This is a genomic window from Listeria sp. ILCC792 (assembly GCF_900186135.1).
GTDB lineage: Bacteria > Bacillota > Bacilli > Lactobacillales > Listeriaceae > Listeria > Listeria goaensis.
Genome location: NZ_FYBO01000002.1, coordinates 57,672 through 173,014, shown reverse-complemented (window position 1 = coordinate 173,014; position 115,343 = coordinate 57,672). Strand labels below are relative to the sequence as shown.

112 protein-coding genes, 2 tRNA genes, 1 CRISPR repeat array and 1 riboswitch (2 of these 116 cut by a window edge) are annotated in these 115,343 nt (G+C 40.4%); of the genes, 96 read left to right on the top strand and 18 right to left on the bottom strand.

Annotation, left to right across the window (positions count from 1 at the left end; all coding sequences use genetic code 11):
* On the bottom strand, positions 1 to 164 hold the beginning of the coding sequence (gene argH, locus CFS60_RS03460; protein ID WP_088838836.1) for an argininosuccinate lyase. It extends 1,204 nt beyond the left edge of the window; 164 of the gene's 1,368 nt are visible here — the first part of the coding sequence; its start codon is at positions 162 to 164; its stop codon lies beyond the left edge, outside the window.
* Between the two features lie 3 nt (positions 165 to 167).
* Positions 168 to 1,382, bottom strand: coding sequence for an argininosuccinate synthase (locus CFS60_RS03455; protein ID WP_088838835.1), 1,215 nt, complete (start codon positions 1,380 to 1,382; stop codon positions 168 to 170).
* A 190-nt stretch (positions 1,383 to 1,572) separates the two neighbouring features.
* Between CFS60_RS03455 and CFS60_RS03450 the strand changes: the two genes are divergently transcribed.
* The 3 genes from CFS60_RS03450 (at position 1,573) to nifJ (ending at position 7,507) form a co-directional block, all read left to right on the top strand.
* Complete coding sequence (locus tag CFS60_RS03450; protein WP_088815369.1) at positions 1,573 to 2,616, top strand: alpha/beta hydrolase; 1,044 nt, start codon at positions 1,573 to 1,575, stop codon at positions 2,614 to 2,616.
* Between the two features lie 188 nt (positions 2,617 to 2,804).
* Positions 2,805 to 3,650 carry a hypothetical protein gene (locus CFS60_RS03445; RefSeq protein ID WP_088809220.1) on the top strand — a complete coding sequence of 282 codons (846 nt, stop codon included), beginning with the start codon at positions 2,805 to 2,807 and terminating at the stop codon, positions 3,648 to 3,650.
* A gap of 152 nt (positions 3,651 to 3,802) precedes the next feature.
* Complete coding sequence (gene nifJ, locus CFS60_RS03440) at positions 3,803 to 7,507, top strand: pyruvate:ferredoxin (flavodoxin) oxidoreductase (protein ID WP_088838834.1); 3,705 nt, start codon at positions 3,803 to 3,805, stop codon at positions 7,505 to 7,507.
* A 14-nt stretch (positions 7,508 to 7,521) separates the two neighbouring features.
* On the opposite strand, the gene CFS60_RS03435 is transcribed toward nifJ, so the two are convergent.
* Entirely contained in the window at positions 7,522 to 8,082 is a 561-nt protein-coding gene (locus CFS60_RS03435; RefSeq protein ID WP_088809218.1) for a GNAT family N-acetyltransferase, read from the bottom strand.
* 139 nt (positions 8,083 to 8,221) lie between these two features.
* Here CFS60_RS03435 and CFS60_RS03430 point away from each other — a divergent pair, with 139 nt between their 5' ends.
* Positions 8,222 to 10,585 (top strand): cation-translocating P-type ATPase, encoded by a 2,364-nt coding sequence (locus CFS60_RS03430; protein WP_088838833.1) that lies wholly within the window; start codon positions 8,222 to 8,224, stop codon positions 10,583 to 10,585.
* A gap of 232 nt (positions 10,586 to 10,817) precedes the next feature.
* Here the strand turns inward: CFS60_RS03430 and CFS60_RS03425 are convergent, their stop codons facing one another.
* From CFS60_RS03425 to psiE, 4 genes are all read right to left on the bottom strand, one after another.
* Positions 10,818 to 12,782, bottom strand: coding sequence for a fructose-1,6-bisphosphatase (locus tag CFS60_RS03425; RefSeq protein WP_088838832.1), 1,965 nt, complete (start codon positions 12,780 to 12,782; stop codon positions 10,818 to 10,820).
* A gap of 106 nt (positions 12,783 to 12,888) precedes the next feature.
* Positions 12,889 to 13,941: a GGDEF domain-containing protein gene (locus tag CFS60_RS03420; RefSeq protein ID WP_088809216.1), complete on the bottom strand. Its 1,053-nt coding sequence runs from the start codon at positions 13,939 to 13,941 to the stop codon at positions 12,889 to 12,891.
* A gap of 82 nt (positions 13,942 to 14,023) precedes the next feature.
* Positions 14,024 to 14,935 carry an AEC family transporter gene (locus tag CFS60_RS03415; protein ID WP_088838831.1) on the bottom strand — a complete coding sequence of 304 codons (912 nt, stop codon included), beginning with the start codon at positions 14,933 to 14,935 and terminating at the stop codon, positions 14,024 to 14,026.
* 87 nt (positions 14,936 to 15,022) lie between these two features.
* Positions 15,023 to 15,433 (bottom strand): phosphate-starvation-inducible protein PsiE, encoded by a 411-nt coding sequence (psiE, locus tag CFS60_RS03410; protein WP_088809214.1) that lies wholly within the window; start codon positions 15,431 to 15,433, stop codon positions 15,023 to 15,025.
* Between the two features lie 221 nt (positions 15,434 to 15,654).
* Between psiE and CFS60_RS03405 the strand changes: the two genes are divergently transcribed.
* The 15 genes from CFS60_RS03405 (at position 15,655) to CFS60_RS03335 (ending at position 31,119) form a co-directional block, all read left to right on the top strand.
* Positions 15,655 to 18,300 carry a cation-translocating P-type ATPase gene (locus tag CFS60_RS03405; protein ID WP_088838830.1) on the top strand — a complete coding sequence of 882 codons (2,646 nt, stop codon included), beginning with the start codon at positions 15,655 to 15,657 and terminating at the stop codon, positions 18,298 to 18,300.
* Between the two features lie 166 nt (positions 18,301 to 18,466).
* Positions 18,467 to 18,805 (top strand): hypothetical protein, encoded by a 339-nt coding sequence (locus tag CFS60_RS03400; RefSeq protein ID WP_088809213.1) that lies wholly within the window; start codon positions 18,467 to 18,469, stop codon positions 18,803 to 18,805.
* 68 nt (positions 18,806 to 18,873) lie between these two features.
* On the top strand, positions 18,874 to 19,248 hold the full coding sequence (locus CFS60_RS03395) for a RidA family protein (protein ID WP_088838829.1): 375 nt from the start codon (positions 18,874 to 18,876) through the stop codon (positions 19,246 to 19,248).
* A 252-nt stretch (positions 19,249 to 19,500) separates the two neighbouring features.
* On the top strand, positions 19,501 to 20,919 hold the full coding sequence (locus tag CFS60_RS03390) for an amino acid ABC transporter substrate-binding protein/permease (RefSeq protein ID WP_088815361.1): 1,419 nt from the start codon (positions 19,501 to 19,503) through the stop codon (positions 20,917 to 20,919).
* A complete protein-coding gene (locus tag CFS60_RS03385) occupies positions 20,916 to 21,644 on the top strand; it encodes an amino acid ABC transporter ATP-binding protein (protein WP_088809210.1) in 729 nt (242 codons plus the stop codon). The genes CFS60_RS03390 and CFS60_RS03385 overlap by 4 nt, the downstream gene beginning before the upstream one ends.
* A gap of 224 nt (positions 21,645 to 21,868) precedes the next feature.
* Complete coding sequence (locus CFS60_RS03380; RefSeq protein ID WP_088838898.1) at positions 21,869 to 22,015, top strand: Lmo0850 family protein; 147 nt, start codon at positions 21,869 to 21,871, stop codon at positions 22,013 to 22,015.
* A 214-nt stretch (positions 22,016 to 22,229) separates the two neighbouring features.
* Positions 22,230 to 23,003: a hypothetical protein gene (locus CFS60_RS03375; RefSeq protein ID WP_088815360.1), complete on the top strand. Its 774-nt coding sequence runs from the start codon at positions 22,230 to 22,232 to the stop codon at positions 23,001 to 23,003.
* Positions 23,004 to 23,073: 70 nt separating this feature from the next.
* Positions 23,074 to 23,643 (top strand): TetR/AcrR family transcriptional regulator, encoded by a 570-nt coding sequence (locus CFS60_RS03370; RefSeq protein WP_088825552.1) that lies wholly within the window; start codon positions 23,074 to 23,076, stop codon positions 23,641 to 23,643.
* 1 nt (position 23,644) lies between these two features.
* A complete protein-coding gene (locus tag CFS60_RS03365) occupies positions 23,645 to 23,974 on the top strand; it encodes a multidrug efflux SMR transporter (protein WP_088809207.1) in 330 nt (109 codons plus the stop codon).
* Between the two features lies 1 nt (position 23,975).
* Positions 23,976 to 24,296, top strand: a complete 321-nt coding sequence (locus tag CFS60_RS03360; RefSeq protein WP_088809206.1) for a multidrug efflux SMR transporter — start codon at positions 23,976 to 23,978, stop codon at positions 24,294 to 24,296.
* Positions 24,297 to 24,417: 121 nt separating this feature from the next.
* Positions 24,418 to 25,530, top strand: coding sequence for a D-alanine--D-alanine ligase (locus CFS60_RS03355; protein WP_088815358.1), 1,113 nt, complete (start codon positions 24,418 to 24,420; stop codon positions 25,528 to 25,530).
* Between the two features lie 60 nt (positions 25,531 to 25,590).
* A complete protein-coding gene (gene murF / locus CFS60_RS03350) occupies positions 25,591 to 26,964 on the top strand; it encodes a UDP-N-acetylmuramoyl-tripeptide--D-alanyl-D-alanine ligase (RefSeq protein ID WP_088838828.1) in 1,374 nt (457 codons plus the stop codon).
* A 33-nt stretch (positions 26,965 to 26,997) separates the two neighbouring features.
* Entirely contained in the window at positions 26,998 to 27,660 is a 663-nt protein-coding gene (locus CFS60_RS03345; RefSeq protein WP_088809203.1) for a carboxylesterase, read from the top strand.
* Positions 27,661 to 28,115: 455 nt separating this feature from the next.
* Positions 28,116 to 29,630: a DEAD/DEAH box helicase gene (locus tag CFS60_RS03340; RefSeq protein WP_088809202.1), complete on the top strand. Its 1,515-nt coding sequence runs from the start codon at positions 28,116 to 28,118 to the stop codon at positions 29,628 to 29,630.
* 88 nt (positions 29,631 to 29,718) lie between these two features.
* On the top strand, positions 29,719 to 31,119 hold the full coding sequence (locus CFS60_RS03335; RefSeq protein WP_088815355.1) for a glutamate decarboxylase: 1,401 nt from the start codon (positions 29,719 to 29,721) through the stop codon (positions 31,117 to 31,119).
* A 218-nt stretch (positions 31,120 to 31,337) separates the two neighbouring features.
* On the opposite strand, the gene CFS60_RS03330 is transcribed toward CFS60_RS03335, so the two are convergent.
* Together CFS60_RS03330 and CFS60_RS03325 are read right to left on the bottom strand one after the other, a co-directional pair.
* Entirely contained in the window at positions 31,338 to 34,106 is a 2,769-nt protein-coding gene (locus CFS60_RS03330; protein WP_369823175.1) for a YhgE/Pip family protein, read from the bottom strand.
* 8 nt (positions 34,107 to 34,114) lie between these two features.
* Positions 34,115 to 34,603, bottom strand: coding sequence for an Rrf2 family transcriptional regulator (locus CFS60_RS03325; protein ID WP_088809199.1), 489 nt, complete (start codon positions 34,601 to 34,603; stop codon positions 34,115 to 34,117).
* Positions 34,604 to 34,783: 180 nt separating this feature from the next.
* Positions 34,784 to 34,828, top strand: a riboswitch (PreQ1 riboswitch).
* 6 nt (positions 34,829 to 34,834) lie between these two features.
* Between CFS60_RS03325 and CFS60_RS03320 the strand changes: the two genes are divergently transcribed.
* The 5 genes from CFS60_RS03320 to csn2 all read left to right on the top strand — a co-directional run bounded on the left by CFS60_RS03320 (position 34,835) and on the right by csn2 (position 41,589).
* Positions 34,835 to 35,320, top strand: a complete 486-nt coding sequence (locus CFS60_RS03320; RefSeq protein WP_088809198.1) for a QueT transporter family protein — start codon at positions 34,835 to 34,837, stop codon at positions 35,318 to 35,320.
* A gap of 410 nt (positions 35,321 to 35,730) precedes the next feature.
* Positions 35,731 to 39,726 (top strand): type II CRISPR RNA-guided endonuclease Cas9, encoded by a 3,996-nt coding sequence (gene cas9, locus CFS60_RS03315; protein ID WP_088838826.1) that lies wholly within the window; start codon positions 35,731 to 35,733, stop codon positions 39,724 to 39,726.
* The gene (gene cas1 / locus CFS60_RS03310) at positions 39,727 to 40,593 is read left to right on the top strand and encodes a type II CRISPR-associated endonuclease Cas1 (protein WP_088838825.1); all 867 of its coding nucleotides are present in this window, start codon (positions 39,727 to 39,729) and stop codon (positions 40,591 to 40,593) included.
* Between the two features lie 11 nt (positions 40,594 to 40,604).
* Entirely contained in the window at positions 40,605 to 40,931 is a 327-nt protein-coding gene (cas2, locus tag CFS60_RS03305) for a CRISPR-associated endonuclease Cas2 (RefSeq protein ID WP_255387544.1), read from the top strand.
* Positions 40,918 to 41,589 carry a type II-A CRISPR-associated protein Csn2 gene (csn2, locus tag CFS60_RS03300; RefSeq protein WP_304441190.1) on the top strand — a complete coding sequence of 224 codons (672 nt, stop codon included), beginning with the start codon at positions 40,918 to 40,920 and terminating at the stop codon, positions 41,587 to 41,589. The genes cas2 and csn2 overlap by 14 nt, the downstream gene beginning before the upstream one ends.
* 150 nt (positions 41,590 to 41,739) lie before the next feature.
* Positions 41,740 to 42,369: direct repeats of the CRISPR family, unit length 36 nt; unit sequence GTTTTAGAGCTATGTTGTTTTGAATGATTCCAAAAC.
* Between the two features lie 111 nt (positions 42,370 to 42,480).
* Here csn2 and CFS60_RS03295 read toward each other — a convergent pair.
* A complete protein-coding gene (locus tag CFS60_RS03295; protein WP_088838823.1) occupies positions 42,481 to 42,969 on the bottom strand; it encodes a hypothetical protein in 489 nt (162 codons plus the stop codon).
* 121 nt (positions 42,970 to 43,090) lie between these two features.
* On the opposite strand from CFS60_RS03295, the gene CFS60_RS03290 reads away from it, so the two are divergent.
* The 50 genes from CFS60_RS03290 (at position 43,091) to CFS60_RS03045 (ending at position 85,600) form a co-directional block, all read left to right on the top strand.
* The gene (locus CFS60_RS03290; protein ID WP_088809196.1) at positions 43,091 to 43,573 is read left to right on the top strand and encodes a PH domain-containing protein; all 483 of its coding nucleotides are present in this window, start codon (positions 43,091 to 43,093) and stop codon (positions 43,571 to 43,573) included.
* Positions 43,566 to 45,059: a PH domain-containing protein gene (locus CFS60_RS03285; protein ID WP_088838822.1), complete on the top strand. Its 1,494-nt coding sequence runs from the start codon at positions 43,566 to 43,568 to the stop codon at positions 45,057 to 45,059. Before CFS60_RS03290 ends, CFS60_RS03285 begins: the two co-directional genes overlap by 8 nt.
* A 201-nt stretch (positions 45,060 to 45,260) precedes the next feature.
* Positions 45,261 to 46,064 carry an amino acid ABC transporter substrate-binding protein gene (locus CFS60_RS03280; RefSeq protein WP_088809194.1) on the top strand — a complete coding sequence of 268 codons (804 nt, stop codon included), beginning with the start codon at positions 45,261 to 45,263 and terminating at the stop codon, positions 46,062 to 46,064.
* Positions 46,051 to 46,749: an amino acid ABC transporter permease gene (locus CFS60_RS03275; protein WP_088809193.1), complete on the top strand. Its 699-nt coding sequence runs from the start codon at positions 46,051 to 46,053 to the stop codon at positions 46,747 to 46,749. Before CFS60_RS03280 ends, CFS60_RS03275 begins: the two co-directional genes overlap by 14 nt.
* Positions 46,750 to 46,762: 13 nt before the next feature.
* Complete coding sequence (locus tag CFS60_RS03270; protein WP_088815351.1) at positions 46,763 to 47,509, top strand: amino acid ABC transporter ATP-binding protein; 747 nt, start codon at positions 46,763 to 46,765, stop codon at positions 47,507 to 47,509.
* A 177-nt stretch (positions 47,510 to 47,686) separates the two neighbouring features.
* A complete protein-coding gene (gene hemG / locus CFS60_RS03265) occupies positions 47,687 to 49,081 on the top strand; it encodes a protoporphyrinogen oxidase (protein WP_088838821.1) in 1,395 nt (464 codons plus the stop codon).
* Positions 49,074 to 49,430 carry a holo-ACP synthase gene (acpS, locus tag CFS60_RS03260; RefSeq protein ID WP_088809190.1) on the top strand — a complete coding sequence of 119 codons (357 nt, stop codon included), beginning with the start codon at positions 49,074 to 49,076 and terminating at the stop codon, positions 49,428 to 49,430. Before hemG ends, acpS begins: the two co-directional genes overlap by 8 nt.
* 18 nt (positions 49,431 to 49,448) lie before the next feature.
* On the top strand, positions 49,449 to 50,567 hold the full coding sequence (gene alr / locus CFS60_RS03255; protein ID WP_088815349.1) for an alanine racemase: 1,119 nt from the start codon (positions 49,449 to 49,451) through the stop codon (positions 50,565 to 50,567).
* Positions 50,568 to 50,784: 217 nt separating this feature from the next.
* The gene (locus tag CFS60_RS03250) at positions 50,785 to 51,063 is read left to right on the top strand and encodes a CopG family transcriptional regulator (protein ID WP_088809188.1); all 279 of its coding nucleotides are present in this window, start codon (positions 50,785 to 50,787) and stop codon (positions 51,061 to 51,063) included.
* Positions 51,064 to 51,067: 4 nt separating this feature from the next.
* A complete protein-coding gene (locus CFS60_RS03245) occupies positions 51,068 to 51,412 on the top strand; it encodes a type II toxin-antitoxin system PemK/MazF family toxin (RefSeq protein WP_088815348.1) in 345 nt (114 codons plus the stop codon).
* A 241-nt stretch (positions 51,413 to 51,653) separates the two neighbouring features.
* The gene (locus CFS60_RS03240) at positions 51,654 to 52,487 is read left to right on the top strand and encodes an RsbT co-antagonist protein RsbRA (protein WP_088809448.1); all 834 of its coding nucleotides are present in this window, start codon (positions 51,654 to 51,656) and stop codon (positions 52,485 to 52,487) included.
* 4 nt (positions 52,488 to 52,491) lie between these two features.
* Positions 52,492 to 52,848, top strand: a complete 357-nt coding sequence (locus CFS60_RS03235) for an STAS domain-containing protein (RefSeq protein ID WP_088809186.1) — start codon at positions 52,492 to 52,494, stop codon at positions 52,846 to 52,848.
* Between the two features lie 2 nt (positions 52,849 to 52,850).
* Positions 52,851 to 53,261: an anti-sigma regulatory factor gene (locus CFS60_RS03230; RefSeq protein ID WP_088809185.1), complete on the top strand. Its 411-nt coding sequence runs from the start codon at positions 52,851 to 52,853 to the stop codon at positions 53,259 to 53,261.
* 12 nt (positions 53,262 to 53,273) lie between these two features.
* Positions 53,274 to 54,290 (top strand): PP2C family protein-serine/threonine phosphatase, encoded by a 1,017-nt coding sequence (locus CFS60_RS03225; protein WP_088838820.1) that lies wholly within the window; start codon positions 53,274 to 53,276, stop codon positions 54,288 to 54,290.
* 57 nt (positions 54,291 to 54,347) lie between these two features.
* The gene (locus CFS60_RS03220) at positions 54,348 to 54,692 is read left to right on the top strand and encodes an STAS domain-containing protein (RefSeq protein ID WP_088809183.1); all 345 of its coding nucleotides are present in this window, start codon (positions 54,348 to 54,350) and stop codon (positions 54,690 to 54,692) included.
* Positions 54,676 to 55,149 (top strand): anti-sigma B factor RsbW, encoded by a 474-nt coding sequence (gene rsbW, locus CFS60_RS03215; RefSeq protein ID WP_088809182.1) that lies wholly within the window; start codon positions 54,676 to 54,678, stop codon positions 55,147 to 55,149. Before CFS60_RS03220 ends, rsbW begins: the two co-directional genes overlap by 17 nt.
* The gene (gene sigB / locus CFS60_RS03210; RefSeq protein ID WP_088838819.1) at positions 55,127 to 55,909 is read left to right on the top strand and encodes an RNA polymerase sigma factor SigB; all 783 of its coding nucleotides are present in this window, start codon (positions 55,127 to 55,129) and stop codon (positions 55,907 to 55,909) included. The genes rsbW and sigB overlap by 23 nt, the downstream gene beginning before the upstream one ends.
* The gene (locus CFS60_RS03205) at positions 55,905 to 56,507 is read left to right on the top strand and encodes a PP2C family serine/threonine-protein phosphatase (protein ID WP_162859611.1); all 603 of its coding nucleotides are present in this window, start codon (positions 55,905 to 55,907) and stop codon (positions 56,505 to 56,507) included. Before sigB ends, CFS60_RS03205 begins: the two co-directional genes overlap by 5 nt.
* An 84-nt stretch (positions 56,508 to 56,591) precedes the next feature.
* Complete coding sequence (locus CFS60_RS03200; protein WP_088809179.1) at positions 56,592 to 58,751, top strand: Tex family protein; 2,160 nt, start codon at positions 56,592 to 56,594, stop codon at positions 58,749 to 58,751.
* Between the two features lies 1 nt (position 58,752).
* Positions 58,753 to 59,226, top strand: a complete 474-nt coding sequence (locus CFS60_RS03195) for a SprT family protein (RefSeq protein WP_088809178.1) — start codon at positions 58,753 to 58,755, stop codon at positions 59,224 to 59,226.
* A gap of 55 nt (positions 59,227 to 59,281) precedes the next feature.
* Positions 59,282 to 59,354 (top strand) — tRNA-Asn (locus CFS60_RS03190).
* Between the two features lie 6 nt (positions 59,355 to 59,360).
* Positions 59,361 to 59,451 (top strand) — tRNA-Ser (locus CFS60_RS03185).
* A gap of 142 nt (positions 59,452 to 59,593) precedes the next feature.
* Positions 59,594 to 60,904 carry a ribosome biogenesis GTPase Der gene (gene der, locus CFS60_RS03180; RefSeq protein ID WP_088838818.1) on the top strand — a complete coding sequence of 437 codons (1,311 nt, stop codon included), beginning with the start codon at positions 59,594 to 59,596 and terminating at the stop codon, positions 60,902 to 60,904.
* Positions 60,905 to 60,921: 17 nt separating this feature from the next.
* Positions 60,922 to 61,938, top strand: coding sequence for an NAD(P)H-dependent glycerol-3-phosphate dehydrogenase (locus CFS60_RS03175; RefSeq protein WP_088838817.1), 1,017 nt, complete (start codon positions 60,922 to 60,924; stop codon positions 61,936 to 61,938).
* A gap of 162 nt (positions 61,939 to 62,100) precedes the next feature.
* Positions 62,101 to 63,081: a tyrosine-protein phosphatase gene (locus CFS60_RS03170; RefSeq protein WP_088838816.1), complete on the top strand. Its 981-nt coding sequence runs from the start codon at positions 62,101 to 62,103 to the stop codon at positions 63,079 to 63,081.
* A gap of 404 nt (positions 63,082 to 63,485) precedes the next feature.
* Positions 63,486 to 63,761, top strand: a complete 276-nt coding sequence (locus CFS60_RS03165) for an HU family DNA-binding protein (RefSeq protein WP_088809174.1) — start codon at positions 63,486 to 63,488, stop codon at positions 63,759 to 63,761.
* 573 nt (positions 63,762 to 64,334) lie between these two features.
* Complete coding sequence (locus CFS60_RS03160) at positions 64,335 to 64,631, top strand: NfeD family protein (RefSeq protein ID WP_088809173.1); 297 nt, start codon at positions 64,335 to 64,337, stop codon at positions 64,629 to 64,631.
* Positions 64,632 to 65,582, top strand: coding sequence for a flotillin-like protein FloA (floA, locus tag CFS60_RS03155; RefSeq protein ID WP_088809172.1), 951 nt, complete (start codon positions 64,632 to 64,634; stop codon positions 65,580 to 65,582). It begins immediately after the preceding gene.
* A gap of 20 nt (positions 65,583 to 65,602) precedes the next feature.
* The gene (locus CFS60_RS03150) at positions 65,603 to 66,094 is read left to right on the top strand and encodes a hypothetical protein (protein WP_088838815.1); all 492 of its coding nucleotides are present in this window, start codon (positions 65,603 to 65,605) and stop codon (positions 66,092 to 66,094) included.
* Between the two features lie 188 nt (positions 66,095 to 66,282).
* Complete coding sequence (locus tag CFS60_RS03145) at positions 66,283 to 67,059, top strand: DUF2653 family protein (RefSeq protein WP_088809170.1); 777 nt, start codon at positions 66,283 to 66,285, stop codon at positions 67,057 to 67,059.
* Between the two features lie 106 nt (positions 67,060 to 67,165).
* Positions 67,166 to 67,549, top strand: coding sequence for an OsmC family protein (locus tag CFS60_RS03140; RefSeq protein WP_088809169.1), 384 nt, complete (start codon positions 67,166 to 67,168; stop codon positions 67,547 to 67,549).
* Positions 67,550 to 67,753: 204 nt separating this feature from the next.
* Complete coding sequence (locus CFS60_RS03135; protein WP_088825563.1) at positions 67,754 to 68,116, top strand: hypothetical protein; 363 nt, start codon at positions 67,754 to 67,756, stop codon at positions 68,114 to 68,116.
* Entirely contained in the window at positions 68,109 to 68,384 is a 276-nt protein-coding gene (locus tag CFS60_RS03130) for a hypothetical protein (RefSeq protein ID WP_088825564.1), read from the top strand. Before CFS60_RS03135 ends, CFS60_RS03130 begins: the two co-directional genes overlap by 8 nt.
* 9 nt (positions 68,385 to 68,393) lie before the next feature.
* Positions 68,394 to 69,911 (top strand): T7SS effector LXG polymorphic toxin, encoded by a 1,518-nt coding sequence (locus tag CFS60_RS03125; protein ID WP_088838814.1) that lies wholly within the window; start codon positions 68,394 to 68,396, stop codon positions 69,909 to 69,911.
* On the top strand, positions 69,904 to 70,638 hold the full coding sequence (locus CFS60_RS03120; RefSeq protein WP_088825566.1) for a hypothetical protein: 735 nt from the start codon (positions 69,904 to 69,906) through the stop codon (positions 70,636 to 70,638). The genes CFS60_RS03125 and CFS60_RS03120 overlap by 8 nt, the downstream gene beginning before the upstream one ends.
* 326 nt (positions 70,639 to 70,964) lie before the next feature.
* Entirely contained in the window at positions 70,965 to 72,038 is a 1,074-nt protein-coding gene (locus tag CFS60_RS03115; protein ID WP_088838813.1) for a Glu/Leu/Phe/Val dehydrogenase dimerization domain-containing protein, read from the top strand.
* 97 nt (positions 72,039 to 72,135) lie between these two features.
* Entirely contained in the window at positions 72,136 to 72,372 is a 237-nt protein-coding gene (locus CFS60_RS03110) for a hypothetical protein (protein ID WP_088809165.1), read from the top strand.
* Position 72,373: 1 nt separating this feature from the next.
* Positions 72,374 to 73,036 (top strand): YdeI/OmpD-associated family protein, encoded by a 663-nt coding sequence (locus CFS60_RS03105; protein WP_088815341.1) that lies wholly within the window; start codon positions 72,374 to 72,376, stop codon positions 73,034 to 73,036.
* A 118-nt stretch (positions 73,037 to 73,154) separates the two neighbouring features.
* Complete coding sequence (locus CFS60_RS03100; RefSeq protein WP_088809163.1) at positions 73,155 to 73,658, top strand: dual specificity protein phosphatase family protein; 504 nt, start codon at positions 73,155 to 73,157, stop codon at positions 73,656 to 73,658.
* A gap of 268 nt (positions 73,659 to 73,926) precedes the next feature.
* Positions 73,927 to 75,423, top strand: coding sequence for a glutamate/gamma-aminobutyrate family transporter YjeM (gene yjeM / locus CFS60_RS03095; protein ID WP_088809162.1), 1,497 nt, complete (start codon positions 73,927 to 73,929; stop codon positions 75,421 to 75,423).
* On the top strand, positions 75,411 to 75,734 hold the full coding sequence (locus CFS60_RS03090) for a potassium channel family protein (RefSeq protein WP_088815340.1): 324 nt from the start codon (positions 75,411 to 75,413) through the stop codon (positions 75,732 to 75,734). The genes yjeM and CFS60_RS03090 overlap by 13 nt, the downstream gene beginning before the upstream one ends.
* A gap of 370 nt (positions 75,735 to 76,104) precedes the next feature.
* Complete coding sequence (locus CFS60_RS03085; protein WP_088809159.1) at positions 76,105 to 76,728, top strand: Crp/Fnr family transcriptional regulator; 624 nt, start codon at positions 76,105 to 76,107, stop codon at positions 76,726 to 76,728.
* Positions 76,729 to 76,943: 215 nt separating this feature from the next.
* On the top strand, positions 76,944 to 77,972 hold the full coding sequence (gene ptcA / locus CFS60_RS03080) for a putrescine carbamoyltransferase (RefSeq protein ID WP_088815338.1): 1,029 nt from the start codon (positions 76,944 to 76,946) through the stop codon (positions 77,970 to 77,972).
* A gap of 56 nt (positions 77,973 to 78,028) precedes the next feature.
* On the top strand, positions 78,029 to 79,426 hold the full coding sequence (locus tag CFS60_RS03075; protein WP_088809447.1) for an APC family permease: 1,398 nt from the start codon (positions 78,029 to 78,031) through the stop codon (positions 79,424 to 79,426).
* Complete coding sequence (gene aguA, locus CFS60_RS03070; RefSeq protein WP_088809157.1) at positions 79,413 to 80,504, top strand: agmatine deiminase; 1,092 nt, start codon at positions 79,413 to 79,415, stop codon at positions 80,502 to 80,504. The genes CFS60_RS03075 and aguA (CFS60_RS03070) overlap by 14 nt, the downstream gene beginning before the upstream one ends.
* 16 nt (positions 80,505 to 80,520) lie before the next feature.
* Entirely contained in the window at positions 80,521 to 81,465 is a 945-nt protein-coding gene (gene arcC, locus CFS60_RS03065) for a carbamate kinase (RefSeq protein WP_088809156.1), read from the top strand.
* Between the two features lie 92 nt (positions 81,466 to 81,557).
* Complete coding sequence (aguA, locus tag CFS60_RS03060; protein WP_088838812.1) at positions 81,558 to 82,682, top strand: agmatine deiminase; 1,125 nt, start codon at positions 81,558 to 81,560, stop codon at positions 82,680 to 82,682.
* A gap of 14 nt (positions 82,683 to 82,696) precedes the next feature.
* Positions 82,697 to 83,482, top strand: a complete 786-nt coding sequence (locus CFS60_RS03055; RefSeq protein WP_088809154.1) for a MurR/RpiR family transcriptional regulator — start codon at positions 82,697 to 82,699, stop codon at positions 83,480 to 83,482.
* 77 nt (positions 83,483 to 83,559) lie between these two features.
* Positions 83,560 to 84,909 carry a glutathione-disulfide reductase gene (gene gorA, locus CFS60_RS03050; protein ID WP_088838811.1) on the top strand — a complete coding sequence of 450 codons (1,350 nt, stop codon included), beginning with the start codon at positions 83,560 to 83,562 and terminating at the stop codon, positions 84,907 to 84,909.
* 16 nt (positions 84,910 to 84,925) lie between these two features.
* Positions 84,926 to 85,600 carry a histidine phosphatase family protein gene (locus tag CFS60_RS03045; protein WP_088809152.1) on the top strand — a complete coding sequence of 225 codons (675 nt, stop codon included), beginning with the start codon at positions 84,926 to 84,928 and terminating at the stop codon, positions 85,598 to 85,600.
* Positions 85,601 to 85,654: 54 nt separating this feature from the next.
* Here the strand turns inward: CFS60_RS03045 and CFS60_RS03040 are convergent, their stop codons facing one another.
* On the bottom strand, positions 85,655 to 86,800 hold the full coding sequence (locus CFS60_RS03040; protein ID WP_088809151.1) for an AI-2E family transporter: 1,146 nt from the start codon (positions 86,798 to 86,800) through the stop codon (positions 85,655 to 85,657).
* A gap of 123 nt (positions 86,801 to 86,923) precedes the next feature.
* Here CFS60_RS03040 and CFS60_RS03035 point away from each other — a divergent pair, with 123 nt between their 5' ends.
* The 4 genes from CFS60_RS03035 to CFS60_RS03020 all read left to right on the top strand — a co-directional run bounded on the left by CFS60_RS03035 (position 86,924) and on the right by CFS60_RS03020 (position 89,942).
* Positions 86,924 to 87,307: a GntR family transcriptional regulator gene (locus CFS60_RS03035; protein WP_088809150.1), complete on the top strand. Its 384-nt coding sequence runs from the start codon at positions 86,924 to 86,926 to the stop codon at positions 87,305 to 87,307.
* A 2-nt stretch (positions 87,308 to 87,309) separates the two neighbouring features.
* Entirely contained in the window at positions 87,310 to 88,410 is a 1,101-nt protein-coding gene (locus CFS60_RS03030; protein WP_088815335.1) for a DUF1648 domain-containing protein, read from the top strand.
* Positions 88,411 to 88,472: 62 nt separating this feature from the next.
* Complete coding sequence (locus CFS60_RS03025) at positions 88,473 to 88,967, top strand: GyrI-like domain-containing protein (RefSeq protein ID WP_088809148.1); 495 nt, start codon at positions 88,473 to 88,475, stop codon at positions 88,965 to 88,967.
* Positions 88,968 to 89,126: 159 nt separating this feature from the next.
* Complete coding sequence (locus tag CFS60_RS03020) at positions 89,127 to 89,942, top strand: formate/nitrite transporter family protein (RefSeq protein ID WP_088809446.1); 816 nt, start codon at positions 89,127 to 89,129, stop codon at positions 89,940 to 89,942.
* A gap of 39 nt (positions 89,943 to 89,981) precedes the next feature.
* On the opposite strand, the gene CFS60_RS03015 is transcribed toward CFS60_RS03020, so the two are convergent.
* Positions 89,982 to 90,497, bottom strand: coding sequence for a DUF2812 domain-containing protein (locus CFS60_RS03015; protein ID WP_088809147.1), 516 nt, complete (start codon positions 90,495 to 90,497; stop codon positions 89,982 to 89,984).
* Positions 90,487 to 90,813 carry a PadR family transcriptional regulator gene (locus CFS60_RS03010; protein WP_088809146.1) on the bottom strand — a complete coding sequence of 109 codons (327 nt, stop codon included), beginning with the start codon at positions 90,811 to 90,813 and terminating at the stop codon, positions 90,487 to 90,489. Before CFS60_RS03010 ends, CFS60_RS03015 begins: the two co-directional genes overlap by 11 nt.
* Positions 90,814 to 91,095: 282 nt before the next feature.
* Between CFS60_RS03010 and abc-f the strand changes: the two genes are divergently transcribed.
* The 10 genes from abc-f to CFS60_RS02960 all read left to right on the top strand — a co-directional run bounded on the left by abc-f (position 91,096) and on the right by CFS60_RS02960 (position 101,736).
* Complete coding sequence (gene abc-f / locus CFS60_RS03005) at positions 91,096 to 92,688, top strand: ribosomal protection-like ABC-F family protein (RefSeq protein WP_088838810.1); 1,593 nt, start codon at positions 91,096 to 91,098, stop codon at positions 92,686 to 92,688.
* Positions 92,689 to 92,778: 90 nt separating this feature from the next.
* Positions 92,779 to 93,963 carry an enhanced intracellular survival protein Eis gene (eis, locus tag CFS60_RS03000; RefSeq protein ID WP_088809144.1) on the top strand — a complete coding sequence of 395 codons (1,185 nt, stop codon included), beginning with the start codon at positions 92,779 to 92,781 and terminating at the stop codon, positions 93,961 to 93,963.
* Positions 93,964 to 94,127: 164 nt separating this feature from the next.
* Entirely contained in the window at positions 94,128 to 95,153 is a 1,026-nt protein-coding gene (locus CFS60_RS02995; RefSeq protein WP_088809445.1) for a permease, read from the top strand.
* A 15-nt stretch (positions 95,154 to 95,168) separates the two neighbouring features.
* Complete coding sequence (locus CFS60_RS02990; RefSeq protein WP_088809143.1) at positions 95,169 to 96,008, top strand: TIGR03943 family protein; 840 nt, start codon at positions 95,169 to 95,171, stop codon at positions 96,006 to 96,008.
* 90 nt (positions 96,009 to 96,098) lie between these two features.
* Positions 96,099 to 97,019 carry a type I pantothenate kinase gene (coaA, locus tag CFS60_RS02985; protein ID WP_088809142.1) on the top strand — a complete coding sequence of 307 codons (921 nt, stop codon included), beginning with the start codon at positions 96,099 to 96,101 and terminating at the stop codon, positions 97,017 to 97,019.
* Between the two features lie 104 nt (positions 97,020 to 97,123).
* A complete protein-coding gene (locus CFS60_RS02980) occupies positions 97,124 to 97,846 on the top strand; it encodes an ABC transporter ATP-binding protein (RefSeq protein WP_088809141.1) in 723 nt (240 codons plus the stop codon).
* The gene (locus CFS60_RS02975; protein WP_088825576.1) at positions 97,843 to 98,970 is read left to right on the top strand and encodes an ABC transporter permease; all 1,128 of its coding nucleotides are present in this window, start codon (positions 97,843 to 97,845) and stop codon (positions 98,968 to 98,970) included. The genes CFS60_RS02980 and CFS60_RS02975 overlap by 4 nt, the downstream gene beginning before the upstream one ends.
* A 75-nt stretch (positions 98,971 to 99,045) precedes the next feature.
* Positions 99,046 to 99,642: a TetR/AcrR family transcriptional regulator gene (locus CFS60_RS02970; protein ID WP_240310324.1), complete on the top strand. Its 597-nt coding sequence runs from the start codon at positions 99,046 to 99,048 to the stop codon at positions 99,640 to 99,642.
* A 226-nt stretch (positions 99,643 to 99,868) separates the two neighbouring features.
* Positions 99,869 to 100,279: a MarR family transcriptional regulator gene (locus CFS60_RS02965; protein WP_205408896.1), complete on the top strand. Its 411-nt coding sequence runs from the start codon at positions 99,869 to 99,871 to the stop codon at positions 100,277 to 100,279.
* A gap of 80 nt (positions 100,280 to 100,359) precedes the next feature.
* Entirely contained in the window at positions 100,360 to 101,736 is a 1,377-nt protein-coding gene (locus CFS60_RS02960; RefSeq protein WP_088809138.1) for an MATE family efflux transporter, read from the top strand.
* A gap of 105 nt (positions 101,737 to 101,841) precedes the next feature.
* On the opposite strand, the gene kdpDN is transcribed toward CFS60_RS02960, so the two are convergent.
* The 4 genes from kdpDN to CFS60_RS02940 form a co-directional block, all read right to left on the bottom strand.
* A complete protein-coding gene (kdpDN, locus tag CFS60_RS02955; RefSeq protein ID WP_088809137.1) occupies positions 101,842 to 102,990 on the bottom strand; it encodes a KdpD-like non-kinase potassium sensor in 1,149 nt (382 codons plus the stop codon).
* Between the two features lie 122 nt (positions 102,991 to 103,112).
* A complete protein-coding gene (locus tag CFS60_RS02950; protein WP_088809136.1) occupies positions 103,113 to 103,862 on the bottom strand; it encodes an SDR family NAD(P)-dependent oxidoreductase in 750 nt (249 codons plus the stop codon).
* Positions 103,863 to 103,964: 102 nt separating this feature from the next.
* Positions 103,965 to 105,206: a dicarboxylate/amino acid:cation symporter gene (locus tag CFS60_RS02945; protein WP_088809135.1), complete on the bottom strand. Its 1,242-nt coding sequence runs from the start codon at positions 105,204 to 105,206 to the stop codon at positions 103,965 to 103,967.
* 290 nt (positions 105,207 to 105,496) lie between these two features.
* The gene (locus CFS60_RS02940; protein ID WP_088809134.1) at positions 105,497 to 107,470 is read right to left on the bottom strand and encodes an LTA synthase family protein; all 1,974 of its coding nucleotides are present in this window, start codon (positions 107,468 to 107,470) and stop codon (positions 105,497 to 105,499) included.
* Between the two features lie 212 nt (positions 107,471 to 107,682).
* Between CFS60_RS02940 and CFS60_RS02935 the strand changes: the two genes are divergently transcribed.
* Entirely contained in the window at positions 107,683 to 108,297 is a 615-nt protein-coding gene (locus tag CFS60_RS02935) for a DNA-3-methyladenine glycosylase (protein ID WP_088838809.1), read from the top strand.
* Between the two features lie 65 nt (positions 108,298 to 108,362).
* The gene (locus CFS60_RS02930) at positions 108,363 to 109,025 is read left to right on the top strand and encodes a class A sortase (RefSeq protein WP_088809132.1); all 663 of its coding nucleotides are present in this window, start codon (positions 108,363 to 108,365) and stop codon (positions 109,023 to 109,025) included.
* Positions 109,026 to 109,107: 82 nt separating this feature from the next.
* On the opposite strand, the gene CFS60_RS02925 is transcribed toward CFS60_RS02930, so the two are convergent.
* The gene (locus CFS60_RS02925) at positions 109,108 to 110,295 is read right to left on the bottom strand and encodes a multidrug effflux MFS transporter (RefSeq protein ID WP_088838808.1); all 1,188 of its coding nucleotides are present in this window, start codon (positions 110,293 to 110,295) and stop codon (positions 109,108 to 109,110) included.
* A gap of 248 nt (positions 110,296 to 110,543) precedes the next feature.
* On the opposite strand from CFS60_RS02925, the gene CFS60_RS02920 reads away from it, so the two are divergent.
* The 6 genes from CFS60_RS02920 to CFS60_RS02895 form a co-directional block, all read left to right on the top strand.
* Positions 110,544 to 111,275, top strand: a complete 732-nt coding sequence (locus CFS60_RS02920) for an MBL fold metallo-hydrolase (RefSeq protein ID WP_088809130.1) — start codon at positions 110,544 to 110,546, stop codon at positions 111,273 to 111,275.
* Between the two features lie 15 nt (positions 111,276 to 111,290).
* Positions 111,291 to 112,286: a lipoate--protein ligase gene (locus tag CFS60_RS02915; RefSeq protein WP_088809129.1), complete on the top strand. Its 996-nt coding sequence runs from the start codon at positions 111,291 to 111,293 to the stop codon at positions 112,284 to 112,286.
* Positions 112,287 to 112,501: 215 nt separating this feature from the next.
* A complete protein-coding gene (locus CFS60_RS02910; RefSeq protein WP_088809128.1) occupies positions 112,502 to 112,888 on the top strand; it encodes a hypothetical protein in 387 nt (128 codons plus the stop codon).
* 205 nt (positions 112,889 to 113,093) lie between these two features.
* Positions 113,094 to 113,525, top strand: a complete 432-nt coding sequence (locus CFS60_RS02905) for a LytTR family DNA-binding domain-containing protein (RefSeq protein WP_159458289.1) — start codon at positions 113,094 to 113,096, stop codon at positions 113,523 to 113,525.
* Positions 113,525 to 113,974, top strand: coding sequence for a hypothetical protein (locus CFS60_RS02900; RefSeq protein WP_088809126.1), 450 nt, complete (start codon positions 113,525 to 113,527; stop codon positions 113,972 to 113,974). Before CFS60_RS02905 ends, CFS60_RS02900 begins: the two co-directional genes overlap by 1 nt.
* 245 nt (positions 113,975 to 114,219) lie before the next feature.
* Positions 114,220 to 115,343, top strand: the 5' portion of a protein-coding gene (locus CFS60_RS02895) for a carboxylesterase family protein (RefSeq protein WP_088838807.1). The gene runs 580 nt beyond the window's last position; only the first 1,124 of its 1,704 coding nucleotides appear in the window; it begins with the start codon at positions 114,220 to 114,222; its stop codon lies beyond the right edge, outside the window.

The window sequence follows — 115,343 nt, the reverse complement described above, 5'->3', positions numbered from 1 at the left end:
TCGTCTGCTGGCAAAATCCCAGTCTTACCAAGCATCTTTACATGCGCCAAGCTACCTGTAATATCCTCGTCCGCGAGTTTTTGGTCGAACGAAATCGATGCACCAAACGCATCAATCCAGTCTTCGCTCACGCCTTCAAAGCGGCCGCCCCAAAGTTTTTCCATTCGTCACACCTCGCTTATCGCGTTTTTTTGTGCATTCACTTCTGCGTTCACTTTAGTTGGCAGACCGAACAGCTTAATAAAACCAACTGCAGCCTCCTGATCAAAAGTATCTGCCGAGGTATACGTGGCCAAGTTTTCATCATAAAGGGAATTAGGTGACTTTCTTCCTTCTACAATGGCATGCCCTTTGTAAAGTTTTAGGCGGATAACGCCGTTTACGTACTGCTGTGTCGTTTTTAGGAAGCTGATCAGTGCCTCTGTGAGCGGCGAATACCAAAGCCCGTTATAAATGGTTTCGCTGATTTTTTGCTCAATAAGCGGTTTGAAATGCGCCATTTCGCGAACGAAAGTCAAGTCTTCAAGCGCTTTATGTGCGGTGATTAGCGTCACGGCACCAGGGCATTCATACACTTCGCGTGATTTAATGCCGACTAAGCGATTTTCGATGTGATCGATGCGTCCGATTCCGTGCTTGCCGGCAATTTGGTTCAGCGCAAGAATTAAATCCGCGAGCCCCATTTCTTCATCGTTTAGCGCGATTGGCACGCCAGATTTAAACGCAATCTCAATGAATTCCGGCGCATCGGGCGCGTTTTCAAGTGAGGCAGTTAGGTCATATGCTGCTTCAGGTGGGGCTGTCCACGGGTTTTCTAAGACACCGCATTCATTGCTTCTGCCCCATAAATTTTGATCAACAGAAAACGGGTTGTCTAAGTCAATTGGAATCGGAATCCCGTTTTCTTTTGCATAGGCAATTTCTTCTTCGCGCGACCATTTCCAGTCACGAACGGGCGCAACGACTTTTAAATGCGGGGCTAGGGCATGGATTGCGACTTCAAAACGGACTTGGTCATTGCCTTTCCCCGTACAGCCATGCGCGATGGCAGAAGCCCCTTCTTTTTCGGCGATTTCAACAAGTTTTTTCGCGATTAAAGGTCTTGAAAGTGCCGAAACAAGCGGGTATTCCCCTTCGTAGTAGGCATGGGCTTGAAGCGCCACCAACGCAAATTCTTCCGCAAACTCATCTTTTGCGTCCACCGTGTAAGAGGCAGAAGCCCCAACTTCTAAAGCTTTTTCTTTAATAAAATCGAGGTTTTTCCCTTCCCCAACGTCTAGACAGCAAGCAATGACATCATAATTTGAATGAACGAGCCACTTGATTGCTACAGAAGTGTCCAAACCACCAGAATAAGCCAAAATAATTTTTTCCTTCACCATTTTAACAGCCCCTTTATTTATAAATATACATTTTATTTAATATATATTACCATTGATTATGTATTTTTACAACAAAAAATTAATTTTTATTCATTCAGGTGTTTAAAAATCCACGTTGCGTTATAATTGGTTAACTGAAATAAACCTGATATACTTAGAAAGTAAATTACTGATTAGGAGATGAGCGCAATTGAAAAATACGTTGAAATGGATAGGCATCCTTGCTTTCGGCATTATTTTATTACCGCTTCTTGCTGTTTTATTTATCTATAAAAAAGCAGTTGGGAAACGCGATTACGATCCAAAAGTTTTGGATAATTTAGAAGAAGCTGCGCAAGATTACGTGAAAAAGAAGGCGCCACTTTCTGATGTGGATTCTCGTTATAAATACATTCGTCTTGCTGAAAAAGCGATTCCAGCAGCCAAACAAATTGAAATTGGCGACACGGAAGATAAAAAAATTGATGGACCAGGTGGGAAAATTCCACTGCGAATTTATACGCCACAAGAAGAAGGTCCATACGATATTATCATTTATTTCCACGGTGGTGGATTTATTACCGGCGGTCTCCAAACGCACGATACAATTGCTCGTAAACTTGTTCAAAAAACAGGCGCACGTGTTGTATCGGTAGATTATCGTTTGGCACCAGAAAATCCTTTCCCAGCAGCTATTGAAGATGCTTACGCGACACTTCTTTGGGCGGCTAGCCATAAGACGAGCTTGCGAAACAAAACAGGGCAACTTATTGTGGCCGGCGATAGCACAGGCGCAAACATTGCGGCAGTTGTAGCCCAGCTTGCTAAAGCGAAAGGACAGCCAGAAATCAGCAAGCAAATTTTACTTTATCCGGCTACGGATATCTTTAGTCGTGATGCTTCTGTTTTATACCCATCGATGGATGAATTTAGTGAGGGGTATGTACTTACGAAAGAATCGCTCGACAAGTATTTTAAACTATACTTACGGAATGCGACTGACCGGAAATATGATCCGCTTGTAGCGCCAATTCGTAGCAAAGATTTAAGCGGCTTGCCGAAAACATTCCTCGTGACGGCGGAGTACGACCCGCTTCGTGACCAAGGTGAGGCTTACGCCAAAAAATTAAAAGACGCTGGCGTACCAGTTTTCGCCAAACGTCTTGAAAAAGTTCCGCATGATTTCATGAACACGGAAACTGCTGCGGCAGAAGAAACATACGAATTAATTCAAGAGTTTTTGGAAGAAAAATAAACATGACGAACGACCTGCTATTTATATGCGGGTCGTTTTTTGGTTTGCCAAGAGTTCAATAAAGTGTCGAAAATATACACAAAAACTCACTATTTAATTGAAATATCTAGAATTATTCACAAAAATGTCGAAATTATACTTATTTCTGTTTGGTATAATAAAAGTAAATAGAAAAGGGAGAGGGTAAAATGAAAAATAATATAGCTGGTTTGTTAGATTCGAATGTAAATGAGGTTGTTACAGAAGAGATGTTAATTAAAGAAAATTTGCTTAGGTTTACAGATATATCAATTCAACTAAGCAACATTTCTTATTTGTTTTCGGGAAAGAAGAAGTTTAAAATACCTATTGTTATGATTATCTTTATACTCATTTCATTAATTTTACTTTTTACAGTTCCTATCGTAGGCGTTATTCTAACGGGTATTTCAGCTTTTTATGTTTGGACTATATATAATAATTATACAAGTAGCAAGCAGTACCTAACTTTATACTTGAATTCAGGACAGGTTTATCAAATCCACTTTAATAGCCGAGAATTTTTAGAGCAAGTGCGAGATGCAGTTGAATTTGCTTTTAATAATAATAATGCTTATTACGATATCAATATTGAGAAGCAGACTATTGAAAATGGAGATAAATATTCTATAACGAGTAAACATGCAAATATAAATTCGCACAATAAAAATAGTTTCAATGATTCATCTGTTAATGTGAAAGATACACATGGAAGTACAATTCAAGGTGCGATAAGTGGAAATGACAATAGAACTTCAAATACTATAAATAAAGAGACAAGTTATAATTGGAAAGAGATTCAAGCGGAATTAAAAAAAGTGATTGAGGCAATTAAAATTGATTCAGAAGTTAAAAAGGCTAGTCTGGAAGCTTTAAAAGCAGCAAACCAACAAAATGAAAAAGAATTTGTTGCTGTTGTGAAAAATAATAAAACGGTCTTTTTATCTGAGTTATTCCAAAATATTGTTAGCCAATCTTTGGCTCAAGTCATAACATATACAATGGGGATACGTTAAAATAAAAAAGAGCAAACTACGAAATTTAAGTTTGCTCTTTTTTAGCTATTCATTTTAAAAACAGGAAAAAATGCCAATTGAGCCTTGGGCTAAACTGGTGTACAATGATATGATAAAGTTTGAACAAAAAATTAGAGACTGGAAGTGCAATCATGCGAAAACAAAAAACAATGGACGGAAACACAGCTGCGGCCTATGTTTCCTATGCGTTTACTGAAGTTGCCGCAATCTATCCAATCACGCCAAGCTCAACAATGGCAGAGCTCGTAGACGAGTGGTCATCTGCTGGTAAGCAAAACTTATTTGGGGAAAAAGTAAAAGTAGTTGAAATGCAATCAGAAGCAGGAGCGGCCGGAACCGTTCACGGCTCATTACGCGCCGGAGCTTTAACTAGTACGTATACGGCTTCGCAAGGGCTTTTACTGATGATTCCAAACATGTATAAAATAGCTGGTGAATTACTGCCAACTGTCTTCCATGTTTCCGCGCGAACGATTTCCGCTGCATCGCTGAACATTTTCGGGGACCATAGCGATGTCATGGCGGCCAGACAAACCGGCTTTGCAATGCTCGCAGAAGGCTCTGTGCAGGAAGTCATGGACTTATCAGCAGTCGCGCACCTCGCCACATTAAAAGGTCGCCTGCCATTTATGAACTTTTTCGACGGCTTCAGAACGAGCCACGAACTACAAAAAATCGAAGTGCTCGAATACGAAGAACTAAAAGCACTTTTGGACGAAAGTTCCCTCGCCGAATTTCGCGAACGAGCAATGTCACCCAATCGTCCTACAACGTCTGGATCCAACCAAAACCCAGATATTTTCTTCCAGCAACGTGAAACCGTCAATCAGTATTACGAGAAAATTCCTACAATCGTACGTGATTATATGAACGAAATTAACGCGCTACGTGGAACGAATTATGATTTGGTCAATTATTACGGAGACAAAGAAGCGACGGACGTTATCGTTTCGATGGGCTCTGTAACACCAGTTGTGGAACAAGTTATCGATCAGCTCATGCGGGAAGGGAAGAAAGTCGGCCTGCTAAATATTCGGCTGTATCGACCATTTCCAGCGGATGTTTTTTTAGAAAAAATGCCAAAAACAGTCGAACGTGTCGCAGTGCTTGATAGAACGAAGGAGCCAGGCGCTTCTGGTGAGCCGTTGTTACTAGACGTTCAAAGCGCGCTTTACGATGCGAAAGCTCGACCGCTCGTCATTGGTGGGCGTTACGGTTTAGGTTCAAAAGATGTTACCCCAGACCAGATACTGGGCGTTTATTCGCACCTAAAAAGTGAGGCACCAAAACCACGGTTCACAATTGGGATTTTCGATGATGTGACGCATTTGTCGCTGCCGGCAATTGGAACGAAGGATTTGACGAATGAAAACACGTTCCAATGTAAATTTTTCGGATTTGGTTCTGATGGGACGGTTGGCGCGAATAAAGCGGCGATTAAAATCATTGGTGATAAGACGGATTTAAACGTGCAAGGCTATTTTTCCTACGACTCGAAAAAATCAGGTGGCTTGACCATCTCACATCTTCGGTTCGGCGAAAATAAAATTCGTTCGGCATATTTAATTTCCAAGCCGAATTTTGTTTCCTGCTCGTCGGCGTCTTACGTGAGCCAGTACGATTTACTTGATGGCTTAAAACCAGGCGGTACCTTCTTATTAAATACCGTTTGGGAAGGCGAACAACTTGAGCGGCATTTACCTGCCAAAATGAAGCGCTACATGGCGGAAAATGATATCCAATTTTATACGATAAATGCCATTAAAATCGCGGCGAATGCCGGGCTCGGACGTCGTATGAATACGGTCATGCAAACGGCCTTCTTTAAACTGACGAACATCTTGCCATTTGATGTGGCTTTCAGCGAACTGAAAGAATCGGCCATTCGCACCTACGGGAAAAAAGATATGGCGGTTGCAGAAAAAAATATTTGTGCCATGGACGACACGCTTACGCATTTAACCAAAGTAGAAATCCCTGCGTCTTGGAAAGCAGAAACTGAACAGCCTGCGCCTAGATATGCTGATAAACCGGCTTATGTGAAGCACATTTTAGAGCCCGTAAACCGTCTAGAAGGTGATTCGCTGTCGGTCGGTACGCTGATTGCAAACGGCATGGTGGACGGTAGCTACCCGCAAGGTACGGCGGCTTACGAGAAACGCGGTGTGGCGCTTGAAGTACCCGAATGGGTTTCAGAAAACTGCACGATGTGTAATGAATGTGCCTTCGTTTGTCCGCACGCGGCTATTCGCCCAGTTCTTGTGAATGAAGCGGAAAAAGAGGCGGCTCCGGCTGGATTTTTAACACGCGAAATGCGCGGCAAAGACGGTTTGAATTACCGCATTCAAGTGTCGCCAATGGATTGCACGGGCTGCAATTTGTGCGCGCACGCTTGCCCAGCGAAAGATAAGGCACTTGTTATGAAGCCATTTGAAGAAATGACGGAAAAAGAAGCAGGCAATTGGGACTTCGCGATGACAGTTTCACCGAAGAAAAACCCTGGCAAAAAAGAAACGCTTCCAGGCAGCCAATTTGAACAGCCGCTACTTGAATTTTCAGGGGCATGTGCGGGTTGTGGTGAAACGCCTTATGTGAAGCTCCTGACGCAATTGTTTGGCGACCGTATGATGATTGCCAATGCGACAGGCTGCTCATCCATTTGGGGGGCATCAGCACCGGCGACGCCGTACACGGTGAACGCTGACGGGCACGGCCCCGCATGGGCAAATTCGTTGCTTGAAGATAATGCGGAATACGGATTTGGTATGCATCTCGCGAACAAGACGATGCGGGAGGCGCTCTTGCACGACGTTCTCGGAGTCCTCAAACAAGATACGCTTTCGGACAATCTCCGTTTGGCGCTCACAGAATGGCGGGACGGCATGCATGAAAGCGAAGGGACGCGAGAACGCGCGGAAAACCTACAACTGGCCCTTCTAGCAGAAATGAATGGTCAAAGAGAGCTTGAGTCGCTTTACGCCAAACGCGATTTATTCATAAAAAGATCGCAGTGGATGGTCGGCGGAGATGGCTGGGCTTATGATATCGGCTTTGGTGGTATCGATCACGTGCTTGCGTCTGGCGAAAATGTGAATATGCTCGTGATGGACAACGAAGTTTACTCGAATACGGGCGGGCAGTCGTCTAAGGCGACACCAATGTCGGCGCTCGCGAAATTTGCTAGTTCTGGAAAGCGTATGGGGAAAAAGGACCTCGGTTTTATGGCGATGAGTTACGGTAATGTGTATGTGGCTCAAGTGGCCATGGGGGCAAACAAAAAGCAACTTATCAAAGCTTTCCTTGAAGCAGAGCAATTTGATGGACCATCGCTCATCATCGCATATACGCCTTGTATCACTCACGGGATTTCAGCGGGCATGAAAACGATGCTAACGGAAACGGATATGGCGGTTTCATGCGGCTACTGGAATTTATATCGCTACAATCCAGAGCTCGTTGAAAAAGGAAAAAATCCGATGGTGATGGACTTTAAAAAACCAGATTTCGATCAGTTTTATGACTTTTTAAAACGTGAAACGCGATTTTCGGCGCTTTATAAGGCGAATCCAGACACAGCGCTTTCCATCTCGAATGCAACGAAGGAAGATGCACTGCGCCGCTTTAAGCGCTATGCAAACATGGCGGGGCTAGATACGGATAAAATTTTCGGCAAAAAAGAGGGCGAAGTAAAGAAAGAATCAAGCGCGGACGAACGCGCGGCTAGGAAACTTGCACGTGAAGCTGCTCGTTCTGAGGCACCAGTCGACCCTGAACGTGAAGCAAGACGACTAGCAAGAGAAGCGCGTAAAAAGGCGAAAATGGAGCAAGGAGAATAATAAAAAAGAGACCGCTATGAGCGGTCTTTTTTTGTTGCGATATAAAAGACAAGTGGGATTTTTTCGCCAGATTCGCTCAGGTCGAAATCGTTTAGGTCGTCGTTTCGCACAAAGTCGAGGCGTTCTAAAAGGCGAATGCTCGCGGTGTTGTGCGGGTTTGTGACCGCATATAATTGTTTAAAGCGGATGACATTAAAAGCATAATCCATCACAACAGTTAAAACTTCGGTCATGATTTTCTGCTTCCAAAATGCTGGTAGAAGTTCGTAACCGACATCAGCCGATTCTTCTTCCAAACTAATATTCCACAAACAAATCGTCCCTAAAAAGGTGTGCGTTTTTTTATCTTCAATCACCCAATAAACCGATTTATTTTGAGCAATATTCGTTTTTATTTTTTTTATAAAAGTTTTCGTATCCTCCAAAGATTTATCGAGCGGAATGCCCGTATATTTCGCGACTATAGCACTGCTCTTCAGCTCGAAAAGTGGCTGTATATCGGCATCTGTTAAAGCCCGCAAAATAAAGCGCTCTGTGAGTAAAACGGGGAATGGATTAAAATAAATTGGGTTCATATTTTCATCTCCTGTTTCGAATTAGTTAAAATATACCCTAAAAAAAGGGTCTTAGTTACGAAATTGTCACATTTTGTAAGTAAAATAAATGGATAGATTGCCGTCTTTCTGATATTTTTAAAGAAGAAAAGGGTATAAGATGAGAAAGGATGTGACGGATTTGGAAACAAACGAGCAAATAAACCATAGAAAAATAGATCCTCACGCCGGGTTAACCCTAGATGAAGTAAATAAGCGTGTTTTAGATGGACGAAAAAATAATCCCTTAAAACCGATGACTAGAAGTATTAAACGCATTTTTGCTGACAATACACTGACGCTTTTTAACTTAATCAATGTGACCATTGCGTGCTTTATTATTTACACAGGCAGTTATAAAAATCTCCTATTTCTAGGCGTTGCGCTCTGCAATACGGCGATGGGGATTTTTCAAGAAATTCGGGCTAAAAGGCAAGTAGATAAACTGACGATTTTGACGCAAGCCAAAGTAAAAGTTGTGCGTAGCGGCGTGGAAAATCTCGTCGAGCAGCCTGATTTAGTGCAAGACGACGTGATGGTACTAGCAGCGGGCGACCAAGTTTGCGCCGACGGAATTGTACTTGAAACAACTGGTCTTGAAGTAGATGAATCGCAACTTACGGGCGAAGCCGATGCCGTTCGAAAGACCGAAAACGATGAAATTATGTCCGGTAGCTTTATCATTAGCGGGCGCGCATACGTTCAGGCGACGGCAATTGGTGCGGAAAGCTTCATCTCCAAATTGTCACTGGAAGCGAAACAAGAAAAAACCGTTTATAGTGAGTTGCTTCGTTCGATTAAAACCATCATCAAAATTTTAACATTCATTATTATTCCGCTTGGACTAATTTTGTTTTTCTCACAACTCTCAAAAAGTGGCGATATAAATGCCTCTATTTTAGGCACCGCCGCCGCAATGATTGGCATGATTCCAGAAGGTCTCGTCCTATTAACTTCCATTGCGCTTGCAGTTGGCGTCATCAATTTGGCAAAGCATCGCGTTTTAGTGAAAACAATGCCTGCCATTGAAACGCTTGCGCGGGTAGATGTCCTTTGCCTCGACAAAACGGGGACCATTACAAACGGAAACCTAAATGTTACCGATGTTTTACCTGAACACAATTATACGGTAGCAGAAATGGATGAAGCCATCGCGGCAATTGTATATGCTTTAAACGATAACAATGCGACAAGCCTCGCACTCCAAAAAGCTTTTCCAAACAATCCGGGCTGGCAAGCCACAGAGAAAATCCCGTTTTCCTCCGATAGAAAATGGAGCGGTGCTACGTTCGGCCATCGCGGCACGTACATCATCGGAGCGCCAGAATTTGTCTTTCGGGAGATGCACCCGAAACACGCTGAAAAAGTGACAGCTTTTGCGGAAAAAGGATACCGCGTTTTATGTTTGGCTAAAAAGGCAGGCAGTTTCCAGGCGGAACCTACTGATTTGCAACTTGTTGGACATGTTTTAGTTGCCGATGAACTTCGGAATGAAGCGCGCGATACGTTTCGCTATTTTAAAGAACAGGGCGTATCCATTCGTGTGATTTCAGGTGATAATCCAGTCACCGTTTCAAACGTTGCGATGCAAGCTGAAATTGAAAATGGCGACCGCTTTATTGATATGAGCCGAGTAGGCGAAGGGGCTGATTTCGCGGAGCTCGTGCGGGAATTTACAGTTTTTGGCCGGGTGACGCCGCATCAGAAGAAACAGCTCATCTTAGCTTTCCAAAGCGAAGGACATACGGTAGCCATGACGGGTGACGGAGTAAATGATGTGCTTGCCCTTAAAGAATCGAATTGTAGTATCGCGATGGCAGAAGGTAGCGATGCAACAACGAGTGTCGCCGATTTTGTGCTATTAGATAATAATTTTGATTCCATGATTCACGTGCTAAAAGAAGGGCGCCGAGTGATTAATAACATTGAACGAGTGGCATCGCTTTATTTAATTAAAACGATTTATTCGGTTATTTTGACCATCATCTTCACGTTCGTCAACAGCAAATACCCGTTTCAGCCCATTCAGCTTAGCCCGATTTCATCGCTAACAGTCGGTATTCCGTCCTTTTTCTTAGCGATTAAGCCGAATTACAAACGTATTCAAGGTGAATTTTTAAAGAAAGTCTTGCACAATGCTTTCCCAGCCGCATTTGCTGTAGTAACGTATATCATCGTTACCATGCTACTCGGGCAACTTGTTCACCTTACATTTGAACAAACTTCGACGATTAATGTTCTTTTAACCGGAGCTGTATGTTTCACTACATTAATTACAGTTGCGAAGCCATTTGATTTTAAAATTAAAGTATTGATTACACTCTTGATGACAGCATTCGTTTGCCTGTTCTTATTCGCAGGACAATTCTTCTCACTTGCACCAATTTGGAATGTGAGCATGGCAATGATTTATGTACCACTCCTCATTAGCGTGTACCCATACTTCCATTTTATTCGAGCCTTTATGTTACGATTTTTCAAATAAAAAAAACGCGTCCGGAAAAAGACGCGTTTTTGTTTATCTAAAATCTGTGGGTATTTTAGATAAAAAGGGATGTATGAATAGATAATCTTTTTATAAAAAGGACTAACTACTCTTATCATTATAATAGATTTTTCAAAAGATGCACCTAAAATTTTTAGGTTTTACAGTATAAAAGTCCGTTAAGTATTGATAATATTAGGTTTTTCAAATTGTGAAAGTTTTATGACGAAATTTAAAAGGCACCTCGTTCGTGTAAATGCCCCTTGCGATACGCTTCTAATAGACATTTTAAATCATTTGCTTGTTGCTTTAAATCTTTCCCAATATCCGTATCTGAAACACGCTTTCGCTTCGTTTCCGTTTCAATGACTTTCCGCGTTGATAAAATATCTGTTTCCTTTTGAATGGCCTCCTCAGTTGTCGTAAATGGCTGATGGCGCACAAGTTGCAAACCGTAGCTATTGTATAAAAGTGTATAACCAGCAAGCCCAGTTGTTTTGTGATACGCTTTTGAAAATCCGCCGTCGATCACAATCATTTTGCCGTTCGCTTTAATCGGACTTTCGCCGCGACCCTCCTTAACCGGCGTATGGCCGTTAATAATGTGCCCCGCATCCGCGTCAAGCCCAAATTCACGCAAAATTTGTTTGCAAATCGCTTCGTCATTCCGCTGCTTATAATACGGATTTTTTTCTTCCAAATGCGTTTCTTTATCCGCCACAAAATAACGCTCAAACGTTGTCATTTCACTTTTGCCAAACAAAGAAGAAACCGCCCCAGTCCACAAATACCAAACCACATCTAACGCATATTTTTTTTCTTTATGATGAAAAGGGAGAAAGTAAGCTTCACGCGCTAAATGTTCAAACTGGACGAACAAGTCTTTTCCGGCGTATTTTTTTCCCTTAAGAGTAAGAGCCATGAAGCGACCGTCTTTTTCGAGCGGAATGCAGCCGTGATAAAGCAGGTTGCCGTTGTAAGTCAGAAACATGCTACCTTTCGCGTATAAAAACTGCACGTGCTCTTGCAAACGCTCACAGTTGCGAAACGAGGCGACAAGCTTCCGGACGATGTCTTGCTCCGCTTCCGTCAGGGCGTAAGGATTTTGTGCATCAATTGTCGGGAAATGGCTGTCTAAAAGGGAATATTCCTTTCCTTTCAAGCGAACCGTCCCGCGGTCAAAATCAATCAACTCCAAAATCCGCCTAGACTCCATCGCAAATTCAGGGTGGCGTGCGATAATCGGTCCTTCAAGTTTAAACTGAATAATCGAAATGGCCTTGTGCATTCTAGCAATTTGCGCAATCTCGGCGTGACTAAACTCATTTTCGCCTTCGTTTTTAGGCTGAAAAGCCGTACAAGAATCAGTCCCATAAATTTCATCAGCAAACAAAGCGAGCGGGCGAAGCGAAATCCCGTAACTATCCTCTAAAATATCCAAATTTAAATAACGCGCTGAAATCCGCACCACATTGGCCAAGCAAACCTCCGAACCAGACGCCGCCCCCATCCAGAGCATATCATGATTGCCCCACTGGAAATCAAGCGAATGATAGTCCATCAGCGCATCCAAAATTTTATCCGGATAAGGTCCGCGGTCATAAACATCACCGACCACATGCAAATGGTCCACAACAAGCCGCTGAATCAGCTTGGAAAGCGCCACAATAAATTCCCGCGCCCGGTCTAACGCAATGATGCTTTGAATAATTTCCGCATAATAAAGTTCCTTATCGTCCCCGTCATAATTTTCATGCAACAGCTCCTCCAATATGTAAGCAAAATCCGCCGGCATCGCCTTCCGCACCTTCGACCGCGTGTACTTGGAAGACACATACTGACACAGTTCAATTAACTTAAAGAGCGTTTCTTTGTAGAAAAAATTAGGGTCCTCCTGTTCCGCTAAAAGCAAATCTAATTTCTGCTCCGGGTAATAAACAAGTGTCGCAAGCCGCCCAGTTTCCTCCTCCGAAAGTTCCGGAAACACATCGCGAATTTTCCGTTTGACGACCCCAGAACCATTTCGTAAAACTTGCAAAAACGCGCTATATTCGCCGTGAATATCACTTAAAAAATGCTCCGTCCCTTTTGGCAAATTTAAAATTGCTTCCAAATTAATGATTTCCGTGGCCGTTTTCGCAATTGTTGGATAGCTTTTCGCCAGTAAATTTAAATATTTCAAATTAGCCGGTTCCAAAAACATCAACCTCCCAAAATTGGTATACATCGTAATGTTGCTATTATATCTTTTAATCAATTTTATATCAATGAATTGGGTTCGGGTGTGTTTTGATTGGTATATATCAAAATTTATTCGCTTTATCTTTATACAAGGCTTTATCTGCAATCCGGTAAAGTTTTTCCAGAGAATCGGCCGCAAAAGAATTAACGTAGCCAACAGACGTTGAAAAATGAATAAACTCATCATTCGGCAGTTCAACTTGAATGGTGGCCATCTCTTTTTTTAGCTGTCTTGTTACGTTTTCAGGATTAAACAGGGCATCGCTCGCAACGATTACTGCGAATTCATCGCCGCCAAGTCGGTAGGCGTGACGTGGATAAAGTTCATCAAGCTTTTCCGCGAATAGCTTCAGCGCCAAGTCACCAATATCGTGACCATACACATCATTAATTTTCTTAAAATGATTAATATCCAGCAAAAATAAATAGAATTTTTTATGCCCAAAAAGGCTTTCCAATTTTGTTGTAAACATATAGCGATTCTCAATTTTGGTTAAAAAATCGATTTTTGATGTGCGTTCAAAAAAGTTCATTTTCTTCCCGAGCGCTGTAAGATCCGTGACGATGTAGAAATACGTAAAAACACCGAGCAAAATATAAATCATAATTTCAATGATGACTTGGAAACTAATTTGCGGCGCAATAAGCAGTCCGCTCACGACTAAAGGAACGATGGTGATGGAAAAAATAATATAAAGCTGCACGAAATTAGTTTTCTTTCGTATCAAAGGGGCCGCAATTAGTTGGGCGATACCTATGCCTAGGTAGACGAACATGAAGATGACGGCAATCTCGCTTTCCCCAAAAAGAAGGCGTTCAAAAGAAGTAAACATCGACGTTAAAAATGCGGATACGCCACCGAAATAATAGGCGTTTAGCAAAATGAACACCCAAATTAAGTTTAGTGTTCTGGAACCTTCGACGATGATGGAGAAATTCATTAGGATAAAGCCAAAAAGGCCCCCGAAGAGGCTTGAAATAATGCGAATCGACCATGTGGGCGCTCCCTCAAACTGGAATTTCATGAGACGTGCAAGTAGAAAATAAGCAAATACGACTACGGATACATTGGCAAAAGCATAACTCACAACTTTAGAAATGTTCCAAATATCCATTCCATCACCTCCACTTCTTCATCTTAGGGGAGATAGATTTTCACGTCAATTGAAGCGACCTCAGACGGGGTGGCGCGAAAAATTATCCGACAAATTGAATAAGGGCTAACACAATTGGTAGTGTGACAATGCTTAGGACGGTACTAATGAATGTGGCGCTTGAAACTAAATCAGGTTTCGTATCAAATTGTACAGCCATTAACGTTGTATTCGCAGCAGTTGGCATCGCCGCAAGCAAAATCATAATTTGCTTCGTCATCGTGTCGACAGGCAGGAATAAGGTCAAAAGAAAAGCGATAACAGGCGAAAGTAGCAAGCGAATAGAAAGCGCAAAGCCAACTTTTAAAAGCTCAATTCGGCGGAACGAAATAACCGCAAGCTGCATGCCAAGAACAATCATAATCGTTGGAATAGCCGCATTACCTACTAAATCGATACAGGTTAAAAGGGGGTCTGGAAGCGTAATATGAGCAAGCTGCAAAAAAAGACCGATGAGCGCCCCGTATGCAATCGGCATGCGCACAACGCGCTTTAGCACGATTTTATAACTGCTTACGTCAGCACTTCCTTTCGCCGCATAATAAATCCCAATTGTACTCATGGCGAGCTGTTGCAGAACCATTAAAATAACAGCAATATGTAATCCAGTAGCTCCAAAAACAAGCAGCACAACAGGCGTGCCGTAATTTCCGTTGTTCATAAAGGCACTAGCTAAAATAAGCGCACAGCGGTCGCGTACCGAATAGCCCATTATTTTTGAGAGAATTGTGACAATGAGAATTAAAGCGAGGCAAAGCACAAAAATATAAACTGCTAAATAGGCATAATCAATAGTAATAGGATTTTTATAAAAGGTGCTTAATGCTAAAAATGGCGACATCAAATAAAGTGTCAATTTGGATAGATTTGGAATGTCGAAATGAAGGAGCTTTTGCCCAATAAAACCGATTGCGAAAATTCCGAATACGGGCAGCAAAATAAGGATAAATGACATGTACAACGCTTCTTTCTATGTATAAATTAAATGGCGCCTAACGTATACGCTTTGCCAGTTAGGCGCCTAGTTCAAAACATGAGTGTTTTATTCGCGTTTTAATAATTTTGTATTGGCGAGATAAAGCGCCCCAACAAGTAGCAAAATGGCACCTGCTAAAATAAACGTCGCGAAAGCGTCTGAGTGATCAACGATAATGAGGCGGACAATCGCCGTAATACCAATGTAAATAAAATAACGCAGTGGAAAATGGTAGCCCGTTTGAAAATATTTAATAATTAGCGCGATGAATTCAAAATAGAGGAAGAAAACTAAAACATCTTCCATTATTTCGTAATAAGCAGAACTTGAATGGGATGAAAAAAGATTGGTGAAAATGAGCCATGCTTCGCTAATCAGAAACGCGACGAGCGTTAAGCCAACGAAAATTAGACATAAATTCAGCATGGCTTGCAGAAAAATAGGTACATAACGGTTTATTTTTTCTAAAATTTTCATAGCGCACCTCCTCTTTTAGTGTATCAAATGCGGTGCCGCTTGACTAGTTCGTAGTGAGTCGCTTGCTTTCGCATTTTGTCACGCCTCTTCATTTCTTGTATGCTTTAAACCCAAACATTTTGGGTAAATAATGTTAAGATTTTGTAAATCGTAATAAAGTTTACGTGTCGTCCTGTTATACTTAAAAGGTATTGTTATTTTGGAAGGAGCTGTTTTTACCTGTGGAATTTTACCGAGAAACAACGGAAGCAACATTAAAAGCACTAGACGCAACAGACAAAGGCTTAACAAATTCTTCCGTTTTGGAACGCCAAGCCAAATATGGGCAAAATGAATTGAAACAGAAGGAAAAAGATCCACTTTGGAAACTTTTTTTAGAAACGTTTAAGGATCCGATGGTCATCGTGCTAGTTGCGGCGGCATTAGTCCAACTTGTTTTGGGCGAAATTATGGAATCTGTCATTATTTTTGTCGTTTTAATTGTCAATTCTATTATTAGTGTTGTACAAACTAGAAAAGCGGAAAGCTCGCTTGATGCGCTGCGTGAAATGTCTGCCCCCTCAGCAAAAGTTATTCGCGATGGTGAAAAACAGACGATTCACGCAAATGAATTGGTCCCAGGCGACATCGTGTTACTAGATGCAGGGGATTTTGTTCCGGCAGATGGCAGATTGCTTGAAAGCGGAACGCTAAAAGTCGATGAAGGCATGCTGACGGGCGAATCAGAAACCGTTGAAAAAGCAGTTGCTGTCATCGAGGAAGAAGTCGGCTTAGGAGACCGTATTAATATGGTTTTCAGCGGCTCACTCGTTACATATGGACGTGGTTTGTTTGTCGTGACAGGAACAGCTGGGCAAACCGAAATCGGAAAAATTGCCGGTTTACTAGAAACGGCCGAAGCGAAACAAACACCACTTCAACAAAAATTAGAAAGTTTTAGTAAAAAACTAGGTTTTGCGATTTTAGCGCTTTGTATTCTGATCTTCGCTGTAGAAGCTTCACGCGTCTTTTTTGGCGGAAGCGATGGCGTCGATTTAACGCAAGCGATTTTAAATGCCTTCATGTTTGCGGTAGCGGTGGCAGTTGCTGCCATTCCAGAGGCGCTTTCATCGATTGTCACGATTGTGCTTGCGGTTGGGACGAACAAAATGGCAAAGCAACATGCGATTATTCGGAAGCTGCCTGCTGTTGAGACGCTAGGTTCGACCAGTGTGATTTGTACGGATAAAACGGGTACGCTTACGCAAAATAAAATGACGGTCGTCGATTATTATTTACCTGATGGCACAAAAGAGAACTTTCCTGACTCGCCTGAAAACTGGACGGAAGGGGAGCGCCGTCTTATTCACATCGCCGTTCTATGTAATGACTCAAATATTAACGAAGAGGGCATGGAATTAGGTGATCCGACAGAAGTCGCTTTAATTGCGTTCAGCAATAAGAAAAATAAAAATTACAATGAAATCCGCGAAGCCTTTATTCGCGAAGGAGAAATTCCGTTTGATTCGGACCGAAAATTAATGTCAACAGTGCACACGTTTGGCGACCATAAAGCGATGCTTACAAAAGGTGGCCCGGATGTGATGTTTAGCCGTGCAAAATACGTGTTTAAAGACGGCGAGGAAGTTGAAATCACGGACGAAATTTTAACGGAGTTGCAAAATGTTAATGAGGAATTTTCCAATCAAGCTTTACGCGTTCTAGCGTACGGCTACAAGCGTTTAGCGCCTGAACAAGTGGACATTTCGCTTGAAGATGAGTATGACATCGTGTTAGTCGGCTTAACGGCGATGATTGATCCACCACGTGAAGCGGTTTATGGCTCGATTGAGGAAGCGAAAAAAGCAGGCATCCGCACGGTCATGATAACTGGTGACCATAAAACAACTGCCCAAGCCATTGGGCGTGACATCGGTTTAATGGACGAAACGGATTTTGCAGTTACCGGGCAAGAACTCGATGCTATGAGTGAGCAAGAATTGGTAGGAAAGCTGGAACATATTGCGGTTTATGCGCGCGTTTCGCCGGAAAATAAAATCCGCATTGTGAAAGCTTGGCAGAAGAAAAACAAAATTACCGCGATGACTGGCGACGGGGTGAATGATGCGCCGGCACTTAAACAAGCGGATATTGGTGTGGCGATGGGAAGCGGAACGGATGTCGCAAAAGATGCTTCTGCGATGATTTTAACCGATGACAATTTTGTCTCTATTGTAGATGCGGTAAGCGTTGGGCGAACTGTTTTTGACAATATTAAAAAAGCTATTGGCTACTTGTTTGCAGGGAATCTAGGCGCGATTATTGCCATTTTATTTGCGCTTATTGTAGACTGGATTAATCCTTTTACCGCGCTACAGCTCTTGTTTATCAATTTGGTCAATGACTCACTTCCAGCGATTGCGCTTGGAATGGAAAAACCTGAGCCAGATGTGATGAAACGGAAGCCGCGTAACATTGATGAAGGCATTTTTGCAGGTGGGACTATGCGTGCGGTTGTTACAAGAGGGACATTAATTGGGGTGGCTGTTATCATTTCGCAATTTATTGGGCTGGGAGATAGTCCTGAAATGAGTGTTGCCATGGCTTTTACAACTTTAATTTTAGCAAGGACGCTTCAAACGTTTGCAGCACGTTCAAATACACAGACGGCTTTCGGGGCGGGATTTTTCAGCAATAAATATGTATTATTAGCGGTTTTAACGTGCTTTGTCCTCTACATCGTTACGGTGTTACCGGGTGCGCGTGAAATTTTCTCTATTCCGGAGAGCTTCGGCTGGAGTGAATGGGTTGTAGCAGCAGGTTTAGCACTTCTTTCTGTTATTTTAATGGAAGTTGTTAAGCTTATAGCAAACAAAATAAGCAAATAATCTTTTCGTAGCAATCGGGGGCGCAGAACCAGATTGCTACTTTTTTACTTAAAATGCGTATATTTCGCACATCTTCAATGTGAACGTTCATGAAAATGTCACAGATTTTCTTTAGCTTTCGTGATAGACTAAAAGAGTGAATGAAGAACATAGGAGGTTGGATTTTGTGCATAGAGAAAAAATAGCTAAATTGCAAGACAAAGAAGAGCAACTTGAAAAAGCTTTACTGCACATCAGAGCGGAACAAGAAAGAATTATTTTACTTCTAAAAAATCCGAATGATTATGATGTGCAATTAAGTACCGAAATGAAAGAACTTACCGAAATAAATGAGCTGAAGAAGGTAATTAACGAATTACGCGATCGAAGCTTGCAAAATTTGGAAGAGCAAATCAAGCATTGTATCGTAACTTGCCACGAACAGCTTCTTGCGGAAGAACATCAAATTGGGCGCAAGCTCTATCAATTGCAGCTTGAAAAACAGTTGCTACTATCAACTGTTTAAGTGAATCTATTGAAAAATAATTTTAATTCGATTAAGATGGTGGAAATACAAAAAATGGGGGAGAGCTTATGAAAGAAAAAGTGCATAGTGAAAAAGCACCTAAAGCAATTGGTCCTTATTCGCACGCTGTAAAAACAAATGGTTTCATTTTTACCTCGGGCCAAATTGGCATAGATCCATCAACGGGAAATTTGCGAGAAGACATTGTGAGTCAGACGAAACAAGTTTTTCAAAACCTTGCAAATGTACTAGAAGAAGCAGGATCAAACCTAGATAAAGCCGTAAAAGTTACCGTGTTTCTAAAAGACTTACAAGATTTTCAAAAAGTAAATGAAATTTATGCGACTTATTTTACAGGAGTTTTCCCTGCCAGAAGTGCTTTTCAAGTAGCAGCACTTCCAGTAGATGCGCTTGTCGAAATTGAAGTTGTCGCTGAAGTGTAGTCATTTTTAAAAATTGCACCACATTATGTGAGGTGCAATTTTTTTATGTTCTTTAGTAGAATAAGTTTATTTATCTCATTTTACCCCCATATAAAGAGATTTTAAAACCTAACATAGAATTGTGATATACAAAAACTTATCACAAATAATTATGGTCAATAACGTTCCCTTATGGTAAAATTCTAAAAGTGAAAAGTTTTTCAACTTAGTCTAAAGCTTCCAACAGTCATTTGTTACACAAGGGAGGATATAATGAAACGAATTAAATTTTTGTTACCTATTCTATTCGTATTTGCATTCGTGTTCAGTGGTTTTTTAACACCAGCGCATGCTGCGGATGTCGATTATGAGATTGCAACGGACGAAACTTTCGCGCCGTTTGAATTCCAAAATAAAAAAGGTGAACTGATTGGGATTGATATGGATATCCTAAAAGCAGTCGCGAAAGACCAAGGTTTTACATATACAGTTAAACCAATGGGCTTCAATGCAGCCGTTCAAGCGCTTGAAGGAAATCAAGTAGACGGCGTTATTGCTGGTATGAGTATCACAGACGAACGCAAACAGAAGTTTGATTTCTCAGACCCATATTTCGATTCCGGTGTAGTCATGGCAATAAAAAAAGACAATGACGACATCCAATCGTACAAAGACTTAAAAGGACAAAAAGTAGCCGTTAAAACAGGTACGGAAGGCTATGCTTTTGCAGAAAAAAATAAAGACAAATATGGCTACACGCTAGTACCATTTGATGATTCCGCAAGTATGTACGAGGACGTTAAAACCGGCAATTCAGCCGCTGCGTTTGATGACTACCCCGTACTTGCCTACGGTGTCAAAGTGGGTAACGGTCTAAAAATCGTAACTGAAAAGGAAAGCGGCGCTCAGTACGGATTTGCCGTAAAAAAAGGTCAAAACCCCGAATTGCTCGCGAAATTTAACCAAGGTTTAACAAACATTCGTGCAGACGGAACATACGATGAGATTTTAGATAAATACATCGGCTCTGATGTTGAGAAAGATTCGTTTTGGGACACGCTCATGGCGAGCATGCCAGCGTTACTTCTAGGGCTTTGGAATACGATTAAATTAACCTTTATTTCGCTGTTTTTTGCTGCACTACTAGGACTCCTCTTCGGTTTCTTGAAAGTAAGTCGCAGTAAATTCTTACGAGGTATTGCAACAGTTTACGTAGATATTTTCCGAGGCATTCCGCTTATCGTACTCGCATTCTTCATCTACTTCGGAATTCCACAAGCATTTGGCTTTAAAATGGATCCGAACTTGGCGGCCGTGTTGACACTCAGCTTGAACGCCGGAGCATATATTACGGAAATTATTCGCGGTGGTATTTTAGCTGTCGATAAAGGACAAATGGAAGCAGCACGCTCGCTAGGTATCCCGTACGGAAAATCGATGATGAAAATCATTTTACCGCAAGCGGTGCGCGTCATGGTTCCAAGCTTCATCAATCAATTCGTAATCACATTGAAAGATACATCTATCATGAGCGTCATCGGAATTGTTGAACTGACACAATCAGGTAAAATCATTATTGCCCGCACATTTGAAACATCGGGAATTTGGTTAGTTGTCGCGATCATGTACCTCATCGTCATCACGCTACTCACTAAACTCTCTAATGTGCTTGAAAGGAGACTTTCAAAATGACGAAATTAAAAATAACAGCTTTAAAAAAGAGTTTCGGAAATAACGAAGTACTAAAAGGAATTGACCTTGAAGTAGCAGAAGGCGAAGTTGTGTGTGTGATTGGTCCTTCTGGTTCTGGAAAAAGCACTTTTTTACGTTGCATGAATCAATTAGAAGAAATCAACAGCGGTAAAATTGTCGTGGATGATTTTGATTTAACCGACAAACAAACCGACATTAATAAAGTGCGCGAAAACATCGGCATGGTTTTTCAACACTTCAATTTATTCCCACATAAAACCGTGCTAGAAAATATTACATTCGCCCCCGTCGAATTGAAAAAGAAAACGAAAAGTGAAGCGGAAACGTTAGGGCGTGACTTACTCAACCGTGTTGGCCTATCTGACAAAGAAACAAGCTATCCAAGTCAACTATCAGGTGGACAAAAACAACGTGTGGCGATTGCGCGAGCACTTGCCATGAATCCCGACATCATGCTGTTTGATGAGCCCACTTCAGCCCTTGACCCAGAAATGGTCGGGGAAGTGCTAAATGTAATGAAAGATTTGGCAAAAGAAGGTATGACCATGCTCGTAGTCACACACGAAATGGGCTTCGCACGTGAAGTCGGCGACCGGGTAATCTTCATGGACGGTGGTTACATTGTAGAAGAAGGAAAGCCAGAAGCCATTTTCGACTCACCGCAACATGAACGTACGATTAGTTTTCTTGATAAGGTTCTATAAAAGATTGGTGCAAGCACCAATCTTTTTTTTGTCAAAAAAGCTTAATGATTAGAATAGATTTCCATATAAAATTCGTTTTTTAATCGCTTTCTTTAAAAAATGGTGATTTATTTTACGTGAAAATACAAAATAGGGCTATTTTTATGTTTACATTTATGGTAAAGTGAGAATAAAGAGAGAAAGATGTGAATGAAAACTTATTTTTGGGAACGGAGTGGTCTTATATGAGAGAGAGCCATACAGAACTTAATAAAATCATTCGAGATTTAGAACAAAAAGGTATTATCGTTGAAAAAACGAAATCGCGTAACGATATTTGGAAAGCTTTAAAAGTGAAACAAATGCCTAATGTAAAATTAGAACTGCGTTAAGGAAAATTGAAAGAATGGCTTTTTAATCCGCTTAGGTTTGAAAAGCTTTTTTTTAAGATTTTTTAAAGTTTTACAAGCGAAATGGCTTTTTAAAGGGTTTGTAATGATATAGTGATGTAGATTTGGTTGTATTGTTATACAAATTGGCTAAAAATGGTGTATTATAGTTTTATACGGCGGTTATCCGAAAAAAGTATAGAATGAGGAATAGTTGATGAAAAAAGAAACATTTAATCAAAAATCTATTTATATACATATGGACAATGTCATTAACAACGTCGTCACGAGTGGCATTACTTTTTGTGATTTCATGCAAGGGGTAACGTTTCCGCCTGACAATATTTTGCTAATTAAACATCATATAAAAGATTCTTCCTACAATGCACATACTGCTTTTGATTATCTAGAATCGCACGACTTACAACAGTTGCAAAATAGTCAGGGGCAAAAATTTGGCGAACTTTGCTGGATTGATTTTGAAGATATTGATTTAGTCAACCAACTTTCACCACAAGAAGTAGCAGAAATGCTTTATTTGGCGCATACGGGAAGACATTTGCGTTCGCCATTTTATTATAAATTACAAAACAATTTCGTTTATTTGACTAAAAAAGATGGCCGTTATAATAAGACGTATTACCGAAATATGAACCACTTTTACGCGGTTCTAAGCGCAGTTATTTCGAAAAAAACGGCTTTAATTTTAAATGAAAAAACGTTTTTAACATTAAATAAACGCAAATATGTTCCTAATCCACCGATTGATTTGCTGAAACGTTTTGCAGATTACTTTAAAGAAGGGGCTTGCATTGCCTTTTCTATGGCGGAAAAAACAAGGTCACAAGTACGCATTCCAATTGGCTTCGGACTTGATGAGGACATGATGGAATTGTTACATACTGGCGGCGAGGAACTTTCCTATGCGCAAACGGTTGCGCATTTAGTATATGATTTAAAGAAAAATGAATGGACTTGTCTTGAAAAATAGATTGAACTTTACTTTCAATCTATTTTTTGTTATTATAAAACTAACGAACGTTAGTTAAGGAGGTTTTCTAATGTCAAAGGAAAAATTAATGCATGCGGCACTTCATTTATTTGCCGAAAAAGGGTATGACGGAACAGCACTTTCTGAAATTGCGAAAGAAGCAGGAATTAAAACGCCATCTATTTATGCCCATTTTGAATCAAAAGAAGCGCTTTACATGGCAATTTATCGGGAAGTCATTCAAATTGGTATGAGTAGCTTTAAAGAGCGAAACAAAGAGGACTATGAGTCACTTGAAGAATATTTTAAAGCCATATTTTATGAGGTAACGGATTTTGAAACATACCCAGAAGTGAAAAAATTCTTCCAAAGATCCGTTTATTTTCCACCGGCGAGCTTGAAAGTAAACTTGAATCAAGAAACCGCAAGTTATGAAACGTTCAGTTTTGAAGTCATCGGCACCTTTTTAAACGAACTGAACATGACGGGAAAAGCGAAAGAAAGATGGATTCATATGTTTTATTGCCTAATTGACGGTTTAAGCGTGGAACATGGATTATATGACCTAGTCGAATTTGAAAAAAGACGTGCATCAGCATTTGATACGTTATGTTTACTAATAGCAGAAGGAGGACAATAAATTGGCGTGGTTTTACCTAATTTTAGCAGGACTTTCGGAAATTGTTTGGGCATTTGGTCTTAAAGAATCACATGGCTTTACAGTGTCAGGATGGAGTTCAATCACAATTATTTTTCTTATTATTAGCTTTGAATTGTTTGCGAAATCAATGAAAGAGATTCCAATTGGGACGGCGTATGCTGTTTTTACCGGAATCGGTGCTGCGGGTACGGCGCTTATCGGGATGCTCTTTTTAAACGAAACAGCGGGGTTATGGAAAATTATTTCGCTGCTCGTGCTCATTTCGGGCATTATTGGCTTAAAATTAGTTGACGGGAAGGAGGAGAGCTAGGATGGAGTGGCTTTTTTTGTTTATCGCTGGAGTTTGTGAAATGGCCTTTGTTATTACAATGAAGTTCTCTAATGGCTTTAAAAATGTAAAATACTCGATTTTAACAATCCTATTTATGGCAGCTAGCTTTTTTCTGCTTTCCTTATCGTTAAAAACAATCCCAATTGGAACAGGCTACGCCATTTGGACTGGAATCGGCGCAGTTGGAAGTGTGCTAGCCGGAATGATTCTCTTCAAAGAACGCAAAAGCACACTAAAATTGCTTTTTATTACGATGATTATCGCCGGAGTTATCGGACTCAAATTAACCTCTGGCGTATAAATCCAAACAAAGAAAGAAGCCATTGCTTCTTTCTTTGTTTGGATTTTAAAAGAAATTCCTTTTAATCTGTCTAAAACATGGTAAAATAGACTACAGAAATTCAAGTTTCGGAGGGGTTATTTTGAAAACAAAATTAATATTGTTGTACGGCGGGAAATCAGCTGAGCATGAAGTGTCGATTCGGACGGCTTTTTCGGTCATTAATGCACTCGATTTAAATAAATTTGAAGCGATCCCGATATACATAACAAATGACGGCAAATGGATTAACGGTCCAGAAATTACAGATAAACTTACTTTTAGTGAACAATTGCGGTTTGCGCCAGCAGATGCATGCGAGCTTGCTGGAAAAGAAGGCGAAGTTTCAACGGGATATGCGGTTAGTCCGGCGGCGATTTCAGATGAAACAGAAAATCTCGTTGTATTCCCACTTTTGCATGGGCCAAACGGGGAGGACGGTACGGTTCAAGGCTTGCTTGAAGTCTTAAATGTTCCTTACGTTGGCAACGGCGTTCTAGCATCGGCTTCTGCGATGGACAAAATTGTTATGAAGAAAGTCTTTGCAGACGGTGGCATTCCGCAACTTCCAGCGGTCGCTGTTAGGCAAATTGATTGGCGCGACTACAAAGAAGAAATGGTCACTGACATGGAAGAAGCACTTGTCTACCCAATGTTTGTTAAACCAGCAAATTTAGGTTCGAGCGTGGGAATTAGTAAGGCGACGAACAGACAAGAACTTGTTGCCGCAATGGAAGAGGCGTTTTTATACGATCGTCGTGTTGTTGTGGAACAAGGTGTTGTGGCACGCGAAATCGAAATCGCGGTGCTCGGGAACGATATGCCTGTATGCTCCGTACCTGGCGAGATTTTACCAAAAGGTGCTGATTCGAGTTTTTACGATTATAAAGCAAAATATCAAGATAATGATACGACGCTTGTCATTCCGGCTGAAGTGTCGGAGGATGTGCTTGCAAAGCTTAAGAGCTATGCGGTTCAAGCCTTCTTAGGGATTGACGGAAGTGGTCTTGTGCGCGCTGACTTTTTCGTGACAGACAATCAGGAAATTTATTTAAACGAAGTAAATACGATGCCAGGATTTACGCCGGTTAGCATGTACCCGTTATTGTGGCAGGCGAGCGGTTTGCCATACGATAAGTTGATTGAGCAGCTCGTGGAACTGGCGCTGGAGCGTTACGGCGTGAAGAATAAATTAAAACATAGTTTAGAGGATTAAAATAGGCAAAGCAGTTTGACTTTCTTGCAAACTGCTTTTTTATAGGAGAAGCGATTTGAAATGAAAAAAACGATTGGACAAATTGCAAAGCTGATTGCTGTTGAAAACGATGCGGCGTTTGACGACACGCTTATTACCGGCATTTGCTTTGATACAAGACAGATTAAAAAGGGGGACTTGTTTATTCCTTTTGTTGGCGATACGCGTGATGGGCATACGTTTGTTAAACAGGCGATTGAACTTGGTGCTGCTGCGGCCTTTTGGCAGAAAGATGTGCCACACCCGCCAACGGATTTCCCGATTATGATTGTGGACGATACGCTTTTAGCTTTACAAGAGTTAGCGAAAGCTTATTTGACGGAAGTAAAACCGACTGTTCTTGCGATTACAGGCAGCAACGGGAAAACGACGACGAAAGATATTGCGAATGCGATTTTTAGCTCGAAATACCGCGTACATGCGACGAAAGGGAATTTCAATAACCATATAGGACTGCCTTATACAATTTTAACGATACCGGAAGAAACCGAAGTGGCGATTTTGGAAATGGGCATGAACCATCGCCATGAAATTGAAAAGCTTTCCTTAATCGCGCAACCAGATGTGGCGATCATTACGAACATCGGGGAGGCGCACATTGAATATTTAGGTTCACGCGATGAAATTGCCAAAGCAAAATTAGAGATTACTGTTGGTTTGAAGGAAAATGGGATGCTCATTTACCCGAATGAAGAGGTGTTAATAGATAAATACCTTGATGCTGCTGAGGCGTTTAAGACGGCAACCTTTGGGCGCGAAAAAACGGCGACAATTTATCCGCTCACAATTGATACAAAGCCAGACGGCACTTCGTTTACAACTAATTTTGCTTCTGATACGCCGATTTTTGTACCCATCATTGGGGAGCATAATGTGTTTAATACGATGGCCGTTATCTTGGCGGCTAAAACGCTTGCCATTTCGAGTGAGGAAGTTAAGGCGGCGCTTAGCACGATGGAGCGTTCAAAAAGTCGCCTGGAATGGCTTGAGGCACCAAATGGAACGAAAATTTTAAACGATGCATACAATTCGAGCCCGACGGCGTTAAATGCGGTTTTGAATACGTTTATGCACATGGATTCTGAAGGCAAGCCGAAAAAGATTTTAGTGGCGGATATGCTGGAACTTGGCGATGACTCGGAACGTTTCCACCGCGAATCAGGCGCCATTTTACAAGGAAGTATTGATGCGGTTTTTGCTTACGGTGACGCGATGTCTGCTTTTTGCGAAGCGGCCGCCAAACAAATTGGTCAAGAAAAAATCCATTATTTTAAAACAAAAGAAGCGCTTCAGGAAGCCGTTCTCGAAAATCTCGACGGGAGTGAGTGGCTACTGGTCAAAGGTTCTTACGGAATGGGCTTGAAAGATATCGTAGAAAAACTTATGATAGGGTAATATGCGGTAACTACAAAACAGGAGTTGACAAGAATGGTAGCAAGTTTGTGTATCCATAGCTATACTGGTACACCCGATGAAATCAAGCCGTTAAGCGATTTTTTGAAGAAAAACACCGATTGGGATGTTTTAACGCCCACTTTCCCAGGTCAAAACCGAGCTCATTTTTTAAAAAATGCGACGTTCCTAGATTGGCATGTTTTCATTGAAAGTATCTTGACGCAATTGCTCAAAGAGGACGAAGAAGTGTATATCATCGGCTTTGGCTCTGGCGGCCTTCTAGCGGGCTGGCTGACAAGACATCATCCCGAAGTGAAAAAACTCGGTTTGCTGAGCACGTCCGCCAACTATTTAGACTGGCCCGATTTTGTTTCCGAAAAGGCAAATAAACCAGATTCCATGCTAAGTCGCTATTTTAAACGGCTTACGGATGTGCCAAATCAATCTAAAATGCAACTTGCGAAAATGGTGACACACGCCAAACCTGTTTTTGAACACATTGAGGTGCCGACATTTATCGCCCAAGGTGCAAAAGACGAAATGATTCCCGCTGAATCAAGCATGCAGTTTCTAATGGATACGATTCAATCGGAAAAAGAGTTGCTGCTACTAAATGAATCTGGCCATTTCATTTGTCAGGACAGTGAAAGCGAGCAATTATTTGAAGCGTTATTAAGTTTTTTAAAAAAAGGATAATTTCAAGAGGGTTTGTCTAAAGGCAAATCCTCATTTTATGGAGGAAGCAAAACAAAATGGATTACGCACAATCAAACTGAAGATTTGGCAAAAGTTTCATTTCCGTATGTTTAAAGCGCTTTCTATATTTTTATTCGCGAAATTGGGGTAGAAATATTCCTTTCACATTGAAAATAACAAAAATACGTGTTAAAATGTAAGATGGAAGTTTATTAGGTTAAAATTTACGGCCTAGTGATAATTATGAGGGCTTTTTTTATTTATGTGCATCGAATTTGTTATTTTTACTAACATTTTTGGAAGGTGCAGAGTGGCATTGATGATGAAATCAATTTTTTTATGCCATAAAATGAAACTTAGAACGTTTATTTTCATTAAAATATTCGTTTGGAAACATGTAGATGAGAAAATAAAGCTCTCCTACCAAACTTTAATTAGGTAAAGGAGAAATGACATTGACAAAGTTTTCAGAGTTCGGTCTGGACGAAAAAATTGTGAAATCAGTAGAGCGTATGGGGTTTGAAGAGGCGACGCCAATTCAAGAAAAAACCATTCCAATTGGGTTAGCAGGAAAAGATTTAATTGGACAAGCGCAAACTGGTACAGGGAAAACAGCGGCATTTGGTCTGCCGATGATCCAAAAAATTGACCAAAAAAATGGTGACGTTCAAGCGCTTATCATTGCGCCAACGCGTGAATTAGCGATTCAAGTTTCGGAGGAGCTATACAAATTAAGCTATGACAAACATGTACGTGTTCTTGCCGTTTATGGTGGCTCGGACATCAGTCGTCAAATTCGATCGCTTAAAAAGAAACCTCAAATTGTTGTCGGTACACCTGGTCGGATTTTAGACCATATTAACCGTCGCACTTTGAAGCTTGATAACGTACAAACGCTTGTGCTTGACGAAGCGGACGAAATGCTTAACATGGGCTTCATCGACGATATTGAGTCGATTTTGAAAGAAGTACCAAGCGAACGCCAAACGCTATTATTCTCTGCCACAATGCCTGACCCAATTCGTCGTATAGGTGAACGCTTTATGCATGAGCCAGAAATGGTTCGCATTAAAGCAAAAGAAATGACAGCTCTTTTAATTGAACAGTTCTTTATTAAAGTTCATGAAAAAGAAAAATTTGATGTTTTAAGTCGTCTTCTTGACGTACAGTCCCCTGAACTTGCGATTGTTTTCGGACGTACGAAACGCCGCGTAGACGAGCTTTCAAGAGCGCTAGACATGCGCGGATATGTTGCAGAAGGTATTCACGGTGATTTAACACAAGCGAAACGTATGAGTGTCTTGCGTAAGTTTAAAGAAGGAAAAATCGACGTTTTAGTAGCGACAGATGTTGCTGCGCGTGGACTCGATATTTCTGGTGTGACACACGTTTATAACTATGATATCCCGCAAGACCCTGAAAGTTATGTTCACCGTATTGGACGTACTGGTCGTGCTGGTAAAGAAGGTATGGCAATTACTTTCGTTCAACCGCGTGAAATGGGTTACCTTCGTACGGTTGAACAAACAACGAAAAAACGCATGCAACCTCTTAAGCCACCAACTTGGGATGAAGCATTTGCAGGTCAACTTCGCGTGGCGACTGAGAAAATCACTGAAATCGTGACAGAAGAAAACCTTGCAGATTATAAAGCTGTAGCTAGTGAGTTACTTGAAAAATATGATGCAACAGACATCGCAGCAGCTATGCTGAAAATGCTTGCGAAAGAACCAGATCAAACGCCGGTTCATATTACTGAAGAGCGTCCTCTTCCATCACGTTATGGTGGAAAAGGTGGCGGCGGAAAAGGTAAAGGCGGAAACTACCGTGGAGGTGGAAAAGGCGGCTACCGTGATCGTAACAACAGCGGAAAAGGTCGTCGTGGTTCCAGCAGCGGCAGCCGTGACCGTCGTCCAAACAGCGAACGCTCTGGTGGCGGAAGCAAAGGCAACTATAAAAAATCGAAATAACATTTCAAAACCATCTGCACTTGGCAGGTGGTTTTTTTCTTTGATTTCAGGGTACCTGTAAACAGATAAGAAAAGGAGGTACGCCTTTATGTTATATGGTGAGAAAGATAAGAAGGAACGGCGTTATGAAGTGCCGATTTTTGGTTCGGAGGAAGAGGGAAAAACGATTTCGAAATACAAAATGGCTGAAGATGGCATGGAGCCGCGGATTGCTTATCAGCTCGTGAAAGATCAACTGATTGATGAAGGAAATGCTAGACAAAATTTGGCGACGTTTTGCCAAACGTATATGGAGCCCGAAGCAGAGCGCTTGATGGCGGAAACGCTAGAGAAGAATGCGATTGATAAGTCGGAATATCCGCAAACCGCGGAAATTGAAAACCGCTGTGTGAACATTTTGGCGGACCTTTGGAATGCGCCGCGTAGTGAAACGTATATGGGAACTTCGACGGTGGGGTCTAGTGAGGCCTGCATGCTTGGTGGAATGGCGATGAAATTCAGATGGCGCAATTTGGCTTTGAAACGCGGGCTTGATGTGATGCGCCAAAAACCAAATTTGGTGATTTCGTCAGGTTATCAGGTTTGCTGGGAAAAATTTTGTGTGTACTGGGATATTGAAATGCGGGAAGTGCCGATGGACGCAGCTCATTTAAGCATCGATACAGAAAAGGTTTTGGACTATGTGGACGAATATACGATTGGTATTGTTGGGATTTTGGGGATTACGTATACAGGGAAGTTTGATGACATTCGGGAGCTGGATCGTATTGTGAGTGTGTATAATAAAACACATGAGCATGAGCTCGTAATTCACGTAGACGGGGCGAGTGGGGCGATGTTTACGCCGTTTGTTGACCCGGAATTGGAATGGGATTTTCGTTTGCCCAATGTTGTGTCGATTAATACATCGGGACATAAATATGGTCTTGTTTATCCGGGCGTGGGATGGATTGCTTGGCGCAGCAAGGAATATTTGCCGAAAGAGTTGGTGTTTGAAGTGAGCTATCTAGGCGGCAAAATGCCTACAATGGCGATTAATTTTTCGCGGAGCGCGAGTCAAATCATTGGGCAATATTACAATTTCTTGCGGTTTGGGTTTAGCGGCTATCGGGAAATCCATGAACGAACCAAAAAGGTAGCGCTCTTTTTATCAAAAGAGATAAGCAAAACGGGTTTATTTGAAATTTATAACGATGGTGAAAATATCCCAATTGTCTGCTATAAGCTAAAGGACGATGCAGACGTATCGTGGACGCTATATGATCTGGCGGACCGGTTACTGATGAAAGGTTGGCAAGTTCCGGCGTATCCGCTACCAAGCGCGATGAATGACACGGTAATCCAGCGTTATGTTTGCCGGGCGGATTTAGGTTTCAACATGGCAGAAGAACTTGTGGTGGATTTTAATGATGCAATCGCAGAGCTAAACGAGGCGCGAATTTTGTATCATGATAAGGGCGACAAGAAGACGTATGGTTTTACACATTGAAAACAGAGGCTGGTTTGCCTCTGTTTTTTTGCGAAGTATTGTTATATCACTGTTATTCCATGCACCATTACTATTTTTAGGCAAAATATCATTGCTAACGAAATGAAAGCGGCGGATGCTGAATTATTTGAACGAATCTTTCAGGTTTGAAGGTTATTTCAAAAAGGAATAATAGCAAAACCCACAGGATTTTTTATAAGATCCTGTGGGTTTTTAACTTACGCTTCTTGTTCAATTAAACTTTGGCTGTCTGTTTTAAATCGTTTGTTTTTTCTTAAATACATCGTGCCAATTAGTAGGAGGTTGAACGCGATGAAGATGACGAAGAGGATAATGGCGCTATGCACAAATACCGTATTTCCTAACCCAGCAGAAATGGCTTGTCTAAATCCGTAAACGGAGTAGGACATTGGAAGGAACGGGTGAATAAAGTTAAAGAATGAGTTGGTGAGTGGCATTGGGAATGTACCGCCAGCACCACCGAGTTGCAAGACGAGTAGTACCATCGCAATGAAGCGACCTGGATTTCCGAAACTCATTGCAAGGAACATCACGAGGAACATGTATGTGAGTGAAGTAAGAATAGAAATCGTGATGAACTGGGCGAGATTTTCGACCCCAAGGCCGAGCATGAGCATAATGACATCTAAAATAATAGCTTGTAAAACCGCAGCAACAAAGCCAATCGAGAATTTGCTAAACCACCACGATAGACCGCTTGTTGGCGTCATCGAAGGGCGACGGATTGGGAAGATGAAGTTAAATACTAATGCGCCCACATAAAGCCCAAGTGACAAGACGTATGGCGCTAAACCATGGCCGTAGTTTGGAACTTCGCTAATTTTTTCCTCAGAAAGTTTTGTTGGGGTTGCGAACATGTTGAATGTTTTGTCGGTTGCCTTCGTGTCGTTCACTTGCTCTGCGCCGTCACCGAGTTTTTCGGAAAGCTCTTTTGAACCATCACCAACTTGGTTTAAACCGGTGCCAAGTGTTTCTGAGCCGTCTGCCAGTTGCTGTGACCCGTCACTAATTTGACCGGCCCCACTAGAAAGCTGTGCGATGCCGCCACTTAGCGAGGTAAGGCCGTTTGAGAGTGCATTTGTTCCAGCGTGAAGTGTTGGTAGCTGTGCGGAAAGTTGATTGAGTCCGCCGCTTAGTGCGTTCGCACCGTTTGAAAGGGTGGCAGAACCAGCTGCTAATTGCGCACTAGCGCCGTTTAATGCTCCGTTGTTGCGGGATAAAGTTTGGAGCCCACCGTTTAGACTGCCAAGCCCCGTTGTGATTTGCTGTGACCCATCTGACAACTTGTTTACGCCGTTTGAAAGGGTTGGTACTTTTGCTTGTAACTGACTTGTACCGCTAACAAGTTGTGTGCTGCCGCTTTCCGCTTTCACTGCACCTGCTTTTAATTGATTTAATCCATCAGCAAGAGTTTGCATTTTGGCAAGCGAGTTTTGTGTGGAGGTAGTAAGCGTGTTGACGCCTGCTGTTACTTTTGGTGCTCCGCCGTTTAGCTCTGCGATGCCTTCGGATAATGCTTTCATAGATGGAAGTGAATTCGTGATTTGTGTTAGGGCTTTGTCGATTTCTTGATTTTGCGCGGTATTTACGCTACTAGCGCCTGCTTTCGCGCCTTGCTTAGCCGCTGCGATAATTGTGCGCGCTTCTTCTGAGTTGGGATCGATTCCGGCTTGTTGAATGGCTTGGTTGACACCTTGATCGATGGCGGAATCGTAGGAAGATGTGTTGCTTAGTTTTAATGTTTCGAGGCCGGATTTCAGTGTGGTTAATTGTTTGGAGAGTGCATTGTTGTCGCCAGTTCCGGTCGCATTAACATTTGCATTCAGTTGTGCGATGCCAGCTTCGAGCTCGGCCACGCCTGTTTCTAATGCTTTAATGTTATTTTGTGTTTCTGTAGAGTTGCCTTCTTTAATGCTTGCTTCTACATTTTGTGCGGCTTGGTCAAGTCCTGATACCAATTGGCTGATGCCACTATTTAAGTCTTTTTGGCCGCTAGCTAATTGGTTAACGCCGCCTGATAATGCAGGAAGTTGTCCTTGTAGCTGACCTAAGCCGCCGTTTAGTTGGCTCATCGCCGGATACAGTTGTGCGGTTCCATCAGCCGACTGGCTTACGCCATTTGTATATTGATTCAATTTGCCACTGAAGGTACTTTGTCCGCTATTTAAATCATTTGCGCCATTTGCGATTTTGTTCGCGCCGTCTGTCAGTTTACCAGCGCCACCAATTGCTTGCCCAACAGCGACATTAATTTGGTCAGCGCCGTCTTGTAGTTTTGCTGCCCCGTCATTTGCGCTCTCCGCCCCGTTTTTAAACGTAAGCGTGCTTTTTGCGAGTTTGTTTAAGTTTTCCGTAATCGTTTTGTTGCCGTCAGAAAGCTTACTAGCGCCGTCATTTAGTTTTTGCGCGCCGTCCGCTGCTTCTGTCATGCCTGCGCCAACTTCTTTAATTTTGGCAAAAACACTTTTGGCATATTCTTTAGTGACGCTTGTTGCAACTTCATTTTTGAGTTGATTTGCGCCTTGTTGCGTGACGACTTCACCGATGTAGTTTTGTGAAGGGTTAATTTTATACGTTAAATCCATTTTTTTTGGATTATCATCTAGGATAGTGGAAGCATTTTTGGAGAAGTCTTTAGGAATCGTGACAATCATGTAGTATTTTCCATTATCTAGTCCTTTTTCTGCTTCGCTTGCACTTACGAAATTCCAATCTAAGTCATTATTTTTCTTTAAGTTACTTACGAGTTCATCGCCGACCTCAAGCGTTTTTCCTTCATAATTTACAGGCGCGTCGTGATTCACAACGGCAACAGGCAAATCGCCAGTTTTACCGTATGGATCCCAAACGGATTTTAAGAAAAATGCGCCGTATAAAATCGGAATAAACAAAATAACGATGGAAGAAATAAGTAAAATTTTATTATTAAACAGTCGTTTCCATTCGTTTTTAAACACTACTATCATCACCAATCTTAAAAATGTAATTCGGGGTTAATTTCATTCCAGTTCGTATATGGAAGTTTGTCACGTCCAAGTGTTTCTAAAAGTAAGTCGGCCACAGTTTGCTTTTTAAGCGCGTCTTTCCACACTTGATCCGCTGCGCTAAACGCATGTGTTAAAATCGTCTCGCCTTTTTCTGCTGCTTCTTTTCGGATGTCACCAAACACAGTTTTAATCAACCCGCTATTGGGGTACGAATTTGTCTCGCCCTCAACAGCTTCAACAATCTCGAATAAACTGATTTGCTCGGGACTTCTTGCCAAAAAGAAACCACCGTTATTTCCAGGAACGGACCTGATAATGTTTTTCACAACTAGTTTACGCATGATTTTTTTTAAGTAAGAAGGAGAGACAAGTAGACGTTCGCTAATCGCGTCCGATGCGAGCGGTGCCCGGTTATCCTGCGTTGACAAGAGTGTAATAATGCAAACGGCCTGCTCCAGACCCTTTGTGAGTTTCATCATGTTCACCTCGATTTTGTTCAAAAGTACTTTAGGGATATCCGATATCCATCATGGATATTTAAAGTCTATATTGATTATAAACCCATTTTCAGAAAATGCAAGAGAAAAATCTTCTTTTTTTGAAAAAAATAAGTCTTTCCTTTACGAATGAACTAAGCTATAATGATATAGTTTGATAAACACGTAGTTCGAAACCATCCTACGTAAAAAAACTAGGGAGCGAAAACAATGAAAATAAAATTAATCACGGCTAACGCCATCGTGGCTGCACTGTACGTTATTGTGGGCTTTTTAATTCAGCCGATAGCGTTTGGCGCCATCCAGTTCAGGGTGCCAGAATTGTTCAACCATCTAATTGTATTCAGTAAAAAATATTTTTGGGGAATCGCGCTTGGCGTGCTCATCACAAATTTATATTCGCCACTTGGCTGGTATGATTTAGTCTTTGGCGTAGGGCAATCTGTCATAACGATGCTCTTGATGTTCGGCATCATGAAATACGTAAAGGGAACGATTTGGCGCATGATTGTAAACACGCTCGTCTTTTCCTTCACAATGTTCATCATCGCCTTTGAACTACATCTAGCGTTTGGATTACCATTTTTCTTCACATGGTTAACGTGCGCAATTGGCGAACTGACAGTGATGGGAATTGGCATTCCGATTATGTATTTTATTAATAAACGTGTGAAATTTAAAGAGATTATAGAATGAAAAAACTTCCAGCCTTCGTTTTTTGTAACGAAGGCTGAAAGTTTTTATAGCAATATTTTTCAGAAAAAGTACAAATAATACATATTAATTTATTGTAATTGTATCCTTATTTTCCGTAGTATTGTATAATTTATATAAAGCGTTTTCAAAATATAGATTTGTAAAAGTTTTAATGGCATAAGAAAAGCGCCGAGACAGCGCTACTTAAAAAGTTGATTACGGACAAAGCCTTATTTTAACTTGCTATGTTGTGTTGAATGATTCCAACAAATACATTATACCAAATTCAATGTATTTTGCAAGATATAAATTTAACGAATGAAATCTATATTAAAAATCTAAGTTTTAATTTGAATAACGCTATAGATATCACCATGGGTTGTATCATTAAGGAGAAAAGAGGGAATCGAATGAAAGATTACACAATTGGTCTAGACATTGGGACAAATAGTGTTGGCTGGGCCGTTTTGACGGAAGACTATAATCTAGTTCGCCGTCGAATGAAAGTTAGTACAGACACGGGAATAAAGAAAGTAAAGAAAAATTTTTGGGGTGTTAGACTATTTGATGAAGGTCAGGTTTCGAAAGATACACGTCTAAAACGCACAACTCGCCGAAGACTACGCCGCCGAAGAAATCGCTTGATTTATTTACAAAAGATTTTTATGCCAGAAATAATGGAATTGGACGCGAACTTTTTTGCTAGGTTAAATGAGAGCTTTTTAGTTACGGATGATAAGAATAATCCTAGGCACCCTATTTTTGGTACGTTAAAAGAAGAAAGAGAGTATCATGGGAAATTTCCGACGATTTATCATCTACGACAATTCTTAGCGGATTCGCCAGATAAGGCTGATTTACGCTTAATTTACTTAGCGTTAGCGCACATTGTTAAATTTCGAGGGCATTTTTTAATTGAAGGGGAATTAAATCTTGAAAATAGTTCAATTCAGAAAACCTTTAGCCATTTTTTAAATATCTACAGTGAAACAACAGGCTTTCAAGCACCTATTTTTAATAAACATTTCGAATTAGATACCGTAGAAAAAATTTTGAAAGATAAAGTATCTAGAATGAAAAAAGTAGAAGATCTACTTAGCTTATTCCCTAACGAGAAGTCGAACGGAATGCTAGGCCAGTTTTTAAAACTCATTGTTGGTAATCAAGGAAACTTTAAAACGATATTTAAATTAACAGAAGATGCAAAAATTCAATTTAATAAAGAAGAGTATGATGAGGACTTGGAAAATTTATTAAATCAAATCGGTGACGAATACACGGATCTTTTCGTAGCTGCTAAAAATGTTTATGAGGCTATGGAGCTTGCCAATATTTTAACTATGAATCAAGTTGGAACAAAAGCAAAACTATCTAGCTCGATGATTAAAAGGTATGACGAGCACCGAGATGATTTGAGTGCATTGAAAAAATATGTAAAGCTAAATTTGCCACACGAATATAACTCTTTTTTCAAAGATAAAAAAACAAATGGTTATGCTGGATATATTGAAGATAAAACAACTCAAGCTGAGTTCTATTCTTTTTTGAAAAAAAAGCTTTTTGGAAGAGAAGGAGCAGAAATGTTTCTTACTAAGATTGAAAATGAAAATTTTTTAAGAAAGCAACGAGCGTTCGATAATGGTGTTATTCCACATCAAGTTCATTTAAAGGAATTACAAGCAATTATTAAACAACAGGCTACATACTATCCTTTCTTAGAAGAACACAAAGAAAAAATAGAAGCGATTCTAACGTTTAGAATACCATATTATGTAGGGCCTTTAGCAAAAGGTCAGAGTAGATTTGCATGGATAGAACGAACTACAGAACAAGCAATTAGACCATGGAACATGAGTGAAAATGTAGATTTAATAGGTTCAGCAGTAGAATTTATTGATAGAATGACCAATTACGACACCTATTTACCAGATGAGAAAGTATTACCAAAACATAGTATGCTCTATGAAACGTATATGGTTTACAATGAGCTAACAAAGGTAACATATTGCGATGAACGTGGCATCATGCAAAATTTTTCTGGTAGTGAGAAACGAGATATTTTCACACATTTGTTTAAAAATGAACGTAAAGTCACTAAAAAAATGCTAGAAAATTATCTATTTAATATTTTTGAATTGGATAGTCCAAAAATAAAAGGTATTGAAACGGCGTTTAATGCTGGGCTTAAAACCTATCATGATTTTAATAAAGGTGGTATTTCAAAGGAGATTTTAAATAACCCAGAGAATCAAGAGGCATTTGAAGAAATCGTTAAAATTTTGACGGTTTTTGAAGATCGAAAAATGATTCATCAACAGTTGGAAAAATATGAATCGCTTTTTTCAAAAGATATAGTAAAAAAACTGGAACGACGTCATTATACTGGTTGGGGACGTTTTTCTAAAAAATTGTTGATAGGAATTCGTGATTACCATTCTCAAAAAACAATCCTAGATTATTTGATTGAAGATGACGGCGTCAAGAAGAATTTGAATCGTAATTTCATGCAGCTAATTACCGATAAAAATCTATCGTTTAAAAAAACTATCGAAAAAAATAATTTAGATGAAAGTCTAGATATTGATGAAGTAGTGCAAAATTTGCCAGGCAGCCCTGCTATAAAAAAAGGAATCCGACAAAGTTTAAAGATTGTACAAGAAATAAGAGGAATCATGGGTTATCCGCCAACGAATATAGTTGTAGAGATGGCAAGAGAAAACCAAACGACAGAAAGAGGAAAGAGGGCTTCTGAACCGCGATTGAAAAAGCTAGAGGAAGCGCTTAAAGGTGGCATTTTAAAGGATAATCCGGTTACAAACGAGGAATTGCAAAATGATCGATTGTATTTATATTATTTGCAAAATGGGCGAGACATGTATACAAATGCTCCTTTAGATATTAATAAACTTTGGCAGTATGATATTGACCATATCATACCTCAAAGTTTCGTAACAGATAATTCTTTCGATAATCGTGTGCTCGTAGCATCTGCTAAAAATCGTGGAAAACTTGATGATGTTCCTAGTAAGGAAGTTGTCGATAAAATGAAACCATTTTGGAATTCATTGCATCGTTCAAAACTAATCAGTGATAGGAAATTAAATAGTTTAACAAAAGGTGAAAGAGGAGGCTTAGAAGAAAAAGATAAAGTAGGATTTATTAAACGACAACTTGTTGAAACAAGACAAATTACTAAACATGTTGCTGGAATATTACAGCAACAATTTAACTCTCAAAAAAATTCAGAAGACAATCAACCAGTTCGTATCATCACATTAAAGTCTGCATTAACTAGCCAATTTCGGAAAGATTTTAAGTTATTTAAAGTTAGGGAAGTGAATGATTATCATCATGCGCATGATGCTTATTTAAACGGAGTTATCGCAACCACTTTGCTAAAGGTATATCCAAAACTAGAACCTGAATTTGTTTATGGGGATTATCGTAAATTTGATTTTCTAAAAGAACAAAAAGCAACAGAGAAAAAATGGTTCTACTCCAATATAATGAATTGCTTCAAAGAAACTCTCCAAATTAACGAGGATAAAGAAATTTTGTGGGACCAAAAGCGTGATATTTCTACAATAAGAAAGGTTTTAAATTATCATCAAATGAACATTGTGAAGAAAACAGAAATCCAAACAGGGAGTTTTTCTAAAGAATCTATTTTACAAAAAGGACCATCAAAGAAGTTGGTTCCGCGTAAAACTGGCTGGAATACAGCAAAATATGGCGGATTTGATAGTCAAAATATGGCTTACTCTATCTTGTTTTCCCATGAAAAAGGGAAAAATCGAAAAGTCATAAATGCGCTTATAGGAATAACCATTATGGAACGTACAGATTTTGAAAAAAATTCGACTCAGTTTTTAAAAAATAAAGGTTATATAAACCCTATTCTACAGTTAAAATTTCCTAAATATACCTTGTATGAGTTTTATGATGGCAGGCAGCGAATGCTTGCAAGTGCTAATGAAGCACAAAAAGGAAACCAAATGATATTACCTAATTATTTAATTGAATTACTATACCACTCGAAAAACTATGTAAATAATTCTTTTGATGCTAATGAGAGCTATGCCTATATAAAAAGACACCTAGAAGATTTTTCAGACTTATTAACTGCTGTCAAAGCATTTGCGGAACAATACACGTTGGCCCCTGAACGACTGGAACAGATTGAAAAATTATATGAGAAGAATAAAGATGAGGATATTAAAAAGATAGCTACTTCTTTTGTTAATTTAATGCAGTTCAATAAAATGGGAGCTCCTGCTAAATTTGAATTTTTTGGTGAGCCCATTGAAAGAAAGCGTTACACGAATGTAAAAGAAATACTAAACGCTACAATTGTTTACCAATCTATTACAGGATTATATGAATCAAGAAGGAAATTAGGTGAGTAAATGGGATTTCGGACTGTTGTTGTAAATAAACATTCAAAATTGTCGTATAAAAACAATCATTTAATTTACCGCACATCGAGTGAACAAGAGTTAATTCACCTTTCAGAAATTGACATTTTATTGCTAGAGACAACAGATATTGTAGTGACGACAATGTTGATGAAAAGATTAGTTGATGAACAAGTTTTAGTTATTTTTTGTGATGAAAAACGGTTACCAACTGCTCAGTTACAACCGTTTTATGCTCGCCATGATAGTAGTCTCCAACTTGCTAAACAAATCGCTTGGCAATCGGCTCATAAAGAAATTATTTGGACAGAAATTATATCCCAAAAAATTTCAAACCAACAACAATACCTTATCCAATTGGAAAAGCATGAAAAAGCGGAGGCTTTAAAGACATTGCATGACGGACTAGAGAAATTTGATCCCTCTAACCGAGAAGGGCACTCGGCGCGTATTTATTTTAATAGTCTTTTTGGAAAAGACTTTACAAGAGAAGCAGAAATAGCAGTAAATAGTGCTTTAGATTATGGATATACGTTATTAATGAGCATGTTTGCAAGAGAAGTTGTAAAGTCAGGATGCTTGACTCAATTAGGTCTAAAGCATGCAAATCAATTCAATGATTTCAACTTAGCCAGTGATATCATGGAACCATTTCGTCCATTAGTTGATCAAATTGTTTATACAAATAGAAATGAGGAGTTTCCGATTATAAAACGAAGATTATTTGATTTATTCGAGAATAATTACTTGTATCGTAATCAGCAAATGTTTTTAACAAATATTGTTAGCGACTATACTAAGAAAGTAATTAAAGCATTAAATAAAGAAATAGAAAGGGTTCCGGAATTTAGGATATGAGTTATCGATTTATGCGAATGATTTTAATGTTTGATATGCCTACAGATACAGCTGAGGAAAGAAAAAGCTATCGACAATTTCGTCGCTTCTTAATAAATGAGGGTTTCATTATGCATCAGTTTTCTGTCTACAGTAAAATTCTATTAAATGGTTCAGCAAATACAGCAATGGTAGGACGTTTAAATCAGCATACACCTAAGAAAGGATTGATTACATTATTGACAGTTACAGAAAAACAATTTGCAAGAATGATTTATCTAAACGGTGCAAAAGATTATAGTGTGCGCAACACAGATGCAAGAATCATTTTTTTAGGAGAGGATTATGGTGAACATTAAATTTCCATTATTGGAAAATCCAATTGAAATTTCTTCAGGAACAGTGTTAGTTATTGAGAGTGTGAAATTATTTTCAGAAACTGTACAACATTTTTATCAATATGAAGAAGAGAATGTACTAAAGTTATTTGATGAAAAATATACCGCTTTGAAAAAATCTGAATTAATAATTGTTACTGATATTCTAGGGTTTGACATTAACTCTCCTACAATTTTAAAATTGATTTATGCGGATTTAGAACAACAATTAAATGATAAACCGGAAGTAAAGTCTATGATAGATAAATTAACTTCAACAATCGGTGAATTAATCGGATATGAATTATTAGAGCATGAACTTGATTTAGAAAATGATGAGATAACAGTTTTGGAATTGTTTAAGGCACTTGGAATCAAAATCGAAACACAAAGTGATTCATTCTTTGAAAAAATCATTGAAATTATTCAAGTTTACAAATATTTATCAAAGAAAAAACTTTTGGTTTTAATAAATGTTGGTTCTTATTTAACGACAGAAGAAATGTTAGAAATCATGAATTATATTTCACTAAATCAAGTTAAAACATTAATGATTGAACCAAGACAAGTTCATGGGTGTAAGCAATTTATTTTAGATGAAGATTATTTTTTAAGCTTCCATCAATCACCGAGCATTTAAAAAAGATAATAAAAGATAGCTTTTTCTATAATTTCGGTGTAAATTTAAAGTAAACACGTCCGTTGGTAAATGGTAAAAAGGAATCATCAAAACTCAAGCCCTGCTATAGGCTGAGTAGTGCGATTACGGAACCTTGAAAAAAATTACGAGGTTTTAGAGCTATGTTGTTTTGAATGATTCCAAAACGACCATTCTGTTGATTCCGCCCTTGTCAATGTTTTAGAGCTATGTTGTTTTGAATGATTCCAAAACAAAGAATCAAAGTTCGTTAACGAGGAGCGTGTTTTAGAGCTATGTTGTTTTGAATGATTCCAAAACCTTGACTCAGATAAACATAGTCCCATGTCAGTTTTAGAGCTATGTTGTTTTGAATGATTCCAAAACTTGGGCAAACTAAAAAAAGAGTGGGCAAAAGTTTTAGAGCTATGTTGTTTTGAATGATTCCAAAACATTAGCCAATGCGGTTATCTTCCGTAAGGTGTTTTAGAGCTATGTTGTTTTGAATGATTCCAAAACTTAGATAACCAGTTCACAGAGCGCAAAATATGTTTTAGAGCTATGTTGTTTTGAATGATTCCAAAACTATGCAAAGAATCAGCTAAAGCGTCTTCTGTTTTAGAGCTATGTTGTTTTGAATGATTCCAAAACACGAGCGTTTCATAATAAGAACAGGGCTCTGTTTTAGAGCTATGTTGTTTTGAATGATTCCAAAACAAAAAATTCTTTCTTATGGTGGACCCACAAGTTTTAGAGCTATGTTGTTTTGAATGATTCGGGCTAGGTTGCTTTGTTACAGATAGAAGCTTGAGAGGTATAATGGTAGATAGAATTGAAAAAATCCAGTAAAAATACCATTTAATAAATGGAATTTACTGGATTCTTTCGTTTTTTTTATTCATATTGTTTTACTTCACGGGTAGTAGCTAAATTGTAAAAAGTCATTTGAGTTCCATGTTTTTGTTTAGAAGTTTCCTTTTCAGGGGCTGATACCGTCAGTATTGCTGTTTCAACATGCCCGTTCTTATCGGAGCTTTCTAGCAAAATATGGTTTTCACCGGGTTTTAAACCAGAAATCGTAAACTGGTGACTTTCCGTAAAAGTATGTCCCGTCATTTTTTTGTTTTGGAAGGAATACGATACTTTTACTGCAGAAGTTGTACCAAACATCACAGTTGCTTGATTTTTCGTATTCATAACGACGTATGGTGAATCAAATGTATAGTCATCAATTAAAAACATATCGGAAAGTTCTTCGGACGTTTTTGCCGAGTATGTAATCTCGGATTCTGGTACTGGTGCGGCTTTCGCAAGCGGGGCAACCCAGCAAAATACAGCAAAAACGACGACCGAAACAACAAATAAATTAGCTTTTTTTCGCATTCTAAAACCCCCTAGAATGGTTTGTAAATTCATAATAGCACAAAATTATGAACAAACCATGAATAAAGTCTTTTATTGTAAACTAAAATACAGTATGATGAAATAAAAAGGAGGGGCTTTAGTGGAACTAAAACAATTGGAAAAACAGTTACCGCCAGAAATTAAAACGGTATGGCGTCAAACGTATGGGATTAACGGTGCCATTTTATTACTTATTTCTGTCGCGCTTTTCACTGTATTTTATTTCTCAAATATAAATCTTGGATTCAGTTTAATTGGCTTTTCGGTAACATTAGCATACTTTTTATTTTGCTATCTATTCCTTATCCCGTATAGATGGAAAAGGTGGAGCTACCAAATTCGTCATGATGAAATTGAAATCCAACACGGCATCATTTTCAGAAGCCGCGTTTTAATTCCGATGATTCGGATTCAGCACGTCGAAACAGCGCAAGGACCACTTTTACGTATGCAAAATTTGGTGTCGCTTTCCATTACAACAGCAGCGGGAGCTCACGTGATTGAAGCAGTCAACGCCTCGATTTCGGATGAGCTGCGCCATCACATCTTAGAGCTTGTAAAGGTGGCGAAAGAAGATGTTTGAGGAAAGAAAACTCCATCCGATTGCGCTTATTAAAGAAATCATTGTGAACGTTAGACAAAATATTGTTCCAATCTTCGTTGGTTTTTTCTCGGCATTTCAGGCGATTCGAAACAATGGTTTTTTGCCAATGTGGCTCTTAGTTTTAATACTAATTTTACTGGCCTTACTTATTTTGGCACCTGCGTTTCTTAAGTATATGACATATCGCTATACGCTTGAAGCGGAAGGAATTCGGATTAAATATGGTTTCGTGTTTCGGAAAAATATTTATATTCCTTATGAAAGAATTCAAACGATTCAAGAGAAGCAATGGTTTTTCTACATACCATTTAATGTGACGCAAATTCTAATTGAAACGGCTGGCACGAAAGGAAAAGCAGAAGGCGACTTATCCGCGGTTCCAAAAAGTGTGGCAACTGAATTGCGCGATTTACGCGAAGGAAAACGCGAAGAAAAACGCGAAGAAGCTGCTACAATAGAAGAGAACAATTTGGAAAATCCGTTTGATGTTCCGAAAATAAAAGAATCGGAGAAGCCCATTCAAACGATCACGCTGAAAACGAACCAATTGCTGCTGATGGCAGTTACTTCAAGTGGGGTGCTCGGCGGTTTTGTGATTTTGCTAGCTTTATTTGGCCAATTTCAAGAAGTGATACCAGATGACCTGATTTCCGAAAGCTATGATCAAATCGTCAAGTTAGGCGTGTTCATGTTTGTCATTCTCGCCATTTTAGCGCTGCTTATCATGTGGGGCGTTTCGATTGTTGCTACGCTGTTTAAATATTTCCAGTTTAAGTTAAAACAATTTGAGAATCATTTGGAAATTGAAAAGGGCTTGCTACAACGAAATCACACGACTATCCGCTTGGAGCGAATTCAAGGTGTCATCATCACCGAATCGCCTTTTCGCCAAATGCTCGGTTTAGTTGCCGTCAAACTAATTACAGCAGGAAGTTCTGGCGACAAGGAACATTCAGGCGATATTTTAATGCTCCCGATTATGAAGAAAAAAGAAGCACTAACAATCATTCAAGACGTGCTCCCGCAATATCATGTGCCGAATGAGGCGCTAAAACATGCGCCAAAATCAAGCTTAAAACGCTTCATCTGGATTTATTTCATCTGGACCATCATTCCGGCCATCGTAGCAAGCGTGCTGTTTTATCCACTTGGCTTCATCGCACTCATTTTACCGGCTCTAGCCGTACTAAAAGCCATTCTTAGCTACCGCGCCACGGGATTTCATTTTGCAAGCGGAACCGTTCTTTTTAGATCCAGACCGTTTCTGTCTAAAACATCGCATCTAGTTCGCAAAGAACGCATTCAAGCGATGCACGTACGCCAAAGTGTGTGGATGGCAAAAAGCAAAACCAACCATATCCAAATCGCGATTAAATCCGGTAACAGCAGTACAGCCGCCTACCTGCGCTATTTAGGCGACGAACAAACAACTGAACTATACGCCTGGTATCGCCCTGAGAGCTAAAGCCTAATTGCTTTAGCTTTTTTTATATGGCAAGCCGCGCACTTATCTTTGGTAAGTCGATTTGCTTGCAAAAAATAGGAAATTTACCTAAAATGAACACAGAATTGCTAAAATCAATTTATGTATGAAGTCAATCCCTTCTATTTAAATCGGAATAGTTTGATTTTCTGAAGGTCTGACACAAAAAAGGAGCGTTTCAAAATGAAAAAATTACTTGCCGTTTTATTTACATCTCTTCTTGCTGTGGTTCTTGTAGCTTGCTCGAGTTCAGACGGGGGCGATTCAAAATCAGCTGATGATTCAATCTATGATCAAGTGAAAAAAGATGGTGTTCTAACTGTCGGAACGGAAGGAACTTATCGTCCATTCACTTTTCATGATAGTAAAACGAATAAATTAACCGGTTATGATATTGATGTGATTAATGAAGTAGCTAAACGTTTAGGCATTAAAACGAAATTTGAAGAAACTCAATGGGACTCGATGTTCGCTGGATTAAATGCATCGCGTTTTGATGTGATTGCCAACCAAGTTGGGATTAACGCCGAACGTGAAAAGAAATATGATTTGTCACTGCCATACTCGAAAAGCACGGCCGTTATTGTGACCGCTAAGGATAATGATTCGATTCAATCGATTGATGATTTAAAAGGCGTCAAAGTAGCCCAAAGTTTAACCAGTAACTATGGCCAAATCGCAAAAGATGCGAATGCAGATATTCAGTCCGTGGAAGGGCTAGCGCAGTCGCTTGAGCTCATTAAACAAGGGCGCGTAGACGCAACGGTCAATGACAAACTTGCGGTTTTAGATTATATTCAAGAAACGGGCGATAAAGATATTAAAATTGCTGCCGAACTCGATCAAGAAACGAGCAGCTCTGCTTTCGCTTTTCGTAAAGATACAGGGTTAAAAGCGCCATTTGATAAGGAAATTAAAGCGATGAAAGAAGACGGCACATTACAAAAGATTTCCGAAAAATGGTTTGGTGAAGATGTTACCAATTAGTCTCGGGGAAATCTCGTTTAATAATTTGAACTGGGATGTGCTAAAAGAAGCGTTTTGGCCGATGGTGAAAGGCGGAATTGAATATACAATTCCGCTTGCGCTAATTTCATTTATTATCGGTATGGTCATCGCGCTTTTCATCGCACTTTGCCGTCTATCCAGTTCAAAAGTATTGCGAGGATTAGGGCGCGCTTACGTGTCAATCATTCGCGGAACACCGCTTCTTGTGCAACTTTTCGTGATTTTTTATGGCTTACCTACGATTGGATTAAAATTTGATCCCTTCCTAGCTGCGGTCATTGCTTTTTCGCTGAACGTCGGAGGTTACGCTGCAGAAATTGTGCGCGGTTCCATTCAATCCGTCCCAAAAGGACAGTGGGAAGCAGGCTACACAATTGGGATGAACTACAGTCAAACTCTGTTTCGGATTATCATTCCGCAAGCCGCACGAGTGTCCGTGCCGCCACTTTCGAATACGTTTATTAGTCTTGTAAAAGATACGTCACTCGCCTCGCTTGTGCTCGTTTCTGAACTTTTTCGGAAGGCACAAGAAATTGCTGCGACAAGTTATGAATTTTTACTGATTTATATGGAAGCAGGGCTTCTATACTGGATTCTTTGTGTCTTTTTATCCGGGATTCAAAATCGCTTGGAGAAAAGGCTAGACCGCTATGTTGCAAAGTAAGGAGGCGTCTAATATGTATGTGGAAGCAAAAAACGTTCATAAGAAATTTGGCGAAAACGAAGTGCTAAAAGGCATCGATTTAGCTGTTGAAAAAGGAAGTGTAACGGTCATCATTGGGCCGTCTGGCTCTGGCAAAACTACATTTTTGCGCTCGCTAAACGCGCTTGAGGTTCCGGAAGAAGGAGTCCTCCGTTTTGATGACTTGACCGTTGATTTTTCCAAAAAACTAACAAAAAAACAAATTGCAGATGTGCGCCGCGAGTCATCGATGGTGTTCCAAAGTTACAATCTTTTTCCGCATAAAACTGCGCTTGAAAATGTGATGGAAGGCCCTGTTCAAGTGTTAAAGACGGATAAACAAACGGCTCGTGATGCGGCGCTCGCGCTACTTAAAAAAGTGAATTTAGAGGCGCAGGCGAACCAATATCCATATGAACTTTCTGGTGGGCAAGAGCAACGTGTGGGCATTGCAAGAGCACTCGCGATGAAGCCGAAGTTATTATTGTTTGATGAACCGACCTCAGCGCTTGACCCTGAACTTGTAGGCGATGTGCTTCGCGTTATGAAGGAGCTTGCCGCAGAAGGCTGGACGATGATTGTTGTGACGCATGAACTTAAATTCGCAGAACACGTGGCGAATCAAGTAGTCTTCATGGACGGCGGCGTTGTCGTTGAAAAAGGCGAACCAAACGAATTTTTCAAAAACCCGAAAGAAACACGCACCAAACAATTTTTAGAGCGGATACTCGACCCAATTTGATGAAAGTCTGGCAGATTCTATTTTTAATGGGATTTTGCTGGGCTTTTTGGCGCTTTTGTTCAGCCACTCCGTTACCGGACGACGAAGAAGTAAGCAATTTGGCATTCTCTTGTTTAAAGGGGATGCTTTTTTGTGCTAAAATAGACGTGGAAACTTACATGAAGGGGCGGATTGGATTTGAAACGGATTTTAATTATTGGTGGCGGGCTTTCAGGGCTCACTGCGGCGTATACGATAGAAAAAAGCAAACGTGAAGACGTAGCTTGGGATTTGTATGAGCAGGCTGAAACGTTTGGCGGGAAATTTGAAACAGTGAAACGGGACGGCTTTTTAATTGAAAAAGGGCCAGACTCCTTTTTAGCCAGAAAACCGGCGGGAGTGGAATTAGTACATGAGCTCGGGCTAGCGGACAAGCTGATTGCGAACGCGACGGGGCGCTCATATATTTTTAACGAAGGACGGCTGCACCCAATCCCAGAAGGCTCTGTGATGGGCATTCCGACTGATGAACAGGCACTTCTTGCGAGTAGTTTGTTGACGGCAGCGGGGAAAGAAAGAGCGATTTTGGAGAAAACCCTGCCATATGAGTCCGCTTCAAAAGACGTCTCGTTAGGTGAATTTTTTGAGGCGAGATTCGGCCATGAGCTCGTTAAACGTTTGGTGGAGCCACTACTTTCGGGGATTTACGCGGGGAATATTTATGAGATGAGCTTACGCGCGACGTTCCCACAATTCGAGCAGGCGATTTTGAAAGCTGGGAGTTTGATGGAAGGGCTAAAGACGCCGAGTGACGCGAAGATGAGTACGACTGGCACGAAAAATACAATTGGGGCTTTTCGCACGCTCTCTGGCGGCTTATCTGAATTGCCAGCGGAACTTTTGCGCAAGCTGCCGACTGAACGGCTGCACGCGAACAAGCAGGCTACTCACATTTCGAAACGGGGCAGTAGCTATGCGGTAGGATTTTCAGATGGAACGACCGAAGAGGCTGACGCCATTTTAATCGCCGCAACACATGATGCGCTCGTCACGCTTCTAGACGCGGAAACGACCGCGCCATTTCAAAATAGACCGCTCACAACGCTCGCTACCGTTTCCATCGCATACGAAAATGCCAGTCGCGCCAATTTGCCAGAAGGAACTGGCTACCTCGTCGCACGAACCGGAAATGACGAAACGACCGCCTGCACGTGGGTACATAAAAAATGGCCGCACATGGTGCCGGATGGCAAGATGCTCCTCCGCGGTTTCGTCGGGAAATCAGGCGAAAATTTAGTCGCAGAGAAGAGTGACGCAGAACTAACCGCTATTGTTTTAAACAACTATAAAAAAATGATGAACCTTACGGAAACGCCACTTTTTGCGGAGGTCAGTCGAATGAACCACGCCATGCCGCAATACGATGTTGGGCATATTGAGCGCCTTAGCGCATTCAAGCAGAACTTGGCGGCAAACTATCCGCGTGTTGAATTCGCTGGAATGAGCTATAATGGTGTAGGAATCCCAGATTGTATTCGGGGAGCAGAACTAGGTGCAAACAGACTTTTGAATGAGGTGGAAACGATTGATTAAAGGTATTGGGCTCGACATGATTGACCTAGAACGAATTCAGCGCGCAGTCGAACAAAATCCGCGTTTTGTTGAACGCATTTTAACCGCGGAGGAACAAAATTTGTACCACACATTTACAGGCGGACGCCAAGTGGAATTTTTAGCGGGACGATTTTCTGCAAAAGAGGCATACGCCAAAGCAAATGGCACTGGATTTGGCAAGGAGTTAAGTTTTCTCGACGTTGAAATTTTAACAGGAGAAAGCGGCGAACCGCAGCTTTTGAAGCCGCAAATACCGGGCGAGCGAGTTTTCGTGAGCATCACGCACACAGGCCGTTCAGCCGCCGCGCAAGTCATTATCGAAATTTAAGGAAAGCGAGTGTTTCAAATGGTAACCGGATGGCATAGACCGACATGGATCGAAGTGAATTTAAACGCAATTGAAGCCAATATTAAAAACGAACAAAAACAACTACCTAAAAACGTCGAAATCTTCGCTGTTGTAAAAGCCAATGCTTACGGACACGGCATGATTCCCGTCGCGGAAGCCGCAAAAAAAGCAGGTGCCACAGGTTTTTGCGTAGCCATTCTTGACGAAGCGTTAGCGCTTCGTGCGGCCGGATTTAGCGATCCAATTTTAGTCATGGGCGCCATTTTAGTTGAAGACGCCGCCTTAGCTAGCGAAAACGACATCTCCATTACCGTTTTTCACCAAGCCTTTTTTGACGAACTAGACTTAAATGAGGGCAGCCGCCCGCTTAAAATTCACCTAAAGGTCGATACCGGAATGGGCCGCCTAGGCTTCCGCACAAAACCAGAAATAAAAACGGCTCTAAAAAGCTTGAACGAAAATGCGCAGCTGCATTTCGAAGGCATCTACACGCATTTTGCAACCGCCGACGAAATCGATACAACATATTTTAATACGCAGTGGGACAAATTCCAAGACATGCTAACCGCACTACCAGAAAAGCCGCGCTACGTTCACGCTGCCAATTCCGCCACATCGCTTTTACATGCAAAAGCGCAAAACCAGTTCAACGCAATCCGCTTCGGCATCGGCATGTACGGGCTCCCGCCATCAACCGAAATTGAAGCGAAATTGCCATTTAAATTACAGCCGGCACTCTCCCTTTTTTCAAAAATCGTGCAAGTAAAAGAATTGCACCCTTCCGACCACGTGAGCTACGGCGCAACTTATGAAGCGAACAAAAACGAATGGGTCGGAACAGTCCCAATTGGTTACGCAGACGGAATAATCCGTCACTACAGCGGCTTCCACGTTTTAGTAGCCGGCAAACCATGTGAAATCATCGGGCGTGTCTGCATGGACCAACTTATAATCCGCCTCCCCAATTATGTTGATGTTGGGACAAAAGTAACGATAATCGGGAAAGACGGCGCTACCTCAATATCTGCGACCGATGTAGCCGAGTATTTAGATACCATTAATTATGAGGTAACGTGTTTATTATCAGACCGCTTACCAAGAATTTATCCATCTTAGAAGTCTATTTTCGTGCTTTTATTAAAAAGGAAGTTTATAATGTAGTGCATAATACAAAATAACTAGATTGGCCTGAAAATTTTCCGTTTCCATAGGACTAATAGCTAGAATTTGCTTATTTTACTTAGAAAAACCATAAAAATACTTTTCTAAAATAGCACATAATGGTACCATAGAGGTGATACAAGTTTTGTACGCAGCTTTGGGGGTGTAAGACGTGTTAGAAAGAGAACAACACAAAGAAATTTCTATTGTTTTGTCTCAAGCAGTGATTGATGAACTCGACCGTCTAGTAGAAGAAGAAAAAGTGGAGCGGAGTGAAGTAATTATGGAAGCAACTCAAGAATTTTTGAAACAGAAGAAGGCACGTGAAATGCGCACAGAAATGGAACGTGGCTACACAGAAATGGCCAAAATTAATTTTGCAATCGCTTGTGAATGCACTCATGTTGAGGCAGAGGCAGAAAGTAAGAATATTGAAGTATTAGGAGGTTAGGCTTTTGATTAAGCGTGGTGATGTTTACTACGCGGATCTTTCCCCCGTGGTCGGTAGCGAGCAGGGGGGGATACGGCCTGTTCTCATCATTCAAAACGACATCGGCAATCGTTTTAGCCCAACCGTTATTGTTGCGGCCATTACTGCGAAAATTCAGAAAGCAAAACTACCCACACATATTGAAGCAACCAAAAAACATGGTTTTGACCGAGATTCGGTTATCTTACTAGAGCAGGTTAGAACGATAGATAAGCAGCGTTTAACAGATAAAATCACCCATTTGGACGATGAACTCATGGATAAAGTAAATCGCGCACTTGAAATTAGTTTAGGAATTGTTGAGTTCTAAAAAATACATAATCAAATGGGAAAAACGAATGATGGTAATAGGGTCAAGATTTCGCGAAAAAGACGTTTTAAATGACGGGCTACTTGTACATAATTCTAAACAATCATATTGAAATGTCTGAAGTACCTGGCATAAGAAGCATCGAACCTATGTTGTTCAAAAAATGTTTCCTTATGGCAGGTTTTTTGAAACAAAAAGAGAGTTTAACTAGGTGGTAGAAGAAAGGTTGGATTTTAACACGATGTATAAAGATTTTGCGAATTTTATCCGTTTAAATCGAGATGACATTTTATCCGAATGGATGAATGAGATGAAGCTACAGCTAGATTCACGAATATCCGATGTTATAACGGAAGTCATGTATGAAGAAACAAGTCATGAATTTATTGATTTAATCATTTCAAACGTCATTGAAATAGAAACATTCAATGATAAACTAGACGATTTCGCTGAGAAAGTAGTGCTCTTAGGCTGGCCGGTACATTTTGTAACAACCGGTTTACGCATTTTCGGATTGCTCGTCTACAAACAAATTCGTGATGAAGCATTTTTCAAAAAAAGAGAGGCCACAGCGGAAAAAGACGCTTATTACCGTTTTGAAAACTGGTTATCTTCCATGTATAACAAAATCGTAACAGCTTATGCAGATACGTGGGAAAAAACTGTTTCAATTCAAAGACTGGCACTACAAGAATTATCGGCACCGCTCTTACCGATTTTTAACAACATCTCCGTCATGCCTTTAATCGGAACCATCGATACAGAACGCGCACGTCAAATTATGGAAAACCTACTTATGGGGGTTGTCAAGCATCGTTCTGAAGTAGTGCTCATTGACATTACAGGTGTTCCAGTTGTAGACACAATGGTTGCACACCATATTATCCAAGCTTCTGAAGCAGTTCGGCTCGTTGGCTGCCAGCCGATGCTTGTTGGTATTCGACCAGAAATTGCACAGACCATCGTTAATTTAGGGATAGAACTTGATCAGATTATTACAACAAACACCTTGAAGAAAGGAATGGAACGTGCGCTAGCTTTAACAAATAGAGAAATAGTAGAAAAAGAGGGGTGAAACTGTGGGGATTCCAATTTTGAAATTAGGTGAATGTTTATTAATTTCGATTCAAAGTGAACTAGATGATAAAACAGCGATGGAATTTCAAGAAGACCTTCTGGCGAAAATTCATGAAACTTCTGCTCGTGGAGTCGTGATTGATATTACGTCCATTGATTTTATTGATTCTTTTATTGCTAAAATTCTAGGGGATGTCGTCAGTATGTCAAAATTAATGGGAGCGCGTGTTGTTGTAACGGGAATACAACCAGCAGTCGCGATTACATTAATTGAACTTGGAATTACATTTGAAGGTGTTCTTTCAGCCATGGATCTTGAAAGTGGCCTTGAAAAATTGAAACAGGAATTGGGGGAATAGAGATGAATTTCCAATCCTGTGTAAAAATTACGGATGAATGGGATATTGTTTCAGCTAGACAACTTGGAAGAAAAATTTCAAAAGAAATTGGCTTTGGTACAGTTGATCAAGCGAGAATTACAACAGCCATTAGTGAGCTTGCAAGAAATATCTTTCTCTACGCTGGAACAGGGGAAATATGTATTACGAAAGTAACTGAAACGGGAAAACAAGGGTTACAAATTGAAGCAAAAGATAAAGGACCAGGTATTTTGGATATTAGAAAAGTTATGCAAGATGGCTTTACAACATCAGGCGGATTAGGTGCAGGGCTCCCAGGAGTAAAACGTCTTATGGATAGTTTTAATATTGATTCCTACACAAGTGGGGACGAAAAAGGGACGATCATTGTTGCAACGAAGTGGGTTCGCTAGGGGGCAATTAAAATGAACGAACGATTTAATGAGCAATATAAAGAGATTTTATTTGAATATTTACAACATCAGGATGAGGAAATTTTATATAGCTGTGAAAAACTAACAAAAGTGGCTATGGAAAATAATATTCCACCAGAAGAAATTATTAACATTCATCGTTCTGTTCTTGAAGAATATGATTCAAATTTGCCGGAACATGTCAGAAAATCATTTGATGTTTTACTGGAAATGATGATTGGCTATGGTTTAGCCTATTTAGAGCATATCAGCTTGCGAACAGAGCAACGTGCGCTTCGAAGCGAAATTGAACAAGCTGAGACGATTCAAAAAACGTTAATGAAAACCGATTTGCCTTGTCAAGAAGGCATGGAATTTGGTGTTGTCAGCAGATCAGCAAGACAGATGAGCGGAGATTATTATTCGTTTATCCGCGACGAATTGGTTCCAGATAAAGTCTCCGTTGCACTTGCTGATGTTGTCGGTAAAGGTATCCCAGCTGCTTTTAGTATTTCGATGATAAAATACGCACTAAACAATATGGTCGGCGAAAAGTATACACCTAGAACAGTGCTTGAATCTTTAAATGAAATTGCCGAAGAAAATATTAATGACAACATGTTTATTACGATGTTTTTTGGAGTTTACCATGCGGATGCACATTTATTCGAGTATAGTTCGGCGGGGCATGAACTGGGCTTGCATTATCAAGCAGAAACCGCAACATTTTCAGATTTATATGCTAAAGGATTGCCACTTGGCGTGGATAAACAGGCGCAGTATCGCGAATTTGAAAAAGAGGTAGCCGAAGAAGATGTCATTTTCATCATGTCAGATGGCGTTACGGAAGCTAAAGTGGGAAATGATTTCATCGAACGAGATGACTTGATTAAGATTTTTGACACATACATACATTTAGAACCACAAAAAATGGTTGAGGCCATTTATAATCATTTACTTAAAATGCAAAATTTTTTATTGCATGATGATTTTACGCTAATCGCAATAAAGCGAAGCAAGCAGGTTTAAAGACAAAAGGGTTAGGGTAATAGCACTGGGTATACCAAAATTTAATGAGGTGACAAAATGAACATTAAAATCGAAATTAAAGAGCAGAATGAAAATACGGCAAGTGCTTTTGTCATTGGGGAAATCGACGCCTATACGGCTCCAAAACTAAAAGAAGCGCTTGAAGGTTTTCAAGATAAAAAGCGTTTTGTTTTAAAAGTCGATTTAACAGAAGTTGGTTATATGGATAGTACAGGACTTGGCGTTTTTGTGGGCGTATTTAAAAACTTGCGCTCAAACGAGAGCGAATTGGTGCTCATTGGTCTTTCTGAACGATTGTATCGCCTATTTGAAATTACTGGACTGTCGGATATTATTGAAATCAAAAATATAGAGGGTGAAATGAATGGCAACAACGTGTGATAAAATTGAGCTACTGCTTCCGGCAAAACCAGAATATGTGAGTCTTGGTCGCCTTGCGCTTTCTGGTATTGCAAGTCAAGCCGGTTTCTCCTATGAAGCAATTGAGGATTTAAAAATTGCCGTGAGCGAAGCGATAACGAATTCGATTCATCACGGGTTAAAAGAAGTGGCAGACGGTGAAGTGAGAATTGAGTTTAAGTTGTATGAAGACAAACTAGACGTTATTGTCACAGACAAAGGAAAAAGTTTTAATCCAGAAGCGAAAAAAGCCGATATTGGGCCATACAAAGTTGGAGATGAAACAGATGTTATGCGCATTGGAGGCTTAGGATTATTTCTGATTGAAACACTTATGGACGATGTGAAGTTGTATTATGATGACGGAGTTTCCGTTGTAATGACCAAATATATTGATGAAAAGCAGGTGGGGGAGAATGCAGAGAGTGTCTCAACCTGATAAAGATGCCACAAAAGCAAAAGTCTATGAATGGATTCAGGCTTACCAAGAGACGGGCGATGACGAGGCGCAGTATCAGCTCGTTGTGCACTATAAAAACTTGGTTGAGTCCATCGCGCGTAAATATTCGCAAGGAAAGTCTTTTCATGAAGATTTAGTTCAAGTCGGAAACATTGGCCTACTCGGAGCAATTCGTCGCTATGATGCCACTTTTGGTAAAAGCTTTGAAGCATTTGCTGTCCCAACTATTGTCGGCGAAATCAAGCGGTTTTTACGAGATAAAACGTGGAGTGTCCACGTGCCGAGACGAATAAAAGAACTTGGTCCTAAAATTAAAAATGCGGTTGAAGAGCTGACACGGGAAATGCAAACCTCACCGCAAATCAAAGACATCGCCGCTTACATTGGTGTTTCTGAAGAAGAGGTCTTGGAAGCAATGGAAATGGGCAAGAGCTATCAAGCACTTTCTGTTGACCATTCTATTGAAGCAGATTCAGACGGCAGTACGATTACACTTTTAGACGTTGTCGGTAACAATGATGACGGTTTTGAACAAGTGAATCAACGGATGCTTTTAGAAAAGGTACTTCCAGTTTTAGATGAACGTGAGCAGAAAATTTTGCAATATACGTTTATTGAAAATCGCAGTCAAAAAGAAACAGGCGAACTGCTTGATATTTCGCAAATGCACGTATCACGTATTCAACGCCAAGCCATCAAAAAGTTGCGAGATGCTTTGCAAAATGAGGAAGTGGATTGAAATGGCAACGGAGAATAAATTAGATTTATTCACTTTCCAACGCGCTAAGCTGCTCCAGCAGTATTGTGGTGATGTTTTTTACACGTATGAAAAAGACGATCATTTTTTATGCGTTTTAGCAGATGGATTAGGAAGTGGTTACGAGGCGCATCTTGCAGCGAAAGCCATAACGGACACTGTGGAAAATGAACCAGAGGCGGATTTGGTGACTATGATAGAACATTGCAATCAGGCTGTTTCTGGCCTTCGAGGTGCTGCAGTTGCCATTATACGCGCCCATTTTAAAACACAAAAGTTGGCATATGTCGCTCTTGGTAACATTCGTTTTTACATGCTTGATAGTCATGGGAAATTAAGTTTTCCGCTTTCTACAACTGGGTTTCTGTCTGGAAGAAAACAGCATTTTAAGCAAAAGAATATGGAATTTAAGCCCGGCTCAAAATTTCTGCTCCATTCAGACGGATTAGTTTTAAAAAAAGTGAAAAATTATTTAACTTCAGCGCAGTGCCTTGCGAAAACGGGATACGACATCGAGCGCTTAGTGCCGGATATACCAATGGATGATGTTACTTTTGTGCTTGGGAAATTTCCCGAATAGAGAACCGAACTGTCATTTTTAAATGGCAGTTTTTTCTATTTATTGATACACTAGAAAAGAAGGAAGTTCGAGGAGGTACATACCGTGGAAAAAAGTGTCTTACCATTTATTTACAAGAAATTAACTTATAAGCCCGCGCAAATTGATGCAGTAATTGGATTGCTTGAAGAAGGGAATACCGTACCGTTTATCGCCCGCTACCGTAAAGAAAAAACGGGCAGTCTTGACGAAGTCGAAATTCGAGATATTGAAGAAACTTACCAATATATCACCAAGCTAGAGGCGCGAAAAGAAGAAGTCATTCGTTTAATTGAGGAACAAGGAAAATTAACGGAAGAACTACGTAAACAAATTTTAGGGACGGATAAACAACAAACATTAGAAGACCTTTACCGCCCTTTTAAACAAAAGAAAAGAACAAAAGCGACCATTGCGAAGGAACAAGGTTTACTGCCACTCGCTGAATGGTTACTCACATTTTCTGACGGAAATCCTGAAGAAGAGGCGGCGCGTTATATTTCGGCTGAAAACAACGTTCAAACTGCCGAAGAAGCGTTGCAAGGTGCGCACGAAATTATCGCCGAACAAGTGAGCGATGTGGCGGAGTATCGCAAATGGATTCGCGATTTTACGCGTAAATTTGGGATGATTGTTTCCACGAAGAAAAACGATGCTGAGGACGAAAAAGCTGTTTACGAAATGTATTACGAGTATCAAGAAATGATTGCTAAAATGCAAAATCACCGTGTCCTTGCTTTCAACCGCGGCGAAAAAGAAGGCGTTCTCCGTGTTGCTGTACAAGTCGATACGACGAAAATTCACCACTTTTTGGAAGAAAGCATGTTGCCGAAAAAGGAGAACGCTTCCGTTCAAGTCGTCCGCGTCGCGATTTTAGATGCCTACAAACGTTTCATTGGACCAGCAATTGAACGTGAAATTCGCGCCGAGTTAAGCGAAATCGCCGAAGATCATGCGATTGATATTTTTTCGGAAAACTTGCGAAAATTACTCTTGCAACCGCCGTTAAAAGGCAAAGTCGTGTTAGGCGTTGACCCAGCTTATCGTACAGGCTGTAAACTCGCCGTTTTAGATTCTACAGGAAAAGTGCTTGAAATTGGTGTTATTTATCCGCATACAGCTAAAGCGCGCCGGCCAGAAGCTAAACAAAAAGTAACCGAGTGGCTTTCGAAATATGCTATTGAAATCATCGCCATTGGTAATGGAACGGCATCGCGAGAAACTGAGCAATTTATTGTAGAAGTCATAAAAGAAGCAAATAGCCAAGCGTTTTATACGATTGTAAACGAAGCCGGCGCAAGTGTTTATTCCGCTAGTGATGTGGCGCGTGAAGAGTTTCCTGATTATCAAGTCGAAGAACGAAGCGCCGTTTCAATTGGTCGCCGTCTGCAAGATCCGCTCGCCGAATTGGTTAAAATCGATCCGAAATCAGTTGGCGTTGGCCAGTATCAGCATGACGTAGCACAGAAAAAATTAAATGATACTTTGACGTTTGTCGTCGAAACGGCTGTAAACCAAGTTGGCGTAAACGTGAATACCGCATCAGCCGCGTTGCTCCAATATGTGGCAGGTTTAAACAAAACGGTTGCGGGGAACATTCGCAAATATCGCGAGGAAAACGGGCCATTTCAATCGCGTGCCGAACTGAAAAAAGTGCCCCGTCTTGGCGCAAAATCATACGAGCAAAGTATTGGCTTCATGCGAATTCTAGAAGGGAAGAATCCGCTTGATAAGACCGCAATTCACCCAGAAAGCTATGCTGCCGCGAAACAACTCATCGAAAAAGCTAATCATACGGTAAAAGATATCGGGTCAGACAGCTTAAAACAAGCGCTCGCCGATTTGAATGTCACAGAAACCGCCAAAGAACTTGAAATCGGGGTAGAAACGCTAAAAGATATCATTCAAAACCTAATTGCGCCCGGGCGTGACCTACGTGATTCGCTCCAAGCACCCATGCTAAAACAAGACGTTATCAAGATGGAGGATTTGAAAGCGGGAATGGAGCTTCAAGGGACCGTTCGAAATGTGGTAGATTTCGGAGCCTTTGTTGATATCGGTGTCAAACAAGATGGACTAGTTCACATTTCGAAACTAAGCCGTTCGTTCGTCAAAAATCCAATGAGCGTTGTTTCAGTAGGCGATATCGTGACCGTCTGGGTAGAAGAAGTCGATTTGAAGAAAAACCGTATCGCACTTTCTATGGTAGGACCTGCAGGGGCGTAAAATGGAACAAGCGGAATTACAAAAATGGATGGAAGAAACATCGCTTCGATACTTTGATAAAGTGTTTAAACATCAGGCGCGTTTTAATTCAAGGTTGCGGACAACGGGCGGGCGCTACCTGCTTCGTTCGCACGATATTGAAATGAATCCGAAATACTTGTTTCATTACGGCGCAGACTATTTTTTAGGCATTATGAAGCACGAACTCTGCCATTACCATTTGCATTTAGAAGGAAAAGGCTATATGCACCGCGACGCTGAATTTCGCGCCCTTTTAAAAGAAGTCGATGCCCCGCGCTTTTGTAAAGCTATCGAGCCGGACATTCCGAAGCACGTCTATGTTTGCGAACAATGCGGGCAAGACTTTTTTAGGAAAAGGAAGTTTAACGTGAATCGTTATGCGTGCGGGAAATGTGGTGGGAAGTTGCAATATATAGCGAATGGAACAGCTTCAAGCAAGCGAAATTTCAACTGAAATTTCGCTTGCTTTTTTATAAAAAGCTGATTATAATTAAATTTGTTAAGTTTATTCCACAGTAGCTCAGTTGGTAGAGCAATCGGCTGTTAACCGATCGGTCGCAGGTTCGAGTCCTGCCTGTGGAGTCACTCGGAGAAATACTCAAGAGGCTGAAGAGGCGCCCCTGCTAAGGGTGTAGGTCGCTAACGCGGCGCGAGGGTTCAAATCCCTCTTTCTCCGCCATAAACGTATCACACAAGCTTTATCTTTTTCTGGTAAAGCTTTTTTTATGTTTAAATTTCAGCTGTTGCGATAAGGGGCAATTACTGATAAACTTAATAAAGTCTGATAAATAGGAATTTGAAAGAAAAAGAAGGTGAATAGAATGGTGAAACCAGTTGTAGCAATTGTAGGTCGACCGAACGTTGGGAAATCGACCATTTTTAACCGCATTGTCGGGGAACGTGTTTCTATCGTAGAAGATGTCCCAGGCGTAACGCGTGACCGAATTTACAATACAGCAGAATGGCTTGGAAAAGAGTTTAATATTATTGATACGGGCGGAATCGAAATTGGCGACGAGCCGTTTTTAGACCAAATCCGTGCACAAGCAGAAATCGCAATTGATGAAGCGGATGTCATTATTTTTATTGCAAATGGTCGTGAAGGCGTGACTGATGCCGATGAACAAGTCGCTAAAATTTTATATCGTTCGCAAAAGCCAGTCGTTCTGGCCGTCAACAAAGTAGATAACCCTGAAATGCGCGATCAAGTGTATGATTTTTATTCACTTGGTTTCGGTGAGCCCTATCCAATTTCCGGTTCGCACGGGTTAGGACTCGGGGATTTGCTTGATGAAGTACGCAAACATTTCCCGCAAGAAGAAGAGGACGAATACGATGATGATGTGATTAAATTTTCATTAATCGGCCGTCCGAACGTTGGGAAATCCTCACTTATTAACGCCATGCTAGGCGAAGACCGAGTTATCGTCTCAAATATCGCAGGAACGACACGCGACGCGATTGACACCGGTTATACGTTTGAAGATCAAGAATACGTTATGATCGATACGGCCGGTATGCGGAAAAAAGGGAAGGTTTACGAAAGTACTGAAAAATACAGCGTTTTACGTGCCATGCGCGCCATCGAGCGCTCCGATGTCGTCCTTGTCGTTTTAAACGCCGAAGAAGGCATTCGCGAGCAAGATAAACGAATTGCTGGCTATGCTCACGATGCAGGCCGCGCGATTATCATCGTCGTAAATAAATGGGATGCCATCGAAAAAGATGAAAAAACAATGAATACTTTTACGGAAGATATTCGCGAACAATTCCAATTTCTAACATACGCACCCATCGTTTTTGTATCAGCATTAACGAAAAAGCGCTTGACCAATTTGTTCCCGCTTATCAACCAAGTGAGCGACAATCATTCACTGCGCGTGCAGTCGAGCATGCTTAACGATGTCATTAGTGATGCCGTTGCAATGAATTCGGCACCGATGGATAAAGGAAAACGACTTAAAATTTTCTATACGACCCAAGTGGCTGTCAAACCGCCCGCTTTTGTTGTGTTTGTCAATGAACCCGAACTTATGCACTTTTCATATGAACGCTTCTTAGAAAACCGAATTCGTGAAGCATTTCCATTTGAAGGGACACCAATTCGCGTGATACCACGTAAGCGGAAATAGAAATGGAGGAGTTTATTTTGACTAAAAAACAAATCGCAGTTCTCGGTGCGGGAAGCTGGGGAACTGCTCTTGCTATGGTTTTAGCCGACAATAATGAAGAGGTTTTTATTTGGGGAAATCATCATGCGATTGTTGATGAGATTAACCAGTCGCATAAAAATGCTCATTATCTTCCAGATATTCAGCTACCGGAGTCCATTCGGGCTACGCTTTCGCTAGAAGAGGCAATCAGCCATGCAGATATGCTCGTCATTGCGATTCCGACAAATGCGATGCGCATCGTTTGTAAACAGCTAAATGACACGCTTACGGAGCCGAAAATCATTGTTCATGTAAGCAAAGGAATTGAACCTGAAACGAATTTACGCATGTCTGAAGTGATTGCGGAAGAAATTGATGCGACAAAACGGAAAGGCATTGTAGTCCTTTCTGGTCCGAGCCATGCCGAGGAAGTCGCTCTTCGTCATCCAACAACGCTTTGTGCAAGTAGCCATGATTTAGCGCTGGCCGAGCAAGTTCAAGACGTTTTTATCAACAATAATTTGCGCATTTATACCAATGAAGATGTTGTAGGTGCGGAAATTGGCGGAGCCCTTAAGAATATCATTGCGTTAGGTGCAGGGATTTCTGACGGTCTTGGCTACGGAGATAATGCGAAAGCGGCATTAATGACCCGTGGAATGGCGGAAATTACGCGTCTAGGGGTTGCTGTAGGTTCTCATCCGCAAACGTTTTACGGCTTAACAGGGATTGGCGATTTAATCGTTACCTGTACGAGTGTGCACTCCCGCAACTGGCGAGCTGGTAACATGCTTGGCAAGGGAAAAAGCTTAGATGAGGTGCTAGAAAGCATGGGCATGGTCGTAGAAGGCGTCCGAACGGCAAAAGCGGTTTACGGTTGGGCAGAAAAACTGAACATCGATATGCCGATTTCAAAAGCGATTTACGAAGTGCTTTTTGCCGAAAAAGCTCCAGGCGAAGCCGTTGATATGTTGATGGGACGCGAGAAAAAAGTAGAGAAAGAGAAGTTTTAAAACCGAAAACTCTAAAATAGAGTGGTTTTGAAGCGATTTATACGCCTTGAAAATATAGAAACCCATAAAACAAGCCATTCATCTTATTGAAAAGCTGACTCTATTTTAGAGTCGGCTTTTTTTGCGGATTATGCTAGAATAAAAATCAAGAGGAGGGATAAAATGTTAGTCATTCAGGAAGAAAAACAATACAACATTACTTTTGATGAAAAAATTGAGAACGGCTCCATTTTGTACGTCGATACAAAGCCTGAAAAAACAAAGGCGAGCCGCCAAATTGCAACCTTGACAGCGGTTCCAGAAACTATCGCCTACACGTCTGAAACAAAGACACGTCCCTATTTTATTTTAGAACAACCGAATGGTGAGATAACCGTTTCAACCCAGCGGATTCTAAACTTTGAAGGTACGTTTAATTTCCGCGATTTAGGCGGCTACATGAATGAAAACGGCAAGCAGGTAAAGTGGGGGGCACTGTATCGCTCTGGCAATTTAGCAGGCCTCACCAAAAATGACGTAGCACAAATTGAACAGCTTGGCATCAAATGGATTTGCGATTTGCGTAGCACAACCGAAGTGACCGCACAACAAACGCCTGAAATCCCCAACATTCCAAATCTCAATATCCCAATTGGTACAGCTAAAAATGAACCAGCGGAAAAACAAAAGTTAGATTTACCAACGGATAGCGCGATTTATGAACCGCTGATGGGGGAAAGCTATAAAGTTTTTGCAACGTCGCTCGGTAGCTATCGCGAAATTTTCGAACAAATTCTCACACGTCAAACACCATTTTTATTCCACTGTACCGCCGGAAAGGACCGTACAGGCGTTTTAGGCGCCCTTTTATTAAAAGTACTAGACGTTCCAGAGAAAACGATTTTTAACGATTATGAGCTTACAAACCAGTATACGGACGAGATTTTAAGCGAAATGGTTGATTTAATTAAAGCGTTCACTGGAAATGACGTCCCGCTTGAGCTAGATGCCATTCGACCAATGGCAGAAGCGAAGCCGAGCTATCTGGAAATTGCGTTTACAGAAATGGAAAAGAAGTATGGTTCTGTAGAGGCATTCATTGAAGAAGGAATTGGCATTAATAGCGATATGAAAGCGTGTTTACAAAATATGCTTTTGTATTAAACTAGGCGAAGAAACCTAGATTTTTCAGGTAACAGACATATTTTTGCTTTGTTTTTATGAGGAAAAAGAACTATTTTCGTTCCAAGCGATGATTTCGCTTGCTATTATAGGTCTTCCAAGTTAGTATTATGTGTAACAGATTGATACTATCACGTTTTAAGCGTAATGTATTATGTTTGAAATGTTAAGAAATAGTGTCAATTTGGCATAAATCCTTGCAGTCGCGGGGATTATGTGATAATCTTTTATCAGAATTACTGCAAAGGCTTGCATTTAAGCCGTTTCGGTCTTAATTCTTCAAAGATTTTTCTTAAGCCTTAAAGTGATTTTGGGAAAAGGAACGTCCAAGTAATAATTAAGACCTGATTATTTTGGATTATTCTTTTGAGGGAGGTGAAACAAAAATGGCAAACAAAACAGATTTAGTAAACAGTGTAGCTGAAAAAGCTGAACTTTCTAAAAAAGATGCTGCGAAAGCTGTAGAAGCATTATTTGAAACTATTCAAGAAAACCTTTCTAAAGGTGAAAAAGTTCAATTAATCGGTTTCGGTAACTTCGAAGTTCGTGAACGTGCTGCTCGTAAAGGTCGCAACCCACGTACTAAAGAAGAAATCGACATTCCAGCAAGTAAAGTACCAGCATTCAAACCTGGTAAAGCGCTTAAAGAAGCAGTAAAATAATCTACATACGACTTTAAGCTAACAACTACCCATCCACTTTGTGGATGGGTTTTATTGCGTTTCTTAACGCTTTAGCGTTTAGAAACGCAATATAAGACCGAACGGAGAGAGGTGTTAATCCATAAAAGAAAATGACGCTTTAGCGTTTAGAAACGCAATATAAGACCGAACGAAGAGAGGTGTTAATCCATAAAAGAAAATAACGCTTTAGCGTTTAGAAACGCAATATAAGACCGAACGAAGAAAGGTGTTAATCGATAAAATCCCCCCGCGCATCAAGAGCTGCCATTCAGACGGCTTTCTCACCAAACTTAACCTTCTGCCCCTCCCAATCACTCCCATACGAATCAGTCCTAAGACGGATAAGCCATACTTTCCTAGACGTTGGAAAATAAACGTTAGGTCAGCTATAATTATTTTATAAGCAAAAATTTTCAGTTAACTATTTATTGGCGTTAATTAAATTACAAGAAAGGAGCTTTTTTACAAAAAAATAATTGTAAATGAATGGTAATTAAGGTATGGTAAAGGTATAGCAGTTGCGCATGACCTTGATGAAAGAGGGTGACACAAATGACGCACAATTTTTCAGAAGACGAGCTAGTATACGGAGACTCTTGGGGACTCGTTCATCGTGGCGTTTTAGAGGATAAAGAAATTGAAAGAATGAAAGCGCTACGAGATAAGGTTTATGGAAAGTCTGGTATTGCTGTGACAACGATGAAGCCGATTGGGCGTGTTGAGATTGAAGGCAAAGTATATGAGGCGAGACTTGAAAATGGTTATTTGGACGTTCGGACGCCAATTATAGTAGTTGGAATTGATTTTGGCTATTTGCTTGTAGAAGAACTAAAAATGGAGGCGAAGTAGATGATGTATGCAGGACCAATTATTATTGCAGTACTTATTATTCTAGTTTTAATTATTTTCTTTACACTAGTACCAGTGGGGCTTTGGATTAGTGCAATCTCCGCGCGAGTGTCGGTAGGGCTTGGAACGCTTATCGGAATGCGCTTACGTCGTGTTGTTCCGTCGCGAGTTGTGAAACCACTTATTAAAGCTGTAAAAGCTGGACTTGAACTTGAAGTTAACCAATTGGAAAGCCACTATTTAGCAGGTGGTGACGTTGATAATACGGTTGATGCCCTTATTGCGGCTCATCGCGCAAATATTGAGCTTGATTTTAGTCGTGCGGCTGCCATTGATTTAGCAGGTCGTGACGTTTTAGAAGCGGTTCAAACTTCCGTAACGCCAAAAGTTATTCGTACACCTGAATTTACAGGTGTAGCGCAAAACGGGGTTGAAGTAAAAGTTATTACGCAAATTACGGTGCAATCTAATATTGAACGTATCGTCGGTGGTGCCGGTGAAGATACTGTTATCGCCCGTGTCGGTGAAGCAGTTGTATCAACAGTCGGTGAAACGCGTGAACATACAGATGTTTTAGAAAACCCAAATAGCATCTCGAAAAAAGTTCAGGAGCAAGGGCTTGGAGACGGGACAGCATATACAATTTTATCCATTGATATTGCGGAAATGCGTATCGGGGACAATATTAAAGCAAAACTTGATATTGAAAAAGCAAATGCTGATATGGAAGTTGCTCAGGCGGCGGCTTCGAAACGTAAAGCGGAAGCGATTGCGCTGGAACAAGAAAATCGTGCAGCCGTTGTGGCAGCAGAAGCCGAAGTTCCTAGAGCGATTGCAAGTGCTTTTGAGGCAGGAAAACTAGGGGTCATGGATTACTATAAGATGGAGAACGTTCAAGCGGATACAAGTATGCGCGAAACAATTGCCGGCGACGACAAACCAATCGGTTGATAGGAAAGTAGGTGCCTAATATGTCTTTTGATCCAATGGATTTCATTAGCGACTTGATGGGCTTTTTACCACTGATTATCATGGTAGGTGGCGTCTTGCTTGCTAGGCATGCTAAAAAAGAGGCTGAAAGTAAGCGGAAAGCTGGAACTGGAAAAGCTCCGCAAAGTAAGATGAGGCAAGCAATGAATGAGGCGCGGAATGAATATCGTGATGCGATGAAAACTCATTCAAAACCGAGCCCGAAAGCAAAACCTGCTGTAACAAGTGGGACTTATACAAGCGCACCGCAAGTTCAAACGACGAAAGTAGATGTTGCGGCTAAAAAACAAGCGGAGCGTGCGCGAAAACAAATGGAGCGCGAGTCGACTATTGAAGATATTAATGTGACGAGAAGTGGATTTGAAACGCATCGTTCACATCGACAAAAACTTTCAAGCATAAATTTGAAGCGTGCCATGATTGCGAAAGAAGTTTTAGACAAACCAGTGTCTCTTCGTGATCATTCATCTTGAAATTTGCTTTAGAAACGTGTATAGTTGTAGTTAAGTTCATAAGAAAATCCCGCTTAAGGGGAGTAGCAGTCATAGCTATGTCGTCAATCCGGATTTTATGCCCGGCATAGTTAGCAATTTTAAATTGTTTGCAAGACCTTACGTTTATTTCGTAAGGTCTTTTTGTACGCAAAAGAAGGAGGAAGAGTGTGAAAAAATTAGTTTCTGTATTATTAGCAGCTGGCTTAATCTTTACGCCAGTAGGAGGTACGATTGTTGACAACCTAGTTCCTGCACAATATTCGCAAGTGAAAGAGGCGGACGCAAGGGGCTACCGCTCGCCAGTTAGATCGTTTAAGTCAAATAACAACGGAATTAATCGTTCAAATGTAAACCGCTCGCAAACGAATGCGAATGCTGGTAAACGAGGGTTTTTCAGCGGCGGAGGACTTATGGGCGGCTTAATGATGGGCGGAATCGCTGGTTTATTATTTGGCGGTCTGCTTTCTGGAATGGGCGCATTTGGAAACATTTTAGGTTTAATGATTAACATTCTAGCGATTATTTTAATTATTCGTCTAGTAATGATGTTGTTTAGTAAACGAAAAAATCGCCATGCGGAACCAGTGGTGGAGTCTAGTCGCGGCAACCATGCCGATGTTCAGCATGAAACGATTCAAGCAGGAACAAGTACGCGAGAAGAAATCCTTGATGAAGGAAATATTTCAAACGCGGTTATCGCCTTCTTCACGCACGAAAAAGGTTTAACGCTCGATGATGTACAAGTCGCGCTAACCTATGATGATAAAATTGGGTTTGGCGCTGACGTCATTCAAAATGACCGTGTGATTCAGCAATTAGACCATTTCTCACTTATTCAAGCGATTCGCTACTGGGCGGAACATTTCGCGCACATGGATCCGAATATGGGGCTTAAGCTTGAGTACTCGGAACGCGACGGCATCTATGCTGTTGTCACAGAATAAAATGAAGGCGGCTAGGCGTAAAAGCTTAGCTGCTTTTTTTGACAGGCGAAGCAACTAGCGGTATAATTATTCTTACTTATTTAGTCGGGATTTGGAGGGGTTTGGATTGTATTTAAAAAAAGTAGGAAAGAAAGTGGAACTTTTACACGAGACTGGGAACTGGCCTTTAATCAAAGAAGAAGGTTTTTCACCGGTGCAAATTACGGTGGCGGCTGTCGCGGCTTGTAGCGTCTATGTGTACGCGAAGTTGCTTGAGAAGAAGCGGATTCCGTTCGAAGATTTGGAAGTTGATGTGGACTACGAGCAAGATTTAGAGCAGCCGGTGCACGTGATTAAAAAGATTAATGTGCAGTTCGAAGTAAAAGTGGCAGCGGAATTCCAACAAAAGGCTGAAAAAACGGTGCATCTCGTGAAAGACGCTTGCCCCGTCGCGAAAAGCATGCACCCTGATATTGAGATTACAGAGCAAGTAAGGTTTTTGGAAAAGTAGGTGTAAACCCACGGAGAATTTGCTCTGTGGGTTTTAAAAATGTTGAGAGGATTAATTTCTGATTTCGACCAATAAGTAAATCCAAAATTACAAATAGAAGATAAAATGATTTGCTTTATAAAACATTAGTTTTGTTTTATTGTCATGCGGTATAAAATTGTATATAATCAAATTGTGAGATGATAAACAAAGGAAGGTGGCACCATGTCAAAATATGACGGAGAAATCATACATTTCAAACAAATGCTTTCGAAACAACAAGTCAAGCAAAAACAATTAGAAGTCCTTCTAAAGCAAACCCAAAAGAAAGATGGGCAAATCAATCAGCTTCTAATTCGAAGTCATTCTCTGACGGAAGATTTTTGGCGGGATACTTCTTCTAGTACTATCAATCAAATGATAGATCAGAACAGGCGTTATTATTCTAGCCAAGTGTCACGAGTGGAGAGCATGTTAAGTGGAATTCAACAAGAAATTGAGCGAGGAACTGGGTATATGAGCGAGTATCAAAATAATGTCCAGTACTATGCCAACTTAAAACGACTGGAGGCGCAAGAGAATGTCTAGCATCAAGATAAATGAAGCCAATATTTTGGAAAGTACACACCAGTTTTTCAATAAACAAACGATTTCCTACAAGAAATCAGCGGTACCAATGCGAAAAAATCAATTGGAAAGTTGTCAAAAGGTTGAGGCTGTTTTATGTATGAGAAGTACGCAAATTGAAGAAGTCCAGCAGTTCGGAGAAGATACAACAAGGGATATAGAAACGAATTGCGTTGAATTTGTTCAGTTGGATAAAAGTCTAATAGACAACATTGAAATTACGGGGTGAAGTGAATCTATGAAGATAGATGTACAAGCGTTACGGGAACATGTACAAGAAGTCATACAGGATTTAAAGGAAGAACAAACCAGTTTAACAGATGCGATTCAAGCAACGGATACATTTGTTATACAAACAAAAGAGAGTTTCGAGGGGAAAACAGCAGATGCAAGTCGAGCTTATTTGCAGGAATCCTATAAACCCGTTCAACAAAAAACGCTTGACATTAATAAGTTGATGTTGACCACATTGCAAAAATATGTTACGAATGCGGAAACCCAGTTTGGAGCATATGGGATTGTGGATGTACCTGCAATCAAGTATGAATACAAGCGAGAGCTAGAGCAGATGATGCAAGAAGAAATGCAAGTGTACCGGGAATTAAACCAATTAATTGAGGAAGTGAATGAATTCGTTCCGATAGAACCTGCCAATTTAGGGCAGTTGGAACAATTACATTATGATATATTGAGAGAAATTACTTTGGTTGAAGCGAAACTAACAGACTTTGATGTAAAATGGACTGTAGAGTTTGAAAAGGTCGAAGCTTTGCAAGAAGAACTTGCTAGTATGCTAACTAAAGTTGGAAATCAAACAATCACTCCTACGAATTATCGGAAAGGAATGATGGTATTTAACGATGAAAAAGTTGACTTTATGTTAAATATGCAAGCGCAATTTGGCTTTAATGAAGAAGAAAGTAAAGCAATGTATAAACTATATTATAATTTGTCTTCTAAGTGCGGAGAAAAAGATGGGAGTTATTTATTTTTTTCTATATTAGGAACGTTACAATATGACGGAATGGAATGGAAACTTATAAATGGGAGCTTATTTCATGGAGGTAATTTAGATAACTGTGGTATGACTGAAAGTGAGCTAATGCTTATCGAAAATGCAATTATTAATCAACATAATATTTGTTCTTGGTCAGATGTGGAGTCATACGTAAAAGGAATATATAAGATTGAGTATAGAGAGCTACCAACAGAAGAAAAAGAGAAGTATAATAGTTTATTTGCACAATTTAGTGGCAAGACTGATTTTGCGCATATGGCGATTACAACCTCTACAATTCTTTATGGTAAAAATAATGGAGATGACTATTTTAGAGAACTTGCAGAGAGTGTGGGAGAATTGTATAATGGCATACCTGATGTTAATGCTAACGCAGGGTATATTGGAGACATTTTTGGCACGAATGGAGCAAGACCTAGTATGAAGTCAGATGATTATAAAGCGGACTTAGATGCTGTTAACATTTCTGATAGATTAGATAGCAAACAATCTATAATTACTGTAGTTAATGATTACTATTCTGAAATCAGTGCGGGTGAAACAAACCGAGCTGATGAGTTTATTATGAATTTAGGTAAAGGTTCTTATGATAATGGAATGGATTGTTTAGTTTTGCAATATCAAGAGCATATGCATAATACAAAAGCGCAAAATATAACAATTGAAGATAGGAAAGTTGCTGCTGATTTCTTTCAAAACATACAAAATCATAATAATGAGTGGGTGGAATATGAATAAAAAAGTTATGTTACTTTCGTTAGTCAGCTTGATATTTTTATTCATGTTAGGGCTATTTAATTATTCATCTATTAAGCATAGTTACTGGCTTGAACATGCAGGTGCAAAAGAGCGAACACATTATTTTTTACAATTGAAGTATGATAAAGATTGGAAAAAGTTGAACCCTAACATTACTTTTAACTTTGACTCTCTTTTTGGGCGAAATGAATTATCATTAAATGATTATAGTATTGATGCTTGGGTTGAACCAGAGAGATATGATCGAAAAGTTACTAAAGTTAATTGGGACACGGATGTTTTTTTTCATGTACTCCTTAATAATGGTTATGATGCTAGTGTTCCGTGGGAGAATACGGGCAATATATACATTAGAAAGATTGAAAAAAATGAGGGAGAAAACGATAATGATACGGTTTATGAAATACCTTTCCGAGAGAAAAATGGAAAAGCGAATCCGGAATTAGAAAATGCTGTTGGGCTAAGTACAAAATCTATAACGAGAAAAGTGAACGATGCTTATAGTCAGCATATTGGCTATCTAAATAAGATGACGCAAGTCGAATTAAAGGAGTCTTTAACGAAACGGAATGTTAGACTCATTATCTCTTCTGTTTTAATTTTATTATATATTTTCATTGTATTTCGTATATGTAGGAAGATTAATCAGAATAAGAAAGAAATGGATGTATATTTTGATGCGTTAGAAAAGGAACAACCAAAATAAACTTTAAAATATTAATTAGTAAAATGTATTTCCCCTGCAAAGCATAGAATTTGTGGGGGTTCCTTATTTACAATAATACTTTTTTATTTTTCTGCTTCGAGTTAATTTTCAAACTATGGCACTTTGTGCGACGTAGAAACTAAAACGAAAGTCCTTCCTTTCATGAAAGCGCATACAAATAAAATAGGTCGAAAGTTTTTGTTTTAAACAAAAAGTATGAATTTCGTCTTAAATAATCCAAAAACTTTTACAGCGCTTTCAAAATTCGTATAATAAGGGTAGCGAGTTGAGTTTCATGTGTTTTAGACTAAAGGGGGCAATGTATCATGTTATTTGAGAAGATGGAAAAAAATGATTATGAACAAGTTGTTTTTTGTCAAGATAAGGCTTCTGGACTAAAAGCGATTATTGCGATTCACGATACGACACTCGGACCAGCGCTTGGTGGATGTCGGATGTGGCCGTATGAAACGGAAGAGGAAGCGCTTCTCGATGTGCTTCGTCTAGCTCGTGGGATGACGTATAAAAATGCAGCTGCGGGGCTCAATTTAGGTGGCGGGAAAACGGTCATTATCGGAGATCCGAAAAAGGACAAAAGCGAAGCGTTGTTTCGTGCGCTAGGTCGTTATGTGGAAAGTTTAAACGGCCGTTACATTATTGCTGAGGATGTCGGTACGACCGTTCAAGATATGGACTACATTCATGAAGAAACCAAATATGTGACAGGGATATCTGAAACGTTTGGCTCATCGGGTAATCCAAGTCCAATGACAGCGCGGGGTGTTTATGCAGCAATGAAGCGCACTGCAAAAGAGGCTTTTGGAAGTGATTCTTTACTTGGGAAGAAAGTAGCGGTCCAAGGTGTTGGCAACGTGGCGTACGCGCTTTGTGCGCTGTTACGCGCGGAAGGCGCGGAGCTTGTCGTGACGGATATTAACCCAGACGCGGTAGAGCGAGCGGTACGCGATTTTGGTGCGGAAGCGGTCTTGCCAAATGATATTTATGCGGTTGACGCGGATATTTTTGCCCCGTGTGCGCTAGGCGGAATTTTAAATGACGTTACCATACCAAATTTAAAATTTAAAATGATTTGCGGAAGTGCAAACAACCAATTGCTTGATATTCAAACGCATGGCGAAATGCTTTCTGCACGCGGAATTTTATATGCGCCCGATTATATCGTAAATGCTGGTGGCGTCATTAATGTGGCGGATGAATTGCTTGGCTACAATGAAAACCGTGCGAAGAAAAAAATTGATGAAATTTATGATCAAATTGGAAAAGTCTATGAGATTTCAAAGGCTGAAGGCATCATTCCAGCAGAAGCTGCTGACCATATGTCTGAAAAGCGAATTGAAATGATGAAGCAAGTTCGTAGTACGTTTTTGATGGTGAAATAGCGTAAAGGGTCCCTTTGTTTTTTGAAAGGGGATTTTTCTTGCCTAAAAAGCGCTGGATTATTATACTTATTTCATAAGACACAAGGAGGAATTGACAATGAATGAAGGACAACAAAAGTTTCTTGATTTTATTTTAGAGCGGACTGAAAAGGGGAAAGAATCCGCTATGAAGGAGCTTCTTAGCGAGAGCTTTGGCAAACAAGATTCGGGAGATTTTGACCAAAAGTATTTGATGGCAATGGTTCCAAAAATGGTTTCTTACATTCGCGAGGATAAGCGTGATGAAGTCATGGAAGTAGTTCAAAAATTTGGCGCAAGTCATGTGAGCAAATAATATGGCAAAGTCGATTGTAGAAAAACTTAATTTAACGAAATACGCGAACAAAGCGGTTCTAAACGTGCCACAGGATTTCACTGAGCTTGATGCTTTGGCTAGCGTGGACCATTCTTTTAAACAAAAACAGTACGATTTGATTTTTGGTTTTGCGCTAACGATGGCGGAAATGGAGGCTTTTGTAAACGATGTTGTTCAGCACGACCGCCTGGCCAAGAAGGGCTATTTGTTTGTGGCATATCCGAAAAAAGGAAATTCGGTGTACGACACGTTTGTGCATCGTGATGAAATTATGCCAACGCTTAAAGTTGATGAGGAAGGCTTTTTGCCAAAAAGTAGTTTGAAGTTTTCGCGCATGGTGAGCATGGATGATACGTTTACAGTTGTTGGTATGAAGGAAGCTTTCAGTGAAAAAGGAAAAAGTGCAGCGAAGGCTGAGACGAATTATGCAGAGAAAATTCCCGATTTAAAAGCGCGACTTGCGGACGATGCGGAGGCTTCTGAGCTGTATGAAAAACTTGCTGCGGGTTATCAAAAAACTTGGGCAAGCTATGTTTTTAGTGCGAAACAAACGGCAACAGAAGAGAAACGCTTGGAAGAAACAAAAACCATTTTAAAGGCGGGCTTTAAAAGTAAAGATTTATACCGTCAAAATAAAAAATAAACGGAACGTACTTAGTGAATTTTGCTAAGTACGTTTTTTTCTATAAAGCTATGATAGCGTGGAAAAAGGCGAAATATGTTACAATACGAGTAGGAATAGTGGAAGGGACACGTTTTATATGGCGAATTATGTGAATAAGGAAAAACGACAAATTGATTTCGATCCATTGCAGTTGCCTATCATTGCCATCCCAGAAGTTATGGCGGTTTCGTTTACGCCAAAATCAGAAAATGCGCTTTTAATCCGAATAACAGATGTTGGTCTGGCTTTTAAAACGCTTAAAAATCCTGAGCTATTTGAAGGGATTCTTGAAGTGCGCTTTAATGACATTAACGAAGAAGACGACTACTGGGGATTAAGCCAAAAAGAAGAACATGAAATGAAGCTCTTTAACGAGCGACACGCTGCTGCGATTTATTCTTTTTTAGACCATCACGCAAATCATGGTCAAATTGTTGTGCATTGTAACGCAGGCGTCAGCCGAAGTAGCGCGGTTGCGATGGGAATTGCTGAACACTACAACGATACACCTACACTTTTAAAATTAAAGGAAATCAAACGATATTTGCCGAATCCGCGGGTGCTAACTGTGATGCGCGGTGAGAAATTTACATCAGCCTGATGACAAACGGCCATCTTCGTCGTTAAAATACACGTCGGTGCGGTTCCAGACAAGTCATCAGGCTAGTTTTGTGTTCATTTATCGATTTGAAATGTGCTTTTTTTTCGCGAATCATTGTCGGAAAAGTCACGCACATCAGACTTTACATTCTATTTGAATTGTTCTTTTAAAAAGGATTTTTGTTTTTTAATGGTATAATGACATTCTAGTATGGGATACAATAATTAGTAATTATATGTATAATAATACACAAAAAGGAATGAGATTTATGTCAAATGAAATTAAAAAAATGGGACTTATTAGTTTAATTCTAATGATTTTCACGTCCGTATTTGGTTTCGCAAACGGTCCAATTGGCTTTTACCGAATGGGTTATAGTGCGATTCCATGGTACATTGGAGCCGGAATTTTCTTCTTTATTCCATTTGCGCTTATGATGGCCGAATACGGAGCCGCTTACCGTAAAGAAAAAGGCGGAATTTATTCATGGATGAACGATAGCATCGGGCCACGCTATGCCTTCATCGTTACTTTCATGTGGTTTACTTCTTACGTCATTTGGATGGTCGGAACCGCTTCTAAAGTTTGGATTCCATTTTCCATCTTCCTATTTGGCGAAGATAAAACCCAAACATGGTCGCTTTTCGGCTTATCGCCAACACAAACCGTCGGGATACTTGCCGCTGTTTGGATGCTTATCGTTACGTTACTAGCTTCAAAAGGTTTAAAACAAATTACAAAAGTAACGGCTGTCGGCGGAATCGCCGTTATGGGTCTAAACATCGTTTTAATCGTCGTAAGTTTACTTATTTTAATGTTAAACGGCGGAAATTTTGCGCAAGATATTTCGGGAGTAAAAGATTTCCTTGTATCGCCAAACCCAAGTTATCTTAGCCCGATTGCTATCTTGTCGTTCTGCGTATTTGCGATATTTGCATACGGGGGAACCGAGGCAGTAGCCGGCCTAGTTGACCAAACGAAAAACCCAACGAAGACTTTTCCAAAAGGTATTATGATTGCCGCCTTTATTATTTCAATTGGCTATGCTTTAGAAATTTTCATGTGGGGAATTAGTACCAACTGGGATAAAATTTTGAGTGGATCCAATGTCAACTACGGGAACATTACATACGTTTTAATGTACAATCTTGGTTTAGAATTTGGGAACGCGCTTGGTCTTGCAACGGACGCAGCATCGCAAATGGCCAATTGGTTCGCAAGAGTTACTGGTCTTTCTATGTTTTTAGCATACACGGGTGCGTTCTTTACGCTCATCTATTCACCGCTAAAAGCCATTGTACAAGGTACAGCCGAGTACTGGCCAAAGCGCATGAGCAAAATCAACAAATTCGGCATGCCGGAATTTGCAATGTGGATGCAGTGCTTACTCGTTGTTATCATCGTGCTCATCGTTTCATTCGGTGGGAAAAGTGCTTCGGCATTCTATAACACGCTAACACTTATGGCAAATGTTTCTATGACACTACCATATGTGTTTCTAGCCTTTGCATTCCCGTTCTTTAAAAATCGTGAAGGACTTGAACGACCTTTCGTTGTGTATAAAACAAAGGCAATCACGTACATTGTGACAATTATTGTCGTAGCTATTGTTGGCTTCTCAAATGTTTTCACAATTATTGAGCCTGCGATGAGCGGTAACTGGAATGATACTATTTGGATGGTAGTCGGACCAGTCGTATTCGCCGTGATTGCAATGGGAATTTATGAAAACTATCAGATTCGACAAAAGAGATTGAAGAAATAAACTTAAAAAAACTGCTCTCGATTTATCTAATTGAGCCAAACATTCATAACTACGGAGATGCTTTTTGGTGGGTACTCGTAACGATTACGACAGTTGGCTATGGAGATATTTCACCAATAACTTTCACAGGTCGTCTGATTGCTTCACTACTAATGGTTTTTGGAATCGGTATAATTGGAATCATTACAAGCACAATAACCTCCTTTTTTATTTCAACAAAAAAAGATGTTTATACGATTTTAAAAGATATCGATTTGCTTGCAGAAGAAGATAAAAATAAGGTTAAGAAGTATTTAGAAACGAATAGCTAAAAAAACAACTCCCATAAGTTTTGGGAGTTGTTTTTCATTTATTTTTACTTAATCATACTTATTTTGTTTTTCTTTGTCTGCGAGTGAATATTGCAAGAGCGCCTAATAATGTGCCAAGTCCGACTAAAATACGTATCACCTGTTTTTGGTAATACTGATGTGGGTGCTTTTGTTGAAGTTGAATCTGTTAGTGTTTTATAAAAAAGAGGGGAGATAAATTGTTCTTCTAACATAGGGGAGGTATACGTATTTATGAAAATTTTGTCACATTATTTTTAGAGAAATATAGTGGTTGTGTATAGTTTATACACGATAAAGTAGAAGCTTTTTGATATCCTAAGTTATAAAAATTAAAATAGGAGTGAGTAGAATGAAAAATAAAGAAACAGTCAAGGTCATAAAGGATTTAGAGAAGAATCAGGCAGAGCCGACTTGGGTTCGTCGAATGGATTTGATTAAAAGCACAATGATTTCGGGGAAGTATTTTAAAGAAGAGTTTATGATTGTGATAGACGGGACTATGCACTTAGAGAGTAGAAACAAACAAATCATACTGTTCTTTTCAGATGGGGATGTCATCAATCAGCAAGTGTCAGAGCTAAGTATTCATAATGATCTTCAGTTAGTGTGCGATACGGATGTAAAAGTGGTGTTCGTTTATCGAGAATATTTCCTGAATTTTGCAACGAATAAGCCGACGTATTTAAAATGGTTTCTTGATATTTCTTTACTTAATAATATGAATCTGTACAATGAACTAATAAAATACCAATACTCCTCAGAAGAAAGACTTATGTGTTCGCTAAAAATGATTTGTGAAAAACTGAACATAAAAATTGAGAAAGGATATTACCAAATACCATCTTTTATAAATAAGATAACTTTGTCAAAATATAGTCATATTTCGCGCCAACAATTAGATATTTTGCTAGCAGCACTCATTAAAAAAAGAGAGATTAAAATGGACAATCGAACGCTTTATATCAGAAATTGATAAACTTCAAATTCTATTTGAACCAAGAAATAAAAATTTTACAGCACTTTTAGCGTTGTAATCTGTTACGCAAAATGTAACAGGTTACAAGCCTTGCGTTTTCGTTTTGAAAACGCTTTTTTCTATTCCAAATTAGAAATGCTTGTATTATGATGAACATGCGGCAAATAAAACTCGAGTAAAGCCCGTTAGAATCTAATTTTGAGGTGAGAAGGATGACGAAAAAACGTGATTTTGTAGATACGAAAGATTTTTCAAAAGAAGAAATTCTATTCATGATTGAAATAGCTTTAAAAATGAAGCAATCCATAAAAGATGGACATTACCCACAGCTTCTTAAGCATAAAACACTTGGAATGATTTTTGAGCAGTCATCAACACGGACACGCGTGTCATTTGAAACGGCGATGACACAATTAGGTGGGCACGCACAGTATTTAGCACCAGGGCAAATTCAATTAGGTGGGCACGAATCGGTTGGGGATACAGCGCGCGTTTTATCGCGTTTAGTAGATATTTTAATGGCTCGTGTAGAAAGACATCATACGGTTCAGGAATTGGCGAATACGGCGTCCATTCCAGTCATTAATGGTATGAGTGACTACAATCACCCAACGCAAGAACTTGGGGATGCAATTACGATGTTTGAACATTTACCTGAGGGTAAAAAAATTGAGGATTGCAAAATTGTTTTTGTGGGCGATGCTACGCAAGTTTGTGCGTCCACGATGTTTATGGCAACAAAACTCGGAATGAATTTTGTACAGTATGGTCCGAAAGGTTTTCAGCTCAAAGAAAATCATTTGGAAATTGCGGAAGAAAATTGCAAGGTTTCTGGTGGTAGCTATCTCATCACTGAAGATCCTCGTGAGGCTCTTCAGGATGCAGACTTCATTTATACAGACGTATGGTATGGTTTGTATGAAGCTGAACTTTCGGAAGAGGAGCGTATGAAAGTCTTCTATCCGAAGTATCAAGTGAACAAAGAAATGATTGAAATGGCGAGTCCAGATGTGAAATTTATGCATTGTCTTCCAGCGACTAGAGGGGAAGAAGTGACCGACGAAGTGCTTGATGCCTCTTATTCGGTTGTCATTGATGAGGCAGAAAACAGGTTAACAGCGATGCGTGCGCTTCTCGTTTTCTTTATGAAGCCATACTTGAATTTTGCATCAGAAAAAGTAGGAAATGTGTATGATGCCGAGCTTGAGCTTTTACTTAGAAATGCGCCACAAGAAAAATAGTTTGAACCAAGGAGGAGAGGGGCAACCTTCTCCCCCACTTAAAAAAAGGAGTGGGTATTTTGGAGAAAAAGAAATTTCGTTTATTTGATGCTGTTTTGATGGCGGTTTGTGTTATTTTAGTCGTGGAGTCAGCAGCTCCTGCGGCGGCCATTGGTTCATCACAATTTTTCTGGTGGATTGCACTTTTGATTTTATTTTTCCTGCCATATGGACTTATTTCCGCAGAACTTGGGACAACGTATGATGATGAGGGCGGGATTTATGATTGGGTAAAAAGGGCTTTTGGGAGAAAATGGGGTGGCCGTGTTGCCTGGTTTTACTGGATTAACTACCCAATTTGGATGGCGAGCCTCGCCGTTTTATTCGTAGAAGTAGGCGGACAAATTTTTAAGCTGAATATTAGTACGCCAGTTTCAATTTTCATTCAACTTATTTTCGTTTGGCTAGTTGTTTTAATCAGTTGTTATCCGGTGAGCGATAGCAAATGGATACTGAATGTCGCAGCTTTTTGTAAGGTTGCTATTATGATTAGCTTAGGAGCACTAGGCATTTATTTTGCGATTACAAAAGGCTTGGCGAATGATTTTTCTGGGAAAGCGTTACTACCGAGCTTTGATTTGCAAAGTTTATCGTTTATTTCTATTATTTTATTTAACTTTTTAGGATTTGAAGTCGTGACGACGCTTGCGAGCGATATGGAAAATCCGAAAAAACAAATTCCGCAAGCGATTATTTACGGTGGAATATTAATTGCATTTTTCTATTTGCTAGCAGCATTTGGTATGGGGGCAGCCATTCCAACGTCAGAACTTTCAACGTCTAGCGGACTAATTGATAGTTTCATTATGCTTGTTGGCGGCATCAACCCATTTGTCATTATTATTGGGCTTATGTTTATGTATACGCTCATTGCAAACTTAATTTCGTGGGCGCTTGGTGTGAACTATGTAGCGATGTATGCAGCGAAGCATAATGACTTGCCTAGCGTATTTGGGAAGGTGAATAAGAAAAATGAAATGCCGATTGGCTCAAGCATTTTAAATGGGATTGTTGCTTCAGTATTAATTGTGATTGCGCCACTCATTCCAAACGAGAACATTTTTTGGGCGTTTTTCGCATTAAACGTTGTGGCCCTTTTAGCTTCATATATTATGATGTTCCCGGCATTTTTAAAACTTCGCAAAATCGATCCGGACCGCGAGCGTCCGTTTAAGGTACCTGGTGGAAAAGTAGTGCTACGACTGATTACGTTTGTTCCAGTTGTGCTACTTGTCGTTACACTGATTTTCTCAGCGGTTCCTCTAAATGGTTCTAGCGCTGAATTAAATGAAAAAATTCCAATTTTAATTGGCTCTATCATCGCATTTGTCATTGGTGAAATTTGTATTTTCGTAGCTGGAAAGAAGAAGGAAAAGAATAGGGAAGAGGGAGTGAATTCGAGTGAAAACAATTGATAGCTCACCAAAAAAAGATGGTTTTAGAATGCCAGGAGAATTCGAAAGACATGCAGGTTGTTATATGTTATGGCCAGAACGCACGGACAATTGGCGTAATGGCGCTAAGCCCGCTCAAAAGGCTTTTGCAGATGTGGCAACAGCTATTTCAAAATTTGAACAAGTAACTGTTGGCGTGTCAACAGCTCAATTTAATAATGCGCGCTATATGTTGCCAGATGAGGTGCGTGTTGTTGAAATCGATAATGATGATGCTTGGGTGAGAGACTCGGGCCCAACTTTTGTGAAAAATGATGCTGGTGATATTCGTGCAGTCGATTGGAGCTTTAATGCATGGGGTGGCCTAACAGACGGCCTTTACTTCCCGTGGGACAAAGATGATCAAGTCGCGCAAAAAATCGCTGAACTCGAAATGAAGGACCGTTACCGTTTAGCCAATTTCGTCTTAGAAGGAGGATCGATTCACGTTGACGGCGAGGGAACGCTCATTGCAACCGAAGAATGCTTGCTCTCAGAAGGCCGCAACCCGCAACTTTCCAAAGAACAAATCGAACAAGTGCTAAAAGAATATTTAAACCTTGAAAAGATTATTTGGTTAAAAAGAGGCATTTATTTAGACGAAACAAACGGCCATGTTGACAATATCCTTAATTACGTGGCACCAGGCGTTGTTGCGCTTGCTTGGACGGATGATAAAAGCGATCCACAATATGAAATCTCCAAGGAATGCCTAGATATCCTTGAACAGGAAGTGGACGCAAAAGGGCGCAAGTTAGTTGTGCATAAAATCCATGTGCCGAAGCCAATTTTAATTACTGAAGAGGAAAGTCACGGCGTAGATGCTGTAGAAGGCACATTACCACGTGTAGCAGGTGATCGTCTTGCAGCGAGCTATATCAATTATTATACGGCAAACGGAGGCGTTGTATTCCCACTGTTTGGTGACCCGAAAGACAATGAGGCGAAACAGAAGCTTTCAGAGCTATATCCAGATCGCGAAATCATTGGCGTGCCCGCGCGCGAAATTTTACTTGGCGGTGGAAATATTCACTGTATCACTCAACAGGTGCCAAGATAATCTAGGAGGAAAGCAGATGGGAAAACGTAAAATTGTAGTTGCGCTTGGCGGAAACGCCATCTTATCGAGCGATGCAAGCGCTGAGGCACAACAAAAAGCATTGGAAGAAACAGCCGAACATCTCGTGCAGTTCATTTTAAACGGCGATGACTTAATTATTTCGCATGGTAATGGGCCACAAGTTGGTAATTTGTTACTGCAACAGCAAGCGAGCAATTCGGAAAAGAACCCTGCTTTGCCGCTCGATTCATGTGTGGCGATGACGCAAGGAAGTATTGGTTACTGGATGCAAAATGCGCTTGATAAAGCGTTTCACAAACATGGAATTGAGAAGGAAGCGGTTTCGGTCATCACACAGGTCATTGTAGACGAAAAGGACAGCGCCTTTCAAAATCCAACAAAACCAATTGGCCCTTTTTTAACAAAAGAAGAAGCAGAAATTGAAATGCGTGAAACGGGTGCGATTTTTGTGGAAGATGCGGGACGCGGCTACAGGAAAGTTGTGCCATCACCAAAACCAGTTGGGATTAAAGAACACAAAGCTATTAAACAGCTTATTGAGGGCGGTATTGTGACGATTTCAGCTGGCGGCGGTGGGGTTTCCGTTGTGAACCATGACGGTGATTTAGTCGGTGTTGAAACGGTTATTGATAAAGATTATGCCTCATTAAAACTCGCGGAAATGGTGGAAGCAGATTTGCTTGTTATATTAACAGGCGTCGATAATGTGTATGTGAACTTCAATCAGCCCAATCAGCAGAAATTGACGCAAGTCACGGTTTCAGAACTGGAAAAATATATGGAGGAAAATCAATTTGCGAAAGGTAGCATGCTACCAAAAATTGAGGCAGCTACAGATTTCGTCCGGAAACGTCCAATGAGTAAGGCAGTTATCACATCGCTTGAAAATATCGGGCAATTTCTTGAAAATGAAGACGGCACGATTATTGTCGCCGGTTAAAACAAAGCAAAATGGACTTTAGTGATATTTTTCACTAAAAATCCATTTTGCTTTACGTGTTTATTGTATAATGGAAATGTGGAGGGATGGACATGGCAAAATTAAAACACGAAACACCAAATGAAAACGGATTCTTTATGCCTGGAGAATTTGAAGAACATGAAGGCTGCCTTATGATTTGGCCAGAACGAACCGATAATTGGCGGCTTGGGGGAAAACCTGCACAGAAGAGTTATCGTGATGTCGCGGTGGCGATTAGCAAGTTCGAGCCAGTTACCATGTTTGTGTCTTATGAACAGTACGCAAACGCACGTGATATGTTACCAGACAATATTCGCGTCATTGAAATGAGCAATAATGATGCATGGATGCGTGATTACGGCCCAATATTTTTAGTAAATGAAGCACGGACGAAAATGCGTGCTGTAGATTTTCGCTTTAATGCATGGGGCGGACTACTTGATGGCTTATACTTTCCGTGGGAGAAAGATGACCAAATGGCCCGGAAGATAAGTGATTTATTTGGCATTGATTATTACTTTTTGGACAAGTTCGTGCTAGAAGGTTGCTCCGTTCACGTAGACGGCGACGGAACGCTCATCACCACCGAAGAATGTTTGTTATCAGAAGGACGTAACCCACATTTGTCTAAAGCAGAGATTGAAGACGTTTTAAAAACGTATTTTAATGTGTCAAAAGTCATTTGGCTTTCACACGGTTTTTATTTGGACGAAACAAATGGCCATATTGATAATATTGTGAACTTTGCCGCACCAGGCGAAATTGTTTTATCTTGGACAGATGATAAAAATGATCCGCAATATGAGGTTTCAAGAGAATGTTTTCAATTGCTCGCAAATGAAACAGATGCAAAGGGGAGAAAGTTTCACATACATAAATTATATTGCCCCACCCCAATGTACATAACGAGAGAAGAAAGTGAAGGCGTGGACGCTATTAAAGGAACAATTCCAAGACAACCTGGTGATCGTTTGGCAGCTAGTTATGTGAATTACTACACAGCAAATGGTGGTATTATATTTCCTTTGTTTGATGATGAAAATGACATAGCGGCGCGGGAACTTCTCCAAACACTATATCCAACGCGCAAAATTATCGGAATTCCAGCGCGGGAAATTTTGCTTGGTGGAGGAAATATTCATTGCATTACCGAACAAATTCCCAAAATTACGCATCTTGTTGAAGCCGTAAAATAAAGGAGCGCTTATTGATGGATTTTTTTGAAATCTCAAGTAAACATGTATCAACCTTGACGCGAAATGAACGAATTTTATTTGATTACGTTGTAAAAAATATGAATACAATTAAAAATCAAAGCATTCGTGAGGTATCGGCGGAATGTTTTGTATCCACCACGACATTCCTGCGTTTTGTTCGCAAATTAGGATTTTCAGGCTATAGCGAATTTACAACTGTACTTAAATTTACTCTTTTAAGCAAAGTAGAACTAAAACCATCTCCATTCGTTGTGGAACAAAAAGATTATCGGGAAGAATATTTGAAAAATATTATAGAGTCTGTCCGTGTATTAGAGCCGTCAAAGATGACCAAAATCACTCGAAAGCTTATGAATAAATCAAAAATTTATTTTTTTGCAAAAGGGTTAAGTAAACATGCGGCTCAGTATATTAAGTATCTGTACACGATGAGTGGCTTTTTAGTGGAGTTTCCAGAAGATTATCAATACCGGCAAGCAATTTTGCAACATATTGGCCCCGATGATTTAGTTTTTATTTTGACATATGGCGGACACGATATTGAGCTGATTCAGACTGCGCAAAAATTGAAAGCGCGCAAAACGCCGCCGATGCTAATTTCTATAACAGGCGCAGATAATAATATCATTCAGAACATGAGTGATATCAATTTATATATTTTTACCGATGAAATCGAGTTAGATGCGTTAGATATTACATCGCGAATTTCAACCATTGCGATTATGGAGCTGATTTTATACCAATTTATGGAAGATATGGATCCAGAATGCGGCGAATAAAATGCTTTTTTCTATTAGAAATCCTCTTTTTCTAGTACACTTAATTGAGAAGAGCTAGTCAGGAATGGAGGATTTTTATGAGTAAACATTACGACTATATTGTTATTGGCGGAGGCAGTGGTGGAATTGCTTCGGCGAATCGGGCGGCGATGTACGGGAAAAAGGTGGCGTTAGTTGAGCCTGTTCATCTTGGCGGGACGTGCGTCAATGTTGGCTGTGTCCCAAAGAAAGTGATGTGGTACGGGGCGCAAATCAAAGAGGGCATTGAAAAACTAGGCCCGGATTATGGGTTAAACGGAAAGGTGAATTTTGACTTTAAAACGCTCGTCAAAAATCGCGAAGCCTATATTGAGCGGCTACACGGTATTTATAAATCCAATTTAGACAAAAATAAAGTGACGGTTTTAAACGGCTTCGCTAAATTTACGAGTGAAAAATCGGTCGAGGTCGCAGGCGAAACTTATTCGGCGGACCACTTTTTAATTGCAACTGGCGGCAAGCCGACAATTCCGGATATTCCAGGCGCCGAGTTTGGAACGGATTCAAACGGCTTTTTTGCAATGCGTGAGTTGCCAAAGCGCGTGGCCGTCGTTGGAGCTGGCTACATTGCTGTTGAATTGTCGGGGATTTTAAACGTGTTTGGCGTAGATACGCATCTTTTTGTTCGCAAGTCTCTGCCACTGCGCCATTTTGATTCAATGATTTCGGAGACCCTAAAAGAATTGATGGCGAAAACGGGGCCGAAGCTGCACACGGAAAGCGTGCCTCAAGCTGTTCGAAAAAACGAAGATGGCAGCCTAACGCTTGAACTCCAAAATGGGCAAGAAACGGTCGTTGATAAGCTAATCTGGGCGATTGGGCGGACTCCAGTTACTGAGACGCTAAATATTGCCGCTAGTGGCGTAGAACTTGACGCAAAAGGTTTTGTCAAAGTTGATAAATATCAAAATACTTCGGTTCCGGGGATTTATGCGGTCGGTGATGTGACGGGGCATATCGAGCTGACGCCAGTAGCGATTGCAGCGGGTAGACGGCTTTCTGAGCGACTTTTTAACGGGAAGCTTGACGAACATTTGGACTACAATCTTGTGCCGACTGTCGTGTTCAGCCATCCGCCGATTGGGACGATTGGTTTAACCGAAGAAGAAGCAAAAGCAAAATTAGGGGAGAAAAATATTAAAATTTATTCGTCGTCGTTCACATCGATGTACACGGTTATTACCGAACATCGCGAGCCGTGCCGCATGAAACTCGTCTGCGAAGGCGTTAACGAAAAGATTGTCGGACTACACGGAATTGGAGCCGGCATGGACGAATTATTACAAGGCTTTGCAGTAGCAATTAAGATGGGTGCAACGAAAGCTGATTTCGACAACACAGTTGCGATTCACCCGACGAGCGCCGAAGAATTTGTTACGATGCGATAAAAAAGGAGGAGCTATCATGGCAAAAAAACTTGCACTTTATTTCGTTAGACATGGACAAACCTATTTAAACAAAAACCTGCGCATGCAAGGCTGGGCGGACACCCCGCTCACACCAGAAGGGATTGAAATCGTGCGTCAAAGCGGGCGAGGTCTTGCGGACACAGAATTTGTTGCCGCCTATTCCAGTGACTTGCACCGCACCATTTCAACTGCTGAAATCTTGCTTCACGAAAATAAACACGGCTTCGGCTTGCAACTTGAACCTCGCAGTGAATTTCGCGAAACGTTCTTCGGTTCTTTTGAGGGGGAAAAGGGGAGTGTGGCGTGGGACGAAATCGCCCGCTCTAACGGCTACGATTCGCAGGAAGACTTCTTTTCAAAAGTGGACGTCAGAACGATGATGAACGACACGAAAAAAGCCGACCCAACTGGCGATGCCGAGGACTTCATGACCTTTTGGACACGCGTCGAAAAAGGTTTCCTTCACGTCATCAACCAACACCGTGACACAGGTGGAAACGTCCTAATTGTGGCTCACGGAAACACCATTCGTAACATCGTCCACGAACTCGAGCCGTCCATCACAGAAAGCTTTGTCCTAGACAACGCCAGCGTAACAGTTTTAGCTTACGAAAACGGCCTATTTAAAGTTGAACGACTGAATGACATTTCGCATTTTCGAGCAGAATAAGCAAAACAAAGAGGCTGATCTCCATGTCCCAGCCTCTTTGTTTTGCGTTTTTTATTATGTTTCCAAAGTATCGAGTTCACTTTCCCCATCATCAGGAGGAGGTGCGTTCTTATCACCTCGCCGCAGTTGAATGAGTTTGACGATATTAACAATAATCGTTTTAACGACTGCGTAAAGTGGGACACCTAAAACCATGCCAAGTAGTCCAGCTAAATTACCAGCTACAAGTAAAATGACGATGATTGTTAGCGGGTGAATTTTAAGCGAGCGTCCCATAATAAGTGGCTGAAGCACGTTGCCATCGATTTGTTGCACGATGACAACTACGATAATAACGAGCAACGCCTGGAACGGCGAAGTGAAGAGTGCCACAATAACGGCAGGTGCCGCTCCAATGACAGGCCCTAAGTACGGTATAATGTTTGTTACAGCGGCAATAAGCGCGAATAACAGGCCATATGGCTGGCCGATAATTAAATAGCCGATAAACGTAAAAATACCAACAAATAAGCAATCCAGAGCTTGCGAGCTAATGTAAGAGGATAATGTTTTGTTCATTTCTTGGATGATTTTTTTGGCATCTGGACGAATAACTTTCGGGAAAAACTTTTCAACGGAATCCATAAAGCGATGACCATCTTTAAACATGTAAAGTAAGATGAACGGCACCGTAACGAGAATCATCACGAAGCTTGTAAGGAAGCTTGCGATGGCGCCAATTCCTGCAGTTACACCGTTTAAGACGCTATTTAAGATTTGAGGTACCGAAATATTTGCTTTTTCGAGTTCACCTTTAATATCAAAATCATTTAATGGTGGATTTTTTGTAATGCCGCTGAGCCATTTTTCAAAATCAGACCAGTAACCTGGAATTGCTTTCGCAAGTTCAGATATTTGATCGGCAAGGATAGGGCCAATTTGAACGACTGCAAGTGTGACCACCACGATGAATGCGATGAAAATTAAAATGACACTAAGTAGACGTGGGACCTTCCTTTTTTCTAAAAAAAGTACGAGTGGGTTGAACATATAAAATAAAAATCCCGAAACTAAAATTGGTAAAAATAAAGTTGAAATAATAACCCCAATTGGTGAGAATATATATTTCATTTGAAGTAATAAGAAAACAATCGCGACAACCGCCAAAACTTCGATTGTCCAAAAGAATAACTTGCTTTCCCTAAAGCGTGATCCTTTCATTTGGAGCCCCTTTCTAAAATTCTTTTTTTATAGTGTACCATTATCCGCATGAAATAGCCATGTATAAATTGACCTTCTGCGAGAACTGTTATATTATATATATAACAGTAAGGAGGGGGAAGTATGCTCTTACAGATTGACCTACAGGCAGAAGAGCCCATCTACATGCAAATTGTCAATCAGATTATTGAAGGCATTGCGAAGCATGAGTTAAAACCAGGCGATGATTTACCTTCCGTAAGAAGTTTAGGCGCTGATATTGGTATTAATTTTCATACTGTGAATAAAGCATATCAAATATTGAAGCAGGAAGGCTTTATTTTAATTCATAGACAAAAAGGGGTTGTCATTCACCCTGATGGTGCATTTTTGGCAGATCAAGCTTATTTTGAAAAGTTGAAGCGGGCTATTCGGCCGATAATTGCGGAAGCGGCTGCGCGCAAAATGCCACTTGATGAGATGACAAAATTGGTTACTGCTTTATACAGCGAGATGGAAGGAGAATAAAAATGGAGGCAATTATCTTCATAATGATGTCGCTACTTATTATTTTATTGGAAGCGATAACCCCGTTTATTGTGCACCGGACAGAATGTTTTGGTGTCAGCGTCGGGGTCCGAGCTAACCAGGAGCCTGAACTAAAGCAAATGAAAAAGCAATACGCCTATAAAGTAGTGCTATACGGAATTTTTGTTGTATTGCTTAGTTTTGCTTTAATGGCAGCTTTTTCAGGAAATGATACGGCGCAAGGCTTTTTATTTACGGCATCGATGTTTTTAATTTTAATTATTGCATTCGTGCTTTACGTGAAATATCACCGGCAAACGGTCGCTTGGAAGGCGAACAAAATTGAGCGTGGGGAAATTGGCGAATCGAGCGTTGTCCTCGTTGATACAGCTTTTCACCGGAATAAAATGATTATTTCTTATGCGTGGTTTCTCATTCCGTTTTTGATTACACTGATTACGGTGGCGATGACGATTGTGTTCTACAGTTCAGCACCAGACGTCATACCGAGTCACTACGATTTCAACGGAAATATCACGAATGAAATGCCGAAGAACGTTCGGAATGTATCGTTGCTCATCGTGATGCAACTTTTCATGATTGGCTTATTTATGGGAATCAATTTTATCATGTCGCGCAGTAAACAGGTGCTGGATAATGATAATCCAAATGACTCTGTAAGGCGCAATCAGCTTGCGCGCGCTATTTTTAGTAAAGCAATGCTTGTGATGTGTATTTTAATGGTCTTGATGCTTTTTGGGATTCAATTGACATTTTTAACTGGGCTTAGTGCGGAAATAATGACGACGGTGACACTTATTTTCATGTTGCTCCTGTTAGTTATCGTCTTCCTGCTTGCTTTTTTCGTGGGTCAAGGCGGCTCAAGGCTGAAAATCGGGGGGACGAAAAATACAGATAAGCCCATTCGGGACGACGACAAGTACTGGAAACTAGGTATCTTTTATTTAAACAAAAGTGATCCTGCGCTCTTTGTCGAAAAAAGATTTGGCCTTGGTTGGACGATTAATGTGGCGCGACCGCTTGCTTGGATATTGCTCCTTGCCGTGATTTTGATTTCGGTTCTAATCGGCGTCATCCTTTAGTGTGCAACTTCTGCCGTTTTGTGTTATCCTTTTAGCTATAAAGCAGCAAAGGAGTGAGTGAAGTGTCTTTACAATCAGCACGGTTAGAAGAACATGAAGATCTCTTTTTAGTTGGCTTAGCTTGGCAGGGAACATTTGCCGAGGCACGCAAGGGAAATATTCGGGAGGTCATCCAGAAAATGAAATCGCTTCTAGGAGGCGAGTTTACAGAGCTTTACGGAATTTCCATTCACAATATCGAGGAAGGGCTGACGCATTATTCGGCGGTTTTAGCTGACCACAAGCCGAAACATTTGCCTGATGAGCTCGAATGGCTAGAAATTCCAGCACACACTTACTTTGTTGGAAAACACGAGGGGAAAACAGATGTCGAGGCAACTTACAAAGAAGTTGCGTCAGAAATCGAGAATCGCAATTATGAACCCTACATGACGGCTGATTTTCCTGTTTTCGATCCGCTACCATTTAAAATTGAAATTTTTGATTTAAAAGAAGACATCAACGGAGAAAGCGAGTTTGAAATCCGCATTCCCGTTGTCCGTAAAATTGTTGACTAACACAGGAAAGATTCCTGCATCATAAATAAAAAAACGTATCATGTTCAATTGGACTGATGCGTTTTTTATTTGGAAATGGCTAGAAGGAACAGACGAAATATGCTATAATGAAATCGCATTTTTGTGAATGAATTAACAAAAAGGAAGAAGTGATTGAGTTTGTCCTATTACAGTCCAAAAGAAATTACAGATGTGACGATTGAAAAGGGGATTCAAAAAGCGCGTTCGGGTACATTAAGTTTAGTTATTTTAGGATTTCTAGGAGGCGCATTTATTTCGCTCGGGTATTTGCTTTATATTCGCGTTGTAGGGACGATGCCGCATGAGTGGGGAAGCTTCGCCACATTTATCGGTGCGAGTGTGTTCCCAGTTGGCTTAGTTTGCATTTTACTCGGCGGCGGGGAACTGATTACCGGCAATATGATGGCGGTTCCGTTAGCTTTTTTTGATAAAAAAATAACTACTGCGATGCTGCTCCGTAATTTGGGCATTGTCACGGTGATGAATTTGGTAGGCGCTTTGTTTGTCGCTTACTTTTTCGGACACTTCATCGGTCTTACGGAAGGTGACTTTTTGGAAAAAACCGTTGCAACGGCGGGATCAAAAATTGACGCCTCGTTTTGGGTAGCCTTCGTTTCAGGTATCGGCTGTAACTGGTTTGTTGGTATTGCTGTCTGGTTATCTTACGGTGCAAAAGATTTTGCTGGTAAAATTTTAGCTATTTGGTTTCCAGTTATGGCTTTCGTTGCCATTGGTTTCCAACACGTTGTCGCGAATATGTTTATTATTCCCGCCGCGATTTTCGCAGGGCACTATACATGGGGGGATTTCATTTTAAATATCATTCCGGTATATCTTGGAAATTTAGTCGGTGGCGCCATTTTTGTTAGCCTTTGCTACTTCCTAGCGTTTAAAAAGGACGTACCACAACCGGAGAAAGAAGAAATTAGACAACCCGTAACAGAAAACGAGTAGTGCTTGTCACTACTCGTTTTTTTATAAATAGAAGTCATTTTAGCTTAAAGTCTTTATTTTTCTTGTTAAAGTGATAAAGATATTGCCGTAAAGAATGATGAGGAGAAGTGGTAATACAAGCCAATATGGCGATAAGGTAAAAGTTGGAAATACACTAAAAGGAATCATGATAGCTCCGAAAATTGTCCAACGTAAGCGAATTCGTTTGCAAAGTTCAATAAGTGATTCTGAATCTGTATAGAGTTGCGCTTGCGGTTCATTTGGAACAGTTTCGTGTGTGAAGTACATCCAAGCCCCTTGAAAAATGGAATATTGGAAGACGTTTTGAAAGCCAGCATCCTCGTGAAGGCTTACGTACTCGGATAAATCATTTAAATCCGCTTTGAAATCAATCTGATAAGACATTTTTTTAGGTTCCCCTTGTTTAAAATAGTAAAAAGGAAAGCGGTATTTTTCAAAGTGCCAACCTGAAGCCGCCATTTTTTCCAAGTATTGTTCTTCCTTTTCAAAATTCGCGACAGTAAAAAATTTAATCGTCCGTTTCCTATTTTTCATGGCGGATTCCCCCAATATTTTCGTAAAGTTCGATAATACGTTTTTTTTCAAGTGCTAAAATTTCAAGTCCAAGAGGTGTGATTTGATAGATTTTTCGATTGCTTACTTCTTCAACGGGTTCAATTAAACCATCTTTTTTCATTTTGGAAAGACTCCCATATAAAGTTCCGGGCCCCAGCTTGATGCGGCCATTTGTTAGCTCATCAACGTTTTGGATGATGGCGTAACCATGCCTTCGTTTACTCAAAGAAAATAAAATGTAAAAGGCGGTTTCTGTCATTGGAAGATACGTTTTTCTTAAAGCATCAGTTAACATTGTATCGCACCTCGATATATTTGATGTCTTAACTATATCACGACGCGATATAGTTAGCAAGCAAAACTTGCAAAAAACCGCAAATGTCTTTATACTTAAATTATTAAATTAAAGGGGTGTTATTTTTAAGCCAATGAAATTATAATCCTGTTTTATATGAAAAAATGAATGCAAAACCATTTTTTTCGGACAGGATACGTATGCTCATTTCGCTTGTTAACATCTGCGGACTTATGTTTATTTTGTGTACTCCTATCCGGAAAATGGACAGGAGGTTTTTTTATGTTTACGTTAGAAGTAAAAGATTTGAAAAAAGATATGGGGGCAAGAACGCTGTTTGAAATTCAGCATTTGACAGCCAAACACGGAGATAAAATTGGTATTGTTGGGCGGAACGGGACAGGAAAGACGACGTTACTTGAAATTTTAGCTGGCGAAGCGGAAGCTGATGCGGGGACGGTTTTGCGTGATGGTGAAACAGGTTACATTCGGCAAATTAATCCGCAAGATGAGCGGCTCAGTGGCGGGGAAAAAACGCGGAAGTTGATTCAGGAAGTGCTGCGTACAAGACCGGAGCTTTTGTTCGCGGACGAGCCAACTTCGAATTTAGATGCGGACAGTGCGGCGCATTTAAAACGCGATTTTAAGAAATTCGCCGGGACGATTTTTGTGATTTCACATGACCGCGATTTTCTTGATGCGATTTGTTCGGAAATTTGGGAGCTTGAAGAGGAGACGGTTACACGGTACAAAGGAAATTATACGGCGTATCGTAAGCAAAAATCGCAAGAGCAGGAAGTGCAGCAAAAAGCGTACACGGAAAATGTGGCGGAGAAAAAACGGCTGGAGTCGGCCATTTCGTATCGGAAAGATATGGCAGGCAGCATGGACGCTAAACAGGAGAAGCTATTTAAAAAAGGGCTGACACGGAAAGAAGTGGCATACGGCAAGATGTTTAAAGGCGTTCAGCAAAAAAGCCAGCATAAAACGATTAAGGCGACCGAAAAACGGCTTTCGCGGCTCGAACACGTCGACAAACCGTTTCAGTTTAAGCCCGTTAAAATTACGCTGCCGGAAACGCGCAGACTGAAAAAGGGCACGACGCTTTTGCAAATTTCGAAAGGGGACGTCACAGTTCCAGGGAAGAAGCTTTTTCAAACGGAAGCTTTTTCGTTAAAAATAGGAGATAAAGTGGCGCTTGTTGGGAAAAATGCCAGCGGGAAGACGAGCTTTTTGCGAGCGGTTTTAAACGAGGACGATTTTATTCGGCGGACGAAGGAAGTACGAATCGCCTACTTCGATCAAGAACTGGCGGGGCTTAAACTTTCCGACACGTTAATTGAAAATGTGAACCGTGTGAATGCCCACGACAAACAGCTTGCGATGGACGTTTTAGGTAGCGTGCATTTTACGCAGGCCGATTTAAATAAAAAAGTTACGATTTTATCTGGCGGCGAACGCGTCAAGCTTTATCTATCGATGATTTTACTAAGCGATGCCAATTTGCTCATTTTAGATGAGCCAACCAATTACTTGGATATTGACGCGATGGAAGCGCTCGAAGGTATGATTCGCGGTTTTGACGGCGCCGTTTTATTTGTCTCGCATGACGGGGCGTTCGTTCGCAATGTGTCTGAACAAGTGATTCGCATTCAAGATGGCACGATGAAATGGATTCCAAAAGCGATGACGGACATTTTGAAGGAAGAGGATAGCTCTAAAGAAACAGTTGCGGAAGACAAATTGGTTGTCCAGTTACGGCTTACAGAAATCGCCGCGAAGCTTTCCGACCCGAAAATAAGTGCGGCAGAAAAAGAGAAGTTAAACGAGGCTTATTTGGAAAATAGTAGAATTTTGCGGCAACTTGAAAAGTGAATTATTGCGGTGTTTATGATAAAGTGAACTTAATTCAAGTTAAAGCGAGGTAATATTACGTTGCAGAATGATGTCCATGACAGGTTGAAAATGAAAAAAGTTGAGATGGAGCACTTAGTGCAGTTTAATGAACTTTTGCGCTATGTGTTTCAGGTGACGAACCAAGATTTGCAAGAAGTAGGATACGAGGAAGGCGAGATCGAGCAAGCGAAACGCCCCGTTTTAAAACAAGCAGATGTTTTAGGTTGGTTTGATAACGAGAAGCTTGTGTCACAGCTTGCGGTTTATCCGCTTCAGGTGAACATTCACGGTGAGATTTATGAGATGGGCGGCTTGACGGGCGTTGGCACGTATCCAGAGTACGCCAATTTTGGTTTAATGCATCAACTCATGCGGCAAAGTTTAAAAGATATGCGCGACCGCAAGCAAACCGTGTCGTATTTATTCCCTTATTCAATTCCTTATTATCGCCGCAAAGGCTGGGAAATCATTTCAGATATGATGACCTTTTCCATTAAAGATACGCAGCTCCCAAGCCTCGTTCAAGTTTCTGGCATGGTGGAGCGCACTAACATTAATCACTCAGACATAAAAGCCACTTACGACCGCTTTGCGCGCACACATCACGCAGCGATGATTCGCGGTGAGCTCTCGTGGGAAGAATATTTTCGCTGGGAAAAAGATGAACTCACAGCGGGTGTTTATTACGACGCGAACCACACACCACAGGGCTTTGTCTTCTACTGGATTGCGGACGATATTTTCCACCTAAAAGAAATGATTTATTTAACAGAAGAGGCGCGGTTAGGGCTGTGGAACTTCATCAGCGCACATTTTTCGATGGTGACCGATGTAAAAGGGCGCACCTACACGAATGAACCGATTGCTTATTTGCTCGAAGATAGCGAGATTGTCGAAACGATTCAGCCGTACTATATGGCGCGAATCGTGGACGTTCTAGGCTTTTTGGAAAAATACCCATTTCGACATCAAGGAAACGAGTATGCTTTCCATTTTGTTGTGGAGGATCCACTACTAGACTGGAACTTGGGGCCTTTCGGCGTTTCATTCGCTGATGGTAAGAAACGCATTACCCAAGAAGCAGTCGGCCCTGAAGTGAAAATTGACATCGGGACACTCACCACCATGCTATTTAGCTACAAACGCCCAACCTACCTAGCAAAAATTGGCCGCATCAAGGCAAAAGAAGAGACCATCGCCTGGCTCGAACAACTCATTCCACTTGAAACCGCCTATTTCTCAGATTATTTTTAAATGGAATAATGAGCCAAATAAAACGCAATAAGCGAACTAAGATGGCCGTTTGTCATCAGTCTGGGCACACCTTTCAATTTTGAAAGGTGTGCTTTTTTAACTTGATTTCTGCGGCTGATAGGAATAGAATAAACAAAGATTTGAAACAGGAAGAAGGTAACCAATTGTTCAGCAATTTACCTAGCTCATTTTTACAAATGAATACGATTTTTATCTCCATTTTAATAGAAGCATTGCCATTCGTCTTAATCGGCGTGTTTATCGCAGGATTCATTCAAATGTTTATCTCCGAAGCATTCATCGCACGTGTTATCCCAAAAAATCGCTTTTTTGCGGTTGTCATTGGTTCGTGCATCGGCGTCCTTTTCCCATCATGTGAATGCGGAATCGTTCCCATCGTGCGTAATTTGTTGAAAAAAGGAGTACCACTTCATGCGGGAATCGCTTTTATGCTGACCGCTCCCATTATTAATCCAGTCGTCCTTTTCTCAACCTATGTCGCCTTTGGAAGTACATGGGAAATCCCAATTTTACGCGTCGTCGGCAGCCTCGTTGTCGCAATGGTCGTCGGGAATTTAATCGCCTTTTTCTACAAAGGTGAAGGTTTGAAAGAGAAAATTTTATCTGAGCCAAACGAACAAGTTGAAACCGTCCAAATGGCGTCGCTTGAACTTGCCGGAACCGATACAACAATCACGCAATTTGCCGGCATGGAAAGCGTGGCGAACGAAACGAAAACGCATGCTCATGCGCATCACGATGGCCACGAACATCACCAACACGCAGAAATGAAATTCGGGCAAAAATTATGGCATACCGCACAGCATTCTGTCGATGAATTTTTTTCCGTCGGTAAATATTTAGTGTTTGGCGCCTTTATCGCAGCGGCCATGCAAACGTACATTAAAACATCTACGCTCATGCAAATTGGACACGGTCCCGTTTTATCCATTTTACTCATGATGGTACTAGCCTTCATTTTATCGCTCTGCTCCGAAGCAGATGCATTTATTGGCGCCTCATTCCGCAGCATTTTTTCCACACAGTCGATTGTCGCCTTTCTCGTTTTCGGCCCCATGCTCGACATTAAAAACCTCATGATGATGCTCGCGTCGTTCAAAGCAAAATTCGTACTACTACTCGTCACCTCGGTCACAGTAGTGGTGTTCCTTTACGCCCTTATTATTTAGAAAAGGAGGAGTTCGATGTTACGCGCTTTTATACTATTCGGTTTTGGCTTTTATATGATGTTTCTGCACATTTCCGGCGATATTAGTAAATATATTAATATGAAGTATGCCTATCTCTCCTTTTCGGCGATGATAGCGTCATTTTTGCTTGCCACTATTCAGCTTATTATGGTTTTTCGTGACGAGGACGGGGCGAGCCATAATCACGCGGGGCATACGCATTCTGGAGAAAATACGCTTTGGAAAAAAATCTTTGTTTATAGTTTGCTGGCATACCCGCTAATTGTAGGCTTTCTCTTTCCTGTCGCCACACTTGATTCAACGATTGTGTCCGCGAAAGGTTTCCATTTTCCGAAAAACAATGCGGCGGGCGATGACCCTTATGCCGCAAACCAATTTTTACGACCTGATACAAGCGGCTATTTTGGCAAATCCGATTATGAAAAAATGATGGAAAAAGAGAAGGCGGCCATCGTCAATCAAAATCCGATTATAGTAACCGATGAAAATTATTTAATGACAATGGAAATTTTATATAACTATCCAGGCGAGTTTACCGGGAAGAAAATTGAGTTCACCGGTTTTGTTTACAATGACCCTGTCACAAAATCAGGCAACGTTTTCTTATTTCGATTTGGGATTATTCATTGTGTGGCAGACTCTGGTGTTTTTGGGATGCTTGCGAAAATGCCTGATGGGACAGAAGACTTGCCAAATGATACGTGGGTAAGGGTATCTGGTGAGATTACGCAAGATTACTATGCGCCGTTTAAAATGAACATTCCAGCGCTTGATGTGGAAAGCTATACCAAAATGGACAAGCCAAAAGATGTTTACGTCTATCGAAAATATTAATTTTTGGTTGCGGATTTAACATGATTGCGTTATGCTTATTTTTGTGAGCTGTTTACGTTTTCACGAATCGATAAAAGGATGGGCTTAACAATGAATGATTATCGCCATTACTATCATTTTCCGCGCGCTGATTGGCAGGAACTTGAAGTAAGTAAAGACCAAATTTTAACTTCAGATGAACTGGAAGAAATTCGCGGTTTAAACGACCGGATTTCTCTTGAGGATATATCAGAAATTTATTTGCCGCTTATAAAACTAATTGCGATTCAGTATCATGAAGCGATTTTTATTCACGGTGAAAAAATGGAATACTTGAAGAAGAAAGAGGAACGTCCGCCTTTCATTATCGCGCTTGCTGGGTCGGTTGCAGTTGGTAAAAGTACCACAGCACGTGTGCTGAAGCTCATGCTTGATCGCTGGTTTTCAAAAACCCGTGAAGTGGAACTTGTGACGACTGACGGCTTTTTATACCCGAATGCGGAGCTTGAGCGACGCGGGATTATGAACAAAAAGGGCTTTCCTGAGAGCTATGATAAAAATCGGTTTATTGATTTTCTGATGGATTTGAAAACGAACAAAAAGAATGTCGAAATTCCGCTTTATTCGCACCTGACGTATGATGTTTTGGAAGAAACGCGCACGCTTCGAAATCCCGATATTGTTATCGTTGAAGGAATTAATGTGTTGCAAACGGATGCGACTGCGACTTTTTTTCCACGCGACTTTTTTGATTTCGCTATCTATATGGATGCGGCGGAAGAAAGTATTAAACGCTGGTATTTAGAACGTTTCTTCATGCTTCGCGAAACGGCATTCCAAGATACAAGTTCCTATTTCCATCAATATACCAAAATTAGCGAACAAGTTGCAGAAAACTACGCGCTAGAAATTTGGGACACGATTAACGGCTTAAACTTAAAAGAAAATATCGAAAAAACCAAATACCGCGCTGATTTGATTTTACATAAAGGGGATAATCATCTGATTTCGGATGTGTATTTGCGCAAATAACCGTCTAGGACTTTCTAGGCGGTTTTTACTTTACATTCCAATTAAAAAGGTTTATATTGTAAGTGAGTAATCACTCATTAAAAAACTGAAGTGGGGAATGTGATATGGAAGCGGTTATTTCGACGGAAAAATTGAATATCCAGTTTCATAATAAGCAGATTTTATTTGATGTGACAATGAACGTGAATAAAGGGGAAATTTATGGGCTTATCGGTCCTTCTGGTGCTGGTAAGACGACGCTTGTGAAAGCGATTGTTGGCATGGAGAGAGCGGATAGCGGGGAAGTACATGTGCTGAATGCCAAAATGCCAACGCTTAGCGTGATGAACCAAATCGGCTATATGGCGCAATCAGACGCGTTGTATGTGGATTTGACGGCTAAGGAAAACTTGGATTTCTTCGCCTCGCTTTATTTGCTCAAAGGGGCGATAAAACGCGAAAGGATAGCTTATGCGGCTAAGCTTGTGAACTTGACCGATGATTTAAACAAAAAAGTAAGTGCCTATTCGGGTGGAATGAAACGGCGGCTATCGCTTGCGATTGCAGTGCTCGCGGATCCGGACGTGCTGATTTTGGATGAGCCAACTGTCGGCATCGACCCGGAACTGCGGAAATCGATTTGGGACGAACTGAATGAGCTGAAAAACGCGGGAAAATGTATTCTTGTGACGACGCATGTCATGGACGAGGCGGAAAAATGTGATCGTCTTGCGATGGTGCGCGAGGGACGGATTATTGCGGAAGGCACGCCTGACGAGCTCGCGAGTGAAACGGAAAGCGGCAAGTTAGAAGATGCATTCTTGAAATTTGGGAGGGTGACAAAATGAGAGTTTTAGCCATTGTAAAGCGAATCGCCAACCAGTTTAAACGAGATAAACGAACGCTCGCACTGATGTTTATTGCGCCGCTGCTTCTCATCACGCTACTCAATTTCCTATTCGACAGCGATTCTGTAAATCCCAAAATTGGCGTTCACGGCATGACAGATAGCATGATCACACAACTCGAGAAAAGTGATTTATCTGTAAAAAAATATGCGAATGATTCGAGTCCAAAGGAAAAAATTGAAAAGGACGATTTAGATGCCTTCATCGATTTATCTGACAGCCAATTAACCATCACCTATGAAAACAGCGATCCTACAAAAAGTAAACAAATTGCGATGAAAATGCAAGGTGCTCTGTTAAAAGAACAAGAAACCGCAATGAAAGATGCTGCCAAACAATTGGAAACCCTTGCCAAACAAATGCAAGCAAGCGGTGCGAATATGCAAGGAAATACGATTACCATGCCAACAAATGGCGCAGATATTCAAGTGGCAGCGCACTATGTTTACGGCGACAAAGATACGACATTTTTTGATACCATTGGCCCAATTTTCATCGGCTTTTTCGTATTCTTCTTCGTATTCCTAATTGCCGGCATTTCATTTTTGCGCGAACGCACGACCGGTACGCTTGAACGCCTGATGGCCACACCAATTAAGCGCATCGAAATTGAACTCGGCTATATGATTGGCTTTGGGATATTTGCACTCCTTCAATCCGTCCTAGTTGCCATCTATTCCGTGCAAGTACTCGATATGATTCAAAACGGCTCCATTTGGTATGTCTTACTCATCACACTAACGCTCGCAATGGCCTCACTCGCACTCGGCATGTTGCTTTCCACATTCGCCAACAACGAATTTCAAATTATCCAATTCATTCCAATCGTGATTGTGCCGCAAATTCTCTTCTGCGGAATTTTCCCACTCGAAGGAATGGCCGACTGGCTGCAATGGATTGCGCACATCATGCCGATGTATTACGGCGCACAAGCACTACAAAGCATTATGATTAAAGGAGAGGGTTTCAGTAGTTTCGCCGGTGATTTCTACATTCTTCTTCTATTCGTAGCGGCCTTTTTAATTCTCAACATCTTTGCCTTAAAGAAATATCGAAAAGTATAGGAGGAAACAAATTTGGAGAAACAACCAACTGACCTTTTACGCCAGATTTTAGACGTCACAGAAAAAGATAAGCGAATGAGCGAGAAGCAAAAAAACATTATCAAAGCCGCCATTGAGCTTTTTGCCGAAAAAGGTTTTTCTGCTACGAGTACGAGTGAAATTGCAAAACGCGCCGGCGTAGCAGAAGGAACGATTTTCCGGCACTATAAAACGAAAAAAGATTTGCTGATGGCAATTACGATGCCAACCTTAATTGAAGGAGTCGTCCCGTTTTTAGCGCAAGATTTCGCCGAAGAAGTGTTCCAAAAGGAGTATGCCGATTTTGAGACGTTCCTAAAAGCTATCATCAAAAACCGTTTTGAATTCGCAAAAGACAACGGAAAAGTCATTAAAATTTACTTTATGGAACTCATGTATCATGATGAATTGCGAACGCAATTTTCTGAGATTTTCATGACGCACGTAAAAGAGCATTTTGATGCGCTCATCGATTTCTACAAAGAAAAAGGCGAACTGGCAGACATGCCAAACAGCACCATCATGCGCGCTTTGATTACCAATATCGTCGGATTTATCCTCACCCGCTTCATCGTCATGCCTGATGCAGCATGGGACGACGAAGCCGAAATTAATTTCACAGTCCGCTATATGATGCAAGGTCTTGTTAAATGATTAATCTGTAGGTGGGCCTAGCAAGGCTTAGAAACGCGAATCTCCATGAGTTTCGCGTTTTTTTAAATTAATTTTATTAAGAAATCCGAAAATTTTTGCCGATTTATTAGAATTCTAATTGTTAGATATAAAATTTATAGTTGACATTCTATTTTAAAGCGTGTATATTTATTTCTAACAGTTAGATATCTAATTATTTGGTGTAGGAGGGATTATTTTGGATAAAATGGTAGTTTCGAATTTGTTACGTTCCATCATGCATAAATCCCGCGAATCGATGGAAAAGCGTGTCAAAGATATGGGGGTTAGTTCGCAACAAGGTCGGATGATTTCTTATATCGCGCAAAATGAAGACAAAGGATTGATTCAAAAAGACTTGGCAGAAGTGTTTCAACGCCGTAGTGCAAGCATCACAAGTATGTTGCAGGGATTAGAGAAAAAAGGGTATATTGAGCGACGCATACCTGGAAACAATGAAAGGCAGAAAAATATTTACGCACTGCCAAAAGGAAAAGCGCTGATTGCTGAAACCAATGAAGCTTTTTATGAGGCAGAAAAAGAACTAGTCCACGCTTTAAGCGAAGAAGAAGTCCAGCAATTGACAGCTTTACTAAGAAAAATCGATCGCAGCCTCTAACGAACGAGCAGTTACTAACTGCTTGCAATCTTATAGTTAGAAATCTAACATTTATAAATCTAACAAAAGAAGGGATTATTATGGAAGAATTAGAAGTTAATGAATCAAATATTTACTATTTAAAGGAAGCGCCAATCCGCAAAGCTATCGCCCATTTGTCAATACCGATGATGGTCGGAATCTCAGCAACGACGGTCTACAATTTAATCAATGCTTTCTTTATTGGTCTGCTAAATGATACGAATATGATGTCCGCGATTACTTTGGCGTTACCAATTACAATCATTTTGATGGCTTTTGGGAATATGTTTGGAGTTGGAGGAGGAACCTTTATCACGCGCTTATTAGGCCGTGGTGACGAGCAAAAGGGTCGAAAGGTGGCTGGTTATTCTTTTTACATGAGCATCCTATTTGGTGTGATTATTGGAATTGTCGCAATCATCTTCATGAATCAATTTGTCCACTTACTTGGCGCAGATGGTCAAACATTACTTTATACAAAACAATACGCAACAATCCTTTTTGCAGGAAGTTTTGCTTTCATTTTAAATTTTGCTTTGGAACAATTGGTTCGTTCAGAAGGGGCATCAAAAGAATCCATGTATGGCATGTTCATTAGTGTTGCTGTTAGTATCGCTTTAGATGCATTACTGATTTTAGTTTTTAATCTGCATATGATTGGTGCAGGGATTTCGATCGTCATTGCGAATCTCGCTTCATCGATTTATTATGTTTGGTTCTTAGAAAAGAAAAGCGCGTCTTTAAAAGGCTTCTTGAAGCAATTTAAACTTTCAATCAAAGATCAATTAGAAGTTTACAAAATTGGGGTCTCGGAATTGTTTAAATCTGCATTCATGATTGTCACAACTTTATTGTTAAACAATTTTTCCGTTGAATACGGTGATAATGTCGTTGCTAGCTTTGGCATAGCCGTTCGAATCACCCAACTACCTGAATTTTTGACGATGGGGCTATTTTTAGGTGTGATGCCATTATTTGCCTATAGCTTCTCCGCACATAACACGAAACGCTTAAAAGAAGCGTTGAAGGAAGTTTCTTTATGGATCGGGGGAATCTCAATCCTCTTTGCCCTTTTGGCTTACTTATTCCGCGTACCCGTATTAAGTTTATTTACCAGTGATCCACGTGTCATTCAAGTCGGCTTAACCATTCTTGCTGCTCAACTCATTTCCTCGGTCTTTAACGGTTTTTCCGGTTTATTTACTGGAATCTTCCAGGCGTCTGGTTTGGGTGCTCAGACTGGGATTATGGCAACTATTCAAGGAACTTTCTTCATTCCAGTTGTTTTGCTGTTGCATTATTTCTACGGCTTGAACGGTTTGATTTGGTCAATGACGGTAACGGAAGGAATTGCTTTTATTACGGGAACCATAATGATGATTCCTTACTTGAATAGACTGAATAAAAATGAATTGCCGGCACTGCAACAACAATAAACTAGTTCCAAATAATTTACGAAGTACGTCCAATTGCTGCACAAAAAGCCAGAAACACAGCAAACTTTCCATCAGGCGAGTCTGCCGCGTTTCCGGCTTTTTTTATTAATTTTTCCGCGAATTAGCTACAATATGAATATCTACGCCATCTGTTTGGCGCATGATGGCATTGACAATCGAGCCTTTTGTAACTTCCTCGACTCTTGTTTTAACAGACTGGCCTAAAATAATTTGGGTGATATTATGCTTGTTTGCCACATCTGTAATCACTTGCGCAATTTTCCGTTCTTTAATCGGCTCTACTAAGAAGTGGGCGTTAAATTGTTTGGCGAGACTTTGCCATGCCACGTATTCTTGTCGTGTTTTTTCAGGTAGTTCATCGAGCTCTTTTGTGATGGCTGCTAAGATGTACAGTTCGCTACGTAACCGGTCTGCGATGCGGAAGCCGCGGCGAATCAATTTTTCAGCATTGGCATCATTTTTAATACAAACGAGAATTTTTTCATTCATCATCGCTGCCCGGAGGCGTGCCGCTTTTTTATCCGCTTTGTCGTCTACATCATCGGCGACTTCGCGGAGTGCGATTTCGCGAAGGGCAGACAGGTTTTTCGTCGTGAAGAAGTTTTCAAGCGACCGTTCAATCTTCTCCGGCGCATAGATTTTCCCTTCTTTTAGCCGTTTTTGCAATGTTTCTGCCGTAACATCAATTAAAATGACTTCATCTGCTACTTCTAATAAAAAGTCTGGAATTCGTTCGCGCACAACGACCCCAGTAATGTCGTGGACAACATCACGCAAGCTCTCCAAGTGCTGAATGTTGACGGCTGAAATGACGTTAATTCGGTGCTCCAATATTTTTTGAATGTCCTGATAACGCTTTTCGTTCGCTGATCCAGGAATATTCGAATGCGCCAGCTCATCAATCAGGACGACCTCCGGATTTCGAGCAATAATGGCCTCAACATCCAAATCAAAATACGTATTATTTTTATATGGAATTTCTTTTAAAGGAAGTTGTTCAAGGCCATCGATTAATGCGGCCGTTTCTTTTCGACCATGCGTCTCAACAAGCCCAATCACTACATCAATGCCTTCTTTCCTCAGTTCGTGCGCTTCCGTTAACATTCGGTACGTTTTCCCGACACCCGGTGCCGATCCAATATAGATTTTTAACTTACCGCGCTTTAATTTTTCAATTTGTGCTAGCAACTCTTCCGGACTTTTACGATGGAAGGAAAGATTTTTGTTGCCCACTAGACGCACCTCCATTAACTTTAAGCTGTTTACAAATATTCATTTTAGCACAAACTCTTTTAAGAAAGAAGAACATTTTTTGGATAAAAAAGAGCTGACCATTTGGTCAGCTCGGATTTCACTTACTGCGCGTAGTATCCTCCATCAACAGGTAATTCAATTCCCGTGACGAAACTCGACTCATCACTTGCGAGATATAAAACGCCATAAGCGATGTCGCGTGACTGGCCAAGACGTGGAAGTGGTGTCAGCGATTCGAACCAGCCTTTTGTGGCTTCATCTTCAAATAATTTTTTCGTCATCGGCGTTTCGATATAGCCCGGGTGAACCGAATTACAGCGAATGTTTTGTTTGGCGTAATCGACTGCCACAGCCTTCGTTAACAATCGAACAGCGCCTTTTGATGCCGTATAGGCACTTGCACCAGAACCGCCAGTTAAACCAGCAATGGAGGAGATGTTAATGATGGAGCCGCCGCCCTGATTTTCCATAAGTGGGATAACATGACGCATACCTAGAAACGTTCCTTTTAAGTTGACGTCAATCACTTTATCCCATTGCGAAATGCTTGTATTAACAAGATTTAATTCGGTGCTAATACCAGCATTATTCACTAAAATATCGACACGACCAAATTTGTCTAAAGCAAGTTGAATCACTTTTTCCCAATCTTCATCAAGTGCTACATTATGCGTTAAAACTTCAGATTTTGGTTGAATGGCTTTTAATTCTTTACCTGTTTGATTTAAAACTTCTTCTTGCATGTCCGTCGCTATTACGAAAGCCCCTTCTTTCGCAAACAGCAATGCTTCTTCCTTCCCTTGTCCCCCAGCAGCGCCTGTAATGATCGCAACTTTATCTTTTAATCTCACTTTGAATCCCTCCTAATTTGATAACGCTTACAATGTTATTATAAAACGAAAAAAAGAGCAGTTCCAGAAAACTGCTCAAAAAATAGTACTTAAATTTTAGTATCAAAAACTGACTTTTCTTTTTAACCAATTTTTCCCTTCGACAAAGCGCGATACGAGCATGGCACAAACTGTATTGCCGGTTGAATTGAGTAGCGTTGCAGGGATATCAATAATCGTGCTAATAATCATAATCGTTGCGACAAGTTCAGGTGAGAAGCCGAAAATCGAGATGATTAAAAGTTCGCCAGTCATTCCGCCGCTTGGGATGGCGCCCATGACTGCGCCGACTAAAAAGGCAACAGCAAGAATTGCTAAAATGCTTGAAGCACTCGTCATATCTTTTCCAAAGAGGGTGAAGAGGAACACAATTTTCATGATGCCACCCATGACCGAACCGTCTTTGTGCGTGTTCGCCCCGAGTGGAATGACGGTTTCAGCAATGTCGTCAGGCACACCCATTTTTTTGGTCGCGACAAGGTTCACTGGAATACAAGCCGCACTAGAAGAGGTAGCGATAGCCGTAATGGCTGGCGTTGTGACATGTTTCCAGAAAACTTTTACGCCAGTTTTCCCAGAAGCAATAAAAGCATACAATGTGTTCATACCGAAGAAGTAAATCACGGTTAGGACGAGATAAAGGAAGAAAATGCCGAGGTAGCCGTTAATAATTTGCGGACCGAGCTGACCAACTGTCACCGCAAAGTAGCAGCCGAGTCCAACTGGCGCAGCGTACATGATGAATTGCACCATCTTTAAAATAACCTCGGTTGCTGAATTTAGAAATGCAGCAACGGGCTGTCCTTTTTCTCCAGACATCGAAGTAGCTAATCCAAACAAAATCGAGAAAATGATGAGCGGTAGGAGATTGGACTTTGTAAAGAGCTCGAGAAAATCAGGTACAGTAAATGTTGTCACTAAAATTTCCGCAAGTCCTTTTCCTTCCTCCGTAGGCGCTTTTGGCAAATTCGCTGTTATAGCCGATAAATCTACGTTATGTAGCGGGTTATAAATCGAAATCCCGATAAAAGCAATAATTCCTGCAAGAGCTGCTGTTGTAAAAAACACTGCGAATATTGTACCGATAATTTTTCCAAGTCTTGCCATCTGCTTCATGTTCGCGATGGCCGACGAAACGCTTAGAAAAACAAGAGGAACAATGACAACAAACATTAAGTTTAAAAAGATGTCCCCAATTGGTTTCACAATCACCGTTTTATCCCCAAAAATAACACCAAAAAGTCCACCTAAAACAATACCAAGTAGCAGACAAATGGTAAACGCATAATTTCGTAATAATTTCATTCCAATTCTCCCTTTCTAGTAAGTACTTTATTAGAATAGCAGAGATGGTGGGGGAATGGAAGAGGTGACATAAAAAAGCCACTCTATTATGAGTGGCTTCAGACTGATGACAAACGGCAATCTTCGGAGTTTTTGCCTCCGCTTCGCCTAACTTCTCACATGGTCGGGCAAACTACGCCCCTGTGGTACTCGAATTTACTTAGAATCTCACCATCTGTATTCTTATGCGTGACACGTTTTGCTTAAGTTTATAAATTTGGACCACTCGTAAAATGAGTGGTCCAGATTATTTATTTTGTTGTTTCAGACGTGTCGTCGCTGTCTGGTTTCTTTTTATTGTAGTTGTATTTTGATGGGTCGACTTTTTTGAAGCCGTCTGGTGTGTAGAATCTTAGTAGGTCGCCCTGCAAGACAGAATCGGAAAGTTGTAGTTCTTTTGCGACCGTATCTTTTGTTGCTTCCATTTCCTTCGTTTCTGTTTCAATTTGTTCGCCCGTTGTTTGGTCGTAATATTTCCCACCAATTAAAGAATAAGTTGGGCTAATAAAATCACCATTTCTAAACGGTACGAGTTCTTTATGATCTTTCGAAAGTAAATCTGTTCCCATTTGTAGGTAATCTTTTGTGTCAATACCTAGCAAGTGGAGCATCGTAGGAAGCACATCGATTTCGCCGCCGTACTGCGTTTGAACGCCGCCTTTTACGCCTGGAACGTGAACCATGAATGGCACGCGCTGCGCTTGAGCATTCTCAAAAGAATTATAATCTTTCCCTAAAATTTGCGTCATCGCAGAAGCGTGGTTATCGGAAATTCCGTAATGGTCACCGTACATAACAATGACAGAATTATCGTATAGCCCTTTTTCTTTTAGATAAGTGACAAACGATTTCACAGATTCATCTAAGTAGCGAGCCGTTTGGAAGTAAGTATCTACCGAAGAATCGCCTGTCGTAGCTGGCGCAATACTTGCCTCATCTTCATTAATCGGATAAGGGAAGTGGTTCGTTAAAGTAATGAACTTCGCATAAAATGGCTGTTTAAGCGTCTCAATATATGGCTCAGATTCTTTAAAGAACGGTTTATCTTTCAAGCCGTAATTCGAAACATCATTTTCATTCATATCGTAATAACTTGCATCAAAGAAATGGTTGTAGCCAAAGTGCTTGTACACTTCATCGCGATTCCAGAAACTCTTATAATTTCCGTGGAACACAGCCGAATCATAGCCATAGTTCGCTAAAATCCCCGGAGCTGATTGGAATGTATTCGAACCTTTTGTTGTAAAGGCGGACCCTTGAGATAAGCCGTAAAGGGAGTTCTCGAGCATCATTTCGGCGTCAGCCGTTTTGCCTTGCCCCGTTTGATGGAAGAAGTTTGTAAAGCTAAGCGTGTTTTCATCCTTAAAGAAGGAGTTAATAAACGGCGTTACTTCTTCACCATTTAATTTATAGTTGATTAAAAATTGTTGGAAACTTTCTAGATGGATATAAATAACATTTTTACCTTTTGCTTTACCAAAATATTCCATGTTCGGTGCCGCATATTTTGATTTCGTATAATTAAGTACTTCATTGACGTCACTAGAGTCAGCAAGCGCTTTTTGCGTTTGTGATTCAGTGCTTTTCACAGCATCGTAGATTTGGTAATTAGTCATTCCTAGGTATTTCACAATATAATTACGGTCAAATGTTCGCGTTAAAAGTTGCGGACGATCAATTTCGGCTAGACCGAGATTGGCGAAGAACATCGCAACACCAAGCGTCAGAACGCCAACCACTTTTCTTGCACGAATGCGCGCTTCTTTATTTGGACGAACGATACCGAAAACTAGCAAGGCAATCAAAATGAGTACATCGACAAAGAATAAAATATCCGTCCAGTTTAGTAAGGCAAGAATACTTCCACCCATGTCACCCATATTTTGCATTTGCTTCGGATTTAAATTCGGAAGCGTGATAAAGTCCGAGAAGAAACGGTAGTAAACCATATTTGCAAAAAGAATAAAAGTCAAAAGGAAATCGATCACGATAATCCAAATAAAAGAACGTCGACCTTTTGCAAATAGTGCCAGTCCCATAAAGAAGACAGCCGTACTGAGCGGATTAATGATCAATAAAAATTGTTGCATTGCATTTTCAATACCAAGGTTAAATTGCGTTTCATAGGCAATGACTGATTTTAGCCAAAACAGAACGACGGCTAGAATAAAAAATCCATAATTTTTGCTTAGAAAAGTCAGGATTTTTCCTTTCCCATCCTTCATATTACACCTCTCCTACACTCTATTTACTATCTAGTAATTTTTAGATTTTGATGAAAAAAAGCAGGGTTTCGTATATAAAATACAAAGCCTGCACCAACATAATCTTAACATAATTTTAACAAAAGGGAAAACATAACACATGGGTCTTGAGATGGATGACTAGAAAAAAATACGCAACATCGGTTATTATAGAAGAAAAACGAGGAAAACCATTGAAACTAACAGAAAAAATTTTTGAAAAAAAGACTACAATTGAAGTGGCGCGAGATTTACTAGGGGCGAAACTCGTACACGATAAGTGCGGCGTGAAATACGAAAGCTTAATCGTCGAGACCGAGGCTTATTTAGGCGAAACTGACCAGGCGGCGCACAGTTTTCGGAAACGGCGCACAAAACGCACGGAAATCATGTTCAGACAAGCAGGCGCGATTTACATGTACCAAATGCATCGCCAAGTTTTGCTGAATTTCATTACGATGGAAGCAGGCATTCCAGAAGCCGTTTTGATTCGCGCTGTAGCGCCGCTTACTGCCCTCCCTGAAATGGAGATAAATCGCGGCGGAAAAACAGGTTTTGATATTTCGAACGGGCCTGGCAAATTGACACAGGCGATGGCTTTTTCGATGCAGGACTATGGTAAAACGCTGTTTGATAGCAACATTTGGCTTGAAGAAGGTAAGCGGCCAGTTCAAATTGTTGCGACCGAGAGAATTGGCCTCCCAAATAAAAAATTGGCGAAGCATTTTCCCCTAAGGTTTATTGTGGGTGGAAATCCGTATGTTTCGGGAAAAGTGAAGAATTTATCAGAAAACAACGGTTTTCATTGAATTTTAATTTGCTGTGACGCGGTTGCTACTATATAATAGAAAAGCAAAGAAGGAGGAGGAAGGTTATGGCAAAGAAAATTATTGCAATTATTATTTTAGTTCTTGGCTTACTACTTATTTTCTCACCATTTATAAAAAGTGGCATCGTGAAATATTTAAGTGGTCATGATGACATTACGAACTATTCGGCCCAAACTTTAGATGATAATAATAAAAAAGAGGCAACATTTGATTATGATAGTGTGCAACTTCCTTCTATGAAAAATGTTGTTGAAGGAGCAGCGAACTATGATAAAGACGCGGTTGTTGGTTCCGTTGCGATTCCGTCTGTCGATATCCAACTAATGGTATTAAAAGGGACGAATACGGCGAACTTGCTTGCTGGTGCAACGACAATGCTTCCTGATCAACAAATGGGCAAAGGGAATTATCCACTTGCAGGGCACCATATGCGCAATGAGTCGATGCTTTTTGGTCCGCTAATGGATGTAAAAGAAGGTGCTAAAGTTTATTTAACCGATTTAAATTCACTTTATGAATATAAAATCACATCGACGAAAATCATTGATGAAACAAATGTCAGCGTACTGGACGATGCCGGAGACAATCGCATCACGCTCATTACGTGTGATAAGCCAACCGAAACAACAAAACGCTTCGTAGCAGTTGGCGAACTAACGAATACGCAAAAATTAACTCCAGAACTTAAAAGTAAATATTTTGAATGAAAAGAAGCATAAATCCAGTAAGAACCATTTCTTTAGATGGTAGTATTACTAGATTTATGCTTTTTGTTTTTAGCGACTCATTTTATTTTGCGAATTTGGTGCAAATCATGGAAATGAGTAAAAGCAATACACAAAATAAAGGAAATACAAGGATAGAGCCGGTGTGAAAAATACTAATTAAAAATGTACAGATGCTTACAATACTGTAGTAGCCTAAACTTAAAAATGCCCCAGCTGTACCAGCTACATCAGAAAATTTAGCTAATGCTAGGCTTAAACAGTTTGGTAAGGCCATTCCAATTCCTGTAAGAATGATGAAAACACCTATTATATAAACAAGCACTTGCAAAAATAAAGGTAAAACTAAAAGTGAAATGAAAGAAAGGAATAGGCTACCTATTAATGATAATTTAATGCCGTTTTGAATAATGGCATGCGGTGCTTTCTTTTTCAATAATTTATTGGATTGCCATGCACCTAAAATGGCTGCTGAAGCGACTACACATCCCATAAGTCCGTATTGACTTTGAGTAAAGTGAAACTTTTCAATAAAGATTGTGGGTGCTTCGGTGTGATAGCTAAAAAGCAGCCCATTAAAGATTCCTATTAGGACGCCAAATGCTAGCGTATATCGATCTAACAACATTGTTATACCTATTGAAAAAATTTGCTTGGCATTCCTTTTTTCTGAGGAAAGACGGACAGTTTCTGGCAATCCTTTAAGACTCCAAAATAATAAAAGCATGCCCATGACGACTAGAAATAAAAAAACGAATCGGAATCCATAAAATTCACCAAGATAGCCACCAATCAAGGGGCCAATTGCTGGTGAGAAGGCTAAAGCGGCTGAAATTTTAGCAAATAACTGATGGCGTTCCGTGCCTTCATAATTATCTCGTAAAATTGTTTGTGTAGTTACAGAACCTGTACTTGCACCAAATGCTTGTATAAAACGACCTACAAATAACCATTCAATATTTTTAGATAACACACATAGTATGCACCCTACAACATAAATCACTATACCTAAATTCATTGCTTTTCTTCGACCAAAATAATCTGAACCGATTCCCCAAAAGAAAACGCCTAACGCAAAAGCTACAAAGTAAATGCTTAACGTCATTTGTGCGATATTTAATTGGACACCATAACCATGCGCGATTTCTGTTAGTGAAGGTGTATAGATTGTTTCGCTTATTTGTGGAAAGCCTACTAGGCAGACTAATAGAGCTAAATTTATTTTTTTACTTTTTTCGATGTTTTTTTCCATTATTAAACTCCTAATTTAATTATAATCTGGGAAAAAAACATCCTTCACAGGGAAACGGTGGAACCATGATTTTTATGCGATTATAAAAATTCATGTTATCACCTCTTTCTTTTCATTTAAGCTTAAAGAATAACATAAATATAAAGGCGGGGCAATGCGGATTGAAACAACAGCACAAAGCCTATTACTTTGGTTTAAAAACGAAGTGTTGTATCATGGAATTATGTTGAAGAGAGGGTGAAAAACATATGGAACTTACTGTTTTTGGTCACTGGGGCGGGTATCCGCTAGCGAATGATGGGACAAGTAGTTATTTGCTATCAGAAGGTGACTTTCATCTATTAATTGACGTCGGAGCAAGCGCTGTTTCAATTATGCAAAATGACATCCATCCAAATGATTTGGATGCGGTCATCATTTCACATTTCCACCCAGATCATGTGGCCGATGTTGGTATTTTACAACATGTCCGCCTACTTTCGGATATGGAAAATAAACCGCCTGTTTTGCCGATTTATGCGCATAAGGAAGACGCACGTGGCTATTCGTATTTAGATATGGAAGGCGTCTCAAAAGCACATGAATACCGGGCGAATGAGGAACTTAAAGTTGGGCCATTCCAAATTCGCTTTTTAAAAACAATTCATCCAGTTCCGTGTTATGCGATGCGTTTTGAAGCGAATGGGAAAGTGCTGGTTTATACGGCGGACAGTGCGTATCAAGAGGCGTTTATTCCATTTGCAAAGGATGCTGATTTGCTCATTACGGACACAAATTTCTATCAGGATATGGCTGGGAAGTCGAAGGTGCACATGGCGAGCGTTGAAGCGGGGAAAGTGGCGCAAGAAGCGGGCGTTAAAATGTTGCTGCTGAGCCACCTGCCACAAAAAGGAAATTTAGAAGAGCTGAAAAATGAAGCGGAATCGGTTTTTTCCGGCGACACGAAATTGGCTGAAAAAGGTTTAAAAATTCATATATAAAAAGGGGTAAGAAACGTGTATTTTATTGATAACAAGGATGAAAAAGATCCACGCATCAATCTTGCGGTCGAAGAATTTATTTTAACGGAGCTCAATTTAGACGAGCCAGTGCTGCTGTTTTATATTAATAAGCCGTCTGTTATCATTGGACGGAACCAAAATACGATTGAGGAAATCAATACGGAATATATCGAAAAAGAAGGAGTTATCGTTGTGCGGCGCTTATCAGGCGGTGGCGCCGTTTATCATGATGAAGGAAATCTAAATTTCAGCTTTATTACAGAAGATGATGGCGATTCTTTCCACAACTTCGCGAAATTCACTCAGCCGATTGTTGAGGCGCTCAAAAAACTTGGCGTAAATGCGGAGTTAAAGGGGCGAAATGACCTGCTAATTGACGGTTTCAAAGTGTCTGGAAATGCGCAGTTCGCGACAAAAGGAAAGATGTTCTCGCACGGCACGCTCATGTACGACTTAAACCTCGATGATGTGGCGGCTTCGCTCAAACCGCGCAAAGATAAGCTGACGTCAAAAGGAATCAAATCCGTGCGCAGCCGAGTTGCAAATATTGCTGATTTTTTGGATAAAAAGATGACCACGGAGGAGTTTCGCGATTTATTACTTCTTTACATTTTTGACGTGGAAAACGTATCCGATGTGAAAGAATACAAACTGACTGACGCCGACTGGACGCGCATTCACGAAATTTCAAAAGAGCGCTACGCCAATTGGGATTGGAACTACGGAAAATCTCCTAAGTTTGATTTGGAGCGAACAAAACGCTTCCCGGTAGGTTCTGTCGATATTCGTCTGAATGTCAATAAGGGCATCATTTCCGACATCAAAATTTTCGGTGACTTCTTCGGCGTTTTAAACGTATCCGATATTGAAGAACGTCTAAAAGGTGTTACCTATAAAAAAGAGGAACTTGAAACGGCGCTTGCTGATTTAGACATTCAAAAATATTTTGGCAACATCACAAAAGCGGACTTTTTAGAGTTGCTTTATTAACGCGTGAAAGAGGATACGTATAATACGCATCCTCTTTTTCCTGATTTCAGGAGAGTAATAAACTGAAAAATTCACATAATGGACACAGAATGTTAGTTTTACATATGCTACACTTAATACTGGAATGATTTAAAAATAATAATGAGCTGAATGATTACCGAATGATATTTTTGACATATGGTGAGATGCGGCGAAGAGGGAAGTTGAATTAGAAAATGAAAATAACAGTAAAAAGAAACACCGGTTTTATGGGAGCGGCAACTAAAGTCGCCTTAAAAGTAAATCAACAAAAGGTGAAATCGTTAAAACACAATGAAGAGGTAGAAGTAGACATACAAGGAGATTCAGCCGAAGTAAATGCTAATCAAGGTTTTTTCGGAAGTAAAGGAGTGAAAGTTGCTGCAGGGGAATCGGTAGAAATACAGACAAATCCGACGGCTCTTCTTTTATTTGGAATTGTTCTAGCCCTGTTAATTTTATCTTTCTTTTGGAATAGTCTAATCGGGACCGTAGTAATGTTTGTAGGGATTTTGACCACGCTCTTCTTTTGTATTAAGAATTATTACATAGTTAAACCTGGTTCATCAAATAGCCAGAAATAAACGATTTTGTTAGGGAAAATACATAAGTTACGCTAGAAAATGGCCTAGGAGTCGTCAAAAACTTCTGGGCATTTTTTGTGCGCTCACATGCGTAAAAGGTTTGAACTTCTAAGTTTTCACAACTTGTATGTTTGATTGCGTAAGTTGCCTATCAAATAGAATGTTTTTCGATTATAATTGGCGTATGAAGTGAGGAGGTAGAATGATGGAAGTGGATATCCGAGAAGGTTTTAAGGCAGTTCGAGCTGAAATACGTTGTCCTTACGAAGATGCCGAAGTACGACGAGCTGCAAGACTGCTTAGAAGTTTGGGACAAGAAATTAGTGGGAAACTCGGTGGCAAAACATATTTACTTGAATTGCTAGATATATTATATGTGGAATCTGTTGACCGAAAAAGCTTTGTTTATACAGCGGAAGAGACGTATGAAACGGCATTAAAATTATATGAAATTGAGGAACGATTCCCGGATAGCAGTCTTTTTCGCAGCGCCAAGTCCCAAATTTTAAACATTTCGCATATCTCAGCTCTTCGCCCAGATTTTAACGGTAGATTAGAAGTTTCCCTAACAAATGGAGAAAAATTAATTGTTTCGAGGCAGTATGCTCGGCAATTAAAAGAAAGGATTGGTCTATAATGAACAAAATAATGGCTTATATATTGCCAATGAAAAATTTTGCAGCCATGATTTTTGCAGGATTTATTATCCTCTATATGGTGACAGGCGTCTTGTTCGGTGCCATTTACAACACAGATTTTGATTATAAAATCCCGTTCACCTTTGTGTTACAAGGACTTGTGTTAGCACTATTAATTTCGTGTTTGTGGTCCATTTTGTTTAATAATAAAAGAAAAAGTCGCACCTTTATCCGGCTAATCATCTTTGCTATTATCCTTATAGGGCTTGTTAAGATTAGTGCGCTAGCGTTACTTACATTATCACTCCAGTGGGTCAGTTTATGGATTGCGGTTACAGCAATAATTGCGGTCGGATTAATTGTCATTGCCATTTTAGGCGAATTATTTTTTAGAAAAGAGGGGAAACGTTATACAGAGAAATTAAAAGAGTATCAAGCGAATTTATAATAGAAAGCGTATAAATTAAGAAGTAAATGTGTAAAACACACAAGAAAATAAAAAAATATGTCTTTTTAGAAAATTTTGTATGCTTACTCTTGCTTTCATCAGAATACGTGCTATATTAAATTTATATATATATTCTTGTTAAGGAATGTAACCTTATGGGCATAACCTGAAACAATGATACGCAGCTTTTTTGTGTATTTTTGTTTCAGGTTTTTATTATATATTCATAAAAAAGGAGTGGAACTATGAAAAAGTGGATTATGTTAGTTTTAGTAGGTTGTTTATTTGCTTTAGCAGGGTGTGGAACTAGCCAATCGGAAGCACAAACAGGATTAACGTATAAACAAGGGGTGCTAGAAACTACAAAATATGGAAAAGTAAAAGGTTATCAGAGTAAAAATGAAAACGTTTTAATTTGGAAAGGAGTACCTTATGCCAAGGCACCTGTTGATGAATTGCGCTGGAAAAAACCAGAAAATCCTAAGAAATACAAAGGCACGTTAGATGCAACCAAGGATAGTGAGATGTTTATTCAAACTTCTCAAGATGGTGTGACAGGAAGCGAATCAAGTTTGCGTCTGAATATTTACCGACCTAACACAAAAGAGCAAAATTTACCTGTTATGGTTTACATTCACGGTGGGAACAATCAAGGCGGGAGCGCTACGGAAATTAGTGGTGAAGCTTTTGTAAAGGATTTAAATGCGATTTTTATCTCAGTAGATTATCGTCTTGGAGCATTAGGATTTAATCCTCTCCCAGCTTTACATACAGGCAACAAGTTAGAGGATTCTGGCAACTACGCGTTACTTGATATGGCGAAATCATTAGACTGGGTGAAGGAAAATATTACAGCTTTTGGCGGGGATCCCAAAAACATTACATTTTCCGGCTTTTCAGCAGGAGGAAGAGATGTTATGGCGTCGTTAACTTCGCCTGTTTTTGACGGGAAATATCAAAAAGCCATTGCTTTTAGTGGTGGTATGACAGTGGCAGATCCAGAAGATAGCGTGAAAGTTTTTGCGAAGGCAATCGCGCCACTTGTTGTAGAAGATGGTGTCAAAAAGACAACGGAAGAAGCTTATACGTGGTTACAACAAGATAAGAAAGAAGTGCGGGACTATTTATACGGTTTATCAGCGGAACGATTAAGCAAATTGATGGGCAATGCCTCTATTCGCATGAGCGCTTTCCCGCATCTTTATACGGACGGAGCTGTGTTACCTAAAAATGGTTTTGACACGAAAGAATATAATGATATGCCATTAATGATGTTGTCAGGGACAAGTGAATTTTCCTTTTTCGCAATGGGAGATCCTTATTTTGCTGAAAGCCTAGCAAATGGTGATATTCCAAAAAATCAGGAAAA

Coding starts and splice junctions, on each gene's coding strand:
- CFS60_RS03030 (WP_088815335.1), top strand. CDS start 87,310: ATGGAGGCAATTATCTTCATAATGATGTCGCTACTTATTATTTTATTG.
- CFS60_RS03115 (WP_088838813.1), top strand. CDS start 70,965: ATGTTATTTGAGAAGATGGAAAAAAATGATTATGAACAAGTTGTTTTT.
- CFS60_RS03120 (WP_088825566.1), top strand. CDS start 69,904: ATGAATAAAAAAGTTATGTTACTTTCGTTAGTCAGCTTGATATTTTTA.
- CFS60_RS02990 (WP_088809143.1), top strand. CDS start 95,169: ATGTTACGCGCTTTTATACTATTCGGTTTTGGCTTTTATATGATGTTT.
- CFS60_RS03100 (WP_088809163.1), top strand. CDS start 73,155: ATGGCGAATTATGTGAATAAGGAAAAACGACAAATTGATTTCGATCCA.
- sigB (WP_088838819.1), top strand. CDS start 55,127: ATGCAGAGAGTGTCTCAACCTGATAAAGATGCCACAAAAGCAAAAGTC.
- CFS60_RS03420 (WP_088809216.1), bottom strand. CDS start 13,941: ATGGATATTTGGAACATTTCTAAAGTTGTGAGTTATGCTTTTGCCAAT.
- murF (WP_088838828.1), top strand. CDS start 25,591: ATGAAAAAAACGATTGGACAAATTGCAAAGCTGATTGCTGTTGAAAAC.
- CFS60_RS02970 (WP_240310324.1), top strand. CDS start 99,046: ATGAGCGAGAAGCAAAAAAACATTATCAAAGCCGCCATTGAGCTTTTT.
- CFS60_RS03430 (WP_088838833.1), top strand. CDS start 8,222: ATGAGAAAGGATGTGACGGATTTGGAAACAAACGAGCAAATAAACCAT.
- CFS60_RS03035 (WP_088809150.1), top strand. CDS start 86,924: ATGCTCTTACAGATTGACCTACAGGCAGAAGAGCCCATCTACATGCAA.
- CFS60_RS03195 (WP_088809178.1), top strand. CDS start 58,753: ATGGAACAAGCGGAATTACAAAAATGGATGGAAGAAACATCGCTTCGA.
- CFS60_RS03010 (WP_088809146.1), bottom strand. CDS start 90,813: ATGTTAACTGATGCTTTAAGAAAAACGTATCTTCCAATGACAGAAACC.
- CFS60_RS02980 (WP_088809141.1), top strand. CDS start 97,124: ATGGAAGCGGTTATTTCGACGGAAAAATTGAATATCCAGTTTCATAAT.
- cas9 (WP_088838826.1), top strand. CDS start 35,731: ATGAAAGATTACACAATTGGTCTAGACATTGGGACAAATAGTGTTGGC.
- CFS60_RS03055 (WP_088809154.1), top strand. CDS start 82,697: ATGGATTTTTTTGAAATCTCAAGTAAACATGTATCAACCTTGACGCGA.
- eis (WP_088809144.1), top strand. CDS start 92,779: ATGAAAAAAGTTGAGATGGAGCACTTAGTGCAGTTTAATGAACTTTTG.
- CFS60_RS03435 (WP_088809218.1), bottom strand. CDS start 8,082: ATGAACCCAATTTATTTTAATCCATTCCCCGTTTTACTCACAGAGCGC.
- arcC (WP_088809156.1), top strand. CDS start 80,521: ATGGGAAAACGTAAAATTGTAGTTGCGCTTGGCGGAAACGCCATCTTA.
- CFS60_RS03285 (WP_088838822.1), top strand. CDS start 43,566: ATGTTTGAGGAAAGAAAACTCCATCCGATTGCGCTTATTAAAGAAATC.
- psiE (WP_088809214.1), bottom strand. CDS start 15,433: ATGAAAATTTTAGAAAAAATAAACCGTTATGTACCTATTTTTCTGCAA.
- CFS60_RS03385 (WP_088809210.1), top strand. CDS start 20,916: ATGACGAAATTAAAAATAACAGCTTTAAAAAAGAGTTTCGGAAATAAC.
- CFS60_RS03165 (WP_088809174.1), top strand. CDS start 63,486: ATGGCAAACAAAACAGATTTAGTAAACAGTGTAGCTGAAAAAGCTGAA.
- CFS60_RS03150 (WP_088838815.1), top strand. CDS start 65,603: ATGTCTTTTGATCCAATGGATTTCATTAGCGACTTGATGGGCTTTTTA.
- CFS60_RS03085 (WP_088809159.1), top strand. CDS start 76,105: ATGAAAAATAAAGAAACAGTCAAGGTCATAAAGGATTTAGAGAAGAAT.
- floA (WP_088809172.1), top strand. CDS start 64,632: ATGATGTATGCAGGACCAATTATTATTGCAGTACTTATTATTCTAGTT.
- CFS60_RS03240 (WP_088809448.1), top strand. CDS start 51,654: ATGTATAAAGATTTTGCGAATTTTATCCGTTTAAATCGAGATGACATT.
- CFS60_RS03445 (WP_088809220.1), top strand. CDS start 2,805: ATGAAAAATAATATAGCTGGTTTGTTAGATTCGAATGTAAATGAGGTT.
- CFS60_RS03105 (WP_088815341.1), top strand. CDS start 72,374: ATGGCAAAGTCGATTGTAGAAAAACTTAATTTAACGAAATACGCGAAC.
- CFS60_RS03370 (WP_088825552.1), top strand. CDS start 23,074: ATGTCAAAGGAAAAATTAATGCATGCGGCACTTCATTTATTTGCCGAA.
- CFS60_RS03045 (WP_088809152.1), top strand. CDS start 84,926: ATGGCAAAAAAACTTGCACTTTATTTCGTTAGACATGGACAAACCTAT.
- alr (WP_088815349.1), top strand. CDS start 49,449: ATGGTAACCGGATGGCATAGACCGACATGGATCGAAGTGAATTTAAAC.
- gorA (WP_088838811.1), top strand. CDS start 83,560: ATGAGTAAACATTACGACTATATTGTTATTGGCGGAGGCAGTGGTGGA.
- CFS60_RS02960 (WP_088809138.1), top strand. CDS start 100,360: ATGGAAGAATTAGAAGTTAATGAATCAAATATTTACTATTTAAAGGAA.
- CFS60_RS03130 (WP_088825564.1), top strand. CDS start 68,109: ATGTCTAGCATCAAGATAAATGAAGCCAATATTTTGGAAAGTACACAC.
- CFS60_RS02925 (WP_088838808.1), bottom strand. CDS start 110,295: ATGGAAAAAAACATCGAAAAAAGTAAAAAAATAAATTTAGCTCTATTA.
- cas1 (WP_088838825.1), top strand. CDS start 39,727: ATGGGATTTCGGACTGTTGTTGTAAATAAACATTCAAAATTGTCGTAT.
- CFS60_RS03380 (WP_088838898.1), top strand. CDS start 21,869: ATGAGAGAGAGCCATACAGAACTTAATAAAATCATTCGAGATTTAGAA.
- ptcA (WP_088815338.1), top strand. CDS start 76,944: ATGACGAAAAAACGTGATTTTGTAGATACGAAAGATTTTTCAAAAGAA.
- aguA (WP_088838812.1), top strand. CDS start 81,558: ATGGCAAAATTAAAACACGAAACACCAAATGAAAACGGATTCTTTATG.
- CFS60_RS03375 (WP_088815360.1), top strand. CDS start 22,230: ATGAAAAAAGAAACATTTAATCAAAAATCTATTTATATACATATGGAC.
- CFS60_RS03125 (WP_088838814.1), top strand. CDS start 68,394: ATGAAGATAGATGTACAAGCGTTACGGGAACATGTACAAGAAGTCATA.
- CFS60_RS02900 (WP_088809126.1), top strand. CDS start 113,525: ATGAACAAAATAATGGCTTATATATTGCCAATGAAAAATTTTGCAGCC.
- CFS60_RS03135 (WP_088825563.1), top strand. CDS start 67,754: ATGTCAAAATATGACGGAGAAATCATACATTTCAAACAAATGCTTTCG.
- CFS60_RS02920 (WP_088809130.1), top strand. CDS start 110,544: ATGGAACTTACTGTTTTTGGTCACTGGGGCGGGTATCCGCTAGCGAAT.
- CFS60_RS03360 (WP_088809206.1), top strand. CDS start 23,976: ATGGAGTGGCTTTTTTTGTTTATCGCTGGAGTTTGTGAAATGGCCTTT.
- CFS60_RS03455 (WP_088838835.1), bottom strand. CDS start 1,382: ATGGTGAAGGAAAAAATTATTTTGGCTTATTCTGGTGGTTTGGACACT.
- CFS60_RS03390 (WP_088815361.1), top strand. CDS start 19,501: ATGAAACGAATTAAATTTTTGTTACCTATTCTATTCGTATTTGCATTC.
- CFS60_RS03230 (WP_088809185.1), top strand. CDS start 52,851: ATGAATTTCCAATCCTGTGTAAAAATTACGGATGAATGGGATATTGTT.
- CFS60_RS03280 (WP_088809194.1), top strand. CDS start 45,261: ATGAAAAAATTACTTGCCGTTTTATTTACATCTCTTCTTGCTGTGGTT.
- CFS60_RS03320 (WP_088809198.1), top strand. CDS start 34,835: ATGAAAATAAAATTAATCACGGCTAACGCCATCGTGGCTGCACTGTAC.
- CFS60_RS03160 (WP_088809173.1), top strand. CDS start 64,335: ATGACGCACAATTTTTCAGAAGACGAGCTAGTATACGGAGACTCTTGG.
- CFS60_RS03415 (WP_088838831.1), bottom strand. CDS start 14,935: ATGTCATTTATCCTTATTTTGCTGCCCGTATTCGGAATTTTCGCAATC.
- CFS60_RS03225 (WP_088838820.1), top strand. CDS start 53,274: ATGAACGAACGATTTAATGAGCAATATAAAGAGATTTTATTTGAATAT.
- CFS60_RS02905 (WP_159458289.1), top strand. CDS start 113,094: ATGGAAGTGGATATCCGAGAAGGTTTTAAGGCAGTTCGAGCTGAAATA.
- cas2 (WP_255387544.1), top strand. CDS start 40,605: ATGCGAATGATTTTAATGTTTGATATGCCTACAGATACAGCTGAGGAA.
- CFS60_RS02975 (WP_088825576.1), top strand. CDS start 97,843: ATGAGAGTTTTAGCCATTGTAAAGCGAATCGCCAACCAGTTTAAACGA.
- CFS60_RS03220 (WP_088809183.1), top strand. CDS start 54,348: ATGAACATTAAAATCGAAATTAAAGAGCAGAATGAAAATACGGCAAGT.
- CFS60_RS02930 (WP_088809132.1), top strand. CDS start 108,363: ATGGCAAAGAAAATTATTGCAATTATTATTTTAGTTCTTGGCTTACTA.
- der (WP_088838818.1), top strand. CDS start 59,594: ATGGTGAAACCAGTTGTAGCAATTGTAGGTCGACCGAACGTTGGGAAA.
- CFS60_RS03270 (WP_088815351.1), top strand. CDS start 46,763: ATGTATGTGGAAGCAAAAAACGTTCATAAGAAATTTGGCGAAAACGAA.
- CFS60_RS03335 (WP_088815355.1), top strand. CDS start 29,719: ATGTTATATGGTGAGAAAGATAAGAAGGAACGGCGTTATGAAGTGCCG.
- CFS60_RS02965 (WP_205408896.1), top strand. CDS start 99,869: ATGGTAGTTTCGAATTTGTTACGTTCCATCATGCATAAATCCCGCGAA.
- CFS60_RS02940 (WP_088809134.1), bottom strand. CDS start 107,470: ATGAAGGATGGGAAAGGAAAAATCCTGACTTTTCTAAGCAAAAATTAT.
- csn2 (WP_304441190.1), top strand. CDS start 40,918: ATGGTGAACATTAAATTTCCATTATTGGAAAATCCAATTGAAATTTCT.
- nifJ (WP_088838834.1), top strand. CDS start 3,803: ATGCGAAAACAAAAAACAATGGACGGAAACACAGCTGCGGCCTATGTT.
- rsbW (WP_088809182.1), top strand. CDS start 54,676: ATGGCAACAACGTGTGATAAAATTGAGCTACTGCTTCCGGCAAAACCA.
- coaA (WP_088809142.1), top strand. CDS start 96,099: ATGAATGATTATCGCCATTACTATCATTTTCCGCGCGCTGATTGGCAG.
- CFS60_RS03015 (WP_088809147.1), bottom strand. CDS start 90,497: ATGAAAAATAGGAAACGGACGATTAAATTTTTTACTGTCGCGAATTTT.
- CFS60_RS03295 (WP_088838823.1), bottom strand. CDS start 42,969: ATGCGAAAAAAAGCTAATTTATTTGTTGTTTCGGTCGTCGTTTTTGCT.
- CFS60_RS03040 (WP_088809151.1), bottom strand. CDS start 86,800: ATGAAAGGATCACGCTTTAGGGAAAGCAAGTTATTCTTTTGGACAATC.
- CFS60_RS03330 (WP_369823175.1), bottom strand. CDS start 34,106: ATGATAGTAGTGTTTAAAAACGAATGGAAACGACTGTTTAATAATAAA.
- CFS60_RS03110 (WP_088809165.1), top strand. CDS start 72,136: ATGAATGAAGGACAACAAAAGTTTCTTGATTTTATTTTAGAGCGGACT.
- CFS60_RS03170 (WP_088838816.1), top strand. CDS start 62,101: ATGTTAGTCATTCAGGAAGAAAAACAATACAACATTACTTTTGATGAA.
- abc-f (WP_088838810.1), top strand. CDS start 91,096: ATGTTTACGTTAGAAGTAAAAGATTTGAAAAAAGATATGGGGGCAAGA.
- yjeM (WP_088809162.1), top strand. CDS start 73,927: ATGTCAAATGAAATTAAAAAAATGGGACTTATTAGTTTAATTCTAATG.
- CFS60_RS03325 (WP_088809199.1), bottom strand. CDS start 34,603: ATGAAACTCACAAAGGGTCTGGAGCAGGCCGTTTGCATTATTACACTC.
- CFS60_RS03395 (WP_088838829.1), top strand. CDS start 18,874: ATGAAAGAAAAAGTGCATAGTGAAAAAGCACCTAAAGCAATTGGTCCT.
- CFS60_RS02910 (WP_088809128.1), top strand. CDS start 112,502: ATGAAAATAACAGTAAAAAGAAACACCGGTTTTATGGGAGCGGCAACT.
- CFS60_RS02945 (WP_088809135.1), bottom strand. CDS start 105,206: ATGAAATTATTACGAAATTATGCGTTTACCATTTGTCTGCTACTTGGT.
- CFS60_RS03275 (WP_088809193.1), top strand. CDS start 46,051: ATGTTACCAATTAGTCTCGGGGAAATCTCGTTTAATAATTTGAACTGG.
- CFS60_RS03345 (WP_088809203.1), top strand. CDS start 26,998: ATGGTAGCAAGTTTGTGTATCCATAGCTATACTGGTACACCCGATGAA.